Origin of the sequence: Pontixanthobacter sp. CEM42 (assembly GCF_017812015.1) — a bacterium.
In the GTDB taxonomy this organism is placed as follows: domain Bacteria; phylum Pseudomonadota; class Alphaproteobacteria; order Sphingomonadales; family Sphingomonadaceae; genus Pontixanthobacter.
Genome location: NZ_JADQTN010000002.1, coordinates 738,449 through 853,791, shown reverse-complemented (window position 1 = coordinate 853,791; position 115,343 = coordinate 738,449). Strand labels below are relative to the sequence as shown.

General features: G+C 55.3%; 93 protein-coding genes and 1 tRNA gene (2 of these 94 running past the window's edge). 36 read left to right on the top strand and 58 right to left on the bottom strand.

Annotation, left to right across the window (positions count from 1 at the left end):
* Both J9777_RS14035 and J9777_RS14030 read left to right on the top strand, forming a co-directional pair.
* On the top strand, positions 1 to 365 hold the 3' portion of the coding sequence (locus tag J9777_RS14035) for an aldo/keto reductase (RefSeq protein ID WP_209349411.1). It extends 550 nt beyond the left edge of the window; 365 of the gene's 915 nt are visible here — the last part of the coding sequence; the start codon falls outside the window, past its left edge; it ends in the stop codon at positions 363 to 365.
* A gap of 50 nt (positions 366 to 415) precedes the next feature.
* Complete coding sequence (locus J9777_RS14030; protein ID WP_209349410.1) at positions 416 to 1,072, top strand: Crp/Fnr family transcriptional regulator; 657 nt, start codon at positions 416 to 418, stop codon at positions 1,070 to 1,072.
* Between the two features lie 3 nt (positions 1,073 to 1,075).
* Here J9777_RS14030 and J9777_RS14025 read toward each other — a convergent pair whose 3' ends face one another.
* The 10 genes from J9777_RS14025 to J9777_RS13980 all read right to left on the bottom strand — a co-directional run bounded on the left by J9777_RS14025 (position 1,076) and on the right by J9777_RS13980 (position 16,651).
* Positions 1,076 to 2,449 carry a tetratricopeptide repeat-containing protein gene (locus J9777_RS14025; protein WP_209349409.1) on the bottom strand — a complete coding sequence of 458 codons (1,374 nt, stop codon included), beginning with the start codon at positions 2,447 to 2,449 and terminating at the stop codon, positions 1,076 to 1,078.
* A 17-nt stretch (positions 2,450 to 2,466) separates the two neighbouring features.
* Positions 2,467 to 3,105, bottom strand: a complete 639-nt coding sequence (locus J9777_RS14020; RefSeq protein ID WP_209349408.1) for a hypothetical protein — start codon at positions 3,103 to 3,105, stop codon at positions 2,467 to 2,469.
* Positions 3,102 to 4,673, bottom strand: coding sequence for a toll/interleukin-1 receptor domain-containing protein (locus J9777_RS14015; RefSeq protein WP_209349407.1), 1,572 nt, complete (start codon positions 4,671 to 4,673; stop codon positions 3,102 to 3,104). The genes J9777_RS14020 and J9777_RS14015 overlap by 4 nt, the downstream gene beginning before the upstream one ends.
* Before the next feature lie 130 nt (positions 4,674 to 4,803).
* The gene (locus J9777_RS14010; RefSeq protein WP_209349406.1) at positions 4,804 to 6,390 is read right to left on the bottom strand and encodes a sodium/sugar symporter; all 1,587 of its coding nucleotides are present in this window, start codon (positions 6,388 to 6,390) and stop codon (positions 4,804 to 4,806) included.
* A gap of 126 nt (positions 6,391 to 6,516) precedes the next feature.
* Positions 6,517 to 8,901, bottom strand: a complete 2,385-nt coding sequence (locus J9777_RS14005; RefSeq protein ID WP_209349405.1) for a glycoside hydrolase family 3 N-terminal domain-containing protein — start codon at positions 8,899 to 8,901, stop codon at positions 6,517 to 6,519.
* Between the two features lie 98 nt (positions 8,902 to 8,999).
* Positions 9,000 to 10,199 carry an MFS transporter gene (locus J9777_RS14000; protein WP_348632012.1) on the bottom strand — a complete coding sequence of 400 codons (1,200 nt, stop codon included), beginning with the start codon at positions 10,197 to 10,199 and terminating at the stop codon, positions 9,000 to 9,002.
* 6 nt (positions 10,200 to 10,205) lie between these two features.
* Positions 10,206 to 11,258 carry a LacI family DNA-binding transcriptional regulator gene (locus J9777_RS13995; protein WP_209349404.1) on the bottom strand — a complete coding sequence of 351 codons (1,053 nt, stop codon included), beginning with the start codon at positions 11,256 to 11,258 and terminating at the stop codon, positions 10,206 to 10,208.
* 3 nt (positions 11,259 to 11,261) lie between these two features.
* Entirely contained in the window at positions 11,262 to 12,296 is a 1,035-nt protein-coding gene (locus J9777_RS13990) for a glycoside hydrolase family 16 protein (RefSeq protein ID WP_245228755.1), read from the bottom strand.
* A 7-nt stretch (positions 12,297 to 12,303) separates the two neighbouring features.
* The gene (locus J9777_RS13985; protein ID WP_209349403.1) at positions 12,304 to 13,353 is read right to left on the bottom strand and encodes a cupin-like domain-containing protein; all 1,050 of its coding nucleotides are present in this window, start codon (positions 13,351 to 13,353) and stop codon (positions 12,304 to 12,306) included.
* Between the two features lie 94 nt (positions 13,354 to 13,447).
* Entirely contained in the window at positions 13,448 to 16,651 is a 3,204-nt protein-coding gene (locus J9777_RS13980) for a TonB-dependent receptor (protein WP_245228754.1), read from the bottom strand.
* 387 nt (positions 16,652 to 17,038) lie between these two features.
* Here J9777_RS13980 and J9777_RS13975 point away from each other — a divergent pair, with 387 nt between their 5' ends.
* The 6 genes from J9777_RS13975 (at position 17,039) to J9777_RS13950 (ending at position 23,439) form a co-directional block, all read left to right on the top strand.
* The gene (locus tag J9777_RS13975) at positions 17,039 to 18,547 is read left to right on the top strand and encodes a tryptophan halogenase family protein (protein ID WP_209349402.1); all 1,509 of its coding nucleotides are present in this window, start codon (positions 17,039 to 17,041) and stop codon (positions 18,545 to 18,547) included.
* 101 nt (positions 18,548 to 18,648) lie between these two features.
* On the top strand, positions 18,649 to 19,146 hold the full coding sequence (locus J9777_RS13970) for a (2Fe-2S)-binding protein (protein ID WP_209349401.1): 498 nt from the start codon (positions 18,649 to 18,651) through the stop codon (positions 19,144 to 19,146).
* Positions 19,143 to 21,407: a molybdopterin cofactor-binding domain-containing protein gene (locus J9777_RS13965; RefSeq protein ID WP_209349400.1), complete on the top strand. Its 2,265-nt coding sequence runs from the start codon at positions 19,143 to 19,145 to the stop codon at positions 21,405 to 21,407. Before J9777_RS13970 ends, J9777_RS13965 begins: the two co-directional genes overlap by 4 nt.
* A gap of 18 nt (positions 21,408 to 21,425) precedes the next feature.
* The gene (locus J9777_RS13960) at positions 21,426 to 21,875 is read left to right on the top strand and encodes a c-type cytochrome (protein ID WP_209349399.1); all 450 of its coding nucleotides are present in this window, start codon (positions 21,426 to 21,428) and stop codon (positions 21,873 to 21,875) included.
* A 12-nt stretch (positions 21,876 to 21,887) separates the two neighbouring features.
* Positions 21,888 to 22,838 carry an XdhC family protein gene (locus J9777_RS13955; protein WP_245228753.1) on the top strand — a complete coding sequence of 317 codons (951 nt, stop codon included), beginning with the start codon at positions 21,888 to 21,890 and terminating at the stop codon, positions 22,836 to 22,838.
* Positions 22,825 to 23,439 carry a nucleotidyltransferase family protein gene (locus tag J9777_RS13950; protein WP_209349398.1) on the top strand — a complete coding sequence of 205 codons (615 nt, stop codon included), beginning with the start codon at positions 22,825 to 22,827 and terminating at the stop codon, positions 23,437 to 23,439. Before J9777_RS13955 ends, J9777_RS13950 begins: the two co-directional genes overlap by 14 nt.
* Here J9777_RS13950 and J9777_RS13945 read toward each other — a convergent pair.
* A complete protein-coding gene (locus tag J9777_RS13945; RefSeq protein WP_245228818.1) occupies positions 23,430 to 24,662 on the bottom strand; it encodes an aspartate aminotransferase family protein in 1,233 nt (410 codons plus the stop codon). The genes J9777_RS13950 and J9777_RS13945 overlap by 10 nt on opposite strands.
* Positions 24,663 to 24,821: 159 nt before the next feature.
* Between J9777_RS13945 and J9777_RS13940 the strand changes: the two genes are divergently transcribed.
* Complete coding sequence (locus J9777_RS13940) at positions 24,822 to 26,018, top strand: acyl-CoA dehydrogenase family protein (RefSeq protein ID WP_209349396.1); 1,197 nt, start codon at positions 24,822 to 24,824, stop codon at positions 26,016 to 26,018.
* Between the two features lie 22 nt (positions 26,019 to 26,040).
* A complete protein-coding gene (locus J9777_RS13935; protein ID WP_209349395.1) occupies positions 26,041 to 27,177 on the top strand; it encodes an acyl-CoA dehydrogenase family protein in 1,137 nt (378 codons plus the stop codon).
* A gap of 62 nt (positions 27,178 to 27,239) precedes the next feature.
* On the opposite strand, the gene J9777_RS13930 is transcribed toward J9777_RS13935, so the two are convergent.
* The 9 genes from J9777_RS13930 to J9777_RS13890 form a co-directional block, all read right to left on the bottom strand.
* Positions 27,240 to 28,271 (bottom strand): sugar kinase, encoded by a 1,032-nt coding sequence (locus tag J9777_RS13930; RefSeq protein ID WP_209349394.1) that lies wholly within the window; start codon positions 28,269 to 28,271, stop codon positions 27,240 to 27,242.
* A 40-nt stretch (positions 28,272 to 28,311) separates the two neighbouring features.
* Positions 28,312 to 29,067: a glucose 1-dehydrogenase gene (locus tag J9777_RS13925; RefSeq protein ID WP_209349393.1), complete on the bottom strand. Its 756-nt coding sequence runs from the start codon at positions 29,065 to 29,067 to the stop codon at positions 28,312 to 28,314.
* 31 nt (positions 29,068 to 29,098) lie between these two features.
* Positions 29,099 to 30,370, bottom strand: coding sequence for an MFS transporter (locus J9777_RS13920; RefSeq protein ID WP_209349392.1), 1,272 nt, complete (start codon positions 30,368 to 30,370; stop codon positions 29,099 to 29,101).
* A gap of 3 nt (positions 30,371 to 30,373) precedes the next feature.
* Positions 30,374 to 30,733, bottom strand: coding sequence for a cupin domain-containing protein (locus J9777_RS13915; protein WP_209349391.1), 360 nt, complete (start codon positions 30,731 to 30,733; stop codon positions 30,374 to 30,376).
* A 1-nt stretch (position 30,734) separates the two neighbouring features.
* Entirely contained in the window at positions 30,735 to 32,900 is a 2,166-nt protein-coding gene (locus J9777_RS13910; RefSeq protein WP_209349390.1) for a heparinase II/III family protein, read from the bottom strand.
* Positions 32,897 to 35,164, bottom strand: coding sequence for a polysaccharide lyase 6 family protein (locus tag J9777_RS13905; protein WP_209349389.1), 2,268 nt, complete (start codon positions 35,162 to 35,164; stop codon positions 32,897 to 32,899). The genes J9777_RS13910 and J9777_RS13905 overlap by 4 nt, the downstream gene beginning before the upstream one ends.
* Before the next feature lie 108 nt (positions 35,165 to 35,272).
* Positions 35,273 to 35,986, bottom strand: coding sequence for a FadR/GntR family transcriptional regulator (locus J9777_RS13900; RefSeq protein WP_348632011.1), 714 nt, complete (start codon positions 35,984 to 35,986; stop codon positions 35,273 to 35,275).
* A gap of 144 nt (positions 35,987 to 36,130) precedes the next feature.
* Positions 36,131 to 39,286, bottom strand: coding sequence for a TonB-dependent receptor (locus J9777_RS13895; protein ID WP_209349387.1), 3,156 nt, complete (start codon positions 39,284 to 39,286; stop codon positions 36,131 to 36,133).
* Between the two features lie 318 nt (positions 39,287 to 39,604).
* Complete coding sequence (locus J9777_RS13890; protein ID WP_209349386.1) at positions 39,605 to 42,601, bottom strand: TonB-dependent receptor; 2,997 nt, start codon at positions 42,599 to 42,601, stop codon at positions 39,605 to 39,607.
* Between the two features lie 164 nt (positions 42,602 to 42,765).
* Here J9777_RS13890 and J9777_RS13885 point away from each other — a divergent pair, with 164 nt between their 5' ends.
* Both J9777_RS13885 and uxuA read left to right on the top strand, forming a co-directional pair.
* Positions 42,766 to 44,007, top strand: coding sequence for an Nramp family divalent metal transporter (locus tag J9777_RS13885; RefSeq protein WP_209349385.1), 1,242 nt, complete (start codon positions 42,766 to 42,768; stop codon positions 44,005 to 44,007).
* Between the two features lie 4 nt (positions 44,008 to 44,011).
* Positions 44,012 to 45,199, top strand: coding sequence for a mannonate dehydratase (gene uxuA / locus J9777_RS13880; RefSeq protein WP_209349384.1), 1,188 nt, complete (start codon positions 44,012 to 44,014; stop codon positions 45,197 to 45,199).
* 113 nt (positions 45,200 to 45,312) lie between these two features.
* Here uxuA and J9777_RS13875 read toward each other — a convergent pair whose 3' ends face one another.
* Complete coding sequence (locus tag J9777_RS13875) at positions 45,313 to 46,992, bottom strand: glycosyl hydrolase family 28-related protein (RefSeq protein ID WP_209349383.1); 1,680 nt, start codon at positions 46,990 to 46,992, stop codon at positions 45,313 to 45,315.
* A 154-nt stretch (positions 46,993 to 47,146) separates the two neighbouring features.
* Here J9777_RS13875 and J9777_RS13870 point away from each other — a divergent pair, with 154 nt between their 5' ends.
* From J9777_RS13870 to kduD, 8 genes are all read left to right on the top strand, one after another.
* Positions 47,147 to 49,996 carry a TonB-dependent receptor gene (locus J9777_RS13870; RefSeq protein ID WP_209349382.1) on the top strand — a complete coding sequence of 950 codons (2,850 nt, stop codon included), beginning with the start codon at positions 47,147 to 47,149 and terminating at the stop codon, positions 49,994 to 49,996.
* A 26-nt stretch (positions 49,997 to 50,022) separates the two neighbouring features.
* A complete protein-coding gene (locus J9777_RS13865) occupies positions 50,023 to 50,805 on the top strand; it encodes a 2-keto-4-pentenoate hydratase (RefSeq protein ID WP_209349381.1) in 783 nt (260 codons plus the stop codon).
* 50 nt (positions 50,806 to 50,855) lie between these two features.
* Positions 50,856 to 51,806, top strand: a complete 951-nt coding sequence (locus J9777_RS13860; RefSeq protein WP_209349380.1) for a TRAP transporter substrate-binding protein — start codon at positions 50,856 to 50,858, stop codon at positions 51,804 to 51,806.
* Positions 51,806 to 52,273 (top strand): TRAP transporter small permease, encoded by a 468-nt coding sequence (locus J9777_RS13855; protein WP_209349379.1) that lies wholly within the window; start codon positions 51,806 to 51,808, stop codon positions 52,271 to 52,273. Before J9777_RS13860 ends, J9777_RS13855 begins: the two co-directional genes overlap by 1 nt.
* Positions 52,273 to 53,550, top strand: a complete 1,278-nt coding sequence (locus J9777_RS13850; RefSeq protein ID WP_209349378.1) for a TRAP transporter large permease — start codon at positions 52,273 to 52,275, stop codon at positions 53,548 to 53,550. Before J9777_RS13855 ends, J9777_RS13850 begins: the two co-directional genes overlap by 1 nt.
* A gap of 65 nt (positions 53,551 to 53,615) precedes the next feature.
* Positions 53,616 to 54,635, top strand: coding sequence for a LacI family DNA-binding transcriptional regulator (locus tag J9777_RS13845; RefSeq protein ID WP_209349377.1), 1,020 nt, complete (start codon positions 53,616 to 53,618; stop codon positions 54,633 to 54,635).
* A gap of 105 nt (positions 54,636 to 54,740) precedes the next feature.
* Positions 54,741 to 55,373 (top strand): RpiB/LacA/LacB family sugar-phosphate isomerase, encoded by a 633-nt coding sequence (locus J9777_RS13840; protein ID WP_209349376.1) that lies wholly within the window; start codon positions 54,741 to 54,743, stop codon positions 55,371 to 55,373.
* A gap of 34 nt (positions 55,374 to 55,407) precedes the next feature.
* Entirely contained in the window at positions 55,408 to 56,166 is a 759-nt protein-coding gene (gene kduD / locus J9777_RS13835) for a 2-dehydro-3-deoxy-D-gluconate 5-dehydrogenase KduD (RefSeq protein ID WP_209349375.1), read from the top strand.
* Between the two features lie 990 nt (positions 56,167 to 57,156).
* Here the strand turns inward: kduD and J9777_RS13830 are convergent.
* From J9777_RS13830 to J9777_RS13820, 3 genes are read right to left on the bottom strand one after another with little or no spacing between them, the layout of a single operon-like run.
* Positions 57,157 to 57,837 carry a LamG-like jellyroll fold domain-containing protein gene (locus tag J9777_RS13830; protein ID WP_209349374.1) on the bottom strand — a complete coding sequence of 227 codons (681 nt, stop codon included), beginning with the start codon at positions 57,835 to 57,837 and terminating at the stop codon, positions 57,157 to 57,159.
* Positions 57,838 to 57,857: 20 nt separating this feature from the next.
* Positions 57,858 to 60,506 (bottom strand): MAC/perforin domain-containing protein, encoded by a 2,649-nt coding sequence (locus tag J9777_RS13825; protein WP_209349373.1) that lies wholly within the window; start codon positions 60,504 to 60,506, stop codon positions 57,858 to 57,860.
* A 3-nt stretch (positions 60,507 to 60,509) separates the two neighbouring features.
* Positions 60,510 to 61,439, bottom strand: coding sequence for a hypothetical protein (locus J9777_RS13820; RefSeq protein WP_209349372.1), 930 nt, complete (start codon positions 61,437 to 61,439; stop codon positions 60,510 to 60,512).
* 240 nt (positions 61,440 to 61,679) lie between these two features.
* Here J9777_RS13820 and J9777_RS13815 point away from each other — a divergent pair, with 240 nt between their 5' ends.
* Together J9777_RS13815 and J9777_RS13810 are read left to right on the top strand one after the other, a co-directional pair.
* Positions 61,680 to 62,312: a response regulator transcription factor gene (locus J9777_RS13815; RefSeq protein WP_209349371.1), complete on the top strand. Its 633-nt coding sequence runs from the start codon at positions 61,680 to 61,682 to the stop codon at positions 62,310 to 62,312.
* A gap of 132 nt (positions 62,313 to 62,444) precedes the next feature.
* A complete protein-coding gene (locus tag J9777_RS13810) occupies positions 62,445 to 64,385 on the top strand; it encodes a sensor histidine kinase (RefSeq protein ID WP_209349370.1) in 1,941 nt (646 codons plus the stop codon).
* A gap of 396 nt (positions 64,386 to 64,781) precedes the next feature.
* Here the strand turns inward: J9777_RS13810 and ccoS are convergent, their stop codons facing one another.
* The 9 genes from ccoS to J9777_RS13765 form a co-directional block, all read right to left on the bottom strand.
* Positions 64,782 to 64,934: a cbb3-type cytochrome oxidase assembly protein CcoS gene (ccoS, locus tag J9777_RS13805; protein WP_209349369.1), complete on the bottom strand. Its 153-nt coding sequence runs from the start codon at positions 64,932 to 64,934 to the stop codon at positions 64,782 to 64,784.
* The gene (locus J9777_RS13800) at positions 64,931 to 67,066 is read right to left on the bottom strand and encodes a heavy metal translocating P-type ATPase (RefSeq protein WP_209349368.1); all 2,136 of its coding nucleotides are present in this window, start codon (positions 67,064 to 67,066) and stop codon (positions 64,931 to 64,933) included. Before J9777_RS13800 ends, ccoS begins: the two co-directional genes overlap by 4 nt.
* The gene (locus tag J9777_RS13795; protein ID WP_209349367.1) at positions 67,063 to 67,512 is read right to left on the bottom strand and encodes a FixH family protein; all 450 of its coding nucleotides are present in this window, start codon (positions 67,510 to 67,512) and stop codon (positions 67,063 to 67,065) included. The genes J9777_RS13800 and J9777_RS13795 overlap by 4 nt, the downstream gene beginning before the upstream one ends.
* Complete coding sequence (gene ccoG, locus J9777_RS13790; protein ID WP_209349366.1) at positions 67,509 to 68,993, bottom strand: cytochrome c oxidase accessory protein CcoG; 1,485 nt, start codon at positions 68,991 to 68,993, stop codon at positions 67,509 to 67,511. The genes J9777_RS13795 and ccoG overlap by 4 nt, the downstream gene beginning before the upstream one ends.
* Positions 68,980 to 69,933 carry a cytochrome-c oxidase, cbb3-type subunit III gene (gene ccoP, locus J9777_RS13785; protein ID WP_209349365.1) on the bottom strand — a complete coding sequence of 318 codons (954 nt, stop codon included), beginning with the start codon at positions 69,931 to 69,933 and terminating at the stop codon, positions 68,980 to 68,982. The genes ccoG and ccoP overlap by 14 nt, the downstream gene beginning before the upstream one ends.
* Positions 69,923 to 70,087 carry a cbb3-type cytochrome c oxidase subunit 3 gene (locus J9777_RS13780; protein ID WP_209349596.1) on the bottom strand — a complete coding sequence of 55 codons (165 nt, stop codon included), beginning with the start codon at positions 70,085 to 70,087 and terminating at the stop codon, positions 69,923 to 69,925. The genes ccoP and J9777_RS13780 overlap by 11 nt, the downstream gene beginning before the upstream one ends.
* The gene (gene ccoO / locus J9777_RS13775) at positions 70,084 to 70,863 is read right to left on the bottom strand and encodes a cytochrome-c oxidase, cbb3-type subunit II (RefSeq protein ID WP_209349364.1); all 780 of its coding nucleotides are present in this window, start codon (positions 70,861 to 70,863) and stop codon (positions 70,084 to 70,086) included. The genes J9777_RS13780 and ccoO overlap by 4 nt, the downstream gene beginning before the upstream one ends.
* Before the next feature lie 11 nt (positions 70,864 to 70,874).
* Entirely contained in the window at positions 70,875 to 72,539 is a 1,665-nt protein-coding gene (gene ccoN, locus J9777_RS13770; RefSeq protein WP_209349363.1) for a cytochrome-c oxidase, cbb3-type subunit I, read from the bottom strand.
* Positions 72,540 to 72,631: 92 nt separating this feature from the next.
* A complete protein-coding gene (locus tag J9777_RS13765) occupies positions 72,632 to 73,330 on the bottom strand; it encodes a helix-turn-helix domain-containing protein (RefSeq protein ID WP_209349362.1) in 699 nt (232 codons plus the stop codon).
* Between the two features lie 142 nt (positions 73,331 to 73,472).
* Between J9777_RS13765 and J9777_RS13760 the strand changes: the two genes are divergently transcribed.
* The 4 genes from J9777_RS13760 (at position 73,473) to J9777_RS13745 (ending at position 77,597) form a co-directional block, all read left to right on the top strand.
* A complete protein-coding gene (locus J9777_RS13760; RefSeq protein ID WP_209349361.1) occupies positions 73,473 to 74,141 on the top strand; it encodes an OmpW family outer membrane protein in 669 nt (222 codons plus the stop codon).
* Between the two features lie 169 nt (positions 74,142 to 74,310).
* Positions 74,311 to 74,946 carry a DUF2189 domain-containing protein gene (locus tag J9777_RS13755; protein WP_348632010.1) on the top strand — a complete coding sequence of 212 codons (636 nt, stop codon included), beginning with the start codon at positions 74,311 to 74,313 and terminating at the stop codon, positions 74,944 to 74,946.
* A 606-nt stretch (positions 74,947 to 75,552) separates the two neighbouring features.
* Positions 75,553 to 76,683 (top strand): hypothetical protein, encoded by a 1,131-nt coding sequence (locus J9777_RS13750; RefSeq protein ID WP_209349360.1) that lies wholly within the window; start codon positions 75,553 to 75,555, stop codon positions 76,681 to 76,683.
* Between the two features lie 359 nt (positions 76,684 to 77,042).
* Positions 77,043 to 77,597: a hypothetical protein gene (locus tag J9777_RS13745; protein ID WP_209349359.1), complete on the top strand. Its 555-nt coding sequence runs from the start codon at positions 77,043 to 77,045 to the stop codon at positions 77,595 to 77,597.
* A 62-nt stretch (positions 77,598 to 77,659) separates the two neighbouring features.
* Here the strand turns inward: J9777_RS13745 and J9777_RS13740 are convergent, their stop codons facing one another.
* The 6 genes from J9777_RS13740 to J9777_RS13715 form a co-directional block, all read right to left on the bottom strand.
* A complete protein-coding gene (locus tag J9777_RS13740) occupies positions 77,660 to 78,496 on the bottom strand; it encodes an HNH endonuclease (RefSeq protein WP_209349358.1) in 837 nt (278 codons plus the stop codon).
* Between the two features lie 95 nt (positions 78,497 to 78,591).
* A complete protein-coding gene (locus tag J9777_RS13735) occupies positions 78,592 to 79,149 on the bottom strand; it encodes a recombinase family protein (protein WP_209349357.1) in 558 nt (185 codons plus the stop codon).
* A 149-nt stretch (positions 79,150 to 79,298) separates the two neighbouring features.
* The gene (locus J9777_RS13730; RefSeq protein WP_209349356.1) at positions 79,299 to 82,982 is read right to left on the bottom strand and encodes a hypothetical protein; all 3,684 of its coding nucleotides are present in this window, start codon (positions 82,980 to 82,982) and stop codon (positions 79,299 to 79,301) included.
* A gap of 131 nt (positions 82,983 to 83,113) precedes the next feature.
* Positions 83,114 to 83,446 (bottom strand): hypothetical protein, encoded by a 333-nt coding sequence (locus J9777_RS13725; RefSeq protein WP_245228751.1) that lies wholly within the window; start codon positions 83,444 to 83,446, stop codon positions 83,114 to 83,116.
* 565 nt (positions 83,447 to 84,011) lie between these two features.
* Entirely contained in the window at positions 84,012 to 84,860 is an 849-nt protein-coding gene (locus J9777_RS13720) for a hypothetical protein (protein ID WP_209349355.1), read from the bottom strand.
* Positions 84,861 to 84,877: 17 nt separating this feature from the next.
* Complete coding sequence (locus tag J9777_RS13715; RefSeq protein ID WP_209349354.1) at positions 84,878 to 85,384, bottom strand: helix-turn-helix transcriptional regulator; 507 nt, start codon at positions 85,382 to 85,384, stop codon at positions 84,878 to 84,880.
* Positions 85,385 to 85,735: 351 nt separating this feature from the next.
* On the opposite strand from J9777_RS13715, the gene J9777_RS13705 reads away from it, so the two are divergent.
* A complete protein-coding gene (locus J9777_RS13705; protein WP_209349352.1) occupies positions 85,736 to 86,947 on the top strand; it encodes an integrase arm-type DNA-binding domain-containing protein in 1,212 nt (403 codons plus the stop codon).
* 144 nt (positions 86,948 to 87,091) lie between these two features.
* Here J9777_RS13705 and J9777_RS13700 read toward each other — a convergent pair.
* A tRNA-Leu gene (locus J9777_RS13700) sits at positions 87,092 to 87,178 on the bottom strand.
* A 193-nt stretch (positions 87,179 to 87,371) separates the two neighbouring features.
* Between J9777_RS13700 and J9777_RS13695 the strand changes: the two genes are divergently transcribed.
* Positions 87,372 to 88,322, top strand: a complete 951-nt coding sequence (locus tag J9777_RS13695; protein ID WP_209349351.1) for an SDR family NAD(P)-dependent oxidoreductase — start codon at positions 87,372 to 87,374, stop codon at positions 88,320 to 88,322.
* Between the two features lie 11 nt (positions 88,323 to 88,333).
* Here J9777_RS13695 and J9777_RS13690 read toward each other — a convergent pair whose 3' ends face one another.
* The 5 genes from J9777_RS13690 to J9777_RS13670 form a co-directional block, all read right to left on the bottom strand.
* Positions 88,334 to 88,777 carry an NfeD family protein gene (locus J9777_RS13690; protein ID WP_209349350.1) on the bottom strand — a complete coding sequence of 148 codons (444 nt, stop codon included), beginning with the start codon at positions 88,775 to 88,777 and terminating at the stop codon, positions 88,334 to 88,336.
* The gene (locus tag J9777_RS13685) at positions 88,777 to 89,766 is read right to left on the bottom strand and encodes an SPFH domain-containing protein (RefSeq protein ID WP_209349349.1); all 990 of its coding nucleotides are present in this window, start codon (positions 89,764 to 89,766) and stop codon (positions 88,777 to 88,779) included. Before J9777_RS13685 ends, J9777_RS13690 begins: the two co-directional genes overlap by 1 nt.
* A gap of 425 nt (positions 89,767 to 90,191) precedes the next feature.
* Entirely contained in the window at positions 90,192 to 91,502 is a 1,311-nt protein-coding gene (locus J9777_RS13680) for a hypothetical protein (protein WP_209349348.1), read from the bottom strand.
* Positions 91,495 to 91,884 (bottom strand): hypothetical protein, encoded by a 390-nt coding sequence (locus J9777_RS13675; protein ID WP_209349347.1) that lies wholly within the window; start codon positions 91,882 to 91,884, stop codon positions 91,495 to 91,497. Before J9777_RS13675 ends, J9777_RS13680 begins: the two co-directional genes overlap by 8 nt.
* Positions 91,885 to 91,960: 76 nt before the next feature.
* Complete coding sequence (locus J9777_RS13670) at positions 91,961 to 93,055, bottom strand: dienelactone hydrolase family protein (RefSeq protein ID WP_348632009.1); 1,095 nt, start codon at positions 93,053 to 93,055, stop codon at positions 91,961 to 91,963.
* Here J9777_RS13670 and J9777_RS13665 point away from each other — a divergent pair.
* The 3 genes from J9777_RS13665 to J9777_RS13655 all read left to right on the top strand — a co-directional run bounded on the left by J9777_RS13665 (position 93,018) and on the right by J9777_RS13655 (position 97,765).
* On the top strand, positions 93,018 to 95,144 hold the full coding sequence (locus J9777_RS13665) for a PQQ-dependent dehydrogenase, methanol/ethanol family (RefSeq protein ID WP_245228750.1): 2,127 nt from the start codon (positions 93,018 to 93,020) through the stop codon (positions 95,142 to 95,144). The two genes, J9777_RS13670 and J9777_RS13665, sit on opposite strands and share 38 nt — an antisense overlap.
* A gap of 20 nt (positions 95,145 to 95,164) precedes the next feature.
* The gene (locus J9777_RS13660; RefSeq protein ID WP_348632008.1) at positions 95,165 to 96,232 is read left to right on the top strand and encodes an MBL fold metallo-hydrolase; all 1,068 of its coding nucleotides are present in this window, start codon (positions 95,165 to 95,167) and stop codon (positions 96,230 to 96,232) included.
* A 72-nt stretch (positions 96,233 to 96,304) separates the two neighbouring features.
* On the top strand, positions 96,305 to 97,765 hold the full coding sequence (locus J9777_RS13655) for an ATP-binding protein (RefSeq protein ID WP_209349590.1): 1,461 nt from the start codon (positions 96,305 to 96,307) through the stop codon (positions 97,763 to 97,765).
* Between the two features lie 65 nt (positions 97,766 to 97,830).
* Here J9777_RS13655 and J9777_RS13650 read toward each other — a convergent pair whose 3' ends face one another.
* Entirely contained in the window at positions 97,831 to 98,850 is a 1,020-nt protein-coding gene (locus J9777_RS13650) for a heme-binding protein (RefSeq protein ID WP_209349346.1), read from the bottom strand.
* A 79-nt stretch (positions 98,851 to 98,929) separates the two neighbouring features.
* A complete protein-coding gene (locus tag J9777_RS13645; protein WP_209349345.1) occupies positions 98,930 to 100,846 on the bottom strand; it encodes an FAD-dependent oxidoreductase in 1,917 nt (638 codons plus the stop codon).
* Between the two features lie 336 nt (positions 100,847 to 101,182).
* Here J9777_RS13645 and J9777_RS13640 point away from each other — a divergent pair, with 336 nt between their 5' ends.
* On the top strand, positions 101,183 to 102,607 hold the full coding sequence (locus J9777_RS13640) for an aldehyde dehydrogenase family protein (RefSeq protein WP_209349344.1): 1,425 nt from the start codon (positions 101,183 to 101,185) through the stop codon (positions 102,605 to 102,607).
* A 95-nt stretch (positions 102,608 to 102,702) separates the two neighbouring features.
* On the opposite strand, the gene J9777_RS13635 is transcribed toward J9777_RS13640, so the two are convergent.
* The 5 genes from J9777_RS13635 to J9777_RS13615 form a co-directional block, all read right to left on the bottom strand.
* Positions 102,703 to 103,098, bottom strand: coding sequence for a RidA family protein (locus J9777_RS13635; RefSeq protein WP_209349343.1), 396 nt, complete (start codon positions 103,096 to 103,098; stop codon positions 102,703 to 102,705).
* 63 nt (positions 103,099 to 103,161) lie between these two features.
* Positions 103,162 to 103,947, bottom strand: a complete 786-nt coding sequence (locus tag J9777_RS13630; RefSeq protein ID WP_209349342.1) for an SDR family NAD(P)-dependent oxidoreductase — start codon at positions 103,945 to 103,947, stop codon at positions 103,162 to 103,164.
* A 44-nt stretch (positions 103,948 to 103,991) separates the two neighbouring features.
* On the bottom strand, positions 103,992 to 104,393 hold the full coding sequence (locus tag J9777_RS13625) for a VOC family protein (protein WP_209349341.1): 402 nt from the start codon (positions 104,391 to 104,393) through the stop codon (positions 103,992 to 103,994).
* Positions 104,394 to 104,395: 2 nt separating this feature from the next.
* A complete protein-coding gene (gene purU, locus J9777_RS13620) occupies positions 104,396 to 105,250 on the bottom strand; it encodes a formyltetrahydrofolate deformylase (RefSeq protein WP_209349340.1) in 855 nt (284 codons plus the stop codon).
* 1 nt (position 105,251) lies between these two features.
* On the bottom strand, positions 105,252 to 106,262 hold the full coding sequence (locus tag J9777_RS13615) for a nitronate monooxygenase (RefSeq protein WP_209349339.1): 1,011 nt from the start codon (positions 106,260 to 106,262) through the stop codon (positions 105,252 to 105,254).
* 249 nt (positions 106,263 to 106,511) lie between these two features.
* On the opposite strand from J9777_RS13615, the gene katG reads away from it, so the two are divergent.
* Together katG and J9777_RS13605 are read left to right on the top strand one after the other, a co-directional pair.
* Complete coding sequence (gene katG, locus J9777_RS13610; protein ID WP_209349338.1) at positions 106,512 to 108,692, top strand: catalase/peroxidase HPI; 2,181 nt, start codon at positions 106,512 to 106,514, stop codon at positions 108,690 to 108,692.
* A gap of 133 nt (positions 108,693 to 108,825) precedes the next feature.
* Positions 108,826 to 109,452, top strand: coding sequence for a Pr6Pr family membrane protein (locus J9777_RS13605; RefSeq protein ID WP_209349337.1), 627 nt, complete (start codon positions 108,826 to 108,828; stop codon positions 109,450 to 109,452).
* Here J9777_RS13605 and J9777_RS13600 read toward each other — a convergent pair.
* Entirely contained in the window at positions 109,449 to 110,255 is an 807-nt protein-coding gene (locus J9777_RS13600; protein ID WP_209349336.1) for a LytTR family DNA-binding domain-containing protein, read from the bottom strand. The genes J9777_RS13605 and J9777_RS13600 overlap by 4 nt on opposite strands.
* Before the next feature lie 77 nt (positions 110,256 to 110,332).
* On the opposite strand from J9777_RS13600, the gene J9777_RS13595 reads away from it, so the two are divergent.
* Positions 110,333 to 110,959 carry a DUF2306 domain-containing protein gene (locus J9777_RS13595; RefSeq protein ID WP_245228749.1) on the top strand — a complete coding sequence of 209 codons (627 nt, stop codon included), beginning with the start codon at positions 110,333 to 110,335 and terminating at the stop codon, positions 110,957 to 110,959.
* 15 nt (positions 110,960 to 110,974) lie between these two features.
* Here the strand turns inward: J9777_RS13595 and purT are convergent, their stop codons facing one another.
* Genes purT through J9777_RS13580 form a run of 3 tightly spaced genes read right to left on the bottom strand, consistent with a single transcriptional unit; the run spans position 110,975 to position 113,942 of the window.
* Positions 110,975 to 112,147: a formate-dependent phosphoribosylglycinamide formyltransferase gene (purT, locus tag J9777_RS13590; protein ID WP_209349335.1), complete on the bottom strand. Its 1,173-nt coding sequence runs from the start codon at positions 112,145 to 112,147 to the stop codon at positions 110,975 to 110,977.
* Positions 112,148 to 112,160: 13 nt separating this feature from the next.
* On the bottom strand, positions 112,161 to 112,646 hold the full coding sequence (locus J9777_RS13585) for a hypothetical protein (protein WP_209349334.1): 486 nt from the start codon (positions 112,644 to 112,646) through the stop codon (positions 112,161 to 112,163).
* Between the two features lie 30 nt (positions 112,647 to 112,676).
* The gene (locus tag J9777_RS13580) at positions 112,677 to 113,942 is read right to left on the bottom strand and encodes an aspartate kinase (RefSeq protein WP_209349588.1); all 1,266 of its coding nucleotides are present in this window, start codon (positions 113,940 to 113,942) and stop codon (positions 112,677 to 112,679) included.
* Between the two features lie 80 nt (positions 113,943 to 114,022).
* Here J9777_RS13580 and ubiG point away from each other — a divergent pair, with 80 nt between their 5' ends.
* Positions 114,023 to 114,805 (top strand): bifunctional 2-polyprenyl-6-hydroxyphenol methylase/3-demethylubiquinol 3-O-methyltransferase UbiG, encoded by a 783-nt coding sequence (ubiG, locus tag J9777_RS13575; protein WP_209349333.1) that lies wholly within the window; start codon positions 114,023 to 114,025, stop codon positions 114,803 to 114,805.
* A gap of 7 nt (positions 114,806 to 114,812) precedes the next feature.
* On the opposite strand, the gene J9777_RS13570 is transcribed toward ubiG, so the two are convergent.
* Complete coding sequence (locus tag J9777_RS13570; protein ID WP_245228748.1) at positions 114,813 to 115,226, bottom strand: thiol-disulfide oxidoreductase DCC family protein; 414 nt, start codon at positions 115,224 to 115,226, stop codon at positions 114,813 to 114,815.
* A gap of 8 nt (positions 115,227 to 115,234) precedes the next feature.
* Positions 115,235 to 115,343, bottom strand: partial view of a glycerophosphodiester phosphodiesterase gene (locus J9777_RS13565; protein ID WP_245228747.1) — the 3' end only. It continues 923 nt past the right edge of the window; 109 of the gene's 1,032 nt are visible here — the last part of the coding sequence; the start codon falls outside the window, past its right edge — the gene reads right to left on this strand; the stop codon is at positions 115,235 to 115,237.

Genomic DNA, 115,343 nt, shown 5'->3' with positions numbered 1-115,343 from the left:
CCCAGCCGGAGTTCTCACCGCTGCATCTTGAGCCGCTCCAGAATGGCGAATTTGATCAGGCAATGCAAAACGATATGACGATCTTAGCATGGTCGCCTTTAGGCGGCGGACGGATTGCCAGTGCAGAAAGCACACGCGAACGTTCCGTAGCTTTACGGCTCGACAGCGTCGCCAAAGAGTTCGGTGTATCGCGTGCAGTCGCGGCATTTTCTTGGATCGCTGCGCACCCCGCGCACCCAATTCCAATCATCGGTAGCCAGACTCCAGAACGGATCGCTGAGGCTGCGGACATTTCCAAAGTCACCTGGACGCGGCACAGCTGGTACGAAATCTTGCAGGCCGCAATGGGCGAAAAGCTTCCTTGACGCCCACCGGTAAACGCTCTCAATTGCTTCCCTAATCTGGGTTGGGGGAAATGATGGACCGCGAAGAGCGCGTTTCCATAGTACAGGCGATATTTGGCTGCGAACCGGCGGAGGCCGCACAGCTGACCGACAACCTGCGTTTCTCTACCGTCGAACCCGCTAGCACAATAGCATTCCAAGGCGATGAAAGCCGCGACTGCCAGTTTGTTGTGGCGGGCGCCGTTAGCCTACATGCTCTAGGTAGCGAGGGCCAATATACTCAGGTCGCAACCATCGAACCGGGCGAAGTGTTCGGTGCGTTTCCTGATGTCACAACACATACTGTAGAAGCAGTCGCGCAAGAAGCAGTAGAACTCCTCGTAATCGGCACTGCGCAACTGCGCGAGTTGGCGCGCAACCATGCATCCATCGCGACGGGATTAGCGGCGCTTTATGCTGGGCAACTGTCCAATGTGCTGGGTAGGCTGGCAGCGCGGGTAACGCTCACTGCCAAGGGACGGGTCTACAGCGAATTGCTTGCGCGTGCCGCAGCCGATGGCCGGATTGCACCGATGCCTGTTGTCTCGGCGTTGGCGGTACAGGCTCAGACATCACGCGAGACGGCATCGCGCGCGATCAGCCAGTTAGAGCGACGCGGCGTGATGGAGCGCGGCGATACGCATTGGCAAATCACGTCTGTACGGATGTTAGAGGATATGATCCTCTGAGGGTCAGAGCAGCGCGAAAAGCGGCATCTGTCCGCCTGCCCAACGCATCTCTCCCGCGCTTTCGACGCGCACATCGTCACTATGTCCGAGCAAGCCAAAACCCGCCGCTTGCGTTGCCAGGCACTGGCCCGCTTCTGCGCAGCCGACCATGGCGGACAAACGGTCAGTAACCGCGGATGAAAGTTCGCCGTGTTCTTGCACTACGATCCAATCGACCGCGCAGACTGCGTCGCTCGTGCGTGCAGCATCCCATGCTTTGGCCAGACTATCAAAGGTTCTAACGCCCTGTCGCGAAGCAAGGACAGCGGATAGCTCAGCACCCGTTTCGACCTGCCGCAATGCTGGCGCCTTGCAGCGTCTTGCCTTGAGCAATGCCACGTCGGCAACCTTAGTCTCATCAATATTGTCGGCATCACCAATGATCCGCAGCCGCTTAGCGCTCGACCGCAGCTGCCCCGCTTGATGCATAGCCAAGCCGAACGCCACACGGTCTCCCCGTTCAACCGCGGCGGCATCGGGTATCGATGCCTGGTCTAAACACTCTACCGTTTCTGCTTGCTCCATCAGCGTATCAAAGCGTGCTTCCCAAGCATCATCGATAGCGATGACCGAAATTTCTCGGAACGTCGCGCGATCGCATGGGAGCACGACATGCAACTCGGCCCCGCGCTCCAGTAAAGCTTCTGCAATCCAGATGTCGGAACCCGCCGCAAGTGCGCCATAGCCAAAGCCAATATTCTCACGCTCTAGCCAATCGGCAATCTGAGCTTCGACGGCAGGATCCGACTGCTCGACATTCATGATGCCCGAAAAGCGAACTGCAGAGGGCGGCCGCAATTGATCAAGCCACGCAGCATCGCAATCAAGCTCGCCGCAAAGCAGCTCGAACTGGCCAATGGTCGCAGCGTGATCTTCCCACGCTGCAGGCTGTTTGGTCACTGCTTTGCGAAGCGCTGCGCGCGCTTCTGGCTTCTGCCCCAACAGCAACAACGCCTCGGCCCGTGTTGCGCCGAGCCAATAGGGCGTCTCGGCTTCATCAGGATTGGCATCAAGTCCAGCCAGCACATCGCGCGCAAGCTTCTCCGATTGCGCTCTCTGGCCAGCAAGCAGCGATAACGAGGCAGCATTGATAAGCGGATAGCTGCCATTCTCGAGCGCCCCCGCCTTGGCATAGATCGCCGCAGACTCGGCAAACAACTGCGCCCGCTCCGCCCCGTCAACCCGCTTCGCCCGATCCTTCACCAACCGCGCCTGCAAAGTCAGCGCACGCTGGTCGGTATCGGAGTCGAGCAGGCCATGGTGCTCCATCAACGACCATGCCCGCTCCAGAGAACCGGAACGGGCAAGGCGTAGGATTAGTTGGTGGGGAGTTGTCATATTTATGATGTCGAAGGTTAGCCTCCGTCACCACCAGCTGAACTACCAGAACCTGGAGGGTGAATTCCGTCGTGCAAGAACGGCTGCACTTTATGATCATGGTCATGATCATCATCGTGAGAGTGCCCAACAATTTTGTGCTTGCCCTTGAGGACCGGAGAAACACCATCCCTGTCAACGAAGTCAAAGTAGAAAGGAAACCTTATTAACTCATGGTCTGGGCTCGGGTTTCTACGTTCACGCGAAGCCTCGGTTTTCGTGTCGGAGATTTTCACCTCAAACCACGCCAATATCGGATTCTCTTCTGTTTCAGGGTAGGTCCCACAATGCCTCATCAGACGTGCACCATTTTTCATCCCTGCGAGTGGCAAATCAACTACAGGTCGACCTTTTGCGAAATATGTTCCAGCATAGGGTTGTCCAACACCAGGAAGTTTGACGAAGACGAGCGAGTGCTTGTCATCATCAAGATCCACGTCCAGATTGCTGACTTTACCTAAGTCGCTCCATTCGCGGCTGTCCAAGTTACCTGCCAGAATATCACGTGCAACGTCCTCCATTCGGCCAATCGTAATCTGCCGCCATCTCCGAGAGAAATAGGCAGTCCCGGTGTCTTCTTGACTGATCTCAAAGTAGTATACTCTTTCGTAACTCATTCCATTTCTCCTAACCTCTCTACGTAACTAACTAGACTGCTTTGCCAGATCGTCTTTTCTGGATCGAGTGCAATCAGTTCTCGAGCGATGGAAATCGCCTCGCGGAGCATCCGAACATTATCCTCGCGGCTTTGATACTGGGCAAGATAGCCCAGCAACTCCATCCTCTGTGAGATGAGTTTGCGGTTTTCTGGATTTGCTTCCACTAAATCCTCAGATAGCCGCAACGAGGCCGCGCGCGTGGCCGAAGCGCCAGAGCTATCGCCCAATTGGTCGAGCACATCGCCCTGCCACATGAGATTGAAAACCAAATTGTACGGGTCGCGCGAGGCACGTCCGAATTGAGACGACAAAGCGCGCCCGATTAGTGTTGCTAACTGACAGTATTTGAGCGTCTGCTCACTTACAGTTTCTTCGATGACGTCCATTGCGCAGAGATTTCCAGCGACGGACGTTACTGCACGCTTTTTCTCTCGGTTGGACGAGGACGCAGCATTGACTTGAGTGAGAATTTGCCAGCTTTCCTCAAACCCTGCTCGCGCTTGGTCGTTTGCTCCAGTCTTCTGATCCAAAACCGCCAGCTTATTCAGGCTGAGAGCATGATCAAACATACGTTCCGAGTTGCGGGGTCGCTCTTGTAGCAATTCGCCAGTTATGCGAAGTCGCTCCGAGTAGTTGCGACGCGCGAGACTAAGTTCGTTACGTGCCTCAGCGTCGCTCCCCAGCCGCCCGATTGCTCGGGCTCGTCGCTCTAAACTATCGGGCGGAAGTGCAGTCAAATCGCCCTGCCCCTCATAATAGGCTAGCGCGCGTCGATTGACTTTCGCTAGCACTGCCAAACCGGCGCTTCCTTCCAAATCTTCGGCTAAGTCAGTCAACATGTATTCCACCAGCCCCTCAGCCTCGGCCCTTTGGTGCTGCGCCTCATTCCGGGCCTGAAGTGCAAATGTTGTCATTAGAGCCATAACTACCATCGCTGCGACGGCGGCAACTGTGATCGCGGTCACGCGGCGGACGCGGCGTTGGGCGTCGCGGTTGATCAGGGCGTCGAGCGGGACGCCCGCAATGCCAGCGACCACTTTGAGGAAGCCTAAGCGCGCGCCGTCGCCTTCTTTGCGTAGGTCGGCAGCGAGTGGTTCACCGCCTTGTCTTAGCGGCTCGGGAAATGCCTCTTCGGGCTCCCCGCGCAGGATGGCGGCCAGTACTGGGCGATCCGGGTGGAGTTCGCGAAACAGCTCTATCTCGCGCGCGACCCATGGCGATTTCTGCGCATCGGGGGAGCAGAGGACAATCAATGCCTCTGACACTGTCAGCGCCTTCTTTACGCTTTCGGAGAGATCTTCTGCAGCGGGAAGATCCTCCCGGTCGCGGAAGATCGGCCCTATGCGGCCATCTACTGGCTTCTCGTCTGTGGTGGAGCTTTCAGGCTGGCGAAGATGCTTTGGAAGGCGGTACGTCTCCAACTTCCGGTGCAGCTTTTGCGCCGCCGCCTTATCCGCGTGACTGTAGCTTACGAACGCCTTGAAGCGGCTTTCGACAATATTACCCGTCGTATCACTGTCAGCCAAAGCGTTCCCCCTGCCTTTGCCCAAATCAAAGACTAGCAGGGAACCGTAATTTTACTAGCAGGCAAGATGCCAGCACTTCTCAAGTCGCAGAGAGAAGTGCTGGCAACGCGTAATATTGGGTATTCAGCCCTTACCAAAGCCAGACATACAGCCCGATCAGAATGCCGATGACGAGCATCGACAGCGTGTTGAACAGCATAGTGGTAGCAAAGCCGATATCGCCAAGCTTCACGATCCGTTCGTCGTCCGGCTTGGCTGTCATCCGCGACACGGCTATCGCGGCGATCAGCGCAACGACAAACACACCCCAAATCCGGATGATAAACGGTACGTCCGGCATACCGAATTTGAGCAAGACGTTCATTGCCACCGATCCAAGCAAGGCTGTGAATGCACCGACAGTGTTCGCGCGTTTGTCGAAGAAACCCAACAAGAACACGATCACGATGCCCGGCGCGATGAAGCCCGTCCACTCTTGTACCGTCTGGAAGCCGCTTTCGAAACCACCAATGAAAGGACGCGCCAGAACCAGTGCCAGAGCCATTGCAACGAATGCTGTAACCCGGCCCACGGTCACGTAGTGCGTTTGGCTCTCGTCGGGCTTGTAGGCGCGGTAGAGATCCATCGTGAAGATCGTCGAAATCGAGTTCATCATCGATGCGAGCGAAGACACAATCGCGGCGATCAGGGCTGCAAATACGAGACCGCGTAAACCGGACGGAGCCATCTTCATAAGCTCTCCATAGGTGCTGTCTGATTTTGCCTCCAGCACTGCGCCGTCAACCACGCCCTGGCTCGCAAGCATCACGGCTGCGATGCCGGGAATGACAACAATAAACGGCACGAGCACTTTCAGGAAAGCAGCGAAGGCAAGGCCCTTCTGCGCTTCGCCGAGGTTCTCCGCTCCCAGCGCACGCTGGATGATGTATTGGTTGAAGCCCCAATAGCTGAAGTGAAGCACCCACAGACCGCCAAGCAATGTCCAGATGCCAGGAAGGTCGGAATAGGCAGGATTGGACTCATCAAGGATCATCTCGAAGTGACCGGGCATTTCCTGCATCAGCAAGCCGAAGCCCGCTAGCGCGCCGTCCGCACCATCAAGCCGGTCAAGCGCAATCCAAGTGATCGCGAGGCCGCCAATCACCAGGATAACAACCTGAATGATGTCAGTCAGGGCAACCGCTTTCAAACCACCGTAGAGTGAGTAGAGCGCTGCAAAGGCCGCCAAGGCCATCATCGATGTCATCACATCCCAATTGGTCAGCGAGGACACTGCGAGACCACCGAGCCACAGCACAGCCGTCAGGTTTACTGCGGTATAAAGCGCGACCCAGAACAGGCTCATCAGCGTCTTCACGCCGCTACCGTATCGCTGCTCAAGGAACTGCGGCATCGTGTAGATTTTCCGTTTGAGGAAGATCGGCAGGAAGTACTTCGCAACGATAATCAGAACAATCGCGGCCTGCCATTCATAGGCGGCGATCGCTATGCCGACGGCATATCCCTGGCCAGATTGACCAATGATTTGCTCGGCCGAAATATTCGATGCAATCAGCGATGCGCCGATAGCCCACCACGGCAAAGCGCGGCCAGCCAGGAAGTAATCTTCCGTATCTTTCTGGTGACCCGCGGGTTCCCGCGACACCGCCAACGCAATACCCAGCAAGGCAATCGCGTATAAAGCGATGATAACGATGTCAAAAGTCTCTAGTGCCACTGAAAATTCCCCTCCATCGCCGGGCATAGGCACTCCCTTGCCTTGTCCGGTCTCGTAAACATTATGAAATAACGCCCTGACGTCGCACGTCCATAGCTTTATTGGCCAATGCCTTGCAGGACCGCGTCAGAACGAGCACTGCGCGCCTTCCGGCATATCTTGCCGCGCAATTCTGGCGATCTTGATCGAAATCGGTGCGTCGCTGCTGATGGAGAGCGAATTGCCAAGCTGCGGCGCGCAATCTTCGGTGATGATCATTTCACGCCAGCCCTTGCCGGCGCTCAGACGCAATTGGGCGGTAACATCAATCGCTGTATCACCAAGCGTCACCGTCACGGTGCCAGCCGGTTGGGCCTCAAGATTATAGAGGATGCGGTAATCGCCACTGCCTTCACCTTGCTGCGCCAAAGTCAGCTTGGCCGCCGGACCAAATGTGATGTCGCGTGCGTCTTCCTGACGTTGGTAGTCAAAGCCGTTGGCAACAATTCCGCCCGCTTCACCGCGCAGATTGACGAGCTCGGCACCACCGGCACTGGCTGTGATACCGGAGGCCAAGCGACCAAGATCATACCATGTGGCCGATTTGGCTTCAGCCAGGTAACCACACGTTTCGTCGAGCTTCGCCATAGGCGCAGCATCACCAAGTGCAAGGCCATAACCGACACTAAACAATCCGCCGCCGCCGTTGAGTGGCGCGCCGCCGCAATCGGATGGCCAGCTGAACGAGAGCCGCCCGGTAGCTTCGCGCTTGCCGTAAAGGACATCGGCGATACCGGCACCTTCGCTACCCGGGAGCCATGAGGCGACAAACGCATCAGCGGCGTTAATCTCGCGGTTCATCCACATCGGGCGCCCTGATAAGAACAATGCAACTGCAGGAATGCCATCAGCTTCGAACTTGCGCAGAAGTTCTAGGCCCTCTTCGTCAGAGAATACCAACGTCTTTTGGTCACCGACGAACTCGGCATAGGGTTCTTCACCGAACACCACGATAGCAACATCGGGCTTCGCTTCGTAGGAGCCGTTGGCTGACAATATAGCCGTGCCCCCGGTCTCTTTCGCCGCTGCTTCCAGACCAGCCCAAATGGACGTGGCGCCGGGGAAGTAGTCATTGGTCAACTCGCGGCCGCCTTGCCAAGTCAGCGTCCAACCGCCCGCAGCCTGCGCGATGCTGTCGGCACCTTTGCCAGCGACCAGAATGGACGCACCATTCTTGATCGGCAGCACGCCATTGTTCTTCAAGATCACTTGAGATTTCGCGACCGCTTCACGCGCAACATCGCGGTGCGGTGCAAAGCCAAGCTTGTTGTACTGACCAGCATTGGGCCGAGCAGAAGGCTTCGCCGCATTGGGACCAATCAGACCTGCATGCTGCTTCACTTTCAACACGCGCATCACCGCTTCATCAAGCCGCGCAATCGGGATCGTGCCGTCCTGAACCTGCTTTATCAGATTGGTGTGCAGGTCCTTCCAGTCATCGGGCACCATGTAGATATCGAGACCAGCAAGCAGCGCTTGCGGGCAATCGGATGTCGTACAGCCCTTGATCTGGCCATGTGCATTCCAGTCGCCAACTACGAGTCCTTCAAAGCCGAGTTCATCACGAAGCACACCCGTCAGCAGAGCTTTGTTGCCATGCATTTTAGTACCGTTAATCGAGTTGAAGCTGGCCATGATCGTTTCGACACCGGCAGAGATCGCTGCCGGATAAGGAACGACGTGAACTGATTTCAACTCGTCAATATCTCCGTTGACGTCGCCCTGATCAACACCTTGATCAGTGCCCCCATCGCCGAAGAAGTGCTTGGCTGTCGCCACGACGCGACCTTGGCCGAGGTAGTCACCGGCGCCCCTGGCACCTTGCAAGCCCTCGACAAGAGCTGCCCCCAATTTGGCAACCAACTGCGGATCTTCGGAGTAGCTTTCGTAAGTCCGTCCCCAGCGGTCATCGCGTGCGACAGCAACAGTTGGCGAGAAGTTCCAGTCGATGCCAGTAACTTCAATCTCAGTCGCGGTGGCTGCGCCAATCTTGCGGACCAGATCAGCATCGCGGGTCGCACCGAGCCCAATGTTGTGCGGGAAGATCGTTGCATGCTTAACATTGGTGTGGCCGTGAACAGCGTCGGTACCCCACATTGTCGGGATAGCAGGCTCGTCATTTGGAAGCGGTGCAGTTGACGCATCCCACATTTCATCGGCCAATTTCAGCCATTCGGATGCAGGCGCGAACTCGTCACCATACGGTCCGCCATTGCCGCCGTTAAGGTAGCTACCGAAGCGATATTTGCGCATATCATCGGCAGTGAAGGAATTGATTTGCGGCTGGATCAACTGGGCAACTTTGCGCTCAAGACTCATTGCAGAAAGGATTTCCTCAAGCTGCGTCTCGCCCGTTTCAGCAACTGGTTCGGCTGGTGCAGGTGTCGCAGCAGCACTCTGCATCCCGCCTTGATACTGACTGCAACCGGCAAGTAGTGCTGCACCGGCAACTGCTCCAAGAATACGCCGCATGATCAATTAACCCCAATCCCAAATGTGAACGTTCTCAATTGATACAGGCTAGAAGGGCAATTGCAAGCACTGAAACCACGAAAAATATCAGCCGAGCTTCATTCAGTTTGACCGACGCGCCATAATAATATCGATGCGACTAGCGCAAAACAGGCGAGCGTCGCGAGCAATGCCGGAAAGCCAAAAATCGGAACCAGACCAAGTACCAACCACGGCATAATCAGCGACGGAGCCGTGTTAGTGAGGTTGAAAATCCCAAGATCACGCCCGCGGTTCTCTGGCTTGGGCAATACGCGCAATGTCTGACTGGTATGCAGCGACAAGAATACCGATGACGCGATACCAAAGACGGCATAGCTTGCGATGGCCGCAATAGGAGATGACGCAACTGCCATAAACACCAGGCCAAGGCTGGAAACTGCTGCGCAGACCGACAAAGGCGTGATCGGTCGATCATTCCGGTCTGCCCATTTGCCGGCGAGCATCGCAACCGGAATAGCTGTGATAATTACCACCGACAAAATTTGCGCTGTGTCATCATCGCCCAACCGTTGATCGACCGAGCGGAACCAGAAAAGGATGTAAGCAAATAACGCGGCCTCACAGATCTGGATCAGCAAACGCGACAGCCACATCCGGACAACCACTCTGCGGGATTTACGCGGGTCGAACGGCTTAGCTTCCGCCTGACCGGACGGTTGCTCAAGCTCATGGAAACGAGTCGGCTTTCCAAACAGCAGAACCGGAAGAACGCAGACAGCAACCATCGCTGCGATAAGCGAAAGGCGGTCCGAGAAATTTGCCCAGCCCGGTATTGTGACAACCGCGCCCGCAAGTGCACCCATTGCCGGGGCGAAAGCAAGCAATCCTCCAAGAATTCCCTTCTGATTGTCGGGCACCGAGTCCCCTGCCCAAGCCGCCAGCGGGCTCAGCATCATATTAAGCGCAATCTGCCACAGAACGACAAACCCGATCAGCGCTGCAAGCGTTTCGACATAAGGAAAACTGATCAGAATCGCGTTTGATGACACCAGCCCGAACCACACCCAGATGCGCCGGTTCTGAATCAAGTCACTCAGCCAACCGAACAGAATATTCGCGCCGCTCGCCAAAATCGCTCCGACGAATGATGCATAGGCCACCCACACCACATCAGCCGAACCAGCGAGTTCGCTGATCCGCGACGGCATAACGATAGTCAGAAACGGCACGTAAGCGATCGCGCCACCGGCCACTGCCAACGCATATAGCAACAAGAACCGTGCTGTTTGCGCGGAGTGGTCGTGTTCGTCTGTCACCTATACTTAGCCGCGCGGCGGTGCGGTGGAACTGCGCACAACAAAACCGGCTGGCACGACAATCGGCCCATCCGGCTTCTCATTGCCATTTTTGGCCGCGATGATAAGTTCAACCGCTTGCGAAGTCGTCTCGGCAATGGGCTGATCAACGGCTGTCAGTGGCGGGTCGCTCAGTGCTACAATCGGCGTATTATCGAAGCTAACCACAGACAGATCATCCGGTACAATCAGTCCTTTTTCGCGAGCAACTTCGAGACAAGCCAACGCCATTTGGTCATTGCTTGCAACAATCGCCGTCGGACGAGCCGCTTTGTCCAGCAATTGCAAAGCTGATTCCCGGCCGGACTCAAAGCTAAAGTCGCCGTTCGCCAGAAGATTGTCGGTAGAATATCCAAAATCCGCCATCGCGCGTTGCCAGCCGGTCTTGCGCCAGCTGCTCAGAATATACTCGTCCGGCCCCGAGATGAACGCGACTTTCTCATGACCCAGATCGATGAGATGCTGGGTGGCATCGGCTCCGGCTTGCTCGTCGCCCATAGTCAGCGGGATACCCACCGCCCAACCCGCAGACCCGATCCGCGCGAAGGGAATCTTGTGCTTGTCGAGCAGGCTCACAATCAGTGGATTGTCCGAGTGCGGCGGTGTCAAGATTACGCCGTCGGGCTGCAATGCCGTGATCGCAGCAGTTAGTTCGCGCTCGACATGATCATTGTGGGTGTCGACCAGTTCGAACATCATCCGGTAGCCAAACTCGGCGCATTTGAGCATTCCGCCCAGCAGCATTTGGTCAACCCAATCGCTGCCCTCGCGTGCGCGCCAATCGGCAATGGTCCGCTCGCGATCGTTGAGAGCAAGGATCAGATAAGAGCGCGAACCGCTCATCCGCTGCGCAGCCAGTGACGGCACATAACCGAGCTTGTCGATCGAAGCCTGCACCCGCTCCTGCATTTGCGGGCGAACATTGGGCTCTTTATTGATGACGCGGCTGACCGTTTGCAGGGAAACCCCCGCATCCGCAGCCACGTGTTTGATCGTTACTGCCTGACGAACGCGCGCCATTGCTTATTTGTCCTCCTCAATCGGACATGCGTTACCCCTAACAGGATCGGATTCGCATTGCCAAACCCGAACCCAGTCAATTGCGAATTCTTTCGGGAAGCCTTCGTCAGACACACCGCCAAGGCCGCGTCCCTCGGGCAACCCGCCGCCAATCGCCAGATTCAGGATCAAGTGGAAAGGTTTATCGAAAGGTGCATTCGCGCCATCAGAGCCGGCACTTGACCATTCGTCGGCAGTCTTTGTGGCGTAGACCTTACCATCAATCAGCCAAGTGAATTGGCCCTCGCTCCAGATTACGCTGTAGGTGTGGAAGTCATCGAGCGAGCCGGGCTGCGCAATCTCTGTGCTTGTAAACCGGTTATCGGGCCATTCGCCCCCGAAATGCAGCGTGCCTAGAATAGTATTCTCGCGCCCGCCCTCGCACTTTTCGCAGGGAATGCCGAGATTGACCGCCTCCAATATATCGATCTCGCCCGACGCTGCCCATGTGCCGTAATCGTTGCGTTCGGGGAGCATCCAGATCGCTGGCCAAGTGCCCTGCCCCTGTGGCAACTTCGCGCGAATTTCGATCCACCCGTAGGTCCAAGACGCTTTGCCGCGGGTTACCAATCGCGCCGAGGTATAAGGTTTGGTCGCGGTCGCCGTGGCGGCTTCATTCGTACTGCGCATATGAGGCGGAAAGGCCGCGCCGGTCATCTCTTCCTTGCGTGCTGTGATCACCAGCTTGCCATCACGAAGCGCGGAATTCTCCGGTCGCGCGGTATAGCATTGGCGTTCTTCATTGCCGCCACCCCAGCAATCCACGTCGTAGTCCCACTTGGCAGAGTCGATCTGATCGCCGTCAAATTCGTCGGACCAAACCTTTGTCCAACCCGCGGCCTCATCGGGCGTATGGATTTCGCTACCGACGGTTCCATGCACAATGAGGCCGTCTTCTTTGACTGTCACGCCATCTGCATTTGTAGCACTTTCGCCGCAGGCGGAAGCTGCAAGCGCGGCGACCAGCAGCAAGGTAGCAGATGCAGATCGGATCATCATGAAATTCCTATCGTGGTTTCGAGCCAGGTGGTGCGAGATGCGGGGCGATGCCCGACGCGATACCGCGCCATAAATGCGGCCGCATGTTAGGCGAGATCGGGCCCAGTCCGCCCCGCGATTGGATCGGCATATGGTCCATTGAGCGAGCGCCTCCATCATCGTCCCCACCGAAGACGAAATGATCAAACATAGCCTTCCAGGCAGAGCGCATTGCAGGCGGCATGTCGCGCACGGTCATCACTGCATGCAGCATGGCGAACATCGGCGATCCGAAATCATCATATTCGTTCCACCAATAATTCACGAGCATGTTGAGCGGGCCACTGGCCTGCACCTGATGCCACCACATATATGGAATGAAGATCGCATCGCCCGGTTCGAGATCAGCAACCACTGCATGCTCCAACGCCTCGCGAAAACGCGGATGTTTTAGGAAGTCGGGCCGGTCAAGCCGCGCCATGCTAATCGGTGTACCGCAAGGCGCAGTTTCAACCGGCGACATATAGAGATTGGCGACCTGTTCGGGCGGAAACAAAGTGAAGCGGCGTTGGCCGCTGATAACCAACGCAATGTTCTGCGACAAATCGAAATGGGTTTGTGCGGTGGTCTTGTTGCCCATCCAAACGCTCGGTTCGGACGACGCGGGTGCATAGGGTAATCGCAAAGCAGAGCGCAGCCCTTCGGAAAGGTTCGAGGCCTCCGTTCCCTGCAGATATAGACTACTGGTATCGCCCTCGACCGGCGCCATAATCGCATCGATAAATGCGCCAAAGTCCATCGTATCACGATCGAAGTTCACATCGATCAGGTCATCTTCGTAATGAAAGGTTGAGTCTGCTGCAGACTTCGCCGCCATAATCCCGACATCGCGCTGGCCTACTGCTCCCTTGAGCCAAGCATTCAACGCTTCCGGCGATTGCGAAGCTGCCCTTACTGGCTCCAGATCGATCGCAATCCCGCGCATCACCACAGGCTGCGCGTTGAAGTAGATATCGCGCTGGAACTGCTCGACGCTTGGTCGATCAATCTCTGGAATAGGTTTCAACTGGTCGGTCATGCACTTGAGTCTAGAGCTACTGCGCTTAAACGAAAAGCGGGCCCTTGCCTTGCGACAAGAGCCCGCCTGTTCCTAGCGCGTTCTCTCGGCCGCTTTAGAAATCAAAGCGCGCCAAGAATGTGAAGCGGCGGTCATTGCGGAAGGCAGAGCGCCGTACCCGCGTGCCATCGAAGTCAATCACTTGCGAAGTCTGCGTAACCTCGTCGAGCAAGTTCACACCCTGCACACCGACCTTGATACCGTCGACGACTTCAACAAAGATCGATGCGTCGAGTTGGCCGGTTGCCTCGCCATAAATTGGCGAGAACGGGAAGATCACATCACGCGGGGTCTGCAAGAACTCGGACCGCCAATTATACGACGCACGTGCCGAAAACGGACCTTTCTCGTAGAAGACAGTCGCATTGACCGTATGTTTCGACACACCTGCTAGCGGCAGATCGCCTGCAAACGGACTTTGCTCCGCACCCAAATTAGAGTTGTTGAACGCGCCGCCATCGACATAAGTGTAGGTCAGCTGCGAACCCAATCCATCAAGCGGTCCCGGCAGGAAGTCATAGACTTGCTGATAGGCGACCTCGACACCTTTCAGCGTGCCTCCATCGCTGTTGGTTGGCGTGTTGAACAAGATGTCGGTGCTTGCCCCGTTCGTCGGGCTAGTAAATGTCCGCACATCGGCGCCACCGTTTACGATTCCAGAGATGTCCTTGAGGAACCCAGAAATGGTCAGCGAGCCGACATCGGCCCAATACCATTCGAACGACAGGTCGTAGTTCCAAGCCTCAGTCGGGCCAAGATTTCGATTCCCGGTATTGATGGCGAACAACGGGCCAGTGTCCAAAGTACCAGCCTGACGCAGAGCGGTTGTGTTATCAAAGATACCACCGCCCGTCCGATAGAGCGCCAAGTCCGGGCGTGAAATGCCCTTCGATACGGCGCCACGAACCAGAATGCCGCCGCCAAAATCAAGCTTTGCGTTGAAGCTTGGCAGCCAGTTTTCATAAGTTATGTCCGCATTGTCGAGGATCTCCTCGCCAGTGAAGATTGAGCCGAACTCAGCCAGTCGTGCGGCTGATAGACTGCAATAGCCCGGTGCGATCTGCCCTGGCTGGACCATTCCGCAACTCGCTTGCAACTCAGCTACAGTTACAACGTTATTGCCATCCCCAAAGCCCTGCCCGGTCGGGAAGGTGATTGACCCACCGCTTTGAACAGTCGTCTTAACGTAACGTAGGCCGATGTTGCCTTCGAGCATAACCGAACCGAACTCGGCGCCAAAATCAGCCCGCGCATAAGCAGCAAACGTGCTTTCGTCGACGTCCGAAATTTCGCCCGCGTTCCATACACCGCCCGGCACGTTGTTATTACGTGCAGTGATTGGGAACCAAGCGTTTGGCGTCAGCGTGAACGCAGTGATTGCATTCGCCTGCGTTTCAATGTCACCGGCAAGATAGTCGCCGACAAGATCGTCACCACCAAAGAAGAAGGTAGAGCCATCGCCGAATGGTGTTGGCGCATTGCCACGCTGGAAGCCGTCACCGAATGGATTACGGACTTCGGAAGAATTCGGGAAGTCGAACGCATATGCACCACCACAACCGAATGCCTGGAAGTCTTGGCAATTCCAGTTGCCGCCGCGGCCAGTCCATGGGGCGCCCAAATTGCCCCAGTTCGAGAAGTTGGCGTTGCGCGTCACACGATTGCGGTCAGACCAGCGCGCACCGAAGCGTGCTTTCTTGAAAAAGCCATCGTCGCTGACGTCATATTCAGCATCGAATTTCATGCTGGTCAGCTCGCCCTCATTGGCAACCTGATTGTCGATCAAGAACCAATAAAGGCTCCGCGCAGGGTTGTTAAAGTACGCAGGATCGGATGCGACTTGGCTTTGACCAGGCTCGAAGAACTGGACCAGAGGCGTCTCACCAGAGTTATCGATGAACAGATCTGTGTAAGTCTGCATGGCGCCGATGAAGCCATTCTCGGTCCGGTCGGACCTAATGTGCTGCAATTCAACATTGAACCGCAAGCGATCGCTCGGAGCCAGCTCGATATCGATCGAGAAGTCTTCGGTCATGGCTTCATCTTCGCGCTGGAAGCGAAGCATCTCGGTCGGGATGCCGGAACCGCCGGTAAATGGCTGGTTCTGGGTCAGGAAGCCCGACACGAACTGGTTGCCATTAAAGGTCGGCGTGGTGCCCGGAACGATTGTGGGGAACAGTCCATCGTCATTGACCAGCGCCAGAGCCGAAAATTCGTTTAGCGTGGCATCTGTTTCAGCGCGCAGATACTCCACAGTCACCAGAGCTGCGCCATCAAGGCTCTCCCACTGACCGACAGCGGAGAATGCATTCCGGTCACGCGTCAGATCGGTCGTACGGACACCTGCACCCTTGGGCACAAAGACCGCGCCTGCCGGCGGGAATGTGGTTGCGTCAAAGTTCGCTCCACCGGAAAAGCCGCCCGACCCGACTGCACGAACGCGGAAACACGGGCCATCCAGTGTATCGGCGCGATAGCAAGGGTCAGTAATTTGCGATGCGTCGGTACGCGTCACCAGTTCCGATTGGGCGTAAGCGAGCTGCAGCCCGAATGTACCAATATTTGTGTCGAAAGTGTTCGATGCCAGGATCGAGAAGCCTGGTGACCATTCTTCTGCCAAGTCACCAATATTGCCCTCAATCGTACCGGCGATTTTGAAACCGTTGGTGTCGAGCGGCTTGCGCGTAACAAGATTGACAGTGCCTGAAAGGCCGCCTTCAATCATATCAGAGGTTACGTTCTTGAAGACTTCAACCCGGCCAAGAAGCTCAGGCGACACATCGTTGAAGCTTAGCTGACGACCGCCATTTGCGGAGAAGATGTCCCGTCCGTTCAGTTCAGACCGAACAAAATCGAGACCCCGAATGATAACGCCGGATCCTTCGACCGAGAAGCGATCAGGATCGTCGCGCTGCTCGAACCGGCTGATGTTAACGCCAGGAACACGCTGGAGTGCCTCAGCAACCGAACGGTCAGGTAGCGCGCCGATATCTTCTGAAGTGATCACATCAACAAACGTGTCGGCGTTCTCTTTGAAGTCCTGCGCATTCTTAAGCGAAGCACGGAAGCCTGAAACTACGATCACATCATCCGCAGCGATCTCTTCCGACTCCGGTGCTTCGGGATCGGCGTCTTGGGCCCAGGCTGGCGTTGCCATCGTCATGCACAGCGCAAGGCTAGATGCAGTGCCCAGCGCTTTCATGCGGCCGGTCAACTGCCACGGTGTACGAACGTCAAAAAGTTGGTTTTGGTTAGACAAAGAACCCTCCCGAATCGTCTAAACAGCACGTTTTATGCTCGAATATGACCACTGCCTAACTCAAATTGTGAGCGTTCACAAGAACTAAATGAACGTTCACAATTTGCAGATTTTGCTCTATCATGGTTGGCAATAATGCGGTCCAATCAGCATTGGAACGCCGCTTGAAATGAGAGATAAGCTGTTGTGAATATTCACTATAAATATTCCGAGAGGCCAACCGGCCCATTGTCATTTCCACGTCACGTAAATGTGACTTTCGAACGACGGCGCAGTGTACGTAGCAACAAACGGATAGCTTTTGTCGGCACTGTTGCACGATAGATACAATTACCACTACGAGGGCCGTTATAACGCGACCGCCAAACCAAGATTGAGAGAACATCGATGGCAATCAAGAGGATAGTAATCGTAGGCGGCGGAACCGCCGGATGGATGGCCGCTGCCGCGCTCTCTCACGTCAAGAAAGGGCATGATGTCGATATCACACTGATCGAGTCCGAGCAGATCGGAACAGTCGGCGTTGGCGAAGCGACTATCCCACCATTTGTCGATTTCAATCGGCTGCTCGAAATTGACGAGCGCGAAATGCTTGCCGAAACGCAGGGCACTTTCAAGCTTGGCATCCAGTTCTCAAACTGGGGCAAGCAAGGCGACAGCTACATTCACCCGTTCGGCAATTACGGGTACGAGATTGATGGCAATTCTTTCCACCATATCTGGCACAGCCATCGCCAACAGGGCGACAAGCGACCGATCCAGGTCTTCAATCTGGAAACCATGGCGGCGCATTTCGGCAAGTTTGCGCGCACCGAAGATTATCAGCGCGATGATTTGCCGCCGATGAATTACGCCTATCACATCGATGCTACTCGCTATGCGCAATATCTGCGCGGCTACTCGGAAAAGCGTGGCGTGGTCCGGCGCGAAGGCCGCGTTGCGGATGTCGCGTTGGACAGCGCGAACGGCTTCGTCAGTTCTGTGACAATGGATGATGGCCAAGTTTTGGAAGGCGACTTCTTCGTCGATTGCTCAGGATTCCGAGGCTTGTTGATCGAGCAGACGCTTGAGACCGGCTATGAAGATTGGTCGCATTATCTGCCTTGCAACCGCGCGGTCGCACTGCCCTGCAACCGCGATGATGGCAGTCCGCCCCCACCCTTTACCAAGGCCACTGCGCATTCGGCTGGCTGGCAATGGCAAGTCCCGCTGCAGCACCGCAATGGCAACGGCCATGTTTATTGTAGCGAGTTTATGGAAGCTGATGAGGCGCATGATATCCTCGTCGGCAACATGGCAGGCAAGCCGACTGCTGATCCAAACTTCCTGCGCTTTGTTACAGGGCGGCGGAAGAAATTCTGGAACAAGAACGTTGTCGCGCTTGGGCTGGCCGCTGGCTTTATGGAACCGCTTGAGTCCACATCAATCCATCTGATCAATACCGGCATCAACAAACTCGTGTCTTTGTTGTCGCTCGATTCAGTCACGCAAACACAGGAAGACGCCTTCAATCGGCTGACCGGCAAGGAATATGACAAGATCCGCGACTTCCTGATCTTGCATTATAAAGCCACCAGCCGCGACGATTCTGACTTCTGGAATTACTGCCGGACCATGGACGTGCCCGATAGCCTGAAGGAGAAGATGGATCTGTTCCGCCTGAACGGCCAGATTTTCCGGGAAGATGACGAGCTGTTTACCGAGACAAGCTGGGCAGCCGTTATGATGGGCCAAGGTATCGAAATGCAAGGGCACAACGTAATGTCGGATGCCTTGCATGACGCAAAAACCAAACAGGAACTGGACGAGATCGAAAAGTCGATCCGTTTCCTCGTGCAGAACATGCCCGGACATGGTGACTATCTGAGCCGCTATTGCCCTGCCAAAGCAATGTAAGGACGGTGCCCAAACACCATCCTTTGCCTCACCGCGAAACTGCGTTAGGTTGCGACTAGAAACTTTATGGCGATGGATCGCCGTGGAAAAGGTGTGCAGGAATGGTCAAGATCAGCGTCAACGGTAAGGCTGAGGATATCGATGTCGATCCGGCAATGCCGCTTCTCTGGGCAGTGCGTGAACAGCTCGGCATGACCGGCACCAAATTCGGTTGTGGCATTGCCCAATGCGGTGCTTGTACGATGCATCTGGATGGCGAACCGATCCGCAGTTGTTCAACCCCCATCTCCGCCGCAGAAGGCAAAGAAATCACAACTATCGAAGGGATCGCCGATCCTGATGGCACGCTGAGCAAAGTCCAACAGGCATGGATCAGCGAGCAAGTGCCGCAATGCGGATATTGCCAGTCTGGCCAGATCATGTCGGCCACTGCATTGCTCCGCCAAACACCCCGCCCGACTGACGAACAGATTAACGCATATATGAGCGGCAATGTATGCCGCTGCGGCATGTATGGCCGCATTCGCAAGGCCATTAAAGTCGCTGCCGGACTGGAGACAGCGACTGGAGCGGATATTGCTGAGGAGGCCTCAGCATGAGCGATGCAGAACAGAACAAGCCAGAACGCAGCCTAGCGGCCAAGTGGACTCGGCGCGGTTTTATCGGTGCGGGCGTATTAACTGGCGGCGCGCTGGTTATTGGCGTTGCCGTTCGAACCGGCAATCCGATCGGCAAATTGAAACCGATTGTCGCGCCCGGTGACGGCGAAGCTTTGGTCAATAGCTGGGTGAAAATTGACGCTGACAATATCGTCACTGCGATCGTTCCGCATTGCGAGATGGGGCAAGGTGCGAACTCCACCATCGCGCAAATGCTTGCTGACGAGATGGATGTCAGTTGGGACAACGTCCGGGTAATGGATGCACCGGCAGACGGTAATTATGTGTCGCAGCACGCTGCGCGTATGTTTGTTGGCCCCGGCACGCTGCCAGACAAACCCAACGCAGTCGGCTTCATGGAACCGACTTATGATGGCCTGTTCACCCAAGTCGCCAAGCTTGCCAGCGCTTACATCACCGGTGGCAGCTCGTCGGTCCGTGCAACCGGCCAGAACGGTATGCGGATCGCCGGCGCCGCAGCGCGGGAGATGCTCGTCGCGGCTGCAGCGAAAGAATGGGGTGTGCCTGCTGGTGAGATCACAACCGCAGACGGCGTGCTGACGCATGGTAGCTCGGGCAAAACCGCGACCTATGCAAGCCTGGCGGCCGCAGCAGCCGAACAAGAATTACCAAACGCGCCGCGAATTAAGAGCGTTGACGAATATAAGCTGATGGGCACAGCAGCCCCGCGCAAGGACATCCCGCTCAAGGTCGATGGCAGCGCGATGTTCGGCGTTGATGGCGGCCCAGCGGGAGAGAACCTTCGATACGCTGCAGTCAAAGCTCCTCCCGTGGTTGGATCGAGCGTCGCGTCAATCGATGCATCAACGGCAAAGGGCATGGGCGGTGTTCTGCAGATCCTCAATATGGGTGATTTCGTGGCGGTAGTGGCGGACAGCTACTGGCAGGCACAGCAGGCGCTCAACACGATCAAGACAACCTACACCGAAACCGAGATCGACGATCTCGACAGCGAGCAGATGTTCGCAAACTACGCAGCTGCGCTTGATGAAGCGGGAGAAAGCGGAGGCAGCAGCAAAGCCGATTATGGCGATGCAAGTGATGCCTTCGCGAACGCCGCAAAAAAGGTCGAAGCCGAATACCGCGTCCCGTTCTTGGCTCACGCCACGATGGAGCCGATGAACTGCACCGCATGGGTGCGTGATGGCAAATGCGACATCTGGACCGGCACGCAAGTGCCTTTGATGTCGCGCGACGGTGCGGCAGAAGGTGCAGGCGTTAGCGCCGACAATGTGACCATGCACACCGTTTTCCTTGGCGGCGGTTTCGGACGCCGTCTGACTCCGGAATATGCCAACCAGGCAGCGCGCTTGGCCAAAGCCACAGGCTATCCAATCAAAATGCTCTGGTCACGTGAGGAAGACACCGCTCAGGACTTCTACCGGCCCGCCGATATTAGCCGCTTCACCGGCGGTCTCGATGAGAATGGCAAGTTGGTCAGCTGGAACAACATCCACTGCACGGATGACGAACCAGCCGAGGCACCGTTGGTGGAATTCTACGATATCCCGAATGTCGCCATTCGCGGCGCAGAGGTCGAGCCACCATTGCGTCTTGGCGCCTGGCGCTCTGTCGCACACAGCCAACATGGCTTCTTCGTAGAAAGCTTCGTCGATGAACTGGCGCATGAAGCAGGCAAAGACCCTGTCGAATTCCGCCGCGAATTGCTCGCGAATTCACCGCGCCATTTGGCAGTGCTGAACGGCGCAGCGAAGATGGCCGATTGGGGCAGCGAATTGCCCGAAGGACATGGTCGCGGGATTGCAATCGCGCGCTCATTTGGATCCATCGTTGCCGAAGTGGCCGAAGTCGACATGACCGGCGACAAACCTCGCGTCGTAAAAATCTATTGCTGCGTCGATGCAGGCTTCGCGATGAACCCTGACGGGCTTGCCGCACAGATGGAAAGCGGGATAGTCTATGGTCTGACCGCTGCGCTCTATGATGAAATCACCATCAAGAATGGCGCGGTCGAGCAAAGCAATTTCCACGATTATCACATGATGCGGATGGATGATGCGCCCGAAATCGCAGTGCAAATCATCAACGGCGCGCCGGATAATCTCGGCGGTGCGGGCGAACCCGGACTTCCGCCAGCAGCGGCAGCAGTGACCAATGCAATTTTTGCAGCGAACGGGCAGCGCATTCGCGAATTACCTATCGCAAAACACTTTGCTTGATTTAGCGGGATACCGACGATGAAACGTTTAGCTCTAATCACGATAATCGCTACACTCGGGCTATCTGCTTGCAGTTCTGAGTCCCCAGAGCCTGTCGAACAAATCGTAATTCGCACACCAGGTGAAACTGCTCCCGCGGTTGAAACCGCAGATGGTGATGACTTTGTAACCGCAGGCCGCAAAGCATTCGCCGCGTGTGTGGCCTGCCACGCAGTCGAGCAAGGCGAACAATCAGGAGCTGGACCGAACTTGTTCGGTATCGTTGGCCGTCAATCTGGTACACTCGCTGACTTCTCCTACTCAGACGCAATGGCCGGTGCGGGCTTCACTTGGACTGAAGCGGAGCTCGAAGCATTCTTGGCCAATCCTAACGAGAAAGTCCCCGGAACAACTATGGTTGCGGGCGCAGTTGCCGATGCAGAGAAGCGCACCGCGATTGCCACCTATCTTGCTTCGCTGACTGAATAAGAGTGCGGCGCGTTGGATAACCGGCGCATATTTGCGTTTCTGCACGAGCGACTGACATCCGGTCAGGCAGCAGTTCTGGTTACTGTTATCGCTGTCGAGGGTTCTTCCATGCGCGGGCCCGGCACACATATGGGCGTGTGCGAAGATGACAGTTTTGTCGGCTCACTATCCGGCGGATGTATTGAAAGCGCAGTCGTTGCCGAGGCTCTTGAAGCTGTTCACGAGGCAAAAGCGCGGACTGTCCGGTTCGGTTCGGGGTCACGCTATATCGATATCAAACTGCCCTGCGGCGGCGGGCTGGATATTCATTTCCTGCCGCTCAAGAATGCCAGCCTGATAGGAAAATGCCTGACGGCTATAGAAGCTAGATCACCCTTCTCTTTGCGGATTCAACTGGAATCAGGTGAAGCAAGTTTCTCGTCCGAATGGCGAAGAACTGAACATCGACCAACAAACAGAACCGCCAATATCGGTCATTGGCCCGAGCCCAAACTTATGATTGTTGGGCATGGCGCTGCAGTTTTATCGCTCGCCAAACTTGCGCGGCAGATGGACCTGACCGTCGAGGTTTGCTCGCCCGATGAGGACTTGCGCAAAAGCATCGGCAATGGCGATATCGCGACCACGCGACTGGCCACACCAGCCGATACTGCCCCGATTACAACCGATCCGTGGACGGCAATTACTTTCCTGTTCCACGACCATGATTGGGAAATCGCCTTGATGGCGCATGCCATGCAACAGCCACATTTTTATCTTGGTGCGATGGGTGGCCGCAAAGCACATGCATTCAGGACTGAAGCACTGCGCGGGCTTGGATGCAGCGAGCAAGCGATTGATGCGATCCATGCTCCCATAGGTCTCTTTCACTCGTCTCGCGATCCGGACACGCTGGCGCTATCAACATTGGGCCATGTGATCGAAGAGTATCACCGGCAAGACTTCAGCGATGCCGCACGCTAGCGAGCTAAACATCTGCCTCGCCATATTGGCGGCCGGTCAATCGCGGCGGTTTGGGGATGCAGACAAGCTGGTCCAACCGCTTGAAGGCCGGATGATGGGCCTGCATATCCCTGCGACGCTTGCTCCATTGGATGCAGGCAGCCGCGTAGTGATCGCATCATCGGACAACCATCCTTGCGCCGATGAATGGCGCGCTTTGGGCTATGCAATCGCTGTGAATGAGAATGCCACTCAGGGGCTCGGGACATCGGTTGCGACAGCAGCGGAAGTTGCAATGGAACGATCAGCCGACGCACTGCTGATCTGCCTCGCCGATATGCCATTTGTTCCGATCACTCATTGTGAACGGATGATCGACACCTTCAGATCAGATGACAGCTCGGCGGTAATTGCGTCTGACAGCGGCACGGCGGTTTCGCCACCAGCGGTGTTTGGCCGCGCCCTATTTCCAAAGCTAGTTAAATTGGACGGGAGTGCCGGCGCTAGGGACATGCTCTTATCGGCAACAAGAGTCGCAATCGTGCCCAAATTGCTTGCCGACATCGATACGGTCCAGCAGCTCTGCGAAGCCAATGCCAACCGCGGCAACGATCAGCTGTAACGCGCTTCCACTTTCGCACCCTGCTCGCCATCAGCAACGATCTTCGTACATTCGCCAAGATCAGCAATATAATCGTCAATCACTTCAGTATGTTTGGGTGAGAGCATCAGATGCAAACTTGGCGGCTGTGTTGTGATCGAGGTAAACCAACCCCGGCGGTACATCTCGCTATAAATTGCAAAATTGTCATGCTCGGGATGACGAAACGCAACCAGGCCTAATATCGGACTGCCCAAGATCTCAAACCCGAGCGTCTTAAACCCTGCCTCGGCCCGTTCGCGCGTTTCGCAGACCAGTCGCTGCTTTTCGCGATAACCCTCAACACCCAGCACATTCATAACCGCCCATGCCGCAGAAATCGCGCCACCGGGCCGCGTGCCAGCTAATGTAGGGGTAAGCATCGGCGCCCCGCTCCATTCGCGCATGTTGAATGGCATATGCTCGTATAACGCCTCCGAACGGAACAGCACAGTTGAGGCACCCTTGGCAGCATAGCCATACTTATGCAGATCCGCGCTGATCGATTGCACTGCCAGTACTTCAAAATCAAATGGCGGGACCGGCACACCATTCATCCGCGCAAATGGTGCAAAATATCCGCCGACACAGGCATCGGTATGAAGCCATACATTCTTGGCCGCAGCGACTTCGCCCAAAGTCACAATCGGATCGATAATACCATGCGGAAAGTTAGGTGCAGAGCCGACCATCATGATCGTTTGCGCATCACAGGCTTCGCCCATCGCCGCAGGATCAGCCTGATAGCTGCCATCCTCCTTGAGCGCGATACGGCGCACTTCAATATCCATCAAATGCGCCGCCTTATCGAACGCCGGATGCGCAGATTGCGGAAGCACGATATTCGCAGTGCCAGAGCGCGATTTTGTAGCCCGCGCATAATCACGCGCCGTCTTCATCGCCATCGTAATGCTGTCGGTCCCGCCCGATGTCATCGCACCAGTCGCACCGTCCGGGCCATGGAGAATCGATAAAGCCATTTCGATAACCTCACGCTCCATTTGCGCGAGCGAGGGGAAGGCTATCGGCCCTAAACCGTTTTCAGACATGTAAAGTGAATATGCTTCATGCTGGACTTCAGCGACTTCCGGTCCGGCATTAAACACATAGACCGCAGTCTTGCCATCGCGCCATTTGGCATCGCCTAAACCGCGCTCGATGAGAATTTCCCTTACGTCTTCCCAGCTTTTGCCGATCGGTGGCATTTTCACGCGAAACTCTCCCTCAGTTGGCCTGCTCGTGCGATGTGCTGCCATGCCAGTCAAGCTAGTGCAAATGCACCGCGTTGCATATCGGATTAGCCCTCTTTTCTCTTCCTGACAGACGTGTAAGTAGCGTCTCATACGCTTCAGGAGAGCCTCACAATGAATCTGGATTTCAGCACCGAAGAGACCGCATTTCGTAACGAAGTGCGCACCTTCATCGAGGAGAACTACCCTAAGAATGTCTCCGCAGACGGCCTGCGCGATGATCTGTCCCCTGAGGATATGGTCGCATGGCATAAAGTGCTGGGCGAGAAAGGCTGGTCAGTTCCGGCATGGCCAGCCGAATATGGCGGCACCGACTGGACACCGACACAGCGCTATATCTGGTCGGAAGAGAACGCACGGATCAATGCGATTATGCCGCTCCCATTTGGCGCATCGATGGTTGGTCCGGTGATCTACACTTTCGGCAATGAAGCGCAGAAAGAACAGCACCTGCCCGGTATCCGCAGCGGCGATGTGTGGTGGTGTCAGGGCTATAGTGAACCCGGTGCAGGTTCCGATCTTGCTTCGCTGAAAACAACAGCAGTGCGGGACGGCGATCACTATGTAATCAACGGTCAGAAGACCTGGACGACATTGGCGCAACACGCCGATTGGGGCTTCTTCCTGTGCCGCACCGATCCCGATGCAGCCAAGCCGCAAGAAGGCATCAGCTTCATTCTAGTCGACATGAAGTCCCCCGGCATTGAAGTCCGTCCGATCAAGCTGATCGATGGCGGATATGAGGTCAACGAGACCTGGCTCACCGATGTCCGCGTACCGGTTGAAAATCTGGTAGGTGAAGAGAACAGGGGCTGGACTTATGCCAAATTCCTCCTCGCACACGAACGTTCAGGCATTGCCGGCGTTGCGCGGTCAAAACGTGCGGTCGAACAGCTTCGCGAAATCGCGGATAAGGAATTGCTCGACGGCAAGCCTTTGATGCAGGACTTCGATTTTGCTCGTAAAGTCAGCCAACTCGATATTGATTTGGCAGCACTGGAAATCACCGAGCTGCGGACGCTCGCTGGTGAAGAAGCCGGTCGTGGCCCAGGACCAGAAAGCTCGATCCTGAAGATCAAGGGTACTGAAATCCAACAGCGCCTGACAGAGCTGACGCTGGAAGCTGTTGGTCATTACGGCACACCTTATTATCGCGACCTGTCCGATGCTGGATCGAATGAATATCCGATCGGACCCGATTATGCGCAACATGCAGCTGCATCCTTTTTCAACATGCGTAAAACATCGATTTACGGCGGCTCGAACGAGATCCAACGCAACATCATCAGCAAGATGATTTTGGGCCTGTAAGCACCGCACCGGAGAGACTCTAATGGATTTTAACTTTACCGAAGAACAAACGATGGTGCGCGATGGCCTGACCCGGCTGGTGCGCGAAAGTTACGACTTTGAAACACGCCGCGGCGTGATCGAGAGCGACAGCGGCTGGCGTCCAGAGCTTTGGGCTCAGATTGCCGAGATGGGCCTGCTCGGCATGCCTTTCTCAGAAGAGGATGGCGGCTTCGGCGGCGGGGCAATTGATTCACTCGTTGTAATGGAAGAGTTCGGCCGCGGGTTGGTGGTCGAGCCTTATGTGCCGACAGTGGTCTGTGCGGGCGGCTTCTTCAAACATGCAGGCTCTGCAGAGCAGAAGGAAGAACATATTGGCGGCATCGTCGATGGCAGCCGCGTCTATGCATTTGCATATGCCGAACCGCGTGGTCGCTATGATCTGGCCGATCTTGAAACGACTGCGAAGAAGGATGGTGACGGATATGTTCTCAATGGCCACAAAGCAGTCGTCATTGCAGCGCCATGGGCATCGCACTTAATCGTAACCGCCCGGACGTCAGGAGAGCGTCGTGATCATGATGGTATTTCGGTATTCGTCGTGGACAAAAACGCTGATGGTGTCGTGACTCGCGACTATCCAACTGTCGACGGACGCCGTGCTTCGGATGTCTACTTCGAGAATGTATCAGTGGGCGCAGATGCACTGATTGGTGAGGAAGGCAAAGCGCTACCGCTGATCGAGTTGGTCGTCGACGAAGCTACTGCCGCACAATGTGCCGAAGCCTGCGGTGCCATGAAGTGCGCGCAAGAAATGACTGTCGAATACTCGCGCCAGCGCAAGCAGTTCGGTACGCCGATCGGCAAGTTCCAAGTGTTGCAGCACCGTATGGTCGATATGTTTGTTGAATATGAGCAATCGGTCTCGATGGCCTATCTGGCGACACTAAAGCTCGGTGAGTCAGAAGTTGAACGCAAGAGCGCTGTTTCTGCAGCGAAGGTCCGCATCGGCCAAGCGGCCCATCATGTTGGGCAGGAAGCGATCCAGATCCATGGCGGTATGGGCATGACTGATGAGCTAGCGATTGGTCACTATTTCAAGCGCCTGACGATCTTCGACGCCGAGTTCGGCAATGTTGATCATCATATGAAACGGCACATCGCACTCGCGAGTGGATAGAAGGAAAAGCGGTTGGGCTGCAACAGCCCAACCGCCACTAATTCTTCAATAGGTTCGTTGGTTTACCGCTGTACGCGGCCTGATCCATCGCCCGACATGAGCTTCTCGACCTCTGGTACGGTGACTCGGTTGAAGTCGCCGAGGATCGTGTGCTTGAGCGCGCTCGCTGCGACAGCGAACTCTAAGCTCTGCTGGCGATCTTCGTAAGCGTTGAGACCATAGATGAGCGCTGAAGCGAAGCTATCGCCGCCGCCGACACGGTCGACGATATCGGTCAGCTCGTATTTCTTTGAGAGCATAAAGCCGCCTTCGCGCGTGCGCAGACAGGCGGACCAGTTGTTGCGGTCAGCGCTGAGGCTTTCACGCAGCGTGATCGCAATGGTGTGCATCTCGGGATAGATGTCGAGCACCTTCTGGCCCAGCGCCTCATACTTCGCCGTATCAAGCTCACCCGATTCCACATCGACATCAACCGTAATGTCGAGCGACTTCTGACAGTCTTCCTCGTTAGCGATGCCAACATCGACATATTTGACGAGCTCACGCATCACTTCGGGTGCAGTCTTACCGTAGTTCCACAGCTTGCCGCGGAAATTGAAGTCGCACGATACAGTGACGCCAGCCGCCTTGGCCGCTTTGACGCAGTCCATCGACAGGTCAGCAGCCGACTGGCTCAGCGCCGGAGTAATGCCGGTTATATGCAGCCACTTCGCGCCTTTGAAGATCGCCGGCCAATCAAACTCATCTGCATCTGCATTGCAGATCGACGAGTTCGCGCGGTCATAGACAACTTTCGAAGGGCGCTGGTTGGAACCTGTCTCCAAGAAGTAGATACCCACCCTATCGCCGGAACGGCTGACATGCGCAGTATCAACCCCGAACTTGCGCAGTTCCATGATCGCGTTCTCGCCGATGTCGTTGTCCGGCAGAGCGCTGACGAAGCCGGAATCAAGGCCATAGTTCGACAGAGCAACAGCGACATTGGCCTCACCCCCGCCGAACGTCGCCTCAAACTCATGCGACTGGAAAAAGCGCTGATGCCCCGGCGTTTTGAGCCGGAGCATGATTTCGCCGAACGATAGAAATTGCGTCATTGTAGTAGTCCCGAGGGAGAGAGTTAGAGAGCTGGCAGACTTACGAATAAGCGAGGCCGCCATTGATATCAATATTGGTGCCAGTGATGTACGACGCATCATCTGATGCAAGGTATGCCACAGTGTCCGCGGTCTCCTCGGCGCGACCTTGACGGCGCAACGCAGTCGCGTTGGCTACATTTTCACGTGCTGCATCCGGTGTGAACTTGTCATGGAACGCCGTCGCAATCATGCCCGGGCACAGCGCGTTGACGCGGATACCTTTTGGACCGAGTTCCTTCGCCATAGCGCGCGTGAAGGTCATCACGGCACCTTTTGATGTAGCGTAGGCCGAAGCACCGCCCCCGCCACCATCACGCCCAGCAAGCGAGGCCAGATTAACAATCGCGCTACCCTCACCCATATGCGGTACAACTGCTTGCGTCGCCAGGAAGGTCGATGTGACGTTCAATTGCATGACATAGTTGAAGAACTCTTCATCCATCTCGCCGAGCGTTTTGCGCGCCACCAAACCGCCTGCATTGTTGACAAGGATATGGATTGCATCACCAAACGCATGTTGCGAAGCTTTGACGAGCGCCGCGACCTCGTCGGCCTTTGTGACATCAGCTTTGACCTTGATAGCTTTACCGGCACCAGCGGCTTCAATAGCGGCCAGCGTTGCGTCGGCATCGGCTTCATTGCTGAAGTAATTGACCACCACATTGGCGCCTTCGCTGGCGAGTTTGACCGAGATAGCCCGGCCAATATCGCGGCTGCCACCGGTTACGATCGCTGTCTTGCCTGCAAATTTCATTGTGTAGTCCCTGTTGTTTGAATTGATCGCATCATGCGGATTTTGGTTTGAGTGGTTTGATATTCGGGCAGAGTATTAGCACCGAGAGGACCGTCATGATCGCCAGCCCCGCGCCGACAACAAATGCCGGCGTATAGCTGTCCACGGTCAAAATCGGGATCAGGAAGTTCAGCAGAACAACCGCAAGCTTTGCGGCAGTACCCGCATAGCCTGCAAGAGTCCCGACCGAACTGCCGCTGTAATAGTCACTTGGCAGCGTCTGGATATTACCGACCGCTGTCTGGAACCCAAACAGGATCGCCGCCATCAGCATTACCGCAAAGAACGGTGTCGAGGCCTGTGTCGTTGCCAACAAGAAGATCAGCATGATCACACCGCCCAGCGAAATGACGGACTTGCGCGTCTTGTTGACGCTCCAGCCCGCATTAATCCGGTTCTGCGCCAGGAGGCCGCCGAACCAAGCGCCGAGCATGGCACCGACATATGGTATCCAAGCATAGGTGGCGATTTCTTCGACGCCGAAGCCGTAAGTCTCGTTCAGATACAGAGGCAACCAGCCGATAAACAGCCACCAGATCGGGTCGAGGAAAAACGAAGCGAGGATGACGCCCCAACTCTCTTTGCGCGAGAGTATTTCTCCAGAGCCGGGCGCATAGGTCGCGACTTCATTCGTTTCCTGATCGCGTTGACCGGTCAGAATGAACTGGCGCTCCTCTTCGGAGAGCCAAGGGTGCGCTTCCGGGCCGGATTTGTAAACGATCAGCCAGGGGATCAGCCACAGGAAACCAAGCACACCGATGGCCACGAACGTTGCCTGCCAACTCTCTAGGAACACGAACAGCACACCGATGATCGGTGCCGACACGATCCCGCCAATGGCCGCACCGGAGTTAAAGATACCTTGCGCCAAAGCACGTTCGTTAATCGGGAACCATTCGGCATTCGCCTTAGTAGCGCCGGGCCAGTTGCCAGCCTCGGACACGCCCAACAGGCCCCGGAAAATCGCGAAACTCATTAAGTTGGTTGCGAAGGCATGCAAAATGGTAGCTGCTGACCAAACGACAATCGAGAGGACGAAGCCAAGCCGGACACCAATCCAGTCGAATATCTTGCCGAACAGCGTCTGACCAAATGCGTAGGCAAAGGTAAAGACGTTGAGAATAATCGCATAGTCGGTCTTGGTCAGGCCGAGATCTTCAGAGATCTCGGGCCACAGAAAGCCGAGTGCACCGCGATCAATATAGTTGATGATCGTCGCAAGGGCGACCAGGCCCACGATCCAGAAACGAAACTTACCCTTCATGGATCAGCCCTCCCCCAAGAAATCTTCGCGAGCGGGGCTGAACGTATCAATCAGAACCCCCGGCTCAAGACACACCGCCCCGTGGTCGAGGTGTGGTGCGATATAAAAACTGTCACCGGCACCGAGCACTTTCTTCTCGCCATCGACGAACACTTCAAACTTGCCGCTTTCAACCAATGTCGACTGACTGTGCGGGTGCGCGTGAACTTCGCCGACCGCACCCTCTTCAAACCATACACGCACGATCATCAAATCCGGCCCATAGCCGAGAATCTGGCGCGAAATTCCACCGCCGACATCCTCTTTCGGGACCGCATTTGCCGAGACGAATGCCTCGCTTTGGCTTTGCACTTTGGTGGCCATGTTAGTTTCCTCCCCCGCCCAGCTTGATCCGCGCAGCAAAACCGGTCCACGAAACATCTTGTCCGTCTATGGTAGCGCTGTGCTGTTTGTCTGGGTCATTGTCGTAAGAGATCGCCAAAGCGGTCTTTGCGCCGCTTTTGGTTTCGACGATCACAATGTCGTATTCCGATTGTTCAATATGCCGAAGCGAAGCGACAAGGCTTCTGCTGTCGATGGTTTGCTCGGTCGCGCCATCATAGAGGCCGTGCGGCTCGATGATGCTGACGAAAGTCGCGCGGTCACTATCGCTGATGCGCTGGAGCGCGATAGGCTCACGGCGCAAATTGAAATTCGGATCATTCGCTCCGCTCTCAGCGAGAATGACTTGGAAATTGTCCTGCGGCACGAAGCGATAGGTGTAGAATCTGCCGTCGAGCAACCAGGTCATGAAAGCCTTGTCTGCTGTCGGCGTAGCGGTCGCATCGACCCAGATATGTTGATAGCCATCATCGGCGCCAAGCACCGGTCGCGACACGACATTGCGCTGCGGTTCAAAGCCGGTTTCCATAATATGGCCGGAATAGTGCAGCGGCAGATCGAACGTTAGCGAGCCTTCCCCGTTAGCTCGCATGAGATCGATTGTTACCGGTGCGTCCAGACCTTCGACATTCATCATCACAAGCGAGCGGGTCATCGTGACGTCAGCATAGGCTGTGTTGATGGTCGCCGTACTGACTTTCAAACCTGTCTCAGCCGAGAAGTAGAGCTGCTCTGGCGCAAACGTGTCTGCTACTTCAGCGTCTCCATCAAAATGGGTAGTCTCGTTTACGACCAAAGCGTTGTGCGCGATGCTTTGCTTCGCCCAGCTTTCATTTTCAGGCAGGTAGCGTCCGCCCTCTTTCGCTTCGATATTCAGGAAACGCGCCGCGCCGTAATCGCGCACGATCTCATTGCCGTTGTCGTAAAGCTGCCAGCTAAGCTTGTCGAAATGGCCATGGCCCATGCCCTGCGAGCTATTCTTAGCGACCAGTGCGGTATGTTTTGGGCCAGTTCCATGGCGGAACACGGCAACAGCGCCTTCATCACCCTCAGGCCCGTCGCTGAGCAGCATCGACTTGAAATCGAATGGCTTGGCTTTGCCTTCAGCAAGATCGCGGGAAAGCTTCAGACCGTTCTCGCTTAGAACTGTACGGCCTTGAAAATCGGCAACTCCCAGCAGGCCAGGATCGCCAGTTTCAGCGTATGCAATCGCTACGCCTTCATAGAGCTCTGCAGTGTTCAGGCTCTTGTCGCGAATGGCATCGTTGAATGGGAAGAAATACCCGCCATAGGTTAGTTGGATGGTCGTGGTCAGCGCTTTCTTCAGAATGCCATCGCGATGCTCGAAAATCTGCCGTTCGGGTTCATTCTTCGAAATAGCATCGGCGAACGCCATAAAGGGGAGAAGCGCGAACCGCTGATAATATGGCCCTTCTGTATAGTAGCCGTCAGGCGAAAACAGCAGTTCGGTCTGGCGCAGGAAGCCGGTTTCACCGCTTTTGTCCGAGCCAAGCAATGCACGGTCGACCATATCCTGATCACCCAGCAAATAGCCGGTCATGCCGACACCCGCAGTCGCCCATGTCGCGTGATTATGAATCAGATTAAATGTCCGCTTGGAATCGACCGAAAGGAACCTAGCAGCAGGGCGGAACACGTTATTGTCGATCCGGTCCCGCTCTTCTGCAGTCAATGTATTGCGAATTTCGCCGTAGCCTTGAACCGTGTGAACCAGCCACATTGCATCGTTCAGAACTTGCCAAAAAAGCCGACCGACATTCTGGTTTGCCTTAGCCGGATGATCGCCAAGAGTGGGGTAAAGATCGGCATAAGCCAGCAGATTATCGCGAACATAATCGCGGTACTTCACGTCGCCGGTAATGCGGAAAAGCTGGCCAGCCAGATGGATCGCGCGGAAGTTCCGCTTATGCTGCTCATGCGTGTAACCGCCGCCGGGATCCTTGGGCACCGGAACGACAACACCTTGCTCTATCATTCCGGAGACAAGCTCCCGCGCTCGCTCCATTTCAGCTTTGTACAGCGGAGGCAAAGCAGTTTGCTCGGCGCCGTTGGCCTTTGCATGTGCGGGGAATACCAATCCGCCAGCAGCCAGCATCAACGCGGCAAAGATAAGGAGTAGATGCCTCATTCGATTGGCGCTCCATCAAACGTGTTGCCCGACATGTCGACACGCGGATCACCGTCGAAGATCAACTCTTCCAACAAAGGCGGAGGTGTTTCAGCGAAGCTATTGTCGGTTACAGAAGTCTTGGGTGTTCCCACCGTATGAACGATCCGAAGCGGTGCCGATTCTGCAAGCGCGTTCCGCGATAGCTTCGCCGTCTGAACACCATGAAGGTTGATTGCCGCGCCAGAGCCGTTTGTTGCGGCTTTGCCGACATTGGCCAAAGCGTTGCCGCTGATATTCACATAAGGCCCGAAGGTACTTTCATCGCGGCCACCGCGATAGATGTTGGCAATCGGCCCACCGATATTTGCGAAACTGCTTTCAACGATATCGAGATATTCGACATTATATTGGCCGTAATCCTCAGTCTCGGCCGCCGCGGCTACAACAGCGCCAGAGATGTCAGCAAAAGCGCTGTTTCGAATCGAAACCCGGTCCGCCAGCGAGCTCTTGCCGAGAGTTAGAACATTGAACGATTTATTGACTGTCAGATTGCGGACAGAAACGCCATCGAACTCGATTTGCATATTTGATTGGATCGGGAAGGTCGTTGTGCGGATCATCGAGTTCCCGACCGAGTCCGGCGCAAGTTCGCCATCGACGACCAAGTTGAGAAGCTGCAAATCTGCACCTTCGCGAAGTTCAAGCAGTGATGGTCGCGCGAACTTGATGACGGCGACCTCAGCACCCTCCGCCACAGCGCCTTTGATTGTTAGCGGTTTGTCCAGCGGTATAGTTCGCTCGACGATGTATTCGCCAGCACCCAGCATCAGCACATCACCGGCATTCGCTGCCGCAATGGCTGTGACCAGCGTGTCATAGCCCGGTACAACCTGTGTGACCGTACCGCTGGTTCCGAAAGGACCGTCATCCGAAGGCTTCGCATACCATGCGACGCCAACCTGATCGAGAGTGACCGGCTGCAGATCGCGCGGGGCACCGACATCGGCCAGCTCAGGATCGACCGGATAGAGCAGCCCATTCTCGCCGCGCTCGAGCTCGATCGGGGCTACCTCGATCAAGGACAGAGCGCTATCGAGCTTACCAGCAAGAACGCGGTTACCGCTAAGAGTGACACCTGAAATGTCGGCATCGACTTGGATAAATGTACCTTTGTCGGTGCCGCTCAGCAAGTTGTTCGAGAACGTCGTCTTTGTTGGAACAGCCGAGCGCTCTTCATCGGCACCAAGCCCAAGCGTAATTCGCGCGCTATCGACAACCGTATTTCTAGATATCTGCGCATTCTCGACTTCGACATAGCGATTTGCCGGAGAGTTAGGCACGCCGTTCATCACAGCAATTGCGCTAGAGAATGCAGTACCGCGCATCCCCTCCATATAATTGTCGCGAATAATCTGATCACGATTAATCACGCGAACGCCGCCGGTATAGTCCTTGCCGTGGCCCATGAAGATATTGCGTTCGACCAGATTGCCATCTCCATGACGCAAGGTCAGGGTCCCGCGCGAGCGCAAGAACAGATTGCCACGAAAGATATTGCCGCCAGACTTTGAAGAGATGATCTCCACTTCACCGTCCGTGCGATCAAACACGTTGTTTTCGACAAGCGTGTTCGAATTGAACTGCGCATAGTGACTGGTTCCGACGCGAAGTGTTTCGCCGCCATTGGATCCGAGAACAGGGCGCGGCCCGAAATAGTTGTGATCGATCCTGTGATTGTTCTCACGGCTCTCCTCACTGTCGAGCCGAACAGCGAAGGTGACCCCCTTATTCGTTTTGCCGACAAGGTGATTGTGATCAAAACGATTGTTCTTGCCGTAAACCCCGACCCAATAGTCGGACTCATATCGGTCAGGCTTACTGAAACTATCGATCACGGTTTGAGTCACACGGCTGTTATGAGCCTGATCTTTCTTGCTCCGGCGGAAGGAAATAACTTCTCCGCGCGGGCTGTAACCGTCCCTAAACACCAGACCGGAAACGACGATATATTCGCCGCCGATCCTCAGGCTCGATTGGCCGGTCAAGATGACCTTGCCTGCTTCTTCAGAGGTAACCGTTATCGGTTTGCCAGCTTCGCCCTCGCCGGTGATAACCATTTCGAAGTTACGCCATTCGCCGTTTGCGAGAACAATCTGGTCACCCGCTTCAGCCTGCTTTGCAGCAGCTGCATATTCGGCTTGATCGGCCACGAAATAGCGCTCAGCGCTAACCTGCACAGGGAACGCGCACAACAACGCCAAAAAAGCAATCAATCGAGCCATTATCCCCTCCCTCGCTGATATTAGCTTGCGAGTGGGATAACGGACAGAATCAGAATCTGTCAATCACTTTGGACTGATATTTTCAGAATATTTGTAATGCCAGTTTGGTTAGGCAATCTTGGAAGCCGCCGCGAAACGCTCGCGGCTTGCCGATGCACGTTGCTGCACTTCTTCAAGGGCCTGGCGCTCGGTCGCATCGAGCATATTGTCGATCAGCCGGTGGAAGTGCTCACGCATCGCTGCACGCGCTCCAGCGGGGTCACGCGCTTTCAGCGCATCAAACACTGCTTTATGCTCTTCCGTCCGCGATTCAGCATCGTGAACACAAACCGCCGCATAGGTCGCCTTTACCTCAGGCAGTTCTTCCCGCATGCGCCATAACGACTTGATCGTATGCACCATTGCGACATTATTCGAGGCCTCGGCAATGGTAAGGTGGAACTCTTCATCCGCCTCGTTCGCTTCGTCTTCAGAGCCAGTCCGCATTTGATTGATCAATTGACCGAGCCGCAGGACACTTTCGTCAGTGATATTGTGCGCCGCCAACGCCGCCGCTTCAGATTCGACCAGCAGACGCGCCTCTGTCACTTCAAATGCGCTTGCACTGGGCAATGCCTCACCGAGTTCCGGTTTGGTTTCGCTAACGTAGACACCCGAGCCGGTCTTAATTTCCAACCGACCAATTGCCTGCAACGCAATCTCTGCTTCGCGGATAGTGACTCGGCTTACACCCAATTTTTCGGCAAGCTCACGCTCACCCGGCAGCCTTGTTCCTGGCGGATAAGCGCCTTCATCGATCAAAGTGGAGATCTGTTCTGCCACTGATTGAAAAAGTCTCTTTGTGCTCATGCCGCACGTCACCCCTCAGAAAAAACATCTATGCCAATTTCCTAGCCGAAATGCTTTAATTTATCCAGTCGAGAAGGTTGGCTGGCGGCACTCGGTGGAGCGGCCGCCAGCCAAAGCTCAGAATTTGAAGCGAAGACCTGCGAAGTAACGCGGACCGTAGACCAGAACCTGCCCCAGATCATCCGGTGCTCCGCGGAAGTCGGTGCGGGGATTATCGAACAGGTTGAGCCCTTCAAGTGAGAACCGAACATTGTCGGTCAGCTTGATCGTGGCACGCGCCTCAAACACATTCACATCGTCGGTGTACCGGATGCGCCCCGGCGTACCAATGAACTGCTGGAAATAGTTGCTGCGGTACTTGTAGACGCCCTGCAGATCGATCGGACCAAGCTGGTAATATACCTGAGCCGACAAAACATGCTTGGAGAAACCAAACAGGTTTGCCGGAGCAATGATGCCAGGGCTTGTGGTGGTTGTGCCATCATCATTGACCCGAGTAATCGCACCCAGCGTATCGTCCTCAAATTCGAAATCGGAGTCAGCGTAGTTATAGCTCAGCTTAAATCCGAGACCATCAAGTGGCGCGGGTAGATAGCTGAAGCGGTGGGCCGCGGTGATCTCCAGACCGTAAATGGTGCTGGTCTGGTCACTCACATTCGCAGTGGTGACCAGGACGTTGAGATCCTGGCCGTCGACCGTAAAGGTCTCGAATTGACCGACAGTCTCAAATCCACCGTTGAAGCTCTTGTAGTAGGCATTGAAAGCCAGAATGGTGTCGTCGTTCGGATACCACTCGAGGCCCGCATCGAAGTTCCATGACAGCAGCGGATCTGTGAACGGATTACCGGTGGCATTTGCCGTACCGACAATTTCACCAATACTCGTCGCGTCATCGCTATCATCCGTCGATCCGGTGAACGTCCGCCCAGAACTCAAATCCGATGGATCAGGGCGAGAGAGCGCACGATAGACCGCAAAGCGACCAAGCAGATCGGGCTGGAATTCGGCAACCGCATTGAAGCTTGGCAGGAACTCTGTGTATGAATTCCTGGCAGTGGTAGGCACAATATTGCCATTATCCTGAGTGATCGAAACCGTCCCGTCAGCAGCGGTCACCGAAGACAAGGTCCCACGGAAGCCATCGGAAATGACCGACGTTCCGACCACCCTTAGCCCAGCATTGCCTCGCAACGGAACATTGCCCAGATCAGTATCGAAATTTGCCTGGCCGTAGAGCGCCCAAGAACGTTCTCTGACTTCCGAATTCTGGATCGAGTCAAATTCACCATCTGGAAACACAACATTGCCATCGGCATCAAACTGAACGCCTTGGGGATCTTCACGCTCAAGCACTCGAACAATGCAACGCGCATCGAAGGTCGCAAACGAGTTTGCAGTACCAATGACGTTACCCGCATCATCAACGTTGGTCACAAGAGGGTTTCCTCCGGAAATTGCCGACAAGAAGTCGGTTTCTGGGAATGGTGTCCGGCACTCTTGGTTGGCTGCCGCCAATGCACCCGTTACGGGAGTTTGATCATAGCCCGTAAATTCAAATCGCGAGAAACCTCTCGTCGCATTGGAACCACCAGGAGTGCTTGAATAGAAAAGCTCTTGATACCGGGCACCTGCCATGAACGTCGAGAAGAATCCGTTTAGTTCATACTCAACATCGCCGCGAACAGCCCAAACTTCGTTGACCCGGTTCTGGTCGAGGTCAATGCGGAGACGCGCGTCGCCAGCAAACAGATTATGATCTGTGACGTCGAAGTTCTGAACAATAAAGTTCACACCTTGCGATCCATTCTGGAAGATTTGCGTCAGCGTCTCCACCCGGTCACGATTGGTGTCACCGTTGTCCTCGGTCACTTCAACAAGGACCCGATCGCCATTTGCATCGAAAGTGCCCAAGATTGATCCGACACTATCGGTTCTGAAGCGAGCCTGTATCTGCTGCTCAATGCGCGCTGTGCGTGAATAAGAGGCATCCAACGAAATCTTTAACCGGTCAGAAACTTGCGCATCCAGCGCCAAGCCGCCGCCATAATATTCTTCGTCACGCTCCAGATATTCACTACCCGCCTCAACGCGCGTTTCGTTAGTGAACAAGCGAAGAGCACCTGAATCCGTGGTGATCAAATTATCGCCGAGACCAAGATCGGCAGCAATGTTATTAAGGTCGCCATCCGGAGTGATCCGGCGCCCCTCAGAGAAAATGAGATCGCTGCGCTGCTCGCGGAAAAGCCGTTTCGAATATTGGAAGTCGGCATTGATATCGACATCGGACGATGGCTTGTACTGAATCGCACCAAAGAATGCGTCGCGATTATCGTCGGTGATATTTGACCGGAACGAGTAGCTGTTACGGGCAATTGCGAACGGCTCTTGACCAGCGAAGATAGAGCCAAGAGCATTGATACCACTTGTGTCGGTATCGCAATTGTCCTCGTGGACAATGCCGTCATTCTCAGCATCCAGGGCCGGATTGAAAGAGCAGGCTCGAATTGTGTTGGAAACACCGTTCTCTTGTTCAGGGTTGTTAGAGTCACGACGCTCGTATCCAAGCGAAATGCCGAGCTCACCATCACCGACATTGAATTGGTCCACGTAGCTCAGCGAGCCGCGATAGCCGAACTTGTTGAAGCGCTGATCGGGATCGATGTTGAGATTGTTAGGATTGATCTCAGCCTTAACCTCGCCTTGGATACGGCGCTTACCGTAGTCCAATGGCCTGACTGTTTCGAGCACGATCTGGCCAGCGACACCACCCTCAATATAGCGCGCAGATTGCGTCTTGTAGATGCCAACCTTGCTGAACAGTTCGGAAGGGAATTGGCTGAAATTGACCGACCGGTCGCCGCTGCCATTGGTGGCGACGCGCCCATTGATGACCGTCGAACCAAGGAAAGGGCCAAGGCCGCGAATGGAAATCTCCGTCGCACCACCTTGCTCTCGGTGCGAACCGGCACCAGTCAGCGTTTCAAGGGCCTCACCAATAGAAAGTGCCGGGATATCGCCGATCTCATCAGCCGAAAGAGCATCGAAAACCTCAACCGAGTCGCGCTTCTCTTCAATCGAGTTTTGAATTGTGCTGCGGATACCAGAAACGACGATCGGATCATCATCTTCAACTGCCGCCTCCGCCGGATCAGAATCCTGCGCGGCAACCACGGACGGCATCGCGAGCGCAGACACAGCCGCGCCAGTCATCAACGCTTTGAGAAAACGAGTTTGACGCAACTGAGCGTCACCAAAACGGCCATTCTTTGACATTCAATCCTCCCATTGGATCTAATTTTCCCTTGGGATAGACCACAGGCCCATTATGTCAACCTGACCATCATACCTATTTTTAGAATTGGTCTGAAATTTTGCCAGACCATAAATTATGTTGCCGATGAGCATCGGTCACCGAGTGACTCGCCGTTCTTGTTGGCGGACTGAACCGAAACAAAAAATGGCCCACCAGCTCTTTGGGAGTAAGAGCGGACAGGCCATTCTATGGTCTAACCATCACGCCCCCAGCGTGACAGCCGACTGACAGTTGGATCACAGCGGCGATCACATCATGACCACCGCTGTGTATTTTGATTAGAAGCTAACCGACGCGCCAAATGTAATCCGGCGATCCGGCAGACCTTGGAAACACAACAGAGCGCCCGAGTTCACACAAGATTGTGTAATCTTGGATTTCGTCAGGTTAACGCCCTCAACACCGATGTTGATATTGTCTGTCACATCATAGTTGATGCTGCCGTTGAGCTGGCCTCTGGATTCAGTGACAACCGGGAAACCGATCGTACTACCGAGGCTCGCACCAGCGGCGGTATCCAGCGTACGGAACGCATCACGCCAAGTGTAACGCAGGCGGGCTGACAGACCATACTTATCATAGAACAACGTTGCGTTGTAAGCATGAGGTGAGAAGTCCAGCAAACCCTGCACCCGGGTGAACGGTCCAGTAAGGCCACTGCTCGATTCAAGGATTTCCGTACCGCGGCTATCCGCATCCGAAGTGTTCGTAAGCGTACCGCCACTGAACTCCTGATACGTATAGTTAGCAATCACACCGAAGCCCGATGCGAAGCCGAGTGTATCCTCAAAACTGGAGAGGTCGTACTGGAAAGCAACTTCGATACCAGTTTGCGATGTCGTGCCAGGGTCGTTGACGATTGTTTGGATAGGAACACACAAACCATTGCCCGGTACATTCGACAGAACGTTACGATCTGGAAGCGGGTTGAAAATACCGCCGCCTTCGCATGGGTCTGTGATGTCACGGAAGCCATTGGCATCCAATGCAGCCGCTTCTTCCTGAGTTACGAACAGGTTGGTGCGATCCTTATGGAACACGCCGACGCTGAATACCGCTGCCGGTGCAAAATACCAGCTGAGCGAGGCATCGTATGACGTCACCGTCTCAGGCGCCAAGTTCGGATTACCGATATTCACGGCGTTGTTCGGACCGGTTGGGAAGTTCACCGAAAGCGACAGATCGTTAAAGTCCGGACGATTAATGTCTTCGCCGAAGCTTGCACGGAACACGATATCGTCGCTGACATCAGCGATCACGTTAATCCGAGGCATAAACTCAGAGTAGCTACCAGTTGAATTAAGCGGAGTTACCACACCAGCAGCAACACCGTTGCCCAGCGATTGAATGCTCGTGTCTACCCACCGAGCGCCGACATTACCGCGAACGGGACCGAACTCGAAATTCAGCTGACCGTAAAGCGCATGCGTCTTCTCGGTGATCTCGAAGGAAGCGGTCGGGTCAAAGCTTGGGTCGTTGATAGAGCCATTGGTTGTCGCAAGCGCGGCCTGCAATGTATCCAAGGTACCATCTGGATCATCAAATGCCGCATCTGGATCAACAACGAGGAAGTTGCGGAAAGCCAGTGTCCGGCCATCTGCAGCATCAAAGTTGTTTGGTCCCGGGACGAGGAGTCCTGCGAACAAAGAACCACTTGGGCTGTTTGCGATCGCGCCGGTGCCAAATGTAGAACGGATTTGATCGAAGCGAGTCGAGGTCTTGTTGTAGCGGTAACCCACATCAACCGAAGTGATGAAGCCGAGGCTCTCATAGGTGTCGTAAGACAGATCGATACGAGCCGCATCTTCACGATTCTCGGTCGCATTGCGGCTCGCCGTGATCGCATCCAGCACCGTGTTGGCCGGATTCAGCAAGTCAGCGACGGTTGGCGCGAATGGTGAGGCAAAATCAACGCCAAATGTCAGCGCGCCGCCCGAAAGATCGTAGATGAACGGGACGCTATTGTCGTTGCTCACTCCGTCGAGAGGCGTGAGCGGGTTGGGGTTGATGAAGTTCAGCGTCGTGCTGAGGTTAGGATTGGTCGTGTCGGATTCTGTGATCGATCCTTCTACACGAACAGTCAGGTCACCAGTTTCCCACTCGGTACCGAGGCGGTAAACTTGTGTGGTCGTCAAACGCGCACCTGTATCGCTTGAGAAGCGAAGGTTCGGATCATCATCATCGCGCGCCAGATTTGGCTGGATTGTGCCGGTAAGCGCTGCTTCGATGCTTCCCAGATTCACACCGCTAAGTGATCCGAAGTTGACCGTCTCAAAAGTGTCTGGAACGTTGTTGAAACGCAGCGAACTAACGCCAGAACCCTGGATCCGCGAACTATCCTGGCGACGCTCTTGATCGTTATAGATCATGTCGAAGAAGAAGTTCAGATTGTCGCTAGGCTCGAACTCCAAAGTACCTGAGAAGTTGATCGTCTCGTATTCGAAATTCTCAAGTTCCTGATTGAGGAATTGAATGCCGAGATAATCGAAGTTTGGCCCAGGAGCGCCAGCAGCGGTAACGCCGCCGTCGGTGGTCTCGATCAACGTATCGCGGTCAACACGAGGGCGGAATGATGTAGCTTCCTGCTCAGCATAGCTTGCAGCAAGCACAAGGCCGATCCGGCCGCCGCCTACATCCCAGTTGTCGCCGAAGCTACCGGAGAACCTCGGAGTAACGCTATCAGACAGCTCGCTATATTCGCCTTGAGCCCTGAATGTCAGAACGCGATCGCTCAGATCGAGCGGGCGGATAGTGCGCAGATTGACTGTACCGCCCACAGAACCTTCGGTGGTGGCAGCGGTTGGCGCCTTAGTGACTTCAACCGAAGCGATGATCGCTGCGTTGATGTCCTCAAAGCTGATGCCGCCGCGGCCCGTTCCCGAACCCACGGTGCCAACGCCGTTGATTTCAACGCGGTTGTCATTGGTACCACGGATCTGAACCCCTGAACCAACGCCAGCGCGGCGTGTAATTTGCACACCTGTTACGTTCTCAAGAACTTCAGCCAAGTTTTGGTCAGGCAGCTTACCGATATCTTCGGCCTGAATAACCTCGACCAAGCTTTCAGCGTTCCGCTTCTCGCCGAGCGCGCTTTGCAGCGAGCTACGAATACCGGTGACAACAATAATGTCCTCACCAGCTTCAGCGGACGAATCGGCCGCACCTTGCTGATCCTGCGCGTGAGCAACGCCAGGTACAGCCAGCGCCAACACGGCTGTACCAACCATAAATTTAGTGAAACGACGAGAATTCCCGCCTGCTGCGAACTTAGACATACACCCCTCCCTTAAGGCTCATTTCTTATTACTATTTCGAGACTCGATAATACCTAGCCCAAATTTGTCAACCGGAGAGCTATACCTTTGTTGATTTTTCTGTCATACCAATTTGTATGTAGGGGTTAAGGCAGCCGGAGAATGCGGCTAATGGGGGCAGTGATATGAAAAGCAGGCTTGCACTTTTTCTACCGGGCATTTTCTTGCTCGGTTTCAATATTGGGACCGGCAGCGTCACAACGATGGCCAAAGCCGGCGCCACATACGGCATGTCCCTACTGTGGACCGTGCTCATCTCCTGCGCGGCAACCTATGTGATGATTACCGCCTACGGCCGGTATACGCTTGTCACCGGGGAAACCGCCCTTCAGGCATTTCGCAAACATATCCATCCTTCTGTGGGCATATTCTTCATCCTAGCGCTAACCGCAGGCGTAAGTGGCAGCGTCATGGGTGTGATGGGAATCGTTGCCGAGATCAGTTTCGAATGGTCCAAGGGCTTTGTCGATGGAGGCATAAAACCCCTCTGGTGGGCGTCATTCTTCATTGCCCTAGTCTACTTCATCTTCTGGAATGGCCGCACCCAAGTCTTCGAACGTGCGTTGGCGGTTATCGTGGCGATCATGGCCGCGAGCTTTGTCATCAACTTTTTCATTATGATGCCACCGCCAATGGATATTGCGAGTGGGCTTATCCCTTCGGTCCCAGAGGTAGCGGCAAGCGAAATCGGCGGACAGGGACCGCTGCTGCTCATCGCATCGATGGTCGGCACAACATTGTTCTCCGGCCTGTTCATCATTCGCACCACGCTGGTGAAGGAGGCAGGTTGGACCATCGCCGATAACGTGCAGCAACGCCGTGATGCGCTGTTCGCGGTGACTATGATGTTCGTCATCAGCGCGGCGATCATGGCGGCAGCTGCGGGAACGCTTTTCGCCGAAGGCATAGGGCTAGACCGTCCCTCTCAAATGATCACTTTGCTGGAGCCGCTCGCCGGTCCCTTCGCCGTCTCGATCTTTGCAATTGGTATAGTTGCTGCCGGTGTTTCGTCCCAATTCCCCAATGTGCTGATGCTGCCATGGCTGCTGTGCGACTATCAAAACTCCGATCGCGAGATGACGCTACCCAAATACCGGATCATGGTGTTTTTCATCTCGCTGCTGGGGTTGGTTGTGCCGCTGTTCGACGCAAGGCCGGTAATCGTGATGATTGTATCGCAGGCGTTCAACGTCGTACTTCTGCCAGCAACGGTGGCGTGCATACTCTATCTGAGCAACAAGACCGAATTGATAGGTACACATCGAAACGGCGTTCTTACCAATGTCTGCTTGTTCGCAATTTTGCTGTTCTCACTTGTGACCAGCTATATGGGTGTTCAAGGCCTATTGGCGATGATCGAGGGTTAGCAGCATGAGAGAATCATGGCGATGGTTCGGGCCGAACGACCCAGTCAGTCTGGCAGACATACGGCAGACCGGCGCGACCGATATTGTCAGCGCTTTACACGACATACCAATCGGCGAAGCGTGGTCCGACGAGGCAGTCCGGGCGCACAAAGCGCTGGTCGAAGAATATAATGATACGATGGCACCGCTGCATTGGACTGTAGTCGAGAGCATCCCTGTCCATGACGATATCAAGCTTGCCGCTCCCGGGCATGAGGCATACGTCGAAAACTGGATAACCTCACTACGCAATCTGGCGGCCGAGGGCATCACAACGATTTGTTACAATTTTATGCCGGTGATTGATTGGACACGGACGGACCTCAAATTCCCACTGCCAAACGGGGCTTATGCCTTACGGTTTGATCAAGACAAATTTGCGGCTTTCGACCTGTTTATCTTGCGGCGCGAGAACGCTACAGGTGACTATACCGAAAGCGATATCGCGCGTGCGCGGAAAGTGTTCGAGCGGTTGACCGTCGAAGAGCGGACAAGCCTAACGCAGACCATTATCGCAGGACTTCCTGGCAAGATGACAGATGCCTACTCGCTCGATGATTTTCGGGCAGCACTGGGGCGATATAAGGAAGTGGATCACGCTAAGCTAAGAGCGAACCTGTTCGCGTTTCTGGCGAAGATTTTACCTCATGCCGAGGAGCTTGACATTAAGCTAGCGATCCACCCGGATGACCCGCCATGGGATATGTTTGGCCTTCCGCGTGTTATCTGCACGCCTGACGATCTCGACAAGCTATTCAGCGCGCTACCCAGCCCTGCCAACGGGATCACCCTGTGCGTCGGGACCTATGGCAGCCGTCCCGACAACAATCTGCCCGAAATGGCCCGCGACTATGCGGAGCGGATCCACTTCGCGCATCTGCGCGGCGTAACCCGCGACCCGCAAGAGCAGCGCTCGTTCTATGAGGCCGGTCATCTGGATAGTGATATCGATATGGTCCGCGTCATCCGGCATCTGCTAGAAAACGAACAAGCACTCGGTCGTGAAATTTTCATCCGCCCCGATCACGGCCACCTGATGATGGACGACGTAAAACGCACCAGCAATCCCGGTTATTCAGCGATTGGGAGAATGAAGGGCCTCGCAGAGATCCGAGGCGTTGTAACCGCCATCTCATCGACCGTAGCGGAATAAGCGGCTTCCAGCGGCGAGGTTTCGCGGATCGAGTCCTACGCAACTACCCGTTCACGAAACGCCGAGCTTAGATCAATGACGAAGCATATTCTCGCCGAACGATAAAAATTGCGTCATCGGCGATCTTCATCGCGAGTACGTTGATTGAGCTGATATTCGTAAAGCGAAGGCACGCCGGTGACCTTCTTGTTCATCGATTCCACATAGGGCTGTGGCCGGTGGTCGAGGACGATCTCACGATTGCCATGCATGCCAATTACGCGCGCATCGGGTCCCTCAGAGCCGCCCAGAATGACGACTTGCTCGTCCGGTCCAACGCCCCCTTCGACGATGACCTTTACGTTCCATGCGGTATTGAACCGGCCGTGGCCGGGCTGCCAATATCCAGCACCGCCGGCCTTATAGAGATCGTATAGTTGTTCGCCGTCGTCGCTCGTTTGATCGGGGGTGAGATGCACCGTCACATTGTCGTAGAGATTCTGGTGGTTGGCACCAGCGTGTTGATCAAGCGTGGGCGTCTGCCAAACTGTTGAGTTGGTGTAGACAGACTTGGTCGCTAGCGTGTTGAAACTAAGCGAGTGCTCGGTCGGATTGAATACGTTGAGACCGTCAATCAGCACATTGTGCACATTGCCAACATGGACGCTGTAATGCGCCTTGTGATCACCCTCGGTCACAATATTCGCGATCGTCACATTGGCGATGTCATCTGTCAGAATGCCGCTGTCGCTGTCTTTAATGCGGACATTACGGATCCAGCCGTTGTGAACGCCAGTGAAGTACACTCCATTATAGCCTGCTTCGTTATGATGTCCGAAATAGGGGTTGTCCGGAAATTCTAGCGCGAAATCCTGCAGCCCGACATTTTTGAGGTGATCCCAGCGCGCGAAATTCGCTGGGAGTTCGGCACTGATATCATGCAGCAGTGGATCAGCAATGGTTACGCGGCCGCCATCAATCGCAAGTATCTCTGTCGCCTGCCGCACCAGCGGGCGCTCGGGCAGTTCCCAGTGGCGACTGCCCACTTTCAAGTCGGTATCGCCATACAGCGATTTGATCAGAGGACCATTCGGTCCAGCGCGATTGTGCCAATTTATCTGAAGAACTTGGCCCACCGACAATGCACTGGTGTCTGCGACCACCAATTCACGTGTGCCGCGCGTACCAGTTTGGATATCTGCAAGCACATCGATGGGCCGGTCGTACCGTTCGATATAGGTTGCATGGCGTCCCTCCGGAACACGTGTCCAGATAAAGCCGGCACTCCAGCTATATTCGGAGAACAGCACATCCAAATTCATGTCTTCGATGCGCTCGTATTTGTTCTCTTCCGATAGATACTGACGGATTTCTGTGAGCGCCCCGTCATCATCAATCTGGTTGAGCGGACGCGGCATATGCAGCGTGGTTCCGCCATCGCCCATACCAATTCCGGACAGCACGATTCCGCTCTTCTCGATCCAGAGAATTTCGCTCAGTAAATAGCGACCAGCATGCATCTGCACGCGCACGGGTCCGTCTTCCTTATGTGCTGCGGCCAGTGCCGCCTTCAGCGCTACACTGTCATCCTTGCCATCATCGGGTACAGCACCGAAGTCCGCAACATCAATGACATTATCGATCTTCGGAATTGGCTCCGTTCCGAATCCATACCCCGCATAGGAGAAGTCCGGGAGATATGTGTCCGATCCGCCACTATCCGAAGTCAGGATTTCGGGTATTTCCTGCGCAGTCAACGGATTGCAGACGAACAAGGCGGTCAATGCCAATCCGCAAAACCTATTGTATTTCATAGTCATAATCCGAACCCGTATCCTCTTCCCGATACACTTATCATCTTTTTCAATTTGAGTATTGACCTCCAATGGCACCGGTGTCAATTATTTAGGTAACCGGTGTCAATTAGGCGACTGACAGCGCTAGAAGAACCGGTAATGGGAGAGAGATATGACAAATTCTACGGGTGCGTTGCCGCAAAAATCCGACCCAGGATCGTGCTCCGGCAAGACGGCTTTCCGGCTCGCACTGCTTGCTTCGGCCATAACCATCGCACTGCCAAATACGACTTTTGCACAGGACCAGGTTGAGCCGGATGATCAATTGGCGGAAGGTGAGGACATCGTAGTCACCGGCCAGATCGGCAGAACAATTGAAAACTCGCTTGAAACTAAGCGCAATCTTGGCGTGATCGGCGATGCGATTGTTGGCGATGATATTGGCGACCTTCCCGATCTATCGGTTGCCGAGACTTTGGAGCGAGTTGTCGGCGTGACGTCGGATCGGTTCAAAGGTGGCGCTTCGGAACTATCTGTTCGCGGTCTGGGTGCATTTCTCGGATCGTCTTATCTCAACGGACGCGAAATCTCTTCCGGTAGTGACGGGCGCGATGTCAATTTCGGTCAGTTCCCGTCCGAGCTTATCAATGGCGCGATCGTCTACAAATCGCAGCAGGCCAGCTTCATCGAAGGCGGCGTCTCAGGCATCATTGAACTACAAACGCTTAAGCCACTCGATTATGGCAAGCGGAGACTGCAAATTCAGGCGCTGGGTGGTTACAGCGACTACGAAGATCGCGTCACCGACGGCGATCCCCTTAACTACCGCGTGACCGCATCTTACGTCGATCAGTTCCAACTGGGTGACGGCGAATTAGGCATTGCCATTGGCGGTCAAATCCGCCGTGACACGGCGCCGGAAGATATCTTCACCAGCAGTTCCACCTACCGCCCCTGCAATACGATCGAAGGTATCGATCAAAGCAATAATTGCGCTTTTGATACCGATGCTGCCGGCAATCCGACCGGTGCCTCCGATACGTACTTTGTGTCCAATCAGTACATCTATCGCGCGATGCAAACGGAGGCTGACCGCGATGCAGTGATGGCAACGATCCAACTGAAACCGTCATCCAATTTTGAAGTCATTCTCGATGCGCAATACTCATACCGCGATGATATCGAGGAGCGCGGCAATCTGGTCATTGCCGATGGCCGCCGCGATATTGCGCCGATTGAAATTTCACCGACAGGTGCATTGCTTGCCTGGAGCGGCGAAACCCGGTTAGAGAACCAGTCGGTATGGCGCCAACGGACCGAAGAATATATCGGCCTTGGTTCCAATATCGCGTGGAGTTCCGGTCCGCTGAATCTTGTCGCGGATTTCTCTTACTCCCAGACCCAGCGCCGTCAGGACGAACTGGATATGCGCATCCGAACCAACAGCCGAGTATTGTACGAGATTGATCGCCGTGGAACCAACATTCCGAACTTGACGCTGACCGATGTGTCGGCGGTGGAGAACAATACCGGTCTGGCTTTCGATCTCGACAACCATGATCTCTACAACAACGGTGCGCGTGCGCGTCGCCGCCTTGAAAATGTCGATGATGGCATTTTCGCGGTGCGGTTGGATGCAACCTACGAGACCGATGGGTTCTTTGAGTCATTCCAAGCTGGATTCCGCTATGCAAATCGCCAACGCGTGCAAGACGACGGTATCGATTCCACGCTACCGCTGCTCGCGGGCAATTATGCCAGCGACGGTGCAATCGCTGCCCGCCGCGACGGCTTCCTTGTCGAAGATCTGTTTAGAGGTGACGAGAACACGAATGCGCGAGGTCTCACCTTTGCCACTTGGGATGCGCGGGCATTGTTCACGGCGCTCACCGGCGATATCAATGCCGGCGTGCCCGCTTCGGGTGTCTCAACACTGTCTACGCAGGACACTGATGTTACCGAGAAGACCTATGCCGGGTATGTGCAGGCGAATTTCGACTCAATGATGTTCGGAGTGCCAGCACGTGGCAATATTGGCTTTCGCGGCGTCAAAACGGACCTGGCATCGATTGGCGTTAGCTCGGCACTTGTGACCAGCCCGGGGCCGGATCCCGATACCATCACAATTACCGAAGTCGGCGCGCCGATCATCAATGCGGAGCGCAACTCGTTCTGGAACTGGTTGCCGAGCGCGAACTTGGTTCTCGAGCTTGGCGATGACAAATTGCTCCGCTTGGCAGCGTATCGTGCCATTGCACGGCCCGATCAGTTGAACTTGTCGGCGGCGTTGAATTTTGACGACACCGCCGACCTTGGTGATCTCGGATCGATCGTTAGCGCCAGCGGCAACCCGTTCTTGGAACCGCTTACGTCTTGGAACGGTGATGTTTCATTCGAATGGTATGTAGCGCCGACCACCTCATTTGCCGTCGCAGCCTACGCTAAGCAATTGCAGACAGGTTTCCGGACTGATGTCACGCCGTTGACGCTCAATGTCGACGGAGCGCCTACCGAAGTCATCGTTGGTCGTACCGTGAACTCCGGCGAAAAAAGCCGGCTGCTCGGGTTTGAAGTCAACGCGCAGCACAAGTTTGACTTCGGACTGGGCTTCCAGCTCAGCTACAACTTCGCGGACTCCGATTTCGAGTTCGAGGATCCGATTGTCGTCAGCGGCAATGCACTGTCAGATTTTACGGAACCTGCGAACATTCCGGGCTATTCGAAGCATACCGCGAACGCGACTGTGTTTTACGAAGCGGATTGGTTCAGCACGCGGCTGGCATACAAATGGCGGTCCAGCTACTTCAAGCCATTCCGGACCAGTTCGAACCGTTTTACCGAGGATCAAGGCTTCCTCGATTTCTCGCTCAATATCGATATTGTTGACGGCGTGCAGGCCAGGTTCCAAGCTCTGAACATTCTTGATGAGCCGAACATCTTCTACCGTCCGACCGGCGACAGTCTTGCCCAAGCAGATTACTCTGGACGGCGCTATTTCGTCGGCCTTCGCGGCAAGTTCTGAGCGCAGAAAGCAGCCGGTAGAGAATAATGAGCGATAAACTGACTGTAGTGGATGAGAATCTCCGCGCGATCTCGGATACACTTACCGGAGCCCGGCGTGCAGCGAGCGCACTGCCGGGCTTTCCGGGCGATCTGCCGGAAACATTTGCACAGGCTTATGAGACGCAGCGCATCTCGCGGGGAGCTTGGGCTGACAAGGTTGCAGGCTGGAAAGTAGGCGGGGTCCCAACCGCTTTTATCGAGCATTTCAATGCAACGCGGCTGACGGGCCCAATTTTTGCTGAGTCGGTCGTGCGACCATCCGATGGCGAAGTCGCAAGAATGCCGATATTCGAAGGCGGCTTCGGAGCCATCGAACCAGAGTTTATTGTGGAGCTTGGAGAAACGCGCAGTCAGGACCGAATGTATATCGGCGCCGAAATTGCCAGTAGCCCGATCCCCGCAATCAACGATGTTGGCCCGATCGCTGTCATAAGTGATTTCGGCAACAACAATGGGATGTTGCTCGGGCCCGAAATCAAACGCTGGCAATCGATCGCACCCAATGCGGCAGTGGTGGAAACCCATATCGATGGCGAGATGATTGCCTCACGCGTGCTTGAGAGTTTTCGAGAGGATACAGGCAAGGCTCTGGCCTTCATGTTCGATCACGCGCGGGCGCACAATATCGACCTGTCGCCCGGCACCTTCGTATCCACTGGCGCAATAACGGGTGTTCATGAGGCGAAGATCGGTGCACGGTCCACATTAGATTTCGGCCAATTTGGCACACTAGAACTGATATTGACCAAAGCGGAGCCTATCGTTTGATAAATATTGGACGCAGGAAATTAATTGCTGGCGCTGCGGCGACAGGCGGGATGCTCGCGCTCGGCGGCTGCAAACCGCGCCTTTCCAACTTGCTAACCTCGGCGGATACGCATGTTCGAGACTATCCAACTGTGCAGGCGGTGGAACGTTTTGGCAAACTGCTGGAAGAACGCACTGGCGGCCGGCTCGGCCTGAAGATTTACTCGGGCGGACAACTGGGTAATGAGCGCGACACGCTGGAGATCACAACGTTCGGCGGGCTTGATTTCAATCGCGTAAATCTTGCGCCACTCAATTCCATAGAGCCGACCACGCGCGTTCCATCGCTGCCTTTTCTGTTTGAATCGACAGAACATATGCGAACCTCACTCGATAGCGAGATCGGTGATGAAATTCTCGCCACGCTGGAACGCCATGGGCTCATCGGCCTGTGCTTCTACGATTCTGGCGCACGGTCCTTTTACAACACGCGCGGCCCGATCACATCGCCGGAGGATATGCGCGGCTTGAAGTTACGCGTCCCGGGCTCTGACCTGTATGTGGCGATGGTGAAAGCGCTTGGCGCCGATGCTGTCCCTATGCCTCTGGACGAGGTCTATCAATCGCTATCGCAAGGCGTGATTGATGGCGCGGAAAACAATTGGCCATCCTTCGATATCGGGCGGCACTACGAAGTCGCACGCTATTATAGCCTGACGCGGCATTTGCTCGCGCCTGAAGCCTTTGTGATGTCCAAGATTAGCTGGGACAAATTGTCCGCAGAAGATCAGGCGGTCGTCCGCCAATCGGCCAAGGACTCAGTGCCCTATTTGCGCACACTATGGGACGCACAGGTAGAGAAAAGCATGAAGGTCATCGAAGACGCCGGGGTTGAAGTGAACGAAGTCGATCCCGCTCCATTTGCCGAAATGATGACCGATATGTGGGCTGACTTTATCGACACGGCCGAGCAGCAGGATCTGGTCGACCGGATATTGGCCATGCGCAAGGGGACAAGCTGATGCGAGTGCTTTCCGATTGGTTGGTCAAATTCGGCGCTGCTGGATTGATCCTGATGACAGCGATCATCGGCTGGCAAGTTTTCGGCCGGTTTGTGCTCAATTCCAGCCCCTCATGGTCCGAACAGGGATCAATGGTACTAATGATCTGGTACGTCTTTTTCGCCGCAGCGGCGGGTTTCCGTGAGGGCTTCCATATCCGCATCGGCCTGCTGGAAGACTCGATATCTGATGCGGCAGCGCAGAGAGTAAGATTGGTGATCAACATCGTCGTCGCTCTGTTCGGCTTGGTTTTGCTGGCTTACGGAACCCAGCTCGTGTGGCTGGTGTGGGAGTTCGTTATCCCATCGCTCGGCGTAAGCCGCGGGATCGCCTACCTTCCGATCCCATTCTGCGGTCTGCTCATCATCCTTTTTGCAGTGAATAATTTCCTGACCGAATTGCGCGGCGAGAAAGTGCAGGCCGACTGATGGAAATTCTGGTTCTTTTCGCAGTCCTGTTCCTTCTGCTCGCTCTCGGTGTTCCTGTCGCGATTGCGTTGTTTGGTGCGGCGTTGGCGACTTTTGCAGTCATCGATATTCCGTTGGTAGTCGCTGTCCAACGCATGGCGGCGGGCATCAGCGTGTTCACCCTCATGGCGATCCCGTTCTTTATCTTCGCCGGTGATCTCATGTACCGCTCCGGAATAGCCGAGCGATTGGTTCGCGTTGCTGACGCTGCCTTCGGGCGGATGCAAGGCGGGCTGGGAGTAGTCAATGTCGGCGCGTCGATGATGTTCGGCGCGGTGTCCGGTTCCGCTATCGCAAGTGCCTCGGCCATTGGATCAAGCATGGTCCCGCTGATGGAAGAGAAAGGTTACCCCAAGGATTACTCGGTCAACGTCACGGTAACCGCTGCGATTGTCGGGCTTTTGATCCCGCCATCACACAATATGATTATCTATGCCGCAGCTTCGGGTATTGGTGTCTCGATCGGCGACTTGTTCCTTGCCGGTATCATTCCGGGCATTCTAACCGGGGCTATGTTGGCGCTGACTGCTTGGATTGTCGCGAAACGGCGGGGATTGCCCAAGGGGTCGTTTCCCGGCTGGCGGCAATTCCTCCGCGCACTCGTCTACGCGATTCCTGGCCTGATGACCGGTGTGATTATTATGGGCGGCATCCTGAGCGGATTCTTCACTCCGACTGAGTCGTCCGCGATTGCGGTGATTTATACCGCGCTCGTCGGCACGTTTGTTTATCGTAGTCTTGGTTGGAAAGGCTTCACCGAAGCTGCCGCTAAGTCAGTGCGTACAGCGTCGATGGTGCTGTTTATCATCGCCGCAGCGACCGCATTCGGCTTTGCGCTGGCTTTACTCGAAGTGCCTCAGCAGCTCGGCGGGTTGATCGGATTGATGACGGACAATCCCATCATGACGCTGCTCATCATCAACGTAATGCTGCTGGTACTTGGCACATTTATGGACATGGCCCCGCTGATTGTGATTACCACACCGATCTTCTTGCCTGTGGCAATGGCGACCGGCGTGGATCCGGTGCATTTTGGAATCATTCTGATGATCAATCTCGGCATCGGCTTGGTGACACCGCCGGTCGGCTCTGTGTTGTTCGTCGGATCGGCTGTTGGAAAGATGCCCGTACCTGAAATGGTCCGCACAATTTGGCCGTTCTACCTGACCCTGATAGCCGCGCTGGTGCTCATCACATTTGTGCCAACATTGTCGATGTGGTTGCCAAGCGCATTCTGACCCTTCAATTCTCGCGCCTTTGCCGTATGGTTCACAGCGACTGAACGGGATTATGTGGGGAATTTATGAAGGCGAGCGGGAAACCGACCATCAATGATGTGGCCCGGATTGCCAAAGTCTCCAAGAAGACAGTCAGCCGGGTCATCAACAAATCGCCATTGCTCAGCGAGAAGACTCGGATTCAGGTCGAGAAAGTTATCGCCGATATCGGCTATGTACCCAATCCGCAGGCGAGAGCACTGGCATTACGTCGCAACTTCATCATTGCCGCCATTCACGACAACCCCAACGCACAATTCCTGGTCAATGTGCAGCAGGGCATTCTGGAAGGTATCGCTGGCACGGAATTTGGGCTGATGGTCGAACCTGTCGATGGCAGTTCGCCGAGCATTGTCGAGGATATTCGCGGGTTCTTGGAGCGGCAGCGTCCCTATGGAGTAGTCTTCCTGCCGCCGATTTCCGAGAACGATGAACTCGCGGAATTGTGCGATAGCTTGGGCACGAGATATGTCCGGATGGTTTCTGGCGAGCTCGACGATCCCCAGCATATCGTGATGTCAAACGACCGGGAAGCCGTTTACGAGGCCGTCAGGCATTTGATCGCCGTAGGGCACGAAAAGATCGGCTTTATCGAAGGGCCGGAATCGCTTTCGCCCGCAGAACGCCGCGCGGGTTACGAGCAAGCAATGACCGAGGCTGGGCTGCCCATCCATGACTGGATGATCGCCAAGGGTCGCTACACATTTGAATCCGGTGTGGAGGCAGGGCTTTCCTTGATTGACGGCAAAGATCGCCCGACTGCGATTTTTGCCTCAAATGATGAAATGGCAATCGGTGCTGTGATTGCAGCACGGCGCAGAGGCATCGAGATCCCACGCGGCCTTTCCATTGTCGGCTTCGATGACACGCCGCTTTCCAGCCATATCTGGCCATCGCTGACGACCGTTCGCTGGCCGATTGTGGAAATGGCAAAGGCCGCCGCGACCAAAATTATCGGCGGCGAGGACGTCGATCCGAATTTGGGCGTAGGGCTGGCCTCTACATTTATTGAACGTGGTTCGGTCGTTGCTCCGCCCCGCAGTTAGCGAGGATATTGTCCTACCAATTAACTGCTTGCATCACAAAATGACACCGGTTACCGAAATCCGCAAGGCAAGTGGACTTGCCAAACAGATAGAGAGCTAGAGATTATGAAAATTGCACTGATCAGCGAGAATAGCCAAGCGGCGAAGAATGGCATCATTCACGAGGCGTTGACTTCGGTTGCTGAGCCTTTCGGCCATGAAGTCTTCAACTACGGCATGTATACGACCGAAGATGATGCTCAGCTGACATATGTTATGAACGGCTTGCTCTCGGGTATCTTGCTGAATTCCAAAGCAGTCGATTTTGTCGTGACTGGCTGCGGAACCGGTATGGGGTCGATGCTCGCATGTAACTCAATGCCCGGCGTATTTTGCGGACTGGTGATCGATCCTACGGATGCATTCTTGTTCAACCGGATCAATGACGGCAACGCCATTTCGATGCCCTATGCCAAAGGCTTCGGCTGGGCGGCTGAATTGAACCTGCAAGATTGCTATCGCAAGCTGTTCGAAGAGGAAGGCGGCCTCGGTTATCCGACCGAACGCGCCGAGATCATGGCCAAAAACCGCGGCATACTGGCACAGCTCAAAGATGTGACTTGTCAGGATATGATGACCGTTCTGAAGAATGTTGATCAGGACCTTTTGAAAGCCGCCATCGCGGGCGAGAAATTCGAAGAATACTTCTACCTCAACTCGCAAAGCGATGAGATCAGCAGCTACCTGCGCGGCCTTTAGGGCCAACTGATACTGACCGGATCAAGGGGATATCATGGCCAACAATTACTTCGATCTTTCTGGCAAAGTTGCGCTGGTTACTGGTGCCAATACCGGGATCGGCCAGGGGATCGCTGTCGCGCTCGCGAAGGCCGGTGCCGACATCGTCTTGACCGCTCGCAGTGATCCCGACGAGACACGCCAACTGGTCGAGGCCGAAGGCGTACGTGCGCATGTTGTAATGGCGGATTTATCCACCACGGAGCCATGCGAGCGGATTGTCTCCGAAACAGTCGAAGCGTTTGGGCGGCTCGATGTTCTGGTCAATAATGCGGGAATCATCCGCCGTAACGATGCACTCGATTTCACCGAGGACGATTGGGACGCGGTGATGGACACCAATCTCAAGGTTCTGTTCTTCCTGTGCCAATCGGCGGGCCAGCAAATGGCCGATAACGGTGGTGGCAGCATCATCAATATCGCCTCCATGCTGACCTTCCAAGGCGGTATCCGCGTTGCCAGCTACACCGCATCCAAGAGCGGTGTCGGCGGGCTGACCAAGCTTCTCGCCAATGAGTGGGCAGCAAAAGGCATCAATGTGAACGCGATTGCTCCTGGCTACATTGCAACGAACAATACAGCTGCGCTTCAAGCCGACGAAGATCGCAACCGGCAGATATTGGAACGCATACCAGCGGGCCGCTGGGGCGAGCCGGGCGATATTGGCGGAGCGGCAGTATTCCTTGCCTCGGGCGCAGCAAAATATGTCCAAGGACATGTTCTGGCTGTTGATGGCGGTTGGCTGGCGAGGTGATGCTTGCTTAGCGTTCGCGGCGATGGATCGGGCCAAATTCGGAACCAAGCCTCGAGAATCGCTTCGATCTTCTTGTGTAGGAACAAAACTCCGTAGTCTCTTCCCGCTTTAGTGAGCACTCGATTGGCTCCGTCTGCTAATTCAGAGATAGCGTCGTCAAGGGCCGCAAGCGGTCTGCAAGTTGTTGGCTCGGGTCGGACAAGAAGCCGTCGCTCCCGCCAACGACCCAAGTGCAGATACCAAATATGACCGCCTCGTGGATTCGAATCCCACCTTCGCCCTATTTCTTCTTGCGGCCAAAAAAGCCCGTCCAATAAAAGCGGCTCTTCTTACCTTGCTTCGTCTTCTCGGTCCTTACAGCAGCTTGGCGCGCATTTTCGACCCTCGCCACAGCCTCAGTTGCTCCGCCCGCTTGCGGCACACGTGGTAATACCGACGATACATCGCTGTTTCGGCGGCCCGGCCCCGCCGGATTTGCCCCAGTTTTCGACGTCTTGTTCTGGGCTTGACGCTGAGTTTTTTTGGCGTTTGCCCGTGCTTGCTTAGCCGGGGGGGCTTGCTTCTTCGCACCTTGTCGAGGTGGTGCCGCAGCCCGACCTGGGCGCGGCGCGGGGTTGGGGACCGCTAGCAGGCCACTGCCTGCGGCTGGCGCAGAAGCGTGCCGCTTGAACCTGCCCGCATTGCGTTTGCCTTGCTTGCTCGTCGAGCTTTTGGGGCTGGCCGACTTTCTGGCGACGCGAGACGGACCCGTTCTTGACGTTTTTCTGGTTGCCGAACGGGTTGTCTTTTTCGCCCCATTAGCAGCATTTTTCGCAGCGGGAGCTTTCTTCTTTCTCCCCTTACGCTTGGTGCTCTTTTTTCGACTGCCTAAAGAATTTCCGTTTGCCGCCTCTGCCGCGCCGACAAAGACGCTGACCGCCGCAGGAGCTGGTACAAAGCCGCCTATAGCCAATGCCACAGCGAGGCTGATTCCTGTGATTGCCTTCATTTTCATGGCAATTTCTCAATCGACTCTACAACAAGCAATTCATCCTCGCGGAAATCGCTCTGCGCCACCAAATACTCAGCTGCCGGATGATCATCGCTTTGCGGGTCGAGCACTTCGCGCAGTCGGAAATCGATAATCTCGTCTTCCTTCAAAGGTTGGCTCCAAAAGCGCAATTGGCCAACGGCGCCATCCAGAGAAGCGCTTTCCTCGGTTTCTAAGCCGCCGACAAACAGACCTGCTGAAGGCAGCGAGAGAGGGAGCAGATCGCTCGTCCCGATCAGCGCACCATCGAGATACACCTCAACTCCATCTTCCATAATGTTCAGCGCGACATGGTGCAGGTTGCCATCGGATAAGTCTCCGATGAAGACATCTTCGTCATTGGCGTTGGCAAACACCAGACCATCGCGGTCCCGTAAGATAGAGACCTGATACAGAATTCCATCGGGGCCAATGTTGATGATTACGGGCGGATCGTAACCGGGATCAGCCGGCCAGTTCGCTGCGACCCAAAATTCAATTGCCCCGCCATCTGACAAATCAAGTTTTGGCGAAGGGTCGAACGCGATAGGCCCGGTCTCGCTAACCTCCAGCACATCGGGTGTGTAGCTCTGCGCTAACGCAACGGTCGGTGCCATCGCCACAGCGAGCGCGATCATTGCACTTGTGAACCTGCTCTTCATACTAGACCTCCTCAGTCCGATCACTTGATACGTTTAACGCGAAGATACAGCTTCAGCTCTGGGCGGCCATTGGGGCCAATTACCCATGTTGTTGTGTGCGACTTATCTGCAGCGAGGCCCGCGCTTTGCATGGGCGTGTTGTTGAGCGCACGCTTGCTATTGCGGTTCTTGCCCCGCACCGCGCCATTATACTGCCAGGCGAAGTCAAAGCTCAGCCGGTACTGTTTCATCTCGGCGCGGGTGCCGCGCAGGATCAACAAGCCGGGCGTATTGTCCGATATGGAATAGCTGTAAGTCGAACGGTTGTTTTGCTTCCATTTGCAATCGACACTCAGCCTTTTCTGCTGGGCGAAGCCAGGACGTGGTCCGGTGGCAGAGATTGTAATGTTACCCGATGCCCCATTGGTCGTACCTGGCCCTGGCTTGGTGCAGTTGAGGTACCGGACATAGACATGCCATTCCTCGATCGGTTCGATTTTCTCGCGCTCGGGCTCAGGTTCTGGCGGCGGAGGCGTATAGCTCACCCGCTCGATCAGTCGTTCATTGCTGAGCGGACGCGCCTGCCCAGCGAGATAGCGATTGATTGATTGCGCCAGCTCCGCCCGAACCCGCGTGTAAACATCGGGTTGGTCTGGAAAATTGATCGGGTTGAGCAATTCATCGAGCGGCCTCAGATCGAGCAGAATTGGTGCAACACGGTCTCCGCGAGCATACCCTCCTGAATCCCAAGAGCCGTTGCCGCCTACTGCGACGAAGCGGCCTCCCTCATTGCCGATCTCTCCTGCCGTCCTGTTGCCCATGCTGGACATACTCTCGTTAAAGCCCCCGATGGAGCTACCGACAATTTTTGCCTCGGCCTCAAACTTGTTCCCCTGCTCCTCGGTCATGGCCTCGGAAAAAGCCTCGCTGGAGATATCGCGGGTCATTTTGGCGTTGGCGCCGTATGTCACCGCATAAGCGTAATGCGTACCAAACCGTTCGATCAACTGCTGGTAATCGCCCTCGTCCTGCGCATCACCAACAGCCGTCAGAAAATCGCGCGACAGCTTGGTGTCACCGTGTTCGACAATGATCGCATAGCTCTTTGCACGTGAATATCCGACCACTTGAGCGATCGAATTGCTCTGCCGCATTGACGCCATGCTCGACTGCGTACTGGCGTATCCAACACTAAAGCCGGTGTCTGCAACCTGGCCTGCGCCCGGAACAAAAGCGAGCACCGAATTGACCGCACCCGAAACACTGTATACCGCGTTCAAACCAAAACTGCTTGAGTTTGCGTTTTGTAGCTCTTTTTCGCTTGATACGGTTGTGCTGCGATAAACATTACCCTGCAATGATTCATTGCGCAGCGTGAAGCCCAGAGGCACGGCATACTTTTCCTGTATCCGGTATTCCTCGCGATCGCGCCGGGCAAAGACCTCGCCCTTATTGTTGTTCATCAACAGGAATGGGTCCTGCGTTAGGACGTTGTAGCCTTTCAAATTGGCTGCAAAATTGTCGGTCTGATACTGGATGACAAAGACATCATCAATCGACAGATCGCTTTCTTCAAGCGGCGGCGGTCGCAGAAACTGGCGGTTACCCGCACGTATACGCAACGCACCGCCAGCGGTGTAATCAACCGTCAGGCGACTGCCCAAAGACGTGCGGTTATCAGCCTCGTAAATCTTGGATGCGCGTGTATTGCCGATCAAGCTCGCGATGGACTGATCATCAGATGACGCAAAGCGAGTGTAACGGACATCATTGACGCCTGACATCACCCACAATTCGTCCTCATTCCCGCCCGGGACGATGAAGAGAGTTTCAGGGGTCGTGTAATTGCCGTGCAGCAAACCGACCAACGCGGTGCCTTGGACGTCCCACTCGCGCCCATCATTGCTGGTGGTGTCAAAATTCGCATCAGCGTTTTCGACCCAAACCCCGTCCATTCGCGTCCAGCACTCGTCGCCATCACCGGGCATTCCGGCAGAGGGTTGCTCGTTGGCCACGGGAGCGAATTGGCGCCCATCTATCCGCTCGCGCGGACTTGGCGCGGGCGCCGATCGCTCCTGCCCTGCATTCTCAGGGATCTCGCAGCCGCGGAAGGTGTTTTCAACGGGTCGCGGTTCACCGAAAGCTTCAGACAGCGATGTGAATTGTATGCCTGCAACTGGCCCCTGCTCGGGCGCTCCGGGTGCTGACTGACCGCTTTCCGGATCAGTGCCAACGAACATCGGCGGCCTGTTGTCAGAGTTAACATTGCCGCCAGAGACACGCGTCAGAGTGTAGCGCACCGGCCCAAAAAGCCCCGGCACCGATGCTTCGATGCGATCGTCGGAGACTGCTTTCAGGGTCACGCGTCCCATTAGCGGCAGGTCGTCGCCGACATACTCATTATCACCGGTTTGGCTGATGTTGCGGATCGTCACCATGTCGGGCTGGACTTGGAACAGAATAGCGTGCGTCCAGCCCTCAACTGCATAGGCACGGCCGCGGTCGATCCGGATGACCTTGCCAATAGTATTAACCCGCCAATCTCCGTCGATTGCCATGGGCTCCCCTGCGGGCACTGCTTCCTTATTGGGTAAGGCGGCAGGGATTTGCGCGTGGGCTGGCTCAAACGGAGCGATGACCGGCGTCACCACCATGATTGCAGCGGCGGCGGCGAGGAGGCCCTTCTCCATTGCTTATTGCACCCGCTTAATGGTGATGGTGAAATTCAACGTCGCCTTGTTGCCTGCGACTTGAATGTCGTCGGTCAGGCTCTGGTTGACGTCGAGATCCGCACCCATCGCATTGTCCAGCAGCCTCGATCCCTTTGAAAAACCTGAACGCGGCGCGGCTAGGTTGCGATAAGTTCCCCGAATTTGCAGACCGGAAAATCCGTCTCCCGCTTCAGGCAGAGTAATTTCGAGCGCACCAGGACCGTCGTTATAGTATCTGTAGTTTTGGCTGCGCTGCCCCTTTTTGGTGCAAAAAACATCGAAGTTTCTTTGCTTGGACGTCATGTTCTCTCCATCGGGGTCGGTCATTGCGATCAGGACTTGACCACGGAAACGCTTGCGCAAAAGCGATTTGCCTTCACATTCGCCACCGCTGACATGGAGGCGATAAATGCGGTCGCGCACAACGGGTACGGGGGGTGGGCCATCGCCTCCAGGACCGCCTCCGATTGGATCGGGCGCTGGCTCGCCAGCGTAGTCGGTCGGAACCAGTACATATTTCGCTTCGCCAAAGGCTCCGTTCACCACGCCCTGTAGCGCGCCGTTCGGTTGGCGATAGAACACGACTTTCCCCATCATCGGCAAATCGTCGGCCTCGAACTGGTCGGGACCAGTCTGGCGAAAATTTTGCAACGTCACCATGCCTGGGTGAACCCGCAAAACCAAAGCGTGTGTCCATGGATCGACTACATAAGCGCGGCCGTTCTCAATCGTGATCCGTTTGTTGATCGTCGAGACAACATAGGTGCCATCAGCGTCGGTCGCCGCCCCTTCCTCGACCTCGCTCGCCATCGGAAGCAAGGCGCGCATTTGCGCTTGTGCGGGACTGGCAACCAACAAAGACCCCGCAGCCATCGCTCCGGCAAGCAGAATATTTTTGAACTTTGTTTGCATCTTGGTTTCCCTTCCCTTTGAGACGGCAGTGAACCGAACAGCCACTGCGCCTGCCGGCACTGATTAAATTTTCGCGGGACATCAGCGAGTTCGCTCGGTCCTGTGCTGATCATCAATACCGGCAGCTTTTTTTCAGCCCATGGGGTAGATTCCCCATCTGCCCTCAGCATGCTTTGTGTTGCGCAACCTTCAAGTTCGGTCCTATCAAGGTGAAGTTGGGGATAAGGGGACACTTCAATCATGCCCGAATATCGCGCTATTATCGCTGACGACCATGCGATTGTGCGGCGATCTCTCGCAGAAATTTTGGGCAAGATCGGCGGGATAGAGATCGTTGCAGAAGCTGCTAATGGCATCGAAACAATTGCCTTGGTCAAACAGCACTCTCCAGATCTGCTGCTGCTTGATGCTGCGATGCCGCTAGCGCGCGGGATTCAAGTCTATGGCGAGGCGCGGCGGTGGTCGCCGGACACCCGCATCATCGTGGTGACCGGCTTCACGTCGACAACAATGTTGGCAGATTGGATGGCTGCCGGCGTCGACGGGCTATTCCTCAAGTCCGCTCAACCAGAAGAGATGGAACTGGGCTTCGCGCAAGTCCTCGCAGGTGGGAAATTCGTTTCGCAAGAAGTCGCTGACAAGCTCGCCAACGAACCCGAGCGGGAAGCATTAACCGATCGGGAGCGAGAAGTGTTGGCACTCATCGCTGCAGGCCACCAGAATGCGATCATTGGCGAAAAGTTGTTCATCAGTCCCAAAACAGTCGAGAAACACCGCGCGAGCCTGATGGCAAAACTCGGAGTAAATTCGGTTTCGGGCCTGCTTACTTATGCCTTGCGCGAAGGCCTGCTCGACGAGCATCAGCAGCTGTGATTTGGCAAAGAGCCCTGCCGTGGAAACCTATGGGGAATCAGCCCCATGTTGCGGCGATTTGCCGCAGGCTAGCTTGAACTCATGATTCAGCCTGCACTTCTACTGCGATCCGCGCGTCTGTGGCTCATTGTGATGGCTGTCGCGCTCGCTACCGTGTGGCATGTCCCATTGATACACGCCCAAAACACCGCTTCGCTCCCTGGCGCGACCGCTCTCCCGGTCGGAAACAATCATGTCCAGCCATTCGCCACAATGGACTATCTGATCGTACACGGGGCGGATTTTGATCCGGATGCGGTTATGGAACGGCGGAGGGATTTCCTTCCAGTCGAAAGCGCGTGGATCGATTTTGGCGAGCTAGAAGGCTCTGTTTGGTTGATTGCGCGGGTGTCGAACCCGAGCGATCGCGGAGGACGCTGGCTGGTCGATGTCCAACGCCCATTTGCTGATCAACTGATTGTCCAGAAACGGACGGAGGGCGAGCCTCCGGAAACGCTGCTCTCAGTCGATCGGAGCACTCGGTTCGATGAAAGACCGATAGACAGCCAGTATTTGGTCGCTCCGCTTTGGATGGAAGCTGGTGAGACGACAGATATTCTGGTGGGTCTAAAATCAACGACAGGTAGCTGGATGCCGCTTACGTTCGTTACTGAAGAGCGGATGCGGACGGCTCATATGCAGGAGGCCCGCTTCAACTGGATCATCAACGGGGCGATGCTCGCGCTTGTTGTTGTCGCGCTTGCAATGGGCAGGCTTGTCGGCTGGTCGCTGGTTTTATCATTTGCTGCCTACGTGACTCTCAGCGCGCTGTTCGTGGCCAACAATGAGGGATATCTTCATCGCTTCGTTTGGCCGAACTCGATGGGCGCTTACGAACCGGCCAACCTTTTGTTGCTGTCCGGAATGATGATTGCAGTGCTGCAGTTCGCGCGATTGTTCGCCGGGCTGCGGACGAACTATCCTCGGGTCAACAAGGCAATCATGTCCTTGCAAGGGATACTGGCCGTCGCCGGGGCATGCAGTATGTTCTTCTGGCATCTGGATGGGATGCGCTGGACAGTATTCCTGCTCGTGCCGCTGGCCACGCTGGCGTATTTCTCGTCCGCCGTTCTCGCCAGGCGCGCGCGCGTATTGGGTGCGGGTCCGTTCATTGCTGGCTCGATTGTGATCATGCTGACCGTCGTCATTATGGCTCTCATTCTGCTCAGTCCCGGGCGTTTTCCACTCACAGTCGCGCTCGATTACTTCCATTTCGCGGTTCTGTTTGAAAGTCTGGCATTTCTGGTCGCAATCCTGGTGCGGATGCTTGCGGTACAGTCCGATCTCAATCGTTCGCTTGAAGCCGAAGTTACTGCAGCGCGCGAAAAGATAGCACTTACCGAAGCGCTCCACGATAGTCGCAATCGCTATGACCAAGCGCGCACGCAAGCCGAGAATATGCGGTCAAGATTGGCGTCGACAACGCATGATTTGCAGCAGCCGCTGATATCGTTGCGCCAAGGGCTTGCTGCGATTGCCGATAGTGATCCCGACAAGGCGAGTGAAATTGATAGTGCTCTGACTTACCTTCAATCGCTTACTGAAAGCGGACTGGATGCGTTAGATCCACAATCGGGTGAACGACCGACCGTCGGTGTAGAGACCTTTCCAGTTTCAATTGTGCTTGACGGTTGCGCAGCCATGTTTCGGGCTGAAGCGCAGGGCAAGGCCTTGGAACTTCGCATGAGGGCATCGGACTTACAAGTAACGACGGAACCGATCGAGTTGATGCGATCAGTTAGCAATCTTGTCTCCAACGCTCTTAAACACTCAGGAGCAACCAAAGTTCTGGTCGCCGCGCAGAGGCGCGGAGATCGCGTAAGGCTGCGAGTAATCGACAATGGTCGCGGAATGGCCAAGGACGAACTCAACTCACTGATGGCGGCGCAAGTGAAGGGCCCCGGAAGTAAGGGCCATGGCTTGGGCCTTGCTTTGGTTTCGAAGTTTGCTGACCGCCCCCATCACGAATTAGAGATCCAATCGACCGAAGGTCTTGGAACCTGCGTCTCTCTAAGTGTGCCCCGAGCCGTCTGATAGTTCGATTGAGAGAATGCCCGCTGTCAGGAGCTGAGATTTGGGATCGCTCGGTCTTGAACTGGGGCTCAAAGCAGGCATGCCGAACCCAGATGATCAGGAAAATGACCATGGCAGCCATAAGCGCAGTTGCGGAATCTGAGCGCGACCTGTTGATCAAACAATCGTTGCGCAAACTGGTTCAACGACCCCGATGAGGCGATTTGCGTGAACAGCCCGCATGGCAGCCATCCTTACGACAAGGGTCTGTAGGAGTCTGATCATCACTATCCAAAGGGATACGAATGGTGATCGTGGTATCACCCGCGCATAGTTTCGCTTCGAGAGTTTTTTGGGGCACCGGGAGAGGGCCGATCAAGACCGGTACGAGCGCCGCAATGCCCAATGACAAACCATTCATAGTTCATCGTCCTCGTCGTCGATCAGGATACGGTTGGCAGCCCCGTCTAGATCTTCAAACTGGCCATCGCGCATCGCCCAGAAGAACATAGCCAAACCGAAAATGCCAAGGCCAAGCGCGATTGGTATCAGGAGAAGAAGGCCGGTCACCGGGTTGATCTCGCGAGACGTAGCGAGTTGGCCACCACGACCAGCGAGCTGAGAGACATCGCCACAGCTGCAATCAGCGGCGTTACAAGCCCGGCCAGAGCGAGCGGGACCGCAAGGACGTTATAACCGATGGCAAAGGCAAAGTTTTGACGCACGATCCGCATGGTGGCGCGAGCAACACGGACAGCCAGCGCGACGGGCATCATCTTCTCGCCGATAAACACTGCGTCAGCAGCCTGTTGGCTCGCATCGCTGGCGGTGCCCGGTGCGATGGATGCATGTGCAGCGGCCAGCGCAGGACCGTCATTGAGGCCATCTCCGACCATCAACGGCAAAGCCCCCTCGCTTTTCATCCGTTCGATAGCTGCCAACTTGTCCTGCGGGTCGACCGAACCCTTGGCTTTAAGGCCGAGCTCATTTGCCACCTTTGCGACGGCCAGAGAGCTGTCGCCTGACAGGATAGTGGCCTCAATGTTATACTCACGCAGTTTGCCAATCGTAACGTTGACATCAGCACGCAGAGGATCGCTCAACGTGATACGCTCGCTCTCATTGCCTATGCGCAACTCGACTTCCATGCCCGCGCTTGCACCTAAGGGGCGCCCGAGAAAGACCGGCACACCGGCGCATTCGCCAGTAATTCCGGAGCCGGGAGCTTCCCTGACATTGTCGAGCACGGCGGGCGCAACGCCTTCTGCAACCAGCGATTTGGTGATCCCGCGACTAATTGGGTGGCGGCTGGTTTGAGCCAGACCCAGTGCAATAGAGCTGTGCGTTTCGCTAAGGCCATTCACATCTGCGCGCGGTTCGCCAAGCGTGAGCGTGCCGGTCTTGTCGAAGATAGCGACATCGACTTCGGCGAGCCGCTCAAGCGCACTTCCGTCCTTAACGAGCAGCCCGTGCTTTATAAGCGCATTGCTCGCCACAACCTGCGCAGCAGGAACCGCGAGGCCCATCGCGCAGGGACAAGTTATAATGAGCACCGCGATTGCGATTACCAGAGACTGATGCCAACCAGCTCCTGCAATCATCCAACCGACAAAGGCTAGCGCGGCCAGCGTATGCACTGCAGGCGCATAAAGCCGCGAAGCTCGGTCGGCGATACGGACGTAGCGGCTGCGCGATTGTCCCGCCTCGTCCATCAGCCGCGCGATTTCGGCAATCGCGGTATCATCTTGCACCGCCGTTACGCGCACATGGAGAGGCTCAAATAGGTTCACGGCCCCTGCATGGACCACGCTGCCTGCGGAAACGGGCTCGGGCACGCTTTCACCGGTCAGCATCGAATTATCGATTGAACCGACACCTCGCTCAACCGCGCCGTCTGCAGCGAGCGCTTCTCCGGCAGCGACGATCATCATCATACCAGGCCGGATATCCTCGACCTCGAACCGGCGTGTCGATCCGTCAGGCTGGATCACGCTGGCGCTGCGCCCCATTCGGCCCAACAAAGCTCCGATCCCGTCTCGCGTACGGTTACGCATCGTCGCATCAAGCGCCCGCCCGGCGAGCAAGAAGAACAGCAGCATCACTGCACCGTCAAAATACGCATGTTCGCCGCCGACCAACGTTTCATAGATGCTCAGCGCGGTCGCCAGCAGCACACCAATCGAAATCGGCACATCCATGTTGGTTCGGCGATAGCGCAGCGCCATTAGCGCAGAGGAGAAGAAGGGCCGGCCCGAATAAGCGACTACTGGCAACGCAATCAGCGCGGAGAGCCAATGGAACAGATCGCGCGTCACGCCCCCCGCACCCGACCACACGCTAACCGAGAGTAGCATGATGTTCATCATCCCAAAGCCCGCGACGGCCAGAGCTCGGAGCAATTGCCGCGCTTCCTTGTCGTCATGCGCCAATGGGTTGGCGAGCACCGGCTGCGCTTCGAAACCGAGCTTGCGGAGTTCGCCTACAAGCGCTTCGTCATCAAGCGCAGGATTGTGGCGCACTGCGACGCGTTTGGCGGAGAAATTCACCCGCGCTGCGTCGACGCCCTCAATTTTCGATAAGCCGCGCTCGATCTTGGCAATGCACCCCGCGCAGCGCATACCGGGCACAGTGAAGCGCGTGTCTACCGCTTTACTGGACGGCGCATCGGCGCTTTCCGCCACAATCCGGGCAACAGCGTTCACTGGATCATGACCTCTTTCGCCCAACGGTTTTCTCCAGCTTGGACATAGAGGCGCGTCAGCCAGCGACCCTCAGCTAGCGGTTCTGGCGAACGATAGGTGCCATCAGCCTCGCGAACGAGATTGATGGTTGCCTGTTCGGGCTCGCCTAGCGGCCGACGGATCTCGATCCGCATTGTGGCAAGCTCGGGTACAGAGGCAGTTCGGACGGCGAACCTGCCATCACCATCGCGCGATGGTTCAATGCTCCAACCAAGCTTCTCTTGCTCGCGCGCTGCTTCGAGCCAGCCGTTGAATTTCTGGCTCGCGACATAGGAGTTTTCGACGACCACACCGCCAAAACCACGCGTAGCCAGTGTCGCCATGAAAAAGTTCACGGCAACAACGATTCCGAAGCCAACTACCATGATGATCGCGAAGTGACGTCCGGTGAATTTGCGTGTCATCATTTGTCTCCCGGAGCAGCGAATTTGGTGGCTGAACTATCGGTTTCGCGCTGCTCGTCGAGCGTCGTCAATTCGAGCATGAAATCCTGCGCCATCGTATCCGCAGGCGCCATTACATAGACGCGCGTGCTCAGAGTTTGGTCCGCAGGTACATCAAAGATCTGGCTCGGCGCAGCTTCATCGCTCGAAATCGTCTCAGTCCACATGCGTCCACCAGAAAGCCCATTCAGCGTAACTTCCATCTGGCGGGGCTGACTTTCCATATTGCGCAGCTTGATAGTGTAGGAATTGCGAACCGACCCATCGCTCATCAGCATGAAGGGCGGATTCCGGTCCGCAGCAACCGAAATGTCGGCATGGCTGCGCGCACCAAGCGCGAACAGCAAACCGAGACCGATCGCGCCCCAGATCAGAGTGTAAGCAAAGGTGCGCGGACGCATTAGCGCTTTCCATGCAGGCCTTGCCGGTTGGCCAGCCGCTTCGGCCTCGCAATCTTCCAGCGTCGCATAATCGATCAAGCCGCGTGGACGGCCAATATCCGCCATCACCTTGTCGCAGGCGTCGATACACAATGCGCAAGTGATGCAGCCAATCTGCGGGCCTTCGCGAATATCGATTCCGGTTGGGCACACCTGCACACATTGCATGCAATCGATGCAGTCGCCGAACTCATCGGGGCTCTTCTGCGCTTTCTTCACGCTGCCACGTGGTTCACCGCGCCAGTCCTTATACGTCACCAGCAGCGACTTCTCGTCCATCATTGCTGTCTGGATACGCGGCCAAGGGCACATATAAATGCACACTTGCTCCCGCATAAAGCCGCCCAGGACGACTGTCGTGAGAGTCAATATTGCAACGGTGATGTAGGCAGCCATCGCCGCCTGGCCGGTCCAGAAATCCACTGTCAGCGTCGGCGCGTCGGCAAAATACATTATCCATGCGCCGCCGGTCCAGAAGCCGATGACAAGATAGATCATATATTTGAAGATGCGGCGCGACAGCTTGCCGAATGTCCATGGCGCGGCCTCCATCCGGACACGCGCATTGCGGTCACCATCGACGAAGCGGTCGACATGTTGGAACAGGTCGGTCCAAACGGTTTGCGGACAGGCATAGCCGCACCAGGCTCTGCCGACCGCGCTAGTGACCAGAAACAGTCCAATACCGGCCATGATCAGGAGGCCAGCCACGAAGTAGAATTCGTGCGGCCAGATTTCGATATTGAACATGTAGAATCGCCGATTGGCGAGATCGATGAGTACCGCTTGATCGGGTGCATATTCTCCGCGATCCCAACGGATCCACGGTGTACCATAATAGATTCCCAGCGTGACCAGCATGACCAGCCATTTGAAGCGGCGGAAAGGACCGTCGATCCGCTTGTTGTGAACGGTCTTGGCAGACTCGTAGAGCGGATCGGCTCGCGTGGTTTTCGCCTTGGTGAAGGCGCTCCAGTCTTCTGGCTGGCCTCTAGGATTGTTCATCGACTTCAACCGCCGGGGGGTCCTCACCTTCGGCGGTGACCTCCACGAAGTCTTCGCCTCCCCCGAGCGAATGAACATAAGCCGCGAGCATTTTGATCGTTACCGGATCAAGCCGCCCTTCCCATTTCGGCATCATTCCCATGCGCGGCTGCAATATCTGACGCCGGACCTGTGCCGGTGTTTCACCATAGAGCCAGATCGCATCGGCGAGATTGGGTGCACCCACGCTTCTGTCGCCCGTTCCGTCCGGAGCATGGCATGATGCGCAGTTTACATCATAAATATCGGCACCAGCCGCATTGGGTTGTGCCTTGCCGCTAAGTGAAAGGACATGATCGACCACCGCATCGATCTGCGTATCGTCGAACACACCTTCATAAGCAGGCATGGCGCTGAAACGCGTTTCATCGTGGCCTTGTTGACGGATACCATGCACGAGTGTGTACTCGATCGCATTGATGTCCCCGCCCCACAGCCAGTCATCATCATTGAGGTTGGGATAGCCGAGCGTCTGGCTGCCCGCGGCACCCGAACCGTGACACTGAACGCAATTGACTTTGAAGGCAGCAGCGCCGCCTGCGACCGCTTTCTGCAACAGATCTGCATCTTCGGGTATCCGCTCTATCGGCGTGCGCGACAACCGCTCACGGACTGATGCACGTGCTTGGTCAGCTAGGCTCATTTCTTCAGCCAGTTGTCCACGACTGGTCCAGCCGAGTACGCCTTCCGTGCCCTTTTCGACCAGCGGCCATGCCGGATAGAGCACCACATATGCGATGCTCCAGATAATCGTGAGGTAGAACGTCCACAGCCACCAGCGCGGCATCGGCGTATCGAGTTCCTCGATCCCGTCCCATTCGTGACCCACGAATTCGGTGCCGGTCGGTTCGTCGATCCGCTTGGTGGCGGGAGTCTTGGTATCGGATCCTTCATTCGCCATCATTGTCGTCCTTGAAAATCGAGTTGGCGGCGGACTGGTTATGCGCGCGCGCGCCGGGGCGAAACGGCCAGGCTGCGAGCAAGAGATACAGTGCAACCATTACTGCCAAACCGTAGCTGTCAGCGAAGTGGCGGAGTGTTTCGTACACGGTCAGCGCCCTTTCTCTTCAGCGAGCTCTTCCTGCGCAGCGGCGCTGTTCACATCGACCAGCGTGCCAAGCATCTGGAGATAAGCGACCAGCGCGTCCATTTCGGTGAGCTGCGAAGGATCGCCGTCATAATCGCGAACCTGTGACTTCGGATAGCGCGCCTCGAGTTCTGCCCCGTTTCCGAACTCCTCAGCCTGAAGTTCCAGATCGCTTTGTGCGTTGGCAATGTGATCCTCTGTATAAGGCACACCGACACGCTGCAGCGCTTTGAGGTTTGCCGCCGGATCAGCGATCTTCAATGGCGTTTTGGACAGGAACGAATAGGTCGGCATGATGCTCTCAGGCACTACGCTTTGCGGATCGATCAAATGCTGGACATGCCACTCATCCGAATAACGGCCGCCGACCCGTGCGAGGTCCGGCCCCGTACGCTTTGAGCCCCACTGGAACGGATGATCATACATCGATTCCGCAGCCAGGCTGTAGTGGCCGTAGCGTTCGACTTCGTCACGGAACGGACGGATCATCTGGCTGTGGCAGGTGTAGCACCCTTCGCGAATGTAGATGTCACGACCCGCCAGTTCGAGCGGAGTATACGGGCGCATGCCCTCCACTTTCTCGATCGTGTTATCGATCCAGAATAGCGGGGCGATCTCCACAATGCCGCCAATGGCGACAGCGACGAGTGTTGCAGCAGACAACAGCGTGATGTTGCGTTCGAGGCGCTTGTGGCCCTTAGGCTTCTCAAGAGCAGCGGTTTCCTTGACGACGGGATCGGTCATAGTCGGCAGTCCTATTCGGCAGGAACGGTTGCGGGGATCGGACGGTCAGCGTCCGCATCGTATGGCGTTTCAGTCATCGGCTTTTCCTCGCGCATGTTGCCAGCAAGGGTCATCCAGACATTGTACGTCATGATCAGCGCGCCGGAGAGGTACATCAAGCCGCCAACCGCACGCATGACATACATCGGGAACATCGCAGAAACCGTATCGGCGAACGACCACAGCAGGTAGCCATCAGTACCGTATTCGCGCCACATGAGGCCCTGCATGATACCGGCGACCCACATGCTCGCGGCGTAGAAAACGATACCAATCGTCGCGAGCCAGAAGTGCCAATTGATCATCCGAAGGCTGTACATCCGCTCACGCTTCCAGAGGCGTGGGACGAGATAATACATGCAGGCAAAAGTGATCAGGCCATTCCAGCCAAGTGCACCAGAGTGAACATGGCCAATCGTCCAGTCGGTATAGTGCGACAGGCTGTTGACCGCCTTGATGCTCATCATCGGGCCTTCGAAAGTGCTCATGCCGTAAAAGGCCAGCGCCATCACCATCATCCGGATAATCGGATCAGTGCGGATCTTGTCCCATGCGCCGTTGAGCGTCATCAGGCCGTTGATCATGCCGCCCCAGCTGGGCATCCACAGCATGATCGAGAACACCATACCGAGCGTCTGCGCCCAGTCAGGTAGAGCGGTGTAGTGAAGGTGGTGCGGGCCAGCCCAAATATAGAGGAAAATCAACGACCAGAAGTGAATGATCGACAGCCGGTAGGAATAGACCGGACGTTCAGCCTGCTTCGGCACGAAGTAATACATCATCGCCAGGAAGCCGGCGGTCAGGAAGAAGCCGACTGCGTTGTGGCCGTACCACCACTGGGTCAGCGCATCCTGCACTCCGGCAAACAGGCTATAGCTCTTTGAGCCCAACAGGCTGACGGGCATCGCCAGATTATTGACCACATGCAGCATGGCCACAGTGATGATGAATGCGAGGTAGAACCAGTTGGCGACATAGATGTGCGGCTCACGGCGGCGCACGATGGTGCCGACAAACACCGCCAGATAGGCCAGCCAGACAATCGTCAGCCATAGATCGACATACCATTCGGGCTCGGCATATTCCTTCGATTGGGTAACACCTAGGAGGTATCCCGTCGCAGCGAGCACGATGAATAGCTGGTAACCCCAGAAAACAAACCGCGCGAGGCTGGGAAAGGCCAGCTGCGTGCGGCAGGTCCGCTGCACGACATAAAAGCTCGTTGCGAGCAGCGCGTTACCGCCAAAGGCAAAGATCACAGCGCTGGTATGCAGCGGACGCAAGCGTCCGAAATTCAGATAAGGCTCAATATTGAGCTGCGGGAAAGCCATCTGCAGGGCGATGAAAACACCCGCCAGCAGACCTGCAATTCCCCAGAACAGAGTCGCGATAACACCCCAGCGAACTGGATCATCATCGTAGCGTGTATTGCCCTCAGGCATCTTGAAGAAGCTGCGCGCATTGCTCGTCGGATCGAATCGGGCGGCCGAAAAGCACATCAAGAGGAAGGCCACGATCCCGATTATCGTGGCATGCGCGGCAAAGCCGCTATCCTTGGCTGCGATTACCGCCATTATCGCCAAAAGCATCACACCGAACCACAATCCGACTCGCCCCAGCGCCGTTTCTGCCTGCATCGAAATCTCCGTTATTTTATCGAGTCGTTAGTGGGCGTTGCAAAAGCGCGCATTGATCCAGATCAAATTTGCGAAAGATGTTGGTTTTGGTGTCAGCCGGTATCCGGCAAGAGGTCGGCTCGGGCCCTCAAGGTCTGGAGATCATGCAGATTCACCGTTGATCGGCCCGACGTGGAAATCAGCCCTTCGGTCTTGAGTTCGCCCAATTGGCGACTGACCGTTTCTATGGTCAGCCCTAGCCCGTCAGCGATATCCCGGCGCGACATCGGCAATTGTACTTCGCAACTGCCATTGCTGCCCGAACCATTACGTTCAGCCATAGCGAGCAAGAAATTTGCCATCCGTTCGCGCGCCGTTTTGCGGCCAAGCTGGATCGCCTTTTCCCGGCAGCGCCACAGAGCCGCGAGAGAACGCTTGCAGATTTCGCCCAATATTGCGGGCTGCTGATCGGCCAGAGCCATAAATTTGTCTGCTCTGAAGACCAGCATTTCGCAATCTTCCAGGGCGCAGAGGTAATAGGCATGCGGCCCGCGCGAGGGGATCGAGACGAGATCGTCCTGGAAATGAAATGCCACGATCTGCTCGCGGCCCGACGAAGCATGCGCGACAAGCTTGGTCGCACCCCCACCGATAAAAACGAATTTGGGCCACTCATCGTCGAGCCGGATTCGTTCGTTACGCTCAGCTTGAACCGTGCGCCCAATCGCAAGAAACGGCTCCGCCGCATCCGTGTTGCCCACTTTGGACAGAATATTGTCGGCAAAACGCCGGTTGAGACTGTGCAATTCCATACCGGTTTCAATCGCGGCATTTTTCGTGGCCGTCTTTGATCTGAATCAATGAATCGCAGCAGTCGAGAGAGCATTGGAATATTACGCGATGCAAAAATCCTGGGCTGCACAGTGTAGCTGCTGCCTCGCAGGGATTATTACAATGAAACGCTCTGCCATTCTCGGCACCGCCCTCTTCGCCATGATTGCCAGCCCCGCGCAAGCGGAAGATCGCGCAGGCACGGTGCAAGCAAAAGTCTTCGCCACAGCTGTCATGCCCGACGGCGAAATTACCCGTGTCGATGTTGATACAGTCGGTTTGCCGGCAGGAACCCAAACCGAAGCGAACGACAATGTTGTACCGACGGTCGCGGTTGAATATTTCTTCACCGACAATTTTTCCGTGGAGACTATCTGCTGCCTGACGCAACATGATGTCGACGGAACGACCGGACTGCCCGGCGCTGAACTGGTTTCTGATGCCAAGCTGATCCCGGCGACATTCACGGCCAAGTTTCACTTCGATCTCGGCAGTGTGAAGCCCTATATCGGTGCTGGCCCGACCTATTTCATGTTCATTGATGATGAACCGGGCGCAGCGACGATCCCGCTAGGCGTGACTGATTTCAGCTTGTCTGACGAATTCGGAATTGCACTGCAAGCAGGCGTAGATGTGCCGTTAAACGACAGCGGCATGGCGCTCAGCCTCGATGCGAAGAGATACTTTGTCGACACGACTGCGACCTGGTTTGCGGGTAATACCGTGGCGATCCAGACAAAGCACAAGCTCGATCCGTGGGTGGTAAGCGCAGGCCTAGCCTATCGCTTCTAATTGCGGTCAAATTTGCAGATGCTGCACACGATAGCCACGGGAGTCTCAACTGTCTAAAACCGACATCGCACAAGATCTTGCGTTACGCGATCTAAAGGCCGCGTTAGTCGCTGGCTGGTCAGATTTCGTTGCCCTGCCAAAATATGGGCTCTGTATCGCGTTGCTGTTTGTGCTTTCGGGCTTAGCTCTGTCGTACCTGTTGTTCACGCGAGGCGAGTATGTCTGGCTTATCGCCGCGGCTGCGGGTTTCCCTGTTCTCGCGCCGTTCGCCGCGGTTTGCCTTTATGAGGTGAGTCGTCGGCGGGGGCTAGGCGAGCCCGTCAAATGGACCGATATTTTCCGGGCGCTGGCGGGTCGCGGCGATGAGCAAATATTGAGCATGGGCGTTCTGCTGTTTGTGGCATTTGGTTTCTGGATAATCGTGGCGCACACCATCTATTCGATCTTCATGGTCGAAGCCGGGGCTGGCGCGGAATCACTGGAGTTTCTTACCACCCCTCTCGGGATCGCTATGCTCGCTGTCGGAAGCATAGTCGGAGCCCTCATAGCATTGGCATTCTTTGCGATCACAGTCGTGAGTTTACCCATGCTCGTTGATCGTGAAGTGGACTTCCTATCGGCGATTATCGCCAGCCTGCGCGCCTTTCGCAGCAATTTGACAGTCATGCTCTGCTGGGCGGCGATAATCGCCTCATCTTTGTTCATCGCGATGCTGCCGTTCTTTTTGGGCTTCCTGATAGTTCTCCCGGTCCTTGGTCATGCAACATGGCATCTGTATCGGCGGGTTGTGGAAACGAAGAGTTGAGCAAATTTGCGCCGAACCAATCGAACTGCGCCCGAGGCGGTGCGATCAGACTAACGAAAGCCCCTCCCGAAGTCGCGGAGCCGCGATGTTTCAGCTTGATGTTGGCCGCCCTGCACTTTGCTTGGATATCCCGAGACTAGAACTGGCTTGCAAAAGACAGAATTCCGCCAATAGTAAAAGTTCTCTCGGGATGCCTTGGAACCTAGTGCTGGTGCCAGAAGAGTAACCATACCCTGTCCCTAGACTACTGTTTTATATGCAGTTTATTCTTGCTCGTGAGGCAGTCACCCCCAAATCGAACCCCTTGGACTCGCCCAAGCAGCATCTGCCCCCAAAGGGGATATGAACAAATTTCTTGATGCAAATCGACTTGATTTGCGTCAAGCATTGCTCAATAGTCACTATAACTTTTGGGGGCTGTACTTTGACTAACATTGAAATTTTTTCGGCTGCTTGCTCTTTTTTGTCGCTTTGCGTGTCGCTGTTTGCGTTGTTCAGGGTCAATAGTATTTACAAGAATAACAGCGGCCACATCCAATCAGTGCAAGGTGACAAGAATAAGGTCGCTGGACGTGATGTAAGTTAAAGCTGCTTGATCTCCATAGCATGGCCGAACAAGACATAGATGGCGACGGCAACATGGTTGCTGGGCGCGACAATCACCTCAGCAAGGTCTTCATAACTCGACCTATTCAGGAGGTCGAAAGGGGGCTCGCCGAAGTAGATCAACGCGTGACCAGCGAGTATGGCAGCTTGGCGGTTTCAACAGACGCCGTAGCCGAATTCGACTCAGAAAAGTTGATATCTTCACTGGTCAATATTGGAATACCGGCCAGAACCGCACTCTTGATCGCGCTGCACATATTTCCCTTTATCCAAGAGTCAGTTGAGCGCGAAGGCGGCAAATTTTCTACCGCACATATTCGTCGTGCAGTGTCTCACTCAATCTCTGGTATGGCTGAACTGGGCCTGTCGATAAAAGAAAGACAGGATATGGCAGCGAAGTATGCTCGAAACTTTGGTAATCCCAAGCACATAAATATGATTGTGTTTGAGAACGGCGAAACTCAACCAATCACTTACCGGTATGTTGTAGAGACATTTGTGCCCAACGTGCTTCGGCACGTTTTGGGCAAAAGCTACAGACTAAGTGAGGTCGTATCGAGTAGAAACATCGATCATATGTCCTCTGAAATCATCGAATGCATCAGACGCCTTGGCATCTACCATATTCGCTACGACACGGCCCTCATGCTTGCCGTAGACTTGGCGACCCAGTTGCCTCATCCTTGGCTAATCTTCGCAAGTAATCGTGACGATGTAATGGCCCATGATGCAGAACGGACGTCGAAACACCTTAGCATCCTGACCGCTGATGATTGTAGCCAAGCTGAGTTTTGGCGTTCTGCTTACGAATGCTTCAACCATATTTGCTCGTCAATTTTGGCATATTATGGCTGTCCAATAGGTGGTGGAACACACGCGCCATCCAACACGCTAAGGAACGTCACAAGGCTCGCGGCGGAAGGCGATCACCAAAATTTAGCGCTATGGGAGCTTTGTGAGATCAATCAACTTGAGGATGATCTAGCGGAGATTGGAGTCACGATTGACCAATTTCATAGACGTCTAAAAATGCTGCAAAAGCCGATAGCCAGAAGCCGTATCGACAAGATCGAACTTATCAAGGATGAGCTCAGATCACTTTCAGAGTTATCGGCCACTTTGACTAGGTGATCGTTTCAAGGATTGGCAGGCTCGGCAGCATGTCCAACCTCTACAAATTGGCTAGTCGGCTCTTCTGCAAGCAAAACGAAATAAGCTCTCAGTTGAATTACATGTAAAGTGTTAGGTTCAGCCGTCAGCCCAAGGCAGTGTCGCTTGCACAGCCAATCGAGAACCCCTATTTGAATTTTGCGTTCAGTCAGTCCTGAGCGTGGGGCTTAGTAACCTCAGAACGTCACCGCCGGTGGACAGTTTTGTCTGCCGGGTGGCTGTCGCCATGTCCAAGGCCCTGCCTAAAAGCGGCGGCGCCTTGTGGTGACGCAGGGTTACTAACACCCGGCTTAGACCGGGAATGCCTCTTCAATCCAGACTTGAGAGGCTATCAAATGAAATCACGAATGTACTGGGCCATCGGAGCTATTGCTCTTGCAGGAGCATCGTACGCTGTATTGCACGACCCACAACCAACCACTCACAATGGGCTAGTTCGTATTCCTACCGGTGATGCAGATATTGATGCCAAAAACGCTCTTGAGGATGCCCGAAATGCATTCCAGCTTCACGAAGAAGCGCGAATTGATGGCGACTTTGCAAAAGCTCGCTTCTACCAAGAAGCTGCTGAAGCAGCGTTCAGCATCGGCAACCGGGCCAGCGCTCAGGTCACAAGTGAGTTGCTAGGCGAAAGCAATAGCATCCCTGCTAGCTCCACTGACGATCTTGACGAATTAGAGCGAGCTGCTGACGATGCAATTTCTGCGGTCGGTTCAAGCGCGCCCTCTATAGAAAGTGCCGCCGACCCGCAAATGTTGGGACACTTGCGCAACGCAGCTGAATCTCTGGAGCTATCTTGCAGAAGCTACGGCACCAACTGTCAGGCGGCTGAAATCAGCCGCAGGCAATATGAAGACGCACTTGTTGGTCGATGAAGTCTGCAACCTTGTCCTGAAACGGTAATACGAAGGCATATTACCGTTTCGAGGCAATTAGGTCAGGTATCTTCTTCTAGCCGCAATTCCTCGTGCAAGACTCGATGGCAGTTGGCGCATAGGCACTGTAAGTCTGCGAGCCTTGTCTTCTGCCCTGGCATCATTGTTGCAATCGGAATAGTATGATGCACTTCGATACAAGCTTCACCTGCAACAGCACCATATTCTTCGACGGGGTCAAAGCCGCATCGTTCGCATACTAGTTTTCCGTGTATACGACGATACTCAGCCTTCTTTTTCGCTGATAGGCCATGCGCCCGTTCACGCCTAAGATGGTGCACCCTTCGTGGCGCCCCCTCAACGAATCCTCGATCTTCATCCGACAACGTTTCGTCACTGCTTTTCTGATGAGACAGCAATGCCGCAACGGCATTCTCATAAGAGGTTGCCCGTATAATCCGAATGGCTTCGGTCTGGCGAAGCTTAGTTTCGATGCGCAACCGCTTCGTTGAGTTCCCATGCTTTTTGGCGTTGGCCGACTTAGCAAAATCTCTCATCCGCCTACCGATACTGCTCTGCAGTCGCTCGATGGAAGTTTCAATAACGTCGGATTGTGTGGCCAGCACTCGGTCTGAAATCGGCAAATGCCTTACGCGGTTAGAATCCAATACAATTCGATCGATTGTCTGGTCGGAGTGGCTGCTAAGACGGGATAGAATTAGTCCGAGCGCCATCTGGTATTTTGTGTTTCTGGGAGGCCCGCCGCTGCGACTATGCAAAGTTATCGCGCCGCCATCGATTTCCAACCTTGCATCGAGCGGATAGCCGTCGGCGTCCTTGATCAACCAAATTGCTTCCATCGCTGTATGCACTTTCAAAACTGATGATGCGTCGCGCATGCTATAAGGCGAAAGAGGCTGTCGATGAAATGCTGTGACGCATTGTTCCTGATCACGGATATCCGAACATTTTCTGTTGAGTAATACATCAAGGCCTATTTTGACTCAGACACTGCCAACAATCGATAAACGCTCGCTCGTCCGATTCCCATTTCCTTAGCGATAGCGCTGGCACCCAAACCAGCCGCATTCATGCTTCTGATCTTACCTGCATCGATGCTTGCTGGCCGACCTTTGTAAACGCCGCGCTTCTTAGCTTTCTCGATACCTTCGCGCTGCCGCTCCTTGCGAATGTCAGTTTCGAATTCAGCTACTGCCCCCAGAATTCCTAGTACCAGCTTCCCCATGCTTGTTGTGGTATCGACGGCACCTTGTTGAAGGCAGCGAAAGCCGACCTGCTTTGCCTGAAGCTGGTCAATGATGGCATGAAGGTCTTTGCCAGATCGAGCTAATCGGTCCAGCCGGGTGACTACCAAGGTATCCCCCTCGCGAAGCCATTCTAGCGCGTCCTGAAGAGCGTCGCGACTGCCAGTTGATGTTCCGCTAGCTTTCTCTGAGAAGAGCTTCTCACAGCCGTTCTCGGCCAACTGTTGCTCTTGAAGTTCCAAACATTGTGAGCTGCTGCTTACGCGAGCATAACCTACCATCGTCATTGCAATTCTCCTGCCTCATTTGGTTCTTGAGTCCTGAGAATTTAGCGCCTCAAAATCGTGTAGTAACTCGTATGAGACGGTCCGTGGACGCCGTGCGTCTCCTCGGGTGCGTATACCCCTACAAGCAGGTCGATGCGTTAGATGCTTGCTTAGGTAACAGGCTTCTTATGCTTGGTATTTACGCGTAGGCGGGACCATCCAGATGAATATGAAGATATGAAACGGCGAGACGCTAACGCGGTCAGCAGTTTTAAGTTACTTTCCGAACTGGGTAACGTCGGACGCCTGCCGTAACTAGCAATCTGATAATAGGGATAGGGCAAGTCTTTTAAAAATTGCATGACATCCGGTTCGTTCCATTTTGCCATGCTCTTCGTCAGTAATTCTATCGCTTTTTCAGGACTGGATGCCGCTCTAATGACCGCGCGCAGAATCTCCCTGTTATCAAATTTCGATAAGTCGGTATCGGGAGCCGCAAACAGATTCGCCAGCAACTGTAGAAGGTCGTTGTCATCGGCAATTGCGTCTAAAGCTATGTCATGAGCGAGCTGGACCTTCTTTTCATTCCCTAGATCGCCTCCCAAAAGTTTTTTGCGCACGCCAGCGCCAATTACGTACTTATCCTTGTTGTCGATATATTCTTGAAAGTTTGCAGCGATTAGCTTCGCTTGCAGCTCATCCTTTCCGCTACAGAAATCGAACGTTTCACGATTCAAGTTCATTTTGGCTAGGTCTAAGAGGCTGGATATCTTCAACTCGCTAACCTCGGAGGGAAACACATTGTACCGGTAGGGCATGCGCTGGATGAGTGAGTTGTATTCGTCGTCGCCAAAATTATCGTTTTCAAATATCAGATCGGATACTTTCAGGGCTTCATCCTCACCAATCTCAGCGATGGTCATGCCTGCGCTACAAAGGCTTTCTAGATTTGCTTGAGTTTGCATCGCTTGGACCAATACAGACTTTTCTTCGCCAATTTCACTCAAGAATGCTGATACACCCGCCCATGACAAACGTACCTTCGCTTCACTGAGCGCATGGGTCCACAACGCAAGGGGCAATCCATCGAAGGATTTAAATGTGTGATCTTGCTTTGAGATGATGCGCTTCTTTTCAGCAACATCAATTTCAGAATTTTCCAACAACGAGAGAATCGCCTCCTCATTCTCTTGGGTATTTTCCGTTAGTTCCAAAAATACATCGGAGACATATGCTGAGATATTCTTGCCAACGTAGGTCCTGACCGGACTGCTCGTCGCGGCGAGGATGCAGGAGTAGTTCGCATAAAGCGCCGTATCTTCAGGCGAACCGTCGTCGCGCTTCTCTTGATTAAGCAGTTGCACTACATTGGTCGGGTTCAGGCGATATAGATCGTGCTTCTCTGCAAATTTCTGAAGCCCATCAATGGGAGCAAGCAAAGACAAGTCAGGGAACTTGACGTCTAGCTCATTGAGCAGATCAAGTTCATTTTCGTTTGGCGGGTTGTCCGCAAATAGAAGTGGGCCATTATTGGCGATATAATCTGAGACAACCGCACTAGCTTTTAGCTTCTCGACAATGGTCTTATCATTCGAAAAGCCAACAATTTGCCTCATATGTTCTAAACTTGTGTCTGCGGAGACCGCTGCGTCAAGGAAGCCATGCCAACCTGTTACCAGGTGCTGCAAAAGGACGCCGGAATGTTGGCCCTGTTGATAGTAAGTTCTAATGAAATCCTCTGACCGCTCAAAGTTTTCAGATACATATTGGACAAAGCGATTCACCTCGGTCGAATGAAGAACTGGATTGCTTAGTAAGTGGTCTATCAACTCAACGTTGAATGCATTCCGACTTCGAAAATCGTCCTGACGCATGTTCCGGCGGACTTCTTCCGGATTATCTAAAGGCTGAAGTGGTTCGGGCTCCCCAAAACTTCGAATGTTGAGTAAGAAGTCGCGATCCGCTAGACTCAGTCGTCCTTCGTGGAAGCTGGATGTGTATTGGTAGTAGTTGTCATCAAGGTGGCCATTTTTTACGAGATAGACAAGCAATCTGCCATCGGCGATATCGTTTGCTTCCAATGTTTGCGCGTAATCGATCTCTACCTTCTCAAGCAATTCTGAAAATGGCATCCTGTTTGCGCGCGATATATCTCGCTCAAGTTGCTCGACCTCCTTATTGAGGACTGCCCTTCGTTTTGCTGTTCTATTCTCAATATTGGCAACTCGCTCCAGAAACGTTTCCGTTGGGTTCAGTTCGTTCTCGATCTCATCAAATGACACACCAAGTGACATCTGGTGGCTAGGATGCACTTGCTGATGATTACCAATCCTTATGTCGTCCTGGCCGATCAGCGACCTAATTTTGTCAACATCCAATGAGTCAGAAAAGCCAAATTCGCCTTGATCAGTTACCAGCCGGCAAAATGGCGTGCCATCAGGGACATGGCTTAAGATTTGTGCGAAATAAATTCGAACCAGATCATCAATTGATGCAGCCTCTTCTTGGTCCGACCGTGCAATTTTCTCATGCAGAGCATCTATCTCGCTTTGCATGTTCGCCTTCAGGTCCGAAAGGTATCGTGAGCGCTGAGCGCATATGCTAAAAAACGCGCCCTTTCCATGATGTAGCTGCTCAAAGTCACTTGGATATTGGTTCTTGTAGATAATCATCGCGAGCAGTTTGGTGACATCAAACTTGTCGCTTTTTAGACGCTCATGATAGACCACTAACTCATTGAAAATATTTTGTATTAGCCGTAGGTCATCTAAGTAAAGTGAGACTTCACGGAGAAATTCCTGATCGATGTCCTTTGAAAAGTTATGATTGAGCAAACGCTCCTGCATTTTATCAAGCGAGTTTGACGAATTTATTATTGGAATTACAGGAATAATAAAGTCGAAGAATTTTGCTCTGTTCCTGTTGAGGAACATATCATCTCTAAGGGCGTACAGAAATTTCGTCGGTTTCAGACTTCTTGCATGGCCGTTGATCAACCGATTTATTTCCCGTAGTTTTACGAAAATTTCTGGGTTTTCAAAGCGGTCCAAATCTTCGATTACAACGACGTCGTAATCCGTCTCTTGAAAGAAGTAGATTATCTCGTCGAGATGATGGTTTAGAACCGATCTTTCAGTCAACTCTTGAGTCTCAATCTCGGCGTTTTTTAGTGATATCTTTTTTAGCGAATGACCGAATGATGACCTGTAAGCCTGCGAAACAAGGTAGACAGTGCCCGCAAGTACGAAAGCCCAGACAAAAACCTTGCCCCAATGGATGTGGTTTGATGCATTAAGATAGGTAAACCACTCCCAATCATTGATGACGTAAAATGATGTTAGAGCCCAAAATACAAACGCTAAGGATTTGAAAAGCGAATGCTGTGGAGTCGCAATCCTCTTAAATCTCGAAAATGGCAGATCGTTGGCTGACGCTCCGTAGAGCATCTGCTGCAAAATGCTGCGCTCGATATCAACGGTTTCGATCTTGCTCTCGTCAGCTTCGCTGAACGATGCCAGCGATATCTTGAGAAAGCGATACTTTGGATTTTGTTTTTCGAACGTGGAGATGATGCTACTTTTGCCAGACCCATATGGACCACTCAAAGCGATGTTGAAAATCCGACTATTCGCCATCGCAAATTGCATTGCGTCACGGTAGCCACGCTTCAGATCGGCATTGTCAATGGGTGCCAGGTCAACAAAGGGGGCGCAGTCGGAGGTTTCGTCCAATGGATTGCCGCCAGTCGTTTCCAGCGGTTCTTGGGGGCCACTTGGTTCAGAAGCAACAGTAATTTCTGAGCTGGTCTCAATCCTGCCGAATGTGTCAATCGAATTACTTGGTTTAGAAGACATCGAAATTCACCTCGTCAGATTTCTACTTCAAATACTAGTAACTTTGTGGATTGAGAGTAGCAAATTTCCGAGATGACATTGCATTGCCCATCTATTTGCAAATAGCTTTTCGTATCAGCAGTTATACGACATTAGCCGAGTCTATGCCATGCCTCTCGAAAGTGTGGTTGGTCATAGTGGTTGGGTTGTAGCCAGTGGCTCGGATGGCCATTTTTGTTATTCTCTGCTGGGCTTCGATGGCAAAGGTCTTTCACTTCTTGCATCTTCAGAATGAAGCATACCGGCCGATCTTCCTTGGCGAGTGTCGTAATTACCCACCAATCTGACCGCAGGTTGTCGAGGTTTACACCCAATGGGACGGTGTCACGCTTCGACACTCCCTTACTCTGAACGCCGAAGATGATGCTCTCATCATCGTTGGCGCAGAAAAGGTCAGACCCTTTTGCGTTTCGTGCAGTAGGCATGACATTCCAGCCTCTACGGGAAAGCTGCCAAGCGGCGTAGTGCATAGCGGCATTGCCCGTTGCTTGTGATGACCTCACGTCCATTTGGTCTAGCGCTCCTTTTGCTTTCTGGCTTAGTCGGTGCCCAACAAACAAGGCACTTCTCGTAAGGCATTGAGGGCTTCTGGTCACACTGTAACGCTGTAGAACGCCCGCTTTCTCACGGATAGCGCGCCAAATGGCCCAGGATTGTCGCCCATTGCGTTGGGATGGGGTTTCGGTGCCGAAGGACAGAATCGTGTTAAATCGCTCTGACAAGCTTCCTCGCTCCGCTGGCAACTGAGCCAGGATAACAAAGCAAATCGATGTGTATGGGTATAGAACCGGACCAGCCGCCAGATCGGAAGCATCTGGGTAGATCATATTCCTGCCAGTTAGGACCTCCATGTTTACAGTGTAAACGTGCGGTCGATTGTCGAGTCGCTAGGAAGCACCGTCAGCACAATGAGTTGCAGTCTATCATCTGTATAAGAGAAGCCAATTCGCGCGCGGTTTGCACTCAGAGTGTCAACGTATTGCCAACCTTTCAATCTACATCCCGAACGATATCCCAGAACTCGTGCGCAAGTTGGCGGAGTGGGGTGTTCAAATACAATGGCGTGCCTTCGATCTTTGGGCCAGGTAGCAAAGCGTTCTTGAGCGAATAGCCAGCCCAGTATGTTGCATCCTTTGGGTCATCGCTCTTCTTAAAGCTTGGTCCGATTTTGACTGGCGGACCATGACCCTTTGGTACCTTCAGGTTCCGGTACAGAGCTTTCTCCAGCGCTGTTTTGAACCGTGTTGCTTCATGACCGGAGGTGAGCAGGCAATAACCATGCAGATGCAGGTGCGTTCGTGACCTACCGCTACGCCCTTTAGCTTCAATCACAAAGAAGTAGGGTGCATTCCCCAGACCAACTTCCTTTAGTTCCTTGTTGATCTTGTCGATTGCGCGGTCTCGTGGTTTCAGCCCTTGCTTAGCCCACTTGCGTTCAAGCTCTCCTGAAACATTTGCAGTGAATGAGTACCCATTGAAAGCGAGAGAAAGTAAGAACCCTATTCGAGCCTTTGCAGCATCTGTTAGTTCATTCCATTCTGGAAATTCCTTCGGGTTTGTGTCGTGAAGGAAGCCAGCATTTTCATCGAAATCCGCATATACTAGGATAGGGTCAACCGCGCCTATCGTTCCTCGCATATATCTGGTTCGAATATCCGCTATTCGGACGAGTTCATTGAGAGCCTCTTGCTCTCGCCGAAGAGCTTCTTCCCGATCACGTTTTACCCTCGAAACATTCGTGTTTTTCCGCTTTGTTTTGGGTATGCTTGCAGCGGTGCGCCGACCCATATTCTTTGGCTTGAGATATGGGCCGCGAGGGTTAGATGCATTGCTGCTCATTGGTACAATCGATGCTTTCAAAAGTTGGAATTTTCAGAGCCTCGCTTGGCCGCCTCTTCAAGCTGCTCGATGATTTGCTCAACCCCAACTTTGGGTGGTCTGCCCGCTTGAAACTTTTGGTAGTCGGGAAGATCATGAACAGATACCCATCGGCGCCCAGGAATTGGGTCGGCAACCACTTCTCGCATCACTCGCCTTTGCTCTGAATTGAGCTGGTCAAGCGACGCGCCGAGGATTGCTTCCAGTTGTCCAGCCAAGCCGTCCGAGACCTCATCAATCAAGTTTCCGGCAAGTAAGTTCCAAGAGACTTCGGGGTGCCGCTGTTCAACAACTTCTCGCAAAAAGTTCTTCTTATCGATATCCAGCGCGCCTGCGATATCTTCAGCTCGGTCGATAGGGATTGGAGATTTTCCGTTCGCCATATGGCTAAGGACCACAGCCTGCTTGTAGCCAAGCTGCTTCGCCAACTGTCTAACACTTAGGCCTTGCTCCTCCTTCGCACGCTCCAGAGCAGCAGCCATCATCTTTGCGGCAGCAGAACCTGCCCATTGGTATCCATCTCGTGACATTCTCAATGTGTGGCATATCACACCCATGTGTGTCAACTGATTTGACTCATTGAGAGGTGTATGGCATATGCCACACATCAAAGCGCATTCTGCGCGACCACAAACAATGAACGGAACTCAAATTGAAACGGAAAACATACAAAGTGAATGAAGTGGCCGAGGTCTTGGGGCTCAGCCGAACGACAATCTACAAGCTAATCAATCTTGGTGAGCTTAAGCGCATCAAATTGGGTGCTACGACCCTCATATCCGCTGACTCAGTTGATGCCCTCCTTTTGCGCAACGCAGCCTAGGAGTACTCGAAGAATGCCCCTTTCGGTCAAAGAGATTGAGAACGCCAAGCCGAGATCAAAGCCATGGAAGCTACATGACGAGCGTGGCTTATATCTGCAAATCGCCCCTAGCGGCTCAAAGCGGTGGCATCATCGCTATTCGTTTCAAGGGCAGAAAAAGAAAATCAGCTACGGCGGATTTCCCGACGTTAGCCTTAAATCGGCACGTACGAAACGAGACGAAGCCCGCGCCTTGATCGCCGAGGGAACTGACCCTCTAAAACAGCGGCAAGAGCAAAGGCTTGAATACAAGGTCGCATCAGAGAATACTTTCGGCGCTATTGCACGAGAGTTCATCGCGAAACGCGCGAACGATGGTGACAAGGCAATCTCGCCAACTACGAGGAAAAAGAACGAGTGGCTGCTTTCGTTGCTGGAACCAAAGCTGGGCAGAGTTCCCGTTCGCGATATTGAACCACCTCAGCTCCTTTCAGCTTTACAAGAGATTCAAGATTCTGGGCGTAGGGAGACAGCGCGGAGATGTCGGTCTTTTGTAAGCAGGGTGTTGACATATGCGATTGTCACAGGCCGTGCAAAAAGCAATCCGGCTCCTACGCTCCAACGAGTTTTAGTCGCACCCTCCGTTCGTCACCATCCAGCGATAGTCGACCCCAACGAACTCGGTGATCTTCTAAGGGCGATAGATGGGTACAAGGGAATTGCATCGACAAACGCCGCTCTCAAATTGTCGGCACACGTATTCCAGCGCCCTGGTGAAATCAGGACAATGCGTTGGATCGATATCGATCTAGAAGCCGCGATCTGGACCATACCAGCCGAGCGAACCAAAATGCGGCGTGAGCATCGGGTTCCGCTGTCGCGTCAGGCGATTGCGATAATCCGGTCAATGGAGCACGTGGCGGAGTACAGCGAGTACGTGTTTCCCAGCTTCAATCCTAAGAAGCCACTGTCTGAGAATGCCGTGAACCAAGCACTCAAACGGCTGGGTTATGGGGATGTGATGACAGCTCATGGCTTTCGGACAACTGCCTCATCTTTGCTCAACGAAAGCGGAGGGTTTCATCCAGATGCGATTGAACGCTCCTTGGCGCACCAAGACGCGAACGCGGTGCGAGCTGCCTACAATCGGGCCCAATACTGGGATGAACGCGTCCACATGATGCAGTGGTGGTCTGACAAACTTGATTCTCTGTTACGAGCCAATGCAGCGTCAGCCTCCCAATAATCGAGCCCAACTGACCCCCAAATTGAACCCCTTAAACACACGGTTTAAGACGAACCAATGCGAACAGCGACGAACACTGTATTAGATATTCATCTGATTTTTCAGTGATTTTCACCCGCTCGCGCATATCAGCGAAAAAGCTACTGGTGCCCAGAAGAGGACTCGAACCTCCACACCCTTGCGAGTACATGCACCTGAAGCATGCGCGTCTACCAATTCCGCCATCTGGGCACGGGTTACGAGTGGGCGCGTGCCTCTTCTCGCGGTAGGAGCGCGCCGATAGCGGGACCGTGCGGCTTCTGTCAACGGAATTGCGCGCATGGTGCGGCGCATTATTTGCAAGTGCAGGAATGGTTGCGGCGCGCGGCGCATTACGGCATGGCGTTCCGCGAATTCGATGCAGGATTGAGACAGGCCCGAAACAATGGCGAAACCGGACTTTCTAAACGGCAAACTGGTTGTGATGACCGGAGGCAGCGGCTTCTTTGGCTCGCGTGTCGCGCAAGCCTTGCTGGAAAAAGGCGCGCGGCTGCGTGTTGCCAGTCGGCATCCGGAAAAAGCCTTCACGCTCAAGCCGCTTGCCAATCTTGGGCAATTGCAGTTTGCGCGCTGCGATGTACGCAAACCCGAGAGTGTCGCCGCAGTGATGCAAGGCGCGGATCTGGTCGTGAATATGGTTGGCTCGTTTGATGGCGATCTGATGGAGCTGATGGGCAGGGGCGCGGGCAATGTTGCGCGGGCCGCCACAGAGGCTGGCGCTGAGGCGATGGTCCATGTCAGCGCGATTGGCGCGGATGCCGAGTCCGAAGCTGAATATGCGCGGGCCAAGGCCGCATCGGAAAGCGAAGTTCTTTCCGCATTCCCCAAGGCCAGCATCATTCGGCCTTCGATGCTGTTTGGCGAGGATGACCAGTTCACCACGATGCTGGCTGGGATGATCAGTACTCTGCCTGCCCTGCCCGTTTTCGCTCCCGAATCCCCGCTGCAAATGCTGTGGGTCGATGATGCGGCGGACGCTGTTGTGGCGGCGTTGACCAATCCGGCGAAGCATGGCGGCAAGACATTCGAGATTGCCGGTCCTGAGCCGATTACAATGCTTGATCTGCATCGGCGGATCGCCGCCGCGCAAGGTCGCAGCCCGTTATTTATCGAGATGCCCGATCTTGCATCGAGCATTTTTGCCGCGATGCCGCTGACGCCGATGGGCCACGATCAGTGGATCATGCTCAAAGCGGGCAACGTCCCTTCGGGCGATTATCCAGCGCTCAAACAGCTTGGTATCGAGCCCAAACCGCTGGCACTGTTCCTCGACCGGTGGATGGAGCGGTACCGGAAATATGGCCGTTTCAATAATGAGGCAAAGACCTCACACTAAGCGGCAATTGCTCAGATTGCTTCGACAGTCACCGTCGCGCCTTGTGCGGCAATGATCCGCACCTGCTCGCCAACCTTGGTGTCGGGTCCGCGCGCGATCCACTCGCTGTCACCCACAGTCACGCGGCCTTCACCGCCCTTTATTGCTTGTGCGACTTTCACCGTCTGGCCGATCATTTGACCACCGCGATGATTGAGCATCGGATTCTCGCTCTCGATCGGCCGGTCGCGTAGGAACCGCTTGGCAGAGAACGCCATGATCAGCGACAGGAAGAAGAAGTTCATCACCTGCACCACTGTGCCCAGATCGAGCACCGCCGTTAGAGCGCCGGTTACCAACGCAGCGACAGCCAGCCAGATCAGGTAAATCCCCGGTAGCGCCAGCTCAAGCGCCGCCAGCGCGATACCAATGGCCAGCCATGCCCATGCCGCGTCGAGGCCTTGGAACCATTCCATCAGCCATTACCCCTGCTGCGGGGCACGCTCGTGCGGGCAGTACCTTTGTTCACCGGCGGAGGCGCGTTGCCGGGATGGTCACCGCCAACCGCATCCTTCACCAATTCGCCAATCCCGCCGAGCGAGCCGATCAACTGCGTCGCCTCTACCGGGAACAGGATGGTCTTGGCATTGGGGCTGGTCGCAAACTGGCCAACGGCCTTGGTGTATTCTTGTGCGATAAAGTAATTGATCGCTGCATTGCCGCTATCGGCAATCGCATCGGACACCATCTGCGTCGCTTTCGCTTCGGCTTCGGCCAGACGCTCGCGCGCTTCAGCATCGCGGAAGGCCGCTTCCTTATCGCCTTCTGCCGATAGGATAGCCGATTGCTTCTCACCCTCAGCGCGGAGGATGCGCGAAGCGCGGTCGCCCTCGGCCTCCAGAATTTCAGCACGCTTCAGGCGTTCTGCCTTCATTTGGCGGGCCATCGCTTCGGAAATATCGAGCGGCGGACGGATATCCTTGATCTCAACGCGAGTGATCTTGAGGCCCCATGGCGATGTCGCTTGGTCAACCACCGACAGCAGTCGCGCATTGATCTCGTCGCGCTTGGACAAGGTCTCGTCCAGATCCATGCTGCCCATCACAGTCCGAAGGTTCGTAGTCGTGATCGCCATGATCGCGCCATAGAGGTTGGAGACTTCATACGCCGCCTTGTCCGCTTCCAGCACCTGGAAGAACACCACGGCGTCCACCCCGACCATCGCGTTATCGGCAGTGATGATTTCCTGACCCGGAATGTCGAGCACTTGCTCCATCATGTTGATCTTGTGACCGATGCGGTCAACGAACGGGACCAGAATATGCAAGCCCGGCTCAGCCGCTTTGGTGAATTTACCAAGCCGCTCGATCGTATAGACAAAGCCCTGCTTGACCACGCGCACTGTCGAAAACAGCACGGCGATGATCAGCACCACCATCAATATGAGAAAGATACCTTCGAGCATCAGAGAACCCCTGTGAATGTGAGCGTGAGTGTTATGTTGCTGCGGAGACTAGCGCGTGAGGGTGCACGTGGGAAGAGGGTGACGAAGGTGACACCGTGTCACCTTTGAAATCGGGCTGTGAGGCGCAGAATTCTGCGATTCTGGTGAAAGTGACGGACGGGGGAACGGGGGCCTTTATTGGCGTGATGCGATGCTGACGCTGTAACCGGTCAGCACTTTCCCGCGCCGTCCCGACTTTACGCGGCAGCTGCGGGGTAGGGTGGCATGCAGAGATACGCGATCAAGGGGCTTGTGAATTTGCCATTGTACAGGGTAAGACAGATTTTGGTAGTGTAGGAAAGGCAATTTAAGGAACAAACCGGCGGTTCGTCGTACCGTTCTTGCTCTACCCTCCAGCGGATCAATCTGCTGCAATCCAAATTGGTTCACTCCTGTGATAGCAGGCTGCCAAATACAATGATAAATACGACTACGATCATACCACCAACCATCTTTAGATACTCCGTGCACACAAAATATGTGGTCACGTCGCCTTCCAAAACTTGGTGTGCCTTGCTGTATCGGTACCAAAGACTCATAACCGCGAGGACCAATAGAGCAACGAGAATCAACGCATCAAATGCTGGCGCTTGTTGGTTATCCAGATTTGCAAAGACGAAATTTTCGACAGTCTCGGGCAAGAACAAAACGAATGTGTCGGTAAGCGCCGAGGAGGCCGAACTCGTAGAACTGAAAGCCGAGAAAACATAGAAAAACGACTGGTTCAAGGACTGGGCGGTCTCGGCGTTTCCAACGCTAACGGTAAAAATAAGCGTCAAAAAACTTCCAATCGCAAAGCCAGCAACCAACCCGAAACGTACACTACTCCCAGCATAGATACCGGCCTGAATCTGCGAAACCAACAGACTGCCGACCAGTGCGAGACCAAAACACGTCAAGGCAACTATGAACAACGTGCTGACAATATAAAAAACCCAACCGAACATCCAAGCAATTGCATATCCTATGGGTTTCAATACCCACTCTACAAGCGGGTACACGATCCAATCTAGTACAAACGGAAATACCCAGAACGCAAAAGCGATTCCGACCACAGCTGCTATAACCTTAAGCCAGTGCTTAACTACCCATACTCGAAATTCTAAAGCGAATGGCTTGAGTTCTTTGCGCCAAACAAACAGCGTTATGCAGACCAAAAGCAGCAGAATTTGCCACCAAAGATCATATGCAAATGCAGTTACACTTGTAGCGCCGTCGCCAATCCATCCAAAAAATAAGACCCCAGCCCCAACAATTGACGCTAGAATAATTACCAGCCATGAAATCGCATAAATTGTGAAAAACCCCGTGAGGGCTCCACCAAAAATTGCACGTACATAATTCCAGTTCCGCTCGCGCAGTGAAATTAGGGCTGACAACAAGAGAAATACCGCGATCAAAATAAAGGCAACGATCATCGCTCTTTGAAAAAAGACCGCTGGCTCTTGCCCAACAATGGCGAGCCAAAGAGCTTGCAAAAATGATGACGGCCCAACAAGGACTGCCCTAAACGATTGATTATCGACGTTTGCGGATACCACTCCAATCCAGAACTGCGGAGCGTTGATTCCTATGATCAAAAAGCCGAGCAATCCGAATTTACACATCCGGCTTCGCCAACCTAGGCTTAGAAGCCCAAGTGACTCCGAATTATCGACGGTAGCCTGATCGCGTTCGGATGAAGTAATGCTAGTCATTATTTTCGGACTTGATCGGGCTTAAAATGGTCTCTTTGATATGCCCTTTGTTGTCATCTAAGCCGATCCAAGCCTCGCCGTTGAAGCCCGCTACACGCTTGACCCCAATGACAGTTTTATTGCGAGGCACCTCATACAAAATTTGATAGTTTGCTCCCGGCCCAGACCGCACATTCGCATTCTCATAGCCTTTTCCAGGGTTTGCAACGAAGTACTTAGGCGTTGAGAATGCCCCAAAGTCATTTGTAGACGCTGTAGGCAATTCAGGAAGACCAAACCGAGCGTACAGGCCAACTAAAACACAGACAAAAAATCCGTAGCGAAAACTCGGTATCTTTTCTTTTACCGATCGCTCCACGCCTGCAACTTTATCTATCGTCATCACTGCATAGTAGTATCAACATACACCCTTTGTAGAAAGATCTAAGTATTTTCAACCGTAGACATTACTACGATTCTCACAACCCCGCAAACAACACCAACATCCGCCGCCACGCTTTTTCCGCTTGCTCCTTGTCGTAGACCGGCGAGTCTAATGTGCACCAGCCGTGCGCGGCGGGATAGACTTCGATCTCTGCGGGGCGGCCCGAGGCGTCGGCGGCTTTGCGCAGTTCCACTTTGTCATTGGGGGCTTTGGCGTCGTCATTCTCGGCAATGGCGAACAGATAGCTCGCCTGTGTTGTCTGCATCAGCTTGTGCGGGCTGTTGTCATCATCACGCACCAAGCCTCCGCCATGGAAGCTGGCGGCGGCTTTGACACGGTCCGGCGCCGCTGCGGTCGAGTAAACAGTGAAGGGCCCGCCCATGCAATATCCGCAGCTGCCGATGCCGCGCGCTGTGTCCACGTCTTCATGCGCGTCCAGATAGGCCACCGCTGCTTTCGCGTCGCGCATCACCGCGTCGGAGCTGAGATTGTTGATCATCGGGCGCAGCTTTGCGCGGCCTTCGTCGGTGCGCCACTCCATGAAGCTGCCCAGCACCGGTGCTTTCGCATCGCGGTAATATTGGTTCATCGCCAGCACGGCATAACCTTCATTCGCGATACTGATCGCCAATGTTTCATAGGATTCGCGCAGGCCCGCAATATCGGGCCACAGGATCACGGCGGGGTGCTTGCCCCCCATTGGCCGGACGAAATATGCATCAATCGTTCCATCCTCGGACGGGAAGGACACGTTACCCTCCATCAAGCCGCCAGAGCCGTGGGCCATGGCTGTATTGCCCGCCGGTGACAGAGCCGCAATCGCGCCTGCCCCTCCTGCAACACCGACACTTGCCGCGAATTGGCGGCGGCTCAGTTTCATCCGCTTCAGCGCGGCTTCTTCTTGCTCAAGGGTGAAATCGTCGCACATGGTCAGTCTCCTAGGATATCTGCTTTCCCAGCGATCATGCAGCGGGATGGTTCCGGCGGCAAGACATATGGACTCGTCAGGCGAGTTACGGCAGGACAGTTTCAAAGAGCGACTGAAACGATTGCTCGAACAGAAAAACGCATATCCTTGGGAGAGGACATCCATGAAGAAATTCGCAATTGCCGCTTTTGCTGCGCTCACTCTGACCTCCTGTGGCGAACAGATGTCAGAAGACGGCATCAATGCCGAGCGCCTGCTCAACGCGCAGAGCGATGATGCGAACTGGATTTCCTACGGCCGTAATTATGAGGAGCAGCGCTACAGCCCGCTCGATCAGGTCAACGCCGAAACGGTCAGCGATCTGGGTCTTGCCTGGTTTGACGATATGGACACCGCGCGCGGGCAGGAAGCGACCCCGCTGGTGATGGACGGCAAGCTCTATGTCACCACCGCATGGAGCAAGGTGAAAGCCTATAACGCCGCAACCGGCGAGAAATTGTGGGAGTATGATCCCGAAGTGCCCGGCGAAACTGCGGTAAAAGCCTGCTGCGATGTCGTGAACCGCGGCGTAGCGGCATGGGGCGACCATTTGTTCCTTGGCACTCTCGACGGACGGCTGGTGAAGCTGGACCGCGAGACGGGCGCAGTGGCTTGGGAGAAAGTCACTGTCGATCAGGAAGAGAGCTACACCATCACCGGCGCACCGCGCATTGTGGACGGCAAGGTCTTCATCGGCAGCGGCGGCGCAGAATTTGGCGTGCGCGGCAATTTCGCGGCCTTCGATGCGGATAGCGGCGACGAACTGTGGCGTTTCTACACCGTGCCTGCGGGCGACGAGGACGAGAGCTCGCCCGAATATTTGAGGCGCGCTGCAGATACCTGGTCGGGTGATATGCTCGGCAATAGCGGCATTGGCGGCGGCGGTACAGTGTGGGACGCGATGGCCTATGATGCCGAGCTCGACCTGCTCTATATCGGCGTTGGCAACGGATCACCGTGGAACCGCGCATACCGCTCACCGGGTGAAGACGGCACCGGTGAAGGCGACAATCTCTACCTCTCCAGCATCATCGCGGTGAAGCCCGAAACGGGCGAATATGTGTGGCATTACCAGACCACACCGGGCGAAACATGGGACTTCACCGCCACACAGCACATCATGCTCGCCGACCTCGAAATCGAGGGCAAAGAGCGCAAAGTGCTGATGCAGGCGCCCAAAAACGGCTATTTCTATGTGCTCGACCGCGAAACGGGTAAGTTCATTTCGGGTACGCCCTACATCCCGCTCAACTGGTCGACCGGTTTTGACGAGAATGGCCGCCCTATCCAAAATCCCGAAACGCGGATTGATGTGACTGGCAAACCAGCACTGGTGATGCCCGGCCCGCTCGGCGGCCACAATTGGCACCCGATGGCGTTCCACCCAGGTGAAGGTTTGGTCTACATCCCAGCGTTTGAAGCGGCATCGCTCTATGTCCCCGAAGCCGATTGGAAGCCCGACCGTAAACGTGGCTTCAATGTCGGGTTCGACCTGTCTGCGGGCGATCTGCCGCCTGACGAAGGTTTCCGCAAGCAAGTCGAAGGCACTATCTCCGGCAAGCTGATCGCGTGGGATCCGGTCAAACAGGAACCGCGCTGGACCGTGAACCACCCCGGCGCATGGAATGGCGGCTTGCTGGCAACCGGCGGCGGACTGGTGTTTCAAGGCAACCAGATGAGCGAGTTTAACGCCTACAACGCAGCAACCGGTGACAAGCTGTGGAGCTTCGGCGCACAAACCGGCGTAGTCGCGCCTCCGATCACATACACAGTCGATGGCGAGCAATATGTCGCCGTTCTGGCCGGTTGGGGCGGCGCATTGGCGATCACCGCAGACGGCTTGCTGATTTCCAAGGATGGCCCCGTGCGCAATGTATCGCGCTTGCTAGTGTTCAAGCTGGGCGGAACGGCAGAACTACCCGCAGAAGTTGAAGTCGCGAAGATCCCGCTCGATCCGCCACCAAGCCGCGCTTCGGCTGATGTGATTGCGGCAGGCGGCAAGAGCTATGCGCGCTATTGCGCCGTATGCCACGCACCGGGTGCTGTCGGATCGACCGTGATCCCCGACCTTCGCCGCAGTGGCGCTTTAGCCAACAAAGCCACATGGCAAAGCGTCGTCCATGACGGCGCGCTGAAAGATCGCGGCATGGCCAGCTTCAGTGAATCGCTGAGCAAGGACCAGATCGACGCAATCCGCGAATTCGTGATCTTCCGCGCCAATCAAGACAAGGTCATGGCGAGAGAGCAGTAGATGGGGGCCAGCAACCAATTGTGAGGAAAGCTGCTCTTGTATTCATCGGCCTGATCGCGGTTCTCGCGATTGCGGTTTTCGCGTTTCAAGCGAAGCTCGGAGAGATGCTATTCCAGCGTGCGGTAGAGCAGAACACTGCGCGCGACAGCATGGCTGACCTGTCCGACGGCTTGCATGTGGGCCTGTGCGGAACAGGATCGCCGATGCCCAATCCCGACCGCGCCGGGCCGTGCAACATCGTGGTTGCCGGCGAGTTGATGTTCGTTGTCGATATTGGTGAAGGCGGCAATCGCAACATAGCGCAGATGGGTTTCAACGCTGCCGATCTGGATGGCGTTTTCCTCACACATTTTCACTCCGACCATGTCGACGGGCTCGGGCCACTGCAACTGTTTCACTGGACGCGCGGCGCGAGCACTGCACCGCTCCCCGTCTATGCGCCCGAAGGAGTTGAAGCCGTCGTGGATGGGTTCAACGCAGCCTACGCGACCGATGATACGTACAGAGTCGCCCATCATGGCGAGACAGTCGTCCCGTCCGCAGGCGGTGGATCCGAAGCACGGCCATTTGTCATGAGCGGATCAAGCCAGGTCGTGTTCGAAGCGCAGGGACTGACCGTCACCGCCTTCACCGTCGACCACGAGCCAGTCGCACCCGCTGTCGGATACCGCTTCGATTATAGAGGCCGATCGCTATGCATTAGCGGCGACACGTCCAAATCGGCCAATCTCGAGCGCGCCTGCAAAGGCGTCGAATTGCTCGTACATGAGGCGTTGCAACCTGCGCTCGTCCAAGAATTGGAAACAGCGCTAAAAGCACAAGGCAACGCCAATGCGGCCAAGATTATGTTCGACATCGTCGATTATCACGCCTCTCCTGCAGATGCCGCCGAAAGCGCGCAGGAAACCGGCGCTGACATGCTTGTTCTGACGCATCTGGTTCCGCCCCTGCCCAGCGCGTTTCTGTACCCCGCTTTCCTCGGTGATGCAGAAAACCGCTGCGCCGGGCCTATTGTGGTGGGCGAAGACGGGATGTTTTTTTCAATGCCCGCAAAAAATGACTCGATCGAACGGTCCGAATTGCTCTAATTTGTGATCGGATTTGGGGACAGGGTCGACGCATGTCTTGAAGACTCACAGCGCCACCGCCATTCCGATATTGTGAACACCGAAATCATCATCGGCGAAGACCGCAACGGTAAGCCGACCACCATCGATATGGAAGAATTGCTCGCCACGCGTCTGCTGGTGCAAGGCAATAGCGGCTCGGGCAAATCGCATTTGCTGCGGCGACTGCTCGAGGAAAGCGCCGATATGGTGCAGCAGGTGGTGATTGATCCCGAGGGTGACTTCACCTCCCTCGCCGATCTGTTTCCTCATATTGTGATCGACGGCGCCGCTCATTCGGTAGCCGAGATCGAGGCATTGGCACGGCGCGTTCGCGAGCATCGCGCTTCGGTCGTACTGGCGCTCGAAGGCTTGGATGTGGAGCAGCAAATTCGCTGTGCCGCACAATTTATTGGCGCATTGTTCGATGCCTCGCGCGAGCATTGGTATCCCGCACTGGTCGTGGTTGACGAGGCGCAGATGTTCGCCCCCGCCGTCTCTGGCGAAATCAGTGAAGAAACCCGCCGCCTGTCGATGAATGCGATGACCAATCTAATGTGCCGGGGGCGCAAGCGGGGTCTCGCCGGGATCGTCGCTACGCAGCGTTTGGCGAAGCTTGCCAAGAACGTTGCAGCAGAAGCCTCAAATTTCCTGATGGGCCGGACATTCCTCGATATCGATATGATCCGCGCCGCCGATTTGCTGGGCATGGAACGCAAACAGGCTGAGCAAATTCGTGATCTGGATCGCGGTAGCTTTCTTGGCCTTGGCCCTGCAATCACGCGGCGACCTTTGTCGATCCATATTGGGTCAACAAGAACGGGCACTAAGACCAATGCCAGCGGACTGATGCCTCTTCCTACCGCCAAGCCTGATGAGATGGAGGCGCTGCTTCACACCAAGCTGGATGATGAAGTGGCAGTCGATGCTCCAGAGAAGCCCGCCGGTTCGCCAGTGCCCGAAAGCCTGTCACGCAATCTCGATATTCTGGATGAGGAACCCGCTGCGATGGCGGGTGAACCCGCTCAAGCCGCATCCGCAAACACCGGCCCAACGCAGCACGATATTGCCCGCGAAACGCTGAAGCAATTGGCTGCCGATCCCGCCAGCACTTACCAGTCTTCCTCCAGCCTTTTCCAAAGCTTCCTGACCAAATGCCGTGCTGCCGGTGCGCACGCGGTAGGAATGGATATGGAGCAGTTCCGGCGTGAATTTGCTCTTGCCATTTCAGGCATTGACCGCCTTACGCCCGAGCAACAGGACATGGCTAAGCATATGGCCGCCGCCATCGAGAGCGATATCATGGCTCCCTATCTGGTGATCTTGCGTTCCGCGATGGAGGGCAAAGGATCGCCTGATGAAGACGAGCTTGCCGCTGCATACGGTACCAGTTCCCCGGGGCGCATCCGCCGCTTGCTCGATCATCTCGAATCGCTCGGGCTTGTGGTGATCCGCGAGGAATATGGCGGTGGGCGCACGTTGATGGTGCCCGGCATTGAGGTGCAAACCGCCTAAAGCTGGGCGGCGCCGAGAGATTGGGCCGCCTCGGACGATACACCCAAAGCGGCCCCAAAACTCCTTTATTCGGTCAGAGTCTCGACCCGTTCCGGTGACGGTTCCTCGACCTTTTCCATCGTATTGATGCTGACATGCGGCCAAACGATACGGCCCGGCAGGCCGCTAGTGCGTGGGTCGAAATCAAGCATCGCAACCTGTAAATACTGCAAGCGCAACTTCGGATTGCCTTGTGCATCAAGCTCGGCCAGTTCCTGAATCCAGAAAGTCGACTTCATCGAAGAGGCATTCGCCTGCTTCACGACAAACGGAATGTTCGCGATCCCGCCTGTCAGCGCCTGCGTGTCCACCGGCAATGTTGTGGTCCGCAGAATGTCCACTCCCGCATTTGCTGCTTTCAAAAGCTCTGCCGGATGGACCGGATCGAACACGCCAAGGAACGGATTGTCGTGGAAATGCTTGTACGGCGCCAAATAGGGATGATCGAGATCTGGTGGCGCCTTAAGCGGTAGCCCGCTCACGTCCGGAATTTCCGGCGCACCATCGCGCGCCGGTTCGCTTTTGCCCAGTGCAAGCGCGGCATCGCCATGCGGGACCGTCGAGAGCCGTGCGATGTCGAAATCATCGGTCTTCTGATCGAGCATGTTGAGCCACAGCCCCGGTTCATGATGGATCGTGTTGCCCGGCGCAGATGTGGGACCACGCGTGGCTGGATCGCTGGGCGGGAAGTCTTCGACCGCGATCTGATCGACCACTTGCTCGTAATCGAGTGCGACAAGCGTCTGATCAGCTTGTACCCCCAGCTTGTCCAAGCCCCGGTTTGGAACCCCCTTGGCCACCAGATCGAACACCAGCGTCTCGTTATACTGGTTGAGCAGCAGCCGGTAATCGAGCGGGCTATCGGGCCGCGTTTGAAACGGCAGCGCGATCATGTTCCAGCCGCGCCCGGGCAGGTTTGGCGTGTTCTTCCACACACCGGGCAACAATTGCAGTGCGCCGAGCAGTTCGTCGCCGCGCTCTGCAGTTTCAATCGTCCGGCCACCGCCGGAAAGCTTCTTCAATTGTGCAGCACGTACACCCATCATGATTCTCCTTCTTGGGGCTTATTGGAACGCTTAAAAATTTGGCGATTGGGGTCGAAAACCCTGTGGCCCCGATCACGCATTAGATGCCTTCGACGATCAACCTGGTGTCAGGCAGCCGCTCTAAATGCGGAATCTGCAGATCGGGTCGCGCCATTCTCGACAAAGCATTGAGTGCCGCAGCGATTGCGCCTTCCTGCCAACCGGGCAGCGAAGAGAGCTGGTCGCCGACTACAAAAAACACCGGATCGGACATGCTGCCCGAGGCCTCATAGACACCGGTTCCTTGCGACAGTCTGTTGAAGTGACCGGCTGCGACATCAGGTTTGCCAACCGCTTGCCAATAGGCCCAGCCGCCTTTGATATAGGGCATCTTCTGCCATGCGATGGCGACACCATCATGCAAGCCAGCACCGAATTTCTGATTGAACAAGGAGGCACCTTCGCGTGCCAGATCAAGCCGCTCAGCCACTGGCATATTGCCGGCTTTGAACGCGTTCTCAGTGAAGTTATACGCGCCGGTCAGTACGCCTTTTTGATCGTGATAGGCGTTGGATGGATACCAGATTTGCATGATCGGATGCGACGTCCAGCTGATCCCGCCAAAGATCGGCACCACGCCCTCTTCTTCATCGGACACGTCCTGCGCGTCGAAATTCTTCTCGGAATAGTGCTGGTGGGTGATCTCCTCACCTTGCCACAGCACCCGATCGGCTTGCCAACCAACCTTGCTGGTGCAGGCGAGGAACTTGTCACGATATGTGCCATCAGGTCCTTCGCGTGAGCGATCCTGAGCGGCGAATACTGCCGCGATTCCGTCCTTGAACGGTTCATCAAAGCCTGTTCCTGCAGGCCCTTCGCGCAGCTTCTCTGACAAGATTTTTGAAAGGAAGGGCATCGCCATATTGGAGAAACAATAATCGGCGCGATATTCGATCAGCTCATCGGTCCCGACCTGCGCAACCAGAACGACAAACTCTTTTGTCTCCTCATCCCAATCGATCGATTGGACCGGACTATTCAAATGAATATCGCCGCCAAGTTCCGCCACTTTTCTGGCGAACGCGTGTTGGACCTGATCCATCCCGCCAACAGGCTGGAAGATCGCTTGCTGCCATAGGAAATCGGCAGGCTGGTAGAAACGAGTCTGCTTCCAGAACTCGGATCCCAGCAGATCCTCCAACTTGATCGCTTCCGCGATCTTGCCTGCTTTGACCCCCGGCAGGACGTCAAAGCCGGCACGGGAAATCGCGTTCTCGAAACCCTCGGTGCCCGGAGTCGGGGCATAGCGACCCTCCTCGTCCAGCTCGCCGAAGGAAATCATGAGTTTCCGCAATTTATCAGCGAGATCGCTCTGGTCGCTTTTGTCCACTGCCAAATTCTTCGATCCCAGCAGCTTATCGGCATTTTCATACACCATCTGCGCGATCCAGCCGCGCACATTGTGGTCTAGCTGGCGATAGATTAGCGGCGTGTCTTTGAGCGGCCCCTCTTGCATATACACAAGGTTGGACATCGAATTCATGACGTAGATTTCGACTTCGACACCGAAATCGCGAAGATAGTTGAGCAAACGCTTATGCGATGAGGGTATCCGTCCGGGGCCTGCATTGAGGTACGGGGTACTGTCCCCGACAGGCTGTTTGAACCGAACCGTTTGCGTCTCACCTGGCTCTGACCCGAACAGTTTCGAGCATTTGTCTTCCGTCAGCGTATCACCTGTCCGGAGGCTGAGGCAGCGTCCGCCTGTACGGTTCTGCGCCTCAAGAACGGTGACATCCATACCCGTCTCATGCGCGAGCAGTTCATAGGCGGTGGTCAGGCCGCCGACGCCCGCGCCCAATATCAGCGCGCGCTTTCCTTCGAAGCTGCCCGGCTCCAACCGGATGGCCCCGGGTGTGATAGCCATTTGCGCGTTCGTCGCGTCATCCAGCGCAGCCCATGCACGGGCCTTCGGGTTCTCTTGGAGATATTCGGCTCTACTAATCGATTCGGTCACTTCGTACTCCCGCACATTATGAAGCGCAGTCGCGATTACGATCTGCACGGCTCACCGCTTGTTCGACACCGAAGATTTATCCGTATTTATTGAATAACATTGATAGCAACCTGTGAAATAGTATAAAACCGTCAATCTTAACCTTAACGGTAATTTACCCTCTGCTGATCTTGCGGTTTCTTATTTATATCAGACAAGTAAGCATCTCGAATTCGGCGTTCGTCTCGCGTGTCATATTCCCGATTGGGCATCAGCTATCCCCATGTTAAGTTGCAGCAAGCAACGAATCGGGACTTCATGCGTTGCATGAGGGCAGAGAAAAATTTGGAGAGATTTATGACGAAGAGCTATCACAATCTGATCGACGGCGAGCTGGTCGGAACCGGCACCACAATGGAGGTTCTCAACCCTGCCAATGAGGAAGTGATTGGTCTCGTCCCGTCATGCGGCAAGGACGAACTTGACCGCGCGGTGGCTGCTGCGCGCAAAGCCTTCAAGACCTGGTCGAAGACTCCGATTGAAGATCGCCGCGCAGTAATCCAAGCGATGTCTGGCGCGATCAAGGAAAACGCGGACGAGTTGTTCCGCCTGCTGACCAGCGAGCAAGGCAAGCCGCATGATCAAGCCAAGGGCGAGATTTACGGCGCTGCTGGCATGATGGCCGCGCAATCCACGCTCAATCTCGATGACGAAATCAACGAGGATAGCGATCAGCGCCTTAGCCGCACCCGCCGCGTACCGGTCGGTGTGGTTGGCGGGATCGTGCCGTGGAATTTCCCGGTGATGATGGCGATGCAGAAAATCGCGCCCGCGATGCTCAGCGGTTGTACTATCGTGCTAAAGCCTTCGCCTTTCACGCCGCTCGCAACACTCCGCATTGCCGAGCTGATCAAGGACATTGCCCCCGCTGGTGTGGTCAACATCATCACCGGCGAAGACTCGCTCGGCCCGCTGATCACCGAGCATGAGGACATCGACAAGATCACTTTCACCGGCTCCACCGCGACCGGCAAAAAGATCATGGAAGGCGCCTCAAAAGACTTGAAGCGCATTACGCTGGAACTCGGCGGCAATGACGCCTCGATCGTTCTGCCCGATGCCGATGTCGAGAAAGTTGCCGAGCAATTGTTCTGGTCCAGCTTCAGCAATGCCGGCCAGATCTGCGTCGCGGCAAAACGCATCTATATCCATGAAGACATCTATGACGAGCTATCTGCCGCAATCGCCAAGGTTGCCGAAGGTGTGACTGTCGGTGACGGTTCGCAGCAGGGCACCGGCGTCGGCCCGATCCAGAACAAGAAGCAATTCGACCGCGTGTGCGAGTTGATTCAGGACGCCAAAGACAACGGCTATAAATTCCTGAGCGGCGGCGATGTCGATCCGTCAGGCACTGGCTATTACGTGCCGATCACGATCATGGACAATCCACCCGAGGACGCGCGGATTGTGGCCGAAGAGCAATTCGGCCCTGTCATGCCGTTGATGAAATTCAGCAGCGAGGAAGAAGCTATCGAGCGCGCCAACAATTCCGAATACGGCCTGGCCGGAGCGATCTGGACCAAAGACACCGACAAAGGCGTGGAGATGGCAGAGCAGCTGGAAACCGGCACTGTGTGGATCAACGAATTCCTCCACCTCAGCCCCTTCGCCCCGTTCGGCGGCCACAAGCAATCAGGCTTCGGCGCGGAATATGGCAAGGAAGGCCTGCAGGAATTCACCTATCCGCAGGTCATTACAGTGAAGAAAGACGCAGCGGTCTAAGAACCCGTTTTCGTTCAAAAAATCAAAAGGGGGCGCGTTTTGCTAACGCGCCCCCTTTTTGTTGGGCCTATTCTGAGGAGTAATAAGGGCCATTTTCAGCCAACCGCAGTCGCCTCAATCTCGATCATGGTCGCTGGATCATACAGCTTCGACACGCCGAGCAGGGTTGCGACAATCTCTGCGCCTTCTTCCATATGAATCGGCATGATCTCTTCTGCCGCCGCCATAAAAGCATCAACGTCAGTGGTGTAGAAGTTCATCCGTACAAGGTTGGCTGGAGTCATCTCCGCAGTCTCAAGGGCATCTTTCAGACACTGCCAAGCGGTCTTGTACTGGGCCACGATATCGCCTGGGTGCAGCGCAGACCCGTCCGCCGCTGAGGCCGTCTGTCCTGACAGATATACGGTACGCGAGTGGCCCGAAACCTCCACCGCATGATTGAGGCCAAACCCTTGTAACCAAGGTGTCGGATTGTGTGCTTTCTTGTCCATGATTTCTCCTGTGTCTCTGAAGTGCAGGCTACTGAGAGAAAGAGGGTAACACCAGTGCCCCTGCTACATCTTCATTCGCGCGCTTTGTCCGTCATCGACTTTGATCACAGCGCCAGTCACGCATTCGCTGGACGGTCCACACAGATAGAGCAGCGTTGAATCGAGTTGTGCCGGCACTGGCACTCGTTTGCGCGCCACCCATTCACGTGGATCGCCGATCCGTTCGAACATTCCGTCGGTCATTTCGCTGACGAACATACCCGGTGCAATCGCATTCACATTGATATTGGCGAAGGCCCATTCAGTGCTGAGCGTTTCGGTCATCCGCGCAATTGCTGTCTTTGACACCGCGTAAAGCGCCGCGCCGCCACCATCGTAACGGTAATGCGCGGTCGAACTGATATTCACGATATTGCCGGGCTTCTTTGCGTCGATCAGTCTCTTTGCGACTTCGGTCGAGAGAAGCCATGGTGCGCGGACATTGATGCCAAGCACCCGGTCAACCAGATCGACCGGCATCTTATGCGCCCGCTTGGCATCGGGAATGCCGGCGTTGTTGACCAGAATATCGACCGTGCCGAACTCGGCTTCAGCCGCATCGACTGCTGCAACCAAAGCATCTGCATCCATTGCGTCCATCTGGACCGGCAGAGCGTTTCCGCCCGCTTCCTCGATCTCTTCCGCTAGAGCCTCCAATCGTTCAATCCGCCGCGCGCAGAGCGCTACTGCTGCACCTTGCGCGGCAAGCACACGGGCAAATCGCTCACCGAGCCCTGACGAAGCGCCGGTGACCAGTGCAACGCGCCCAGCCAGATCATGCGAAGCATTAGGCAGTGGAAAGTCAGCCATAGTTCTCTCCCTCAAGAGCTTTTGTGACCAATCGCTAGTCTGGTTCAATCAGCGAAAAAATTAAGTTCCAGCAGCACATTGTTCGGATCAGCCGTGAAAATCTGCATTAGGCCTGACGATGAACGATCATTGACCTTATAGTGAGCACCGCGCGCTTCGAGGCGTGCAATCATCGCGTCGAAATCATTGCAACGAAATGCAACGTGATGGATTGCGCCGGTCGTCTCGTCATTGGTAACATCGCGATCATAGCGGCGCGAGAAGTCCGCCGAATTGAGATGCAGTATGGCGTTGCCAGATGCATCATACATCCAGCGCACTTGATCGGGTTGCATATGCGCAGGCCCATCGCGCTCTTCGAGATCAAGCAATTCCGCATAGAAGCGTGCGGTTGTGCCCAAATCGCGGCAGATGATATTTACATGGTCAAGCCGCTGGACAATCATGATCAGCCTCCGAAAACTACTGTGCGCGGACCGTTCCGCAATACCCGTTCTTCCAGATGCAGCCGCACGGCTTCTGCCAGCACGCGGCTTTCAATATCGCGGCCTTTGCGGACCAGATCATTGGGACTGTCGGCGTGTGTAATTGCCTCAACATCCTGATGAATGATCGGGCCTTCATCAAGATCGGTAGTCACATAATGCGCGGTTGCGCCGATCATCTTGACCCCGCGCGCGTGGGCCTGATGATAGGGTTTTGCGCCTTTGAAACCGGGCAAAAAACTGTGATGGATGTTGATACAACGACCTGCAAAAAACGCCGCCTGTTCATCCGACAATATCTGCATGTAGCGGGCGAGCACCACTAGCTCAGCATCAACCTCATCCGCAATCGCTCGGACTTGAGCCTCTTGCTCAGGTTTGGTGTCTTTGGTGATCGGCAAGTGGTGAAAGGGCAGGCCAGACAGATCAGTATGGCTGATCGCTTCTGCTGGATGATTGGAAACAATGGCCACTACCTCCATCGGCAACTCGCCGATGCGGGAACGGTAGAGCAGGCTGGCAAGGCAATGGTCAAACTTGCTGACCATCAGCATCACTCGGCGGGGGCGATCGCGGCTGACGATCTTCCAATCCATATCCTGCCGCGCGGCAAATGCGCCGAATCCCTCACGCAGAGTCTCGGGAGAAGCACCCGCTGAATCAAACGCGACGCGCATAAAAAACGCATCGCTCTCGCGGTCGTTGAACTGCTGTGCCTCCAGCACATTGCAACCCTGTTCAAACAGGAAGCCGGTAACGTTGGCGGTGATCCCCGGACGATCCGGGCAGGACAAGGTTAGAACTAATGCGTCGCTCATCTTACCGGCGGCTGAGCGCTTCTTCGCTTTGAGTCATCAGCTTCTGCATAATGTCGGCAACCGGCTCTTCAGCCTTCAGCATACCGACCGATTGGCCGGCCATGATTGAGCCGCTTTCGACGTCGCCATCAATGACCGCGCGGCGCAATGCGCCAGCCCAGAAATGTTCGATCTGCAATTGCGCCTCGCCCATTTCGATCTCGCCGCTGTCGAGCCGCTTTGCGACTTCGATTTGTTTGGCGGTAAATTCCTCAGTACCTTTGTTTTTGAGCGCGCGAACCGGGATAACCGGCAAGCGCGGGTCGACTTGCACGCTGGTAATCGCATCGCGGGCATTGGCGCGGAAGAAGGCTTTCTTGAAATTCTCATGCGCGATGCTTTCCGCAGCGCAGGCAAAGCGCGTGCCGAGCTGAACGCCGACTGCGCCCATTTCGAGATAGCCCGCAATAGCCTGTCCGCGTCCGATACCGCCGGCGACGAAAACCAGGTGGTCCTCGGCCAATTCGGGCAGAAATTCCTGCGCGAGAACCGATGTGGAAACAGGGCCGATATGACCGCCCGCTTCCATCCCTTCGATGACCAAAGCATCGCCGCCGCTGCGCAGCAGTTTCTTCGCAAGTGCCAATGTCGGGGCGAACACAATCACCTTTGCGCCAAACGCCTTAATTGCCTCGACGCTGCCTTTGGGCGGAATACCGCCAGCCAGCACAACATGCGTTACGCCATGCTTGCTGCACACTTCGATGAGATCGAAGAGTTGCGGGTGCATGGTAATCAGATTCACGCCGAACGGCTTGTCGGTCAACGCCTTGGTTGCTGCAATTTCGGTGTCGAGAAGGTCGGGCGTCATCGCGCCGCAGGCAATCACACCGAAGCCGCCTGCATTCGAAATGGCCGAAACGAGACCGCGCTCGCTCACCCAGCTCATCGCGCCGCACAGGATCGCATATTCGCTGCCAAGGAAGTCGGTTCCGCGCTGCATCAGCGCACTGGTTTTTGCAAAATTACTCATGCAATCGCGCTTAGATCGCAGCGATGCAGGCGGCAAGAGGCATAGCTATGCCAAGATAGGCAAATATAGCGCCAGATAGGCGGAACCAACACCGCCCTGCCCCATTGGTAGCCTGTAAAGAGTAGAAATTCTGACGCAGATCTATTGATCGCTTTTTCCGATAAGGGTGATGGGAGTTAATTGCTTCACTCGATTGAAAATGTGGCGTAGTCAGGCAGCATAGAAACACTGAACCAAGAGGATATTTCCATGGATATGAAGACTGGCGAACTTAGCGGCAACGGATGCCCGTTTACCGGCGAAAGCAGCGCGCGCGGCCTGCTCGGACGCACTAATAAGGATTGGTGGCCGGATTCGCTTCAGCTCGATATCCTCGGTCAAGGCGGCAAATCGGCTGACCCGTTGGGCGAAGATTTCAATTACGCCGAAGCATTCAACACGCTCGACTATGATGCGTTGAAAGCTGACCTGACTGCACTAATGACCGATAGCCAGCCTTGGTGGCCAGCCGATTACGGTCACTATGGCCCATTCTTCATCCGCATGACATGGCACGCAGCAGGCACATACCGCACCGGCGACGGCCGTGGCGGCGGCGGCAGCGGCCAGCAACGCTTTGCTCCGCTCAACAGCTGGCCTGACAATGGCAATCTCGACAAGGCGCGCCGCCTGCTGTGGCCGATCAAACAGAAATACGGCAAGAATATCAGCTGGGCTGACCTGTTTATCCTCGCCGGTAACGTCGCGATTGAAAGCATGGGCGGACCCGTCTTCGGCTTCGGCGGCGGACGTGCGGACGTGTTCGAGCCGGAAACAGTCTATTGGGGCACTGAAGAAAAGTGGGTCGATGAAGGCGTTGAAACGCGCATCATCCCTGACGAAGGCAAAGCCCTCGACAACCCGCTTGCAGCGATCCAGATGGGTCTGATCTACGTCAATCCGGAAGGCCCGGGCGGCAATCCTGATCCACTGCAATCGGCCCGCGATATGCGCGAAACGTTCAGCCGGATGGCGATGAATGACGAAGAAACCGTTGCTTTGACCGCCGGCGGTCACGCCTTTGGTAAAGCCCACGGTGCTGCACCATCCGACACATTCGGTGGTTCACCAGAGAGCGAAGCGCTTGCCCTGCAGGGCTTCGGCTGGCTCAACGACAAGGAAGAGATCGCCAACGGCAATATCACTACGTCGGGTATTGAAGGTTCGTGGTCGAACAACCCCACTTCATGGAGCCACGACTATTTCCGTCTGCTGTTCAAATATGACTTTGAACTGGTGAAAAGCCCCGCTGGCGCGCAGCAATGGACGCCAATCAATCCGGAAGAGGCCGATATGGCGCCGGACGCTCGCGATCCTTCCAAGAAGGTCCCGACGATGATGACGACCGCCGATATGGCGCTCAAAATGGATCCGGATTACCGGAAGATTTCCGAGCGTTTCCTCGAGAACCCGGAGCAGCTGGACGACGCCTTTGCGCGTGCATGGTTCAAGCTGTGTCACCGCGATATGGGTCCGAAGGCGCGCTATCTCGGCCCTGAAGTTCCGGAAGAAACACTGATCTGGATGGACCCTGTTCCAGCCGGTTCGACACCTTCGGACAGCGCGGTCGCTGATTTCAAATCGGCAGTTCTCGGTAGCGGTCTGACTGTCAGCGAGCTGGTTAAAGCAGCCTGGGCATCGGGTGGCACATACCGTAACTCGGACCACCGCGGTGGCACCGATGGCGCACGTGTACGCCTCGCCCCGCAGAAGGATTGGGCAGCGAACGATCCGGCAGAACTGGATAAGGTTCTGAGCACAATCGACGGTTTGCGCGGTGATATCTCAATGGCAGACGCTATCGTGTTCGCCGGTGCCGCAGCGGTCGAGAAGGCGGCTTCGGATGCAGGTTACAGCGTCAGCGTACCAGTAACCGGCGGTCGCGGCGACGCGACTGACGAGCATACCGATGCAGAAAGCTTTGATCCGCTGGAGCCATTCGCCGACGGTTTCCGGAACTATCTGAAAACCAAGGCGACGGTGAAAACCGAAGAAATGCTGGTCGACAAAGCGCATCTGCTCGGCCTGTCCATGCCGGAAATGACAGCTCTGGTCGGTGGTATGCGCGCTCTTGGTGCCAATAGCGGCAACACTGCGCACGGCATCTTCACCGACCGCGCTGGTCAACTGACCAATGACTTCTTCGTCAATCTGCTCGACATGGGCACTGAATGGGCTCCGGTTGACGGCAGCCAGGACGAAGAGTTTGTCGGCAGCGACCGCGCATCGGGCGCTGAGAAATGGCGCGGCACGCGTGTCGATCTCGCCTTCGGTTCAAACTCCCAGCTTCGCGCAATTTCGGAAGTCTTTGCCGAAACCGGAAACGAGCAGAAGTTCGTCGACACATTCGTATCGGCTTGGACCAAAGTTATGGAAGCAGGTCGTTTCTAAACGACGCTTCTAGAACCAACGGGCTTCGGCCCTCTACCCCCCGAGGGTCGCAAGAACCCCTCCGGAGCAATGCTTCGGAGGGGTTTTCTGTGTCGGGGTTCAATTCACTTAAGTTACGTTCTAGACAATCGTCATGAGCCTGCCATTTGCACTCAACCGTTTGGCCAAGATCGCTGCGTTGCTGATCGCTTTCACCGCTCTATCCAGCATCGTCCTTCGCATCGGTCTGAGTGTTGCCGAGGGCCAATCAGCTGGCGAGGCGATCTGGGGTCTCTTGCGCTTCTTCACAATCCTCACGAACCTGCTGGTCGGCATAGTGTTCGGCCTGATCGGGTTTGGCCGCGCAATCGCGCCACGTGTGCTGATGGCACTGGCCAGCGCAATCGCTGGTGTTGGTCTGGTGTATCACACACTCCTTGTGCATTTGAATCCGCAGGAAGGCTGGGGTCTCATCGCCGACCACGGGGTTCACACAGCTGTGCCCCTGTTGTGTGTTGCGTGGTTCCTCGCCTTCATTCCCGCTCCGGTGGTGAGGTGGCGCGATGCGATATTCGCGGCAGTTTGGCCAACCATCTATTGCATTTACGCGCTTGCACGCGGAGCAATCGACGGGCTCTATCCCTACCCATTCATTGACGGAAACACTCTTGCGACATCACAGATGGTGATGAATATCATCGGTCTGACGCTGTTCTTCATGATACTGGGCGCGGCGTTGATTGGCGGCCTCAAATTGCGCGCCAGATTGACCGGACGCTAAAACCAGCCTTGCTCTTTCAGGTCAGGCGCTGCGCCGCGCGAGACCGGCGCTTCTAACCCGCCACTGAGCTGTAACCGAATGTTGCGCCCTTCACGCCGCGATCCCTCAACCGCACTGCGGGCCACCCACCAGCTGCGATGCACTTGCGCGCCGTCCATGCCATCCAGCTCGGCCACCGCATCGCGCATCCGCAGCAGGATCAGATCGGAACCAAGATCAGTATGCGCGCGGACATAGTGGTCTTCCATCTCCAGCGCGATCAGATTGGTGCCGAGATTGGGCGGCAAGCGTTCGAGAAAGCGGATTTGGGAGTCCGGCTGAACAGGCTCAGCCGCTGATCCATCTGCCATTTGCGAAACAGCCCGGGCGTCTGGCGCAACTTCGCGGCTTTCCAGTGCGTAAAACAGGGCCGTTACACCGCCGCCAACGATCAGAACATACATATAGGATGTCAGTCCCTGTTCCAGCGTCGGTATGCGGATGGGGCCGGGCAGGAAACCGATCGACCAGACCGCGACCGTCATCGGAATCGTGGCGAATAATACGGCGGCCACCCACAATCCGGGGCGCGGCAAATCGAGCGCGCCGCCCAGCTTCTCGACCACAAAACTCATCGGGCTGTAAATCGCGTAGCCAAGATAGGCGAAGCTGAGCCATGCCACCAAACGATAGGCCAGCGGCTGCTCGAAGCTACCGAACGGTCCGATAAAGGCCATCGCTATCCCGATCACTGTCATGATCGACAAATCGACCATCAGCTTACGCGCCAATTTATTTTTGGGATCTGTGTCCATTTCGCTCATTGCGGCTGAATCCTAGCGTCCATTCGCGCTTCGTAAAGTGGCAAATCCCCGGAAATCCGGCGCTTTCACGAAGGAACATGGCACTTCGCGCAGATTGGATTGCGGGCGAACGGGCACGCGGCATGATGGTTCTCAACACAGCAGATCAGGAGAATCACATGACAACCGCAACGCTCTCACTCACCAGTTTTATCACGCAGCCTAAAGGACCTGCCGGGTTCGATATCGGATCCCGCACACGCATTATCGTGGCGCTGGTGGGGATCACGCTCACAAGCCTGACAGTGATCGCATTGACACGCGGCGCGCTCGGTTTCGCCCCGTCCCACCCCAACATCCGCGAGCTTGCGATTGCGCTCCATGTCACCACCGTGCTCCCCGCGATCCCGCTGGGAGCGTATCTGTTGCTCGCCCCCAAAGGTGGCAAGCGGCACAAGCAATTGGGCAAGCTGTGGATCGGTCTTATGCTGACCACGGCGACTTCGGCCATCTTCATCCAGACCGGCGGCGGCTTCAGCTTCATCCATATCTTCATCCCGATGACCTTCTGGGCGTCCTACAAAGTCATCAAGACAGCGCGGAATGGCGATATGGTCGGCCACAAGAAAGAGATCATGAGCCTCTATCTTGGCGCGCTGACCATCCCGGGTATCGTCGCCTTCGCTCTGCCGGGCCGGCTGATGAATGTATGGCTGTTCTGGTAAGCCAGACCGGGCGGCTTAGTCGCCGTAGCTGATCCTCACTTTGCCCGCTGCATCCTTGGCGATGCGGCGGGCTTCGTCTGTCGAGCCAGCGCAGGCGAGCGCCACCCCCATCCGCCGATATGGCCGCGAAGTGGGTTTGCCAAAGATGCGAATGTCGGCGCCCTCCGCCATCGCTTCTGCGAGGCCCGAATAGCTGAGCGTCTCGCTATCCCGATCTGCCAGGATCACTGCCGAAGCGGCAGGCCGCGCGCGGATCAATTCGGGGATGTGCAGGCCCATGATAGCGCGGGCGTGCAGATCAAATTCGGTTAGGTTTTGCGAGACCGATGTTACCATTCCCGTGTCGTGGGGACGTGGGCTGAGTTCGGAGAAGATCACCTCTTCGCCTTTTACGAAGAACTCGACGCCGAACAGGCCGTAACCGCCCCCATCACCGGCAAGATCGTCAACTACCTTGCGCGCCATGTCTTGTGCCTGCGCAATGGCTTCGTCGGACATTGCGGTGGGTTGCCAGCTTTCCTGATAATCGCCGCGTTCCTGTCGGTGACCAATCGGCGGGCAGAAACTAACGCCGTCCCGGTGGCGCACGGTCAAAAGGGTTATCTCGTAGTCGAAATCAACAAACTGCTCGACAATTACCCGCTGCCGGTCACCGCGCATATTGGCCACGGCATAATCCCACGCGCCTTCAAGTTCATCTTCAGATCGGACAGTGCTCTGCCCTTTGCCCGATGAGGACATCACGGGTTTGATAATACAGGGGAAGCCGGTCTTCACCGCGCCAGCCCGCACTTCCTCGAGATTCTTGGCATAAGCATAGACCGAAGTCCGCAGGCCGAGCTCGTCCGCCGCCACATCGCGGATCGCATCGCGGTTCATGGTCAGCTGCGTTGCGCGGGCGGAAGGCACAATGTTGACGCCTTTGGCCTCCATTTCAGCGAGCACTTCAGTGCGGATCGCCTCGACTTCGGGCACCACATAGTCTGGCTGATGCGTTTCAATGGCCGAGCGCAGTTGCTCGCCATCAAGCATCGAGAACACTTCGCGGCTATCTGCCACCTGCATCGCTGGCGCGTTATCGTAAGCGTCACAGGCCACAACATAAGCACCGAGCCGCTTGGCCGATATTACAAACTCACGACCCAATTCACCCGAGCCAAGGAGGAGGATTTTTGCTGTGAATGGCATGAGTTGATCTCGTTTACGAGCCGCTGTCGGCCGGCGCGGCGATCGGATGGGCAATCATTGTGGTACCTTCAAACACCGGTGCATCGGGCACGGTCTTGCCGTCGCCAAAATCAAACACGCCGTCATCGTTGACGTCCGAATGCAGCATCATGATGAACATATCGCCGTCAGCAGGCACCGCGCCAATATCAATGGTCACTCCGTCATTGCTGCCCGCTTTGACCAACGTCGATCCGGTATATTCGTCACGAACAGGCTCACCGTCACGAAACGGGTGCAGCACCAGCCAACCGTTCTTTTCAATCGTTACGTTTGGCACGGTCAGAACCGCCCCGGCACGCGTGATGCCTTCGGTGGCAATCGCGTTGTTCTCACCATTACCCAGCGTGATATCAGCTTCGGATGGGACGGCAGTGATTGTCTCTCCCGCTGCCGGTTCGGTTTCTGCTGCTTGGCACCCCGCCAAGATCAGCACGGCAGCGGTGAACACAACTCTCATCGATTCTCTCCCAATTTAGTTGGGAAGAGATTAGGCCGTCTCGTCACTCGCGTCCAATCCGTAGGCGGTGTGGAGCACACGGACGGCCAATTCGGTTTCATCCTCGTCGATGATCACGCTGACTTTGATTTCTGAGGTCGTGATCGCCTGAATATTGATCCCGCGATCCGCCAACGCACTGAACATTGTGCTCGCGACACCCGCATGGCTTTTCATGCCGACACCGACAACGCTGATCTTCGCGATATGGTCATCGGTGATGATCCGGTTGAAGCCGATATCAGCACGCTTGTCTTCCAGTAGAGCCTGCGCGCGCGCCAGATCGGCCTGCGGCACAGTGAAAGTCACGTCGGTCTCGCCCTTGTCGCGACCCACGTTCTGAATGATCATGTCGACATTGATCGATGCGCCCGCGAGCGGTTCAAAAATATGCGCCACTGCGCCCGGCTTATCAGGCACGCGGGTCAGGATGATCTTCGCTTCATTCTTGTCATGCGCGATGCCGGTGACGTGTTGGCGTTCCATATCACTGTCCTTCAAAATCTGTTCCATCTCCTCATCGGAGACGATCAATGTGCCCGGAAATTCATCGGCCGGGGTCGAGTCATCATCGATAAAGCTGGAGAGCACTTGCACGCGCACCCCCTCTTTCATCGCGAGACCAACCGAGCGCGTCTGGAGCACTTTCGCGCCGACCGAGGCAAGCTCGAGCATTTCCTCGTAAGTGACGGCTTTCTGCTTGCGCGCCTTGGCCACAATGCGCGGGTCTGTTGTGTAGACGCCATCGACATCAGTATAGATGTCGCAGCGGTCTGCACCGATCGCGGCAGCCACAGCCACAGCAGACGTATCCGATCCGCCACGTCCAAGCGTGGCAATCCTGCCTTCACCCGACACACCTTGGAAGCCCGGGATCACGGCAATTTCGCCGCGTTCGAGCGAGGCAATCATGTCTGGTGCGTCAATTGTTTCGACGCGTGCTTTGGAATGCCCTTCGACCGTTTTCATCGGCATTTGCCAGCCGAGCCAGCTTCGCGCTTTGCAGCCGAGCGATTGCAGGGTCAGCGCGAGCAGCCCCGATGTGACTTGTTCGCCGCTAGCGACAACCACATCATATTCCGCGGGATCGTAAATCGCATTGGCTTCGCGGCAGAAATTGATCAGGCGGTCAGTCTCACCCGCCATTGCCGAAACGACCACCGCAACCTCATGCCCGGCCGCTTGCTGACGGCGCACAATATTGGCGACGCGGCGAATGCGTTCGGTCCCGGCCATCGATGTGCCGCCGAATTTCATCACTATGCGTGCCAAGCGCGGTGCCTCCCAATTCATATCGCACACTGGTGCGAGCTTTGCGGCGCTGTTACGAAGGCTGCATGAGCGATGCAACAGCAAGCAGCCAAACGAATTCTTCGGTGGCCTCAACTTCTGACCCCTCTTCTAGCGCAACCATACGTCCGGAAGAGGCCGCGCATTTTGGCACGTTGGCCAAGGATTGGTGGGATCCGAAGGGTTCCTCCGCCATGCTGCACAAGCTGAATCCGGTGCGCTTGCGCTATGTCCGTGAAGCCATCGACATGCATTGGGGCGGCGATGTGCAGAGCGTTAAACCGCTCGCCGGTAAGACCGCCTTGGATGTCGGCTGCGGCGCAGGCTTGCTGTGCGAGCCTTTGGCGCGGATGGGCGCGAATGTGACCGGCGTGGATGCTGCACCGGAAAACGCGCAGGCAGCCGCGCTTCATGCTGAGGGTTCAGGTCTCGACATCCGTTACATTGCAGGCGAGATCGGACAGCAGAACATTGGCCAGTTCGATCTGGTCACTAGTCTGGAAGTTATCGAACATGTCGCCGACAAGCAGGCATTTCTAACCGACCTTGCCGCGAAGCTCGCGCCGGGCGGATTGATGATCCTCTCAACGCCCAATCGCACCGCAGCCTCCCGAATGCTGCTGGTGGAAGGGGCAGAGGCTATTGGCGCGATACCCAAAGGCACGCATCATTGGGACGATTTCATTAAGCCCGAAGAACTGTCCAGCCTGCTTGCGAATGTTGGCCTAACGATGAGTGAACCAACAGGCATCGCGTTCGGCCCGGCCAAAGGTTTGCACCTGTCCGGAGAACTTGGCCTCAACTACATCGTCACCGCCAGCGCTACCTGATCAACGGTTAAAGAATGCGCTTCGCCTGTTCGGGCGATGGCATCCAACAGGTCTCGCGCTTGCCGAATATCCGGTATCGATTGCGGGCAATCAATCGGTAGAGAGGGTCGCGAATTCCCCGCGGAATGAGGCCGGCCAGCCCCACTATCTTCCATGGCCAACCAAGCCGCTTCCACATCGAAATAACTGCGTCACTGTCGCGCAATACGCGGCCTTGTTCCACTATGATAAAGCTGTCGGGATCTTCGGGATCAATACCGGCTTGCCGCATCAGATCGGCACCCACTTCACTTTGCATTGCGGCAAGGCGGAACACGCCTTTGCGATCAAATTTCAAAACGAACTGCGCATTGGCAGAGCACAGCACACATATTCCATCGAATACGATGATCGGATGGTGTGCGGCCGGTTTTTCCATCATCCGGCCGCCTAAGGCTGATAATTTCCGCTCTCGCGCAGCATCACTGCGGCGGCGGTGTGATCGGTGAAGATGCCATCGACATCGGCAGCAACCAGCAGGCCCATCAGTACCGGTAAT

Excerpts from the sequence above, each read along its gene's own strand:
- J9777_RS14030 (WP_209349410.1), top strand. The coding sequence starts at position 416 with ATGATGGACCGCGAAGAGCGCGTTTCCATAGTACAGGCGATATTTGGC.
- J9777_RS14025 (WP_209349409.1), bottom strand. The coding sequence starts at position 2,449 with ATGACAACTCCCCACCAACTAATCCTACGCCTTGCCCGTTCCGGTTCT.
- J9777_RS14020 (WP_209349408.1), bottom strand. The coding sequence starts at position 3,105 with ATGAGTTACGAAAGAGTATACTACTTTGAGATCAGTCAAGAAGACACC.
- J9777_RS14005 (WP_209349405.1), bottom strand. The coding sequence starts at position 8,901 with ATGCGGCGTATTCTTGGAGCAGTTGCCGGTGCAGCACTACTTGCCGGT.
- J9777_RS13995 (WP_209349404.1), bottom strand. The coding sequence starts at position 11,258 with ATGGCGCGCGTTCGTCAGGCAGTAACGATCAAACACGTGGCTGCGGAT.
- J9777_RS13990 (WP_245228755.1), bottom strand. The coding sequence starts at position 12,296 with ATGATGATCCGATCTGCATCTGCTACCTTGCTGCTGGTCGCCGCGCTT.
- J9777_RS13985 (WP_209349403.1), bottom strand. The coding sequence starts at position 13,353 with ATGACCGACCAGTTGAAACCTATTCCAGAGATTGATCGACCAAGCGTC.
- J9777_RS13975 (WP_209349402.1), top strand. The coding sequence starts at position 17,039 with ATGGCAATCAAGAGGATAGTAATCGTAGGCGGCGGAACCGCCGGATGG.
- J9777_RS13970 (WP_209349401.1), top strand. The coding sequence starts at position 18,649 with ATGGTCAAGATCAGCGTCAACGGTAAGGCTGAGGATATCGATGTCGAT.
- J9777_RS13965 (WP_209349400.1), top strand. The coding sequence starts at position 19,143 with ATGAGCGATGCAGAACAGAACAAGCCAGAACGCAGCCTAGCGGCCAAG.
- J9777_RS13960 (WP_209349399.1), top strand. The coding sequence starts at position 21,426 with ATGAAACGTTTAGCTCTAATCACGATAATCGCTACACTCGGGCTATCT.
- J9777_RS13950 (WP_209349398.1), top strand. The coding sequence starts at position 22,825 with ATGCCGCACGCTAGCGAGCTAAACATCTGCCTCGCCATATTGGCGGCC.
- J9777_RS13945 (WP_245228818.1), bottom strand. The coding sequence starts at position 24,662 with ATGCCACCGATCGGCAAAAGCTGGGAAGACGTAAGGGAAATTCTCATC.
- J9777_RS13940 (WP_209349396.1), top strand. The coding sequence starts at position 24,822 with ATGAATCTGGATTTCAGCACCGAAGAGACCGCATTTCGTAACGAAGTG.
- J9777_RS13935 (WP_209349395.1), top strand. The coding sequence starts at position 26,041 with ATGGATTTTAACTTTACCGAAGAACAAACGATGGTGCGCGATGGCCTG.
- J9777_RS13930 (WP_209349394.1), bottom strand. The coding sequence starts at position 28,271 with ATGACGCAATTTCTATCGTTCGGCGAAATCATGCTCCGGCTCAAAACG.
- J9777_RS13925 (WP_209349393.1), bottom strand. The coding sequence starts at position 29,067 with ATGAAATTTGCAGGCAAGACAGCGATCGTAACCGGTGGCAGCCGCGAT.
- J9777_RS13920 (WP_209349392.1), bottom strand. The coding sequence starts at position 30,370 with ATGAAGGGTAAGTTTCGTTTCTGGATCGTGGGCCTGGTCGCCCTTGCG.
- J9777_RS13915 (WP_209349391.1), bottom strand. The coding sequence starts at position 30,733 with ATGGCCACCAAAGTGCAAAGCCAAAGCGAGGCATTCGTCTCGGCAAAT.
- J9777_RS13910 (WP_209349390.1), bottom strand. The coding sequence starts at position 32,900 with ATGAGGCATCTACTCCTTATCTTTGCCGCGTTGATGCTGGCTGCTGGC.
- J9777_RS13905 (WP_209349389.1), bottom strand. The coding sequence starts at position 35,164 with ATGGCTCGATTGATTGCTTTTTTGGCGTTGTTGTGCGCGTTCCCTGTG.
- J9777_RS13895 (WP_209349387.1), bottom strand. The coding sequence starts at position 39,286 with ATGTCAAAGAATGGCCGTTTTGGTGACGCTCAGTTGCGTCAAACTCGT.
- J9777_RS13890 (WP_209349386.1), bottom strand. The coding sequence starts at position 42,601 with ATGTCTAAGTTCGCAGCAGGCGGGAATTCTCGTCGTTTCACTAAATTT.
- J9777_RS13885 (WP_209349385.1), top strand. The coding sequence starts at position 42,766 with ATGAAAAGCAGGCTTGCACTTTTTCTACCGGGCATTTTCTTGCTCGGT.
- uxuA (WP_209349384.1), top strand. The coding sequence starts at position 44,012 with ATGAGAGAATCATGGCGATGGTTCGGGCCGAACGACCCAGTCAGTCTG.
- J9777_RS13875 (WP_209349383.1), bottom strand. The coding sequence starts at position 46,992 with ATGAAATACAATAGGTTTTGCGGATTGGCATTGACCGCCTTGTTCGTC.
- J9777_RS13870 (WP_209349382.1), top strand. The coding sequence starts at position 47,147 with ATGACAAATTCTACGGGTGCGTTGCCGCAAAAATCCGACCCAGGATCG.
- J9777_RS13865 (WP_209349381.1), top strand. The coding sequence starts at position 50,023 with ATGAGCGATAAACTGACTGTAGTGGATGAGAATCTCCGCGCGATCTCG.
- J9777_RS13860 (WP_209349380.1), top strand. The coding sequence starts at position 50,856 with ATGCTCGCGCTCGGCGGCTGCAAACCGCGCCTTTCCAACTTGCTAACC.
- J9777_RS13855 (WP_209349379.1), top strand. The coding sequence starts at position 51,806 with ATGCGAGTGCTTTCCGATTGGTTGGTCAAATTCGGCGCTGCTGGATTG.
- J9777_RS13850 (WP_209349378.1), top strand. The coding sequence starts at position 52,273 with ATGGAAATTCTGGTTCTTTTCGCAGTCCTGTTCCTTCTGCTCGCTCTC.
- J9777_RS13845 (WP_209349377.1), top strand. The coding sequence starts at position 53,616 with ATGAAGGCGAGCGGGAAACCGACCATCAATGATGTGGCCCGGATTGCC.
- J9777_RS13840 (WP_209349376.1), top strand. The coding sequence starts at position 54,741 with ATGAAAATTGCACTGATCAGCGAGAATAGCCAAGCGGCGAAGAATGGC.
- kduD (WP_209349375.1), top strand. The coding sequence starts at position 55,408 with ATGGCCAACAATTACTTCGATCTTTCTGGCAAAGTTGCGCTGGTTACT.
- J9777_RS13830 (WP_209349374.1), bottom strand. The coding sequence starts at position 57,837 with ATGAAGAGCAGGTTCACAAGTGCAATGATCGCGCTCGCTGTGGCGATG.
- J9777_RS13825 (WP_209349373.1), bottom strand. The coding sequence starts at position 60,506 with ATGGAGAAGGGCCTCCTCGCCGCCGCCGCTGCAATCATGGTGGTGACG.
- J9777_RS13820 (WP_209349372.1), bottom strand. The coding sequence starts at position 61,439 with ATGCAAACAAAGTTCAAAAATATTCTGCTTGCCGGAGCGATGGCTGCG.
- J9777_RS13815 (WP_209349371.1), top strand. The coding sequence starts at position 61,680 with ATGCCCGAATATCGCGCTATTATCGCTGACGACCATGCGATTGTGCGG.
- J9777_RS13810 (WP_209349370.1), top strand. The coding sequence starts at position 62,445 with ATGGCTGTCGCGCTCGCTACCGTGTGGCATGTCCCATTGATACACGCC.
- J9777_RS13795 (WP_209349367.1), bottom strand. The coding sequence starts at position 67,512 with ATGATGACACGCAAATTCACCGGACGTCACTTCGCGATCATCATGGTA.
- ccoG (WP_209349366.1), bottom strand. The coding sequence starts at position 68,993 with ATGAACAATCCTAGAGGCCAGCCAGAAGACTGGAGCGCCTTCACCAAG.
- ccoP (WP_209349365.1), bottom strand. The coding sequence starts at position 69,933 with ATGGCGAATGAAGGATCCGATACCAAGACTCCCGCCACCAAGCGGATC.
- ccoO (WP_209349364.1), bottom strand. The coding sequence starts at position 70,863 with ATGACCGATCCCGTCGTCAAGGAAACCGCTGCTCTTGAGAAGCCTAAG.
- ccoN (WP_209349363.1), bottom strand. The coding sequence starts at position 72,539 with ATGCAGGCAGAAACGGCGCTGGGGCGAGTCGGATTGTGGTTCGGTGTG.
- J9777_RS13765 (WP_209349362.1), bottom strand. The coding sequence starts at position 73,330 with ATGGAATTGCACAGTCTCAACCGGCGTTTTGCCGACAATATTCTGTCC.
- J9777_RS13760 (WP_209349361.1), top strand. The coding sequence starts at position 73,473 with ATGAAACGCTCTGCCATTCTCGGCACCGCCCTCTTCGCCATGATTGCC.
- J9777_RS13750 (WP_209349360.1), top strand. The coding sequence starts at position 75,553 with ATGGCCGAACAAGACATAGATGGCGACGGCAACATGGTTGCTGGGCGC.
- J9777_RS13740 (WP_209349358.1), bottom strand. The coding sequence starts at position 78,496 with ATGCGCGACGCATCATCAGTTTTGAAAGTGCATACAGCGATGGAAGCA.
- J9777_RS13735 (WP_209349357.1), bottom strand. The coding sequence starts at position 79,149 with ATGACGATGGTAGGTTATGCTCGCGTAAGCAGCAGCTCACAATGTTTG.
- J9777_RS13730 (WP_209349356.1), bottom strand. The coding sequence starts at position 82,982 with ATGTCTTCTAAACCAAGTAATTCGATTGACACATTCGGCAGGATTGAG.
- J9777_RS13725 (WP_245228751.1), bottom strand. The coding sequence starts at position 83,446 with ATGCCTACTGCACGAAACGCAAAAGGGTCTGACCTTTTCTGCGCCAAC.
- J9777_RS13720 (WP_209349355.1), bottom strand. The coding sequence starts at position 84,860 with ATGAGCAGCAATGCATCTAACCCTCGCGGCCCATATCTCAAGCCAAAG.
- J9777_RS13715 (WP_209349354.1), bottom strand. The coding sequence starts at position 85,384 with ATGATGGCTGCTGCTCTGGAGCGTGCGAAGGAGGAGCAAGGCCTAAGT.
- J9777_RS13705 (WP_209349352.1), top strand. The coding sequence starts at position 85,736 with ATGCCCCTTTCGGTCAAAGAGATTGAGAACGCCAAGCCGAGATCAAAG.
- J9777_RS13695 (WP_209349351.1), top strand. The coding sequence starts at position 87,372 with ATGGCGAAACCGGACTTTCTAAACGGCAAACTGGTTGTGATGACCGGA.
- J9777_RS13690 (WP_209349350.1), bottom strand. The coding sequence starts at position 88,777 with ATGGAATGGTTCCAAGGCCTCGACGCGGCATGGGCATGGCTGGCCATT.
- J9777_RS13685 (WP_209349349.1), bottom strand. The coding sequence starts at position 89,766 with ATGCTCGAAGGTATCTTTCTCATATTGATGGTGGTGCTGATCATCGCC.
- J9777_RS13680 (WP_209349348.1), bottom strand. The coding sequence starts at position 91,502 with ATGACTAGCATTACTTCATCCGAACGCGATCAGGCTACCGTCGATAAT.
- J9777_RS13675 (WP_209349347.1), bottom strand. The coding sequence starts at position 91,884 with ATGACGATAGATAAAGTTGCAGGCGTGGAGCGATCGGTAAAAGAAAAG.
- J9777_RS13665 (WP_245228750.1), top strand. The coding sequence starts at position 93,018 with ATGAAGAAATTCGCAATTGCCGCTTTTGCTGCGCTCACTCTGACCTCC.
- J9777_RS13650 (WP_209349346.1), bottom strand. The coding sequence starts at position 98,850 with ATGATGGGTGTACGTGCTGCACAATTGAAGAAGCTTTCCGGCGGTGGC.
- J9777_RS13640 (WP_209349344.1), top strand. The coding sequence starts at position 101,183 with ATGACGAAGAGCTATCACAATCTGATCGACGGCGAGCTGGTCGGAACC.
- J9777_RS13635 (WP_209349343.1), bottom strand. The coding sequence starts at position 103,098 with ATGGACAAGAAAGCACACAATCCGACACCTTGGTTACAAGGGTTTGGC.
- J9777_RS13630 (WP_209349342.1), bottom strand. The coding sequence starts at position 103,947 with ATGGCTGACTTTCCACTGCCTAATGCTTCGCATGATCTGGCTGGGCGC.
- J9777_RS13625 (WP_209349341.1), bottom strand. The coding sequence starts at position 104,393 with ATGATTGTCCAGCGGCTTGACCATGTAAATATCATCTGCCGCGATTTG.
- purU (WP_209349340.1), bottom strand. The coding sequence starts at position 105,250 with ATGAGCGACGCATTAGTTCTAACCTTGTCCTGCCCGGATCGTCCGGGG.
- J9777_RS13615 (WP_209349339.1), bottom strand. The coding sequence starts at position 106,262 with ATGAGTAATTTTGCAAAAACCAGTGCGCTGATGCAGCGCGGAACCGAC.
- katG (WP_209349338.1), top strand. The coding sequence starts at position 106,512 with ATGGATATGAAGACTGGCGAACTTAGCGGCAACGGATGCCCGTTTACC.
- J9777_RS13605 (WP_209349337.1), top strand. The coding sequence starts at position 108,826 with ATGAGCCTGCCATTTGCACTCAACCGTTTGGCCAAGATCGCTGCGTTG.
- J9777_RS13600 (WP_209349336.1), bottom strand. The coding sequence starts at position 110,255 with ATGAGCGAAATGGACACAGATCCCAAAAATAAATTGGCGCGTAAGCTG.
- J9777_RS13595 (WP_245228749.1), top strand. The coding sequence starts at position 110,333 with ATGGCACTTCGCGCAGATTGGATTGCGGGCGAACGGGCACGCGGCATG.
- purT (WP_209349335.1), bottom strand. The coding sequence starts at position 112,147 with ATGCCATTCACAGCAAAAATCCTCCTCCTTGGCTCGGGTGAATTGGGT.
- J9777_RS13585 (WP_209349334.1), bottom strand. The coding sequence starts at position 112,646 with ATGAGAGTTGTGTTCACCGCTGCCGTGCTGATCTTGGCGGGGTGCCAA.
- J9777_RS13580 (WP_209349588.1), bottom strand. The coding sequence starts at position 113,942 with ATGAAATTCGGCGGCACATCGATGGCCGGGACCGAACGCATTCGCCGC.
- ubiG (WP_209349333.1), top strand. The coding sequence starts at position 114,023 with ATGAGCGATGCAACAGCAAGCAGCCAAACGAATTCTTCGGTGGCCTCA.
- J9777_RS13570 (WP_245228748.1), bottom strand. The coding sequence starts at position 115,226 with ATGATGGAAAAACCGGCCGCACACCATCCGATCATCGTATTCGATGGA.